This is a genomic window from Mucilaginibacter sp. PPCGB 2223, assembly GCF_001705515.1.
Lineage (GTDB): Bacteria > Bacteroidota > Bacteroidia > Sphingobacteriales > Sphingobacteriaceae > Mucilaginibacter.
The window spans coordinates 575,513-659,971 of the sequence record NZ_MDJS01000004.1; the positions used below are offsets into that span (position 1 = coordinate 575,513).

The following is an 84,459-nucleotide window of genomic DNA, read 5'->3' on the forward strand; positions in this document are numbered from 1 at the left end:
CGAGTTTGAGTTCGATAAACAGGTATACAACTACCTGCTCCACCCGCAGTGGGACTCGTTCGGCTCCAACACGCTATACCTCAAAGTTTTATTTGCCGATTACGACCGGGGCTACACCATCATCGAATTGATTGGCGAATGGAACGACGCCATCGATAACGACATCATGGTACTGAAACGGGAACTCATTGAACTGATGATGGATGAAGGCATCAATAAATTCATCCTCATCGGCGAAAACGTGCTCAACTTCCACTCGAGCGATGACTGTTACTACGAAGAATGGTTCCAGGAGGTGGAGGATGGCTGGATAGCGGGCATCAATTTCCGCGATCATGTGATCAACGAGTTTAAGCGAAACAACATCGATTATTATATTAATTTCGGCGGTGTTTTAGACGATCTGGGCTGGCGAACGCTGAAACCTTTGCAGGTATTCAAAAAAGTTGAAGAGTTGTTGGTTAAACGCTTGAATTAATCAATCGCTTATAAGTATATTGCACTAAAAAAATACAAATTACGTTTATACCTTAAATTAATTAACAATGGAAACTAAAGGTTTTGATTATAAAACAAACGATATCGAATACAAATACGATAACGTTATACAAATAGACGACAGCACCAACGTACGTAAGTTTATGGCTAACGTATTTTTGTGGATGTTTGTTGCATTGGGCTTGTCCGCAGTTAGCGCTTACGAATTTGCCACAAACCCGCAATTGCTGACATTGCTTTACGATCCTGCCACCGGCAGCACAACCGGCCTTGCCATTGCGGTAATGCTGGCACCCTTCGCGTTTCTTTTGGCCATCTCATTTGGCTTACAAAAAATGTCGTACCCTGTGTTATTGATATTATTCATCGCTTTTGCCACTGTAATGGGTATTAGCCTCAGCTGGATATTGCTCGCTTACACCGCCGGTTCGGTATTGGGCGTATTCATCACCACATCGGTAGTTTTTGGTACGATGGCCATTGCAGGGTATACCACCCAACGCGATCTGACCTCTTTCGGCTCGTTACTGATCGCAGGCTTATGGGGTATCATCATCGCATCATTGGTCAACTGGTTCTTACACAGCCAGCAATTGGATTATATTATCAGCTACGTAGGCGTTGCCGTATTTGTGGGTTTAACCGCTTACGATGTGCAAAAGCTTAAACAACTGGCTGCCTCAGAAGATGTTGACGGAACCCTGAAAAATAAGTTAGGCTTAATGGGCGCATTAAACCTCTACCTCGATTTCGTGAACCTGTTCCTGATGCTGCTGCGCTTATTCGGCCGCAGAAGATAATTTCTTAATAGCATTATTTTAATGCCGGTAAAAAGGATGTACAAACTCATTTGCAGCTTTTTACCGGCATTTTTATTAGCCATCTGCGTCAACGCCGCTGCACCGGCTATTGATCTTAACCGCACTTCGGCAAAAGCCAAACAAGCCCTTACTTTTTGTAAACAAAAAGGCTATAACACCCGCTACTGTATCCTTATCGATATGAGCCTGCCATCGGGCGTAAAGCGTTTCATACTATGGGATTTTAGCAAAAAAAACATCATCACCTCGGGCCTCATCAGCCATGGTTGCGGCAGTATGCCATGGTCGGGCAAATGGAGTAAGGATAAAGCCCCGGTTCAGTAACCGCGACGGTAGCCATTGCACCGCCCTGGGCAAATACCGTATCGATCAGCGCGCCTACAGCGCATGGGGCATCCATGTTAAATATCACCTTACGGGATTGGAAGCTACCAACAACAATGCGTTTAAACGTGAGATCGTTTTCCACTCCTGGGAAAGCGTGCCCGAAACCGAAGTATACCCCGATGGCGTCCCCGAAGGCTGGGGCTGCCCCGCTATATCAAATGACACAATGAAAGTTGTAGATACACTGCTGCGCAACCAGAAAAGGCACACACTGCTATGGGTGTATCAGTGAATAATAATTTTACGCCATCTTCAAAATCACTCACAACTCACCATTCACCACTGATCCCCTTGCACTTTACAACTTTATTACGCACCTTTGTGCTGCTTATAGAGAAAGGCGGAGGGATTAGACCCTGCGATGCCTTAGCAACCTGTACTTACAAGGTGCTACATTCTACTCAGAACCACTCTTTTCAGGGTCTGGGACAGATAAGCGAAGGTCAACTTAACACCCGACTTTTCGACATAAGCAGATTTAGGATTACACTGATTTTTGTGATATGATTGCACCGATGAGGTGACCATTTCGTAGGTAATCTGTGGAATCACTAATATAATCGGTGAAATCAACAACAATGAACATCAGACAGGAACTAAAAAAACGTATTCTCATTATCGACGGCGCAATGGGCACCATGATACAGCGGTATCAGCTCACCGAGGCCGACTTTCGTGGCGAGCGTTTTAAAGATCACCCTTCGGATTTGCAGGGCAATAACGACCTGCTCAACATCACCCGCCCCGATGTGATCAAAGCTATACACGCCGAATATTTAGAGGCCGGCGCCGACATTATCGAAACCAATACCTTCAGCACGCAGGTGATCTCGCTTGCCGATTATAAAATGGAGCCTTTAGCCTACGAGTTAAGCTACGAAGGTGCACGCCTGGCTAAAGAGGTTGCCGCAGAATACACGCAAAAGAATCCTGGTAAACCACGCTTTGTGGCCGGAGCAATCGGGCCAACAAACCGTACCGCATCGCTTTCGCCCGATGTGAACGACCCGGGCTACCGCGCCGTTACTTTTGACGACCTGGTAAACGCTTATTACGATCAGGTTCGCGGCCTGGTTGATGGCGGCAGCGATGTGTTGCTGATCGAAACTATTTTTGATACACTAAACGCCAAAGCGGCCATCTTCGCTATCAAAAAATACGAAGAGGAATGTAAAGCTGCGGGTAAAGATTATGCAGCCTTCCGCCCTACAGGCGGCATCATGATATCCGGAACCATAACCGATGCTTCCGGTCGTACCTTATCAGGCCAAACTGTTGAGGCATTCTGGAACTCGGTTCGCCACGCTAACTTACTTTCGGTAGGTTTAAACTGCGCATTAGGTGCAAAAGAAATGCGCCCGCACATCGAAGAGCTTTCGAACATCGCTGATGTATTTATATCGGCCTATCCCAACGCGGGCTTACCAAACGAGTTTGGCGCGTACGACGAAACACCGCACGAAACCGCCCATCTGGTCGAAGACTTTATGGAAAGCGGCCTGGTGAACATTGCTGGTGGCTGCTGCGGCACCACGCCCGACCATATCCGCTGCATCGCCGAAAAGGCCGCCAAGTTCCCGCCAAGGGTAAAACCCGAAATTACGCCATACATGCGCCTAAGCGGTTTGGAAGCGGTAAACATTACACCCGAAACCAATTTTGTAAACGTAGGCGAGCGTACCAATATCACCGGTTCGCCAAAATTCAGCAAGCTCATCCTGGCCGAAGATTTTGAAGGCGCACTGGTTGTAGCACGCCAGCAGGTTGATGGCGGCGCGCAGGTGATAGACGTCAATATGGACGAGGGCATGATCGACTCAGAGGCTTCGATGGTAAAGTTTTTAAACCTCATCGCCTCCGAACCCGATATCGCCAAGCTGCCCATCATGGTCGATTCATCCAAATGGACCGTGATCGAAGCCGGTTTGAAATGCCTGCAGGGCAAAGGCATCGTTAACTCGATCTCGCTTAAAGAGGGAGAAGACAAGTTCCGCGAATACGCCAAAAAGATCATGCAATATGGCGCGGCCACCGTGGTGATGGCTTTTGATGAACAAGGCCAGGCCGATAGCTACGAACGCCGTATCGAGATCTGCAAACGCAGTTACGATATCCTGGTAAACGAGATCGGCTTCCCGCCGCAGGACATCATCTTCGACCCGAACATCTTAACCGTTGCCACCGGATTAGAGGAACACAATAATTACGCTGTCGATTTCATCAACGCTACCCGCTGGATAAAACAAAACCTGCCCCTGGCTAAAGTAAGCGGCGGTGTAAGTAATATCTCCTTCTCCTTCCGCGGTAATAACGTAGTGCGCGAAGCCATGCACTCGGCATTTTTATACCATGCCATCAAGGCCGGTATGGATATGGGTATTGTTAACGCGGGTATGCTCGAGGTTTACGAAGAAATTCCGAAAGAGCTGTTAGAGCGCGTGGAAGATGTATTATTAAACCGCCGCCCTGATGCTACCGAACGTTTGGTCGACTTTGCCGAAACCGTAAAAGCTAAAGGCAAAGAAGTGGTAAAAGACGAAGAATGGCGTAAAGAGCCGGTTGAGCAACGTTTATCACACGCCCTGGTAAAAGGCATTATCGAATACCTCGACGACGACGTGGAAGAGGCGCGCTTAAAATATGCCAAGCCTTTAGAAGTTATCGAAGGCCCGCTGATGGATGGCATGAACATCGTAGGCGACCTGTTTGGCGCCGGTAAAATGTTTTTGCCCCAGGTGGTTAAATCGGCACGTGTAATGAAAAAGGCCGTGGCCTATCTGTTACCTTTCATCGAACTCGAAAAGCAAAAAGCGATCGAATCGGGCGAAGGTAGTAACGAACGTGCAAACGCCGGTAAAGTATTAATGGCTACCGTAAAAGGCGATGTGCACGATATCGGCAAAAACATCGTAGGTGTAGTACTGGCCTGCAACAACTTCGAGGTTATCGATCTGGGTGTGATGGTACCCGCGCAAAAGATCATCGACGAAGCTATCGCTCAAAAAGCCGACATTATCGGCTTAAGCGGCCTCATCACCCCATCGCTGGATGAGATGGTGCATTTCGCTAAAGAAATGGAGCGCAACAACTTCGATATCCCGCTCATCGTAGGTGGTGCAACCACATCGCGTATCCATGCCGCGGTAAAGATCGCGCCTAACTACTCCGGCCCCGCCATACACGTACTGGATGCCAGCCGCAGCGTTACCGTGTGCAGCAGCCTGATGAGCAAGGATAACCGCGATGCCTATATCAACGGTATCCGCGAAGAGTATGATAAAGCACGCGAAGCGCATTTAAATAAAAAGTCAGATAAGCGCTTTGTAACCATAGAAGAAGCCCGTAAGCAACGGATAGAGCTGAATTTGAACGGCGCTATGCCGCCAAAGCCAACCTTTACGGGGACAAAGGTTTTCGAAGCCTTCCCGCTTGAAGAACTGGTACCTTATATCGATTGGACGCCTTTCTTCCATACCTGGGAGCTGCGCGGCAGTTTCCCTAAGATATTCGATGATAAATACGTAGGTGTTGAAGCTAAAAAATTGTACGACGACGCGCAGGTATTGCTCAACAGGATCGTATCCGAAAAACTGCTGCAGGCAAACGGCGTTATCGGTTTTTGGCCGGCAAACAGCGTTGGCGATGATATCGAGCTGTATGCCGACGAAAGCCGTACTAAGGTTTTAGATACCATCTACACCCTTCGCCAGCAGGCCGAAAAAGTGAAAGACGAACCTTACTACGCCTTGGCCGATTTTATTGCACCAAAAGCAAGCGGCGTACCTGATTATTGGGGCGGTTTTGCCGTAACAGCAGGCATTGGCTGCGATGAACTGGTTGCAGGTTTTGAAGCCGACCACGACGATTACAACAGCATTATGGCCAAAGCCATTGCCGATCGTTTTGCCGAGGCTTTCGCCGAAAAAATGCACGAACTGGTACGTAAACAATACTGGGGCTACGCCAAAGAAGAACACCTCGAAAGCGAAGACCTCATTAAAGAAAAATACCAGGGCATACGCCCGGCACCAGGCTACCCCGCCTGCCCCGATCATACCGAAAAGACAACGCTGTTTAAACTGCTCAAAGCCGAAGAAAACGCCCAAATGCACCTCACCGAAAGCCTGGCCATGATGCCCGCCGCATCGGTAAGCGGCTTTTACTTCGCCCACCCGCAGTCGCGCTACTTTGGCTTAGGCAAGATCAGCAAAGATCAGGTTGAGGATTACGCTAAAAGGAAAGGCATGCCACTCGAAGAAGTTGAAAGGTGGTTGAGCCCGAATTTGGCTTATTAGTATCAAGTAGTTAGTATCAAGTATCAAGACAGAAAAACCATGCACAATTTTAAAGAGCTTAAAGTTTGGAAAGCTGGTATCCAGTTATCAAAGTCGATATTTACACTAACTAAAACATTCCCAACCAATGAAAGATTTGGGCTAATCTCTCAGATGAACCGGGCAGTTGTTTCTATTCCTTCAAATATTGCTGAAGGTTGTGGACGAAAATCCGACAAGGAGCTATATCAGTTTCTGAATATTGCTTTAGGGTCTGCATTTGAATTGGAAACACAGCTAATAATTGCCAGAGAATTTGAATATATAAATGACGAAACTCTAAACACGATCTGTAATTTAGTTGGCGAAATACAAAAGATGATCTACGGGTTGCAAAAAAGTCTTGCTACTTGATACTAACTACTTGATACTAATTAATGAAAATTACCGAACACATCAACAACGCAAAGGGCAAAACATTATTCTCGTTCGAACTACTGCCGCCTATCAAAGGCTCGAGCATACAAGGTATTTTTAATGCGATAGACCCGCTGATGGAGCTTAATCCTCCATTTATCGATGTCACCTCGCTGCGCGAAGACCATATCTATAAAGAACATCCAAACGGATTGTTAGAGAAAGTGATCACCCGCAAACGCCCGGGTACCGTTGCTGTTTGCGCAGCGATTATGAATAAATATAAAGTAGATGCCGTGCCTCACCTCATCTGCGGCGGTTTCACCAAAGAAGAAACCGAGTACGCCTTGATCGACCTCCAGTTTTTAGGTATCGATAACGTGCTGGTGCTGCGCGGCGATGCCCGCAAGGCCGATTCGGGTTTTGTACCTACTCCCGGCGGCCACGCTTACGCTACCGACCTGCTGGGCCAGGTTGTCAATATGAACAATGGTATTTACCTGCACGGCGATGTGGAGTCGCCCTATAAAACTGATTTCTGTATCGGTGTTGCCGGTTACCCCGAAAAGCATTTTGAGGCCCCGAACCTTAAGACCGATTTTAAATACCTCAAGCAAAAGGTAGATATGGGCGCCAACTTCATCGTTACCCAGATGTTTTTTGATAACCAGAAGTACTTCGACTTTGTGAACAACTGCCGGGCCAATGGCATCAACGTGCCCATCATACCCGGTTTAAAACCTATCACCGTATCGAAGCAATTGATCAGCCTATCGAAAATATTCCATATCGATATCCCCGAGGCCTTAACCGAAGCCATTACCGAAGCCAAAACCAAGGAAGACGTGCGCGAGGTTGGCATACAGTGGATGATACAGCAATGTAAAGAGCTCGTTAAGTTCGGCGTGCCGGTATTGCACTTTTATACCATGGGTAACCCGGAGCCAACTAAACACATAGCACAGGCGGTATTTTAGTTTTATTGGAAATTTTCTAAATTTGAGACAACGCGTACCGGTTATCCCCTTAACCGGCCGATTTGTTTTTTCTCAAGCCTAAACTATCGTTATGAAATTTATCGTTACTTTCCGAAACTCTATTTACACTGTTGGCGCTTACAGGGTAGCCCCGTCAAAACCTATTGAAGCAGTGGTAATAAGCGACTATACCATTACCGGTAATTTTTTAACCTGTACTACTACCGATTATAACCGCAAGATGATCATCCCGCTGGATAATATCCTGGGTTTGTGCGAATCGTTTGAGTGATCACAGGTACAGCTCCAGCTGCTTCTTAAGGTCTCCGGCCGATGTAAAATGTATGGATGCTATCTCCAGTTCGCGGGCAGCTAAAATGTTGCGGTAGTTATCATCGATAAACAAAGCTTCGGCCGGCTCAACCCCGTACCTGTCGAGCAATAGTTTGTAAAATTCGGGGGCCGGTTTACGGATACCTTCCAGGCCGGATATCACCAGCCCGTCGAACCATTGTAAAAGTTCATATTTGTTGAGCGCGATGGGCCATGTCTCCGCCGACCAGTTGCTCAAAGCATACAATTTATATCTGCCGCTTTCTTTGAGCTCCTTAAACAGCTCGATCATGCCGGGCACAGTACCGTTCAGCATTTCATCCCAACGCCCGTAAAATGCACGGATGGCAGCCTCATGTTCGGGATGTTGTGAAACCAGCCATTCTGTGCCTTCTTTAATCGGCCTGCCCGAATCCTGCTCCTCGTTCCAGGCAGAAGTACAGATATTAGCTAAAAAATCGTCGATCTCGGCTTCGGTAGTAAACAGTTTGCGGTATAAATGCTTCGGGTGCCAGTCGATCAATACTGCGCCCAGGTCGAATATGATGGTGGTGATCATGAAAGATAAAAATAGCAGTATTCTAATAAAATCAGCAATTTTATCACTCCAACAAAATTCTGTACATTCGTTAAAAACCAAAATTATATGTTAAAAAACTTACATCGCAACCTATTATTCGCCGGTCTGGCTATGGTAGCAGTATCGTGTTCGCAGCCTAAAGCCACCAGTGTAGACGAGCAGGATGGCTTAGCGTCTTTCAACAAGGACAGCCTCACCAAACATATTATTACCTTATCATCAAACGAGTTTAAGGGCCGCAGGCCATTCACCATCGGCGAAACCAAAACCATAGCTTACCTGCAAAACACCTTTAAAGCTTACGGTTTAGAGCCGGGCAACGGCAGCAGTTACCTGCAGGAAGTACCGATGGTCGAGATCAGCCCCAAAACCGTATCGCCACTTTGGGTAAAATCGCCAAAAGGCACATTCGACTTACAAAACATCAACGATTTTGTACTGTGGACAGAGCGTACCGATACCGTAAATACTTTGAAAGAAGACGACCTGGTATTTGCGGGCTACGGCGTAGTAGCGCCCGAATATAACTGGAACGATTATGCCGGCCTCAACGTTAAAGGCAAAGTAGTGATGGTGATGGTGAACGACCCGGGCTGGGACCAGGGCGACACCACCCTGTTTAAAGGCAAGACTATGACCTATTACGGCCGCTGGACCTACAAATACGAGGAAGCCGCACGCCAGGGTGCCAAAGGTTGTATCATCATCCACAATACCGCGGCGGCGTCCTACCCTTTCAACGTGGTACAAAACTCCAATAGCGGCGTTAAGCTGCACCTCGATAAACGCGGCAGCAATGCCTACCAGTTGGCTGTACAGGGATGGGTAACGCACGAAAGCGCCGTTAAAATGTTGGCTGCTGCAGGTAAGGACACCAGCGTGCTGATGGATGCCAATAAACGCGGTTTTAAAGGTTTTGATATGAACACCAAGCTTTCGGTTATGGTAAATACCAAGGTGGTGTTCAACAAATCGCACAATGTGATAGCCAAGATAACCGGCAGCAAACGCCCTGACGAATACATCATCTACTCTGCCCACTGGGATCACTTTGGCGTAGGTAAACCCGACGAAAAAGGGGATAACATTTACCACGGCGCACTGGATAACGGCAGCGGAACGGCCTCGCTCCTGGAAATGGCACGTGCCTTTAAAAGCATGAAAACCCAACCCGAACGTACAGTTATATTTTTAGCTGTGACGGCTGAAGAGCAGGGCTTGTTAGGTTCGGAATACTACGGTCAGCACCCGATCTACCCCTTGGATAAAACCGTAGCCAATATCAATATCGATGGTATCAACAACTTCGCCAAAACCAACGACCTGGAAATATCAGGCGCCGGTCAATCGGAGCTGGAAGATTATGTAAAAGACGAGCTAAAGAAAAAAGGCCGTTACCTCGCGCCCGAATCACATCCCGAAGCGGGGCATTTCTTCCGCTCCGATCACTTTAACTTTGCCAAAGCAGGTGTGCCGTCGTTAACCACTGCGGCCGGTATCGATGTGGTTGGCAAGGGCAAAGCTTATGGACAAAAAATACACGACGATTATACCGCCAACCGCTACCACCGCCCGGCCGATATGTACGATTCGACCTGGAACTTAGACGGTGGCCTTGATGATATCGAACTGTTATTCCAGGTAGGCAAACGCCTGGCCTTCGAAACTACTTTCCCCAAATGGAAAGATGGTTCGGAGTTTAAAAAGCTGAGGCAGTAATTTGATTTCGGATTTCGGATGTTCAATTTCGAATTTTACATCCGAAATTCTTTTCACGCGTCATTGCGAGATACGAAGCAATCTCTATGCTATACAGTTCCGATTGAAGTATCGATCATCCTATGTAGAGATTGCTCCGCTACCACTCGCAAAGGCGCCTTATTAATTAGGCGTTCTCCAAAAGGTATTTCTTAAACCCTGCAAAATCAGTACCCAAAGCAACCGATAAGCTCGGCTTGCCTTGCAATTCTTTCACCTGCTCAGGCACCACGATCTTAGCAGCAATTTCTTCCGAAAAGACCTCCGGGAACTTGCACGGATGCGCGGTTGATAAAAACACGCCTGCGGCTTGGTTATCCGGATTAGCTTTTTGATAGTCCTTTAAAGCCTGCCAGGCTATCGCTGTATGCGGGCAAACCACGTAATTGTATTGTTTGTAAACCGCTTCAATAGCTACTTTCGTTTGCTCGTCGGTATAGCTGCAGCCGCTTATCAGTTGCTTCAGTTTTTCTGGGTCCTGGAAGATATGCGCAATGCGGATCCAGTTGCTCGGGTTCCCCACATCCATCGCGTTACTTAAAGTAGCCACCGATGGTTTGGGTTTGTAAAAACCGGTGCTTAAAAACTGAGGTACGGTATCGTTAGCGTTGGTAGCCGCTATGAATTGCTTTACCGGCAAGCCCATTTTCCAGGCCAGTAAACCTGCGCCAAGGTTACCAAAGTTACCGCTCGGCACACTGAATACCACCTCGCTTTTTCCTTCGCGCAGCAATTGCGCATAAGCATTAACATAATAAAATGCCTGCGGTATCAACCTGGCAATATTAATGGAGTTTGCCGATGTCAGCCTGAATTTCTCATTCAGCTCCGTATTCACAAAAGCCTGTTTAACCAAAGCCTGGCAATCGTCAAAAGTACCGTCTATCTCTATCGCACGAATGTTTTGCCCGTTGGTGGTCAGTTGCTGCTCCTGTATCGGGCTAACCTTACCTTTAGGATATAATATCGTTACACGGGTATTAGATACCCCTAAAAAACCCAGGGCAACGGCACCGCCGGTATCGCCGCTGGTAGCCACCAAAATATCGAGCATTTTTTCACCGTCGCGCAAAAAGTAGCTCATTACCCGGCTCATAAACCTTGCGCCAAAATCCTTAAACGCCAGCGATGGCCCGTGGAAAAGCTCCAAAACATAAACATCTTCTTCCAGCTTTACGATGGGCGCTTCAAAATTTATCGCATCTTCTACAATGGCTTTCAAATCCTTTTCGGGGATAGCATCGCTCAGCATGGTTTTAGCCACTTCAAAAGCGATCTCAGGCAGCGAATATTTAGCCAGATTGCGTAAAAAATCGGGGTTTAGTTGGGGGATGCTCACCGGCATATATAAACCTTTATCCTGTGGTAAGCTGTTAAAAACGGCTTCCTTAAAAGGCACATGCACTGCCGGGCTGTTGGTACTGTAAAATTTCATGGTGTGTTTAACCTAATATTTGGGGGCCTTGCTCATTAACCGCTGATACGTAGGTATAGCTGTTGATGTTTAAGGTTTTTAAATGTTGCTGTATTTTTTGTGTGATAACGTTAGCCGTTTGCTCATCGCGGGTAAAAGCGAAAACCGACGGCCCAGAGCCTGAGATACCAAAGCTGATCGCGCCGCCTTCCATCGCCATTTCGCGCATCTTATAAAAATCGGGGATCAGGATAGAGCGTGTCGGCTCAACCAACACATCGTGCATGCTGCGGCCAATCAGGTCAAGGTCGTTCATAAATAAACCGCTTACCAAACCGGCCACGTTGCCCCATTGCACTACGGCATCTTTCAGTTGTACGCTTTTGCGGATCATCTGCCTTGCATCGCGGGTTGGCACATCCACATCGGGGAAAACGATGGCGCAGTACAAACCTTGCGGCACAGGCAGTTTAATAATATCCAAAGGCTCATAGCTGCGGATCAGCACAAAACCGCCCAGCATGGCCGGTGCAACATTATCCGCATGGCCGTAGCCACAGGCCAGCTCTTCGCCTTTCATGGCAAAAGGCACCATTTCCATCGGCGTGAGCAGATCGCCCATCAGCTTGTTGATGGCATACAAACCCGCCACCGTACTGGCCGAGCTCGAACCCAGCCCGCTGCCGATAGGCATTTTTTTGTACAACTCTATCTCCACGCCCACATCGGTACGGTCGACATATTTTAAATAATGCTGTACGCTGGCGCTCACGGTATTTTTTTCGGCAGCCTTGGGCAGCTTACCGTTATCACCTTCAATTTTGGTGATGGCAACGCCGGGTTTACCCACCAGCCGCATCACCACTTCATCGCCGGGCGCGTTAACCGCAAACCCCAAAACATCAAACCCGCATACTACATTGGCCACCGTTGCCGGCGCAAATACTTTTATGCCCCCTAACCCCCTGAAGGGGGAATTTAAAGCCGTCATATTTCTTTATTCTATAATTGTCATTTCGAGCGATAACGCGAAATCTTCTGATCCATGCTTGCCTGCAAGCAGAAGCCCTCTCTTTCGGAATGACATGGTGGTTATTCTTGTTATTTCTATTGAACTATCCGTTCCCCCTCAGGGGGGTTAGGGGGCTAATGTGCTCCCACATTCACAATATCAGCAAACACACCTGCTGCGGTAACCTCGGCGCCTGCACCAGGGCCTTTTACCACCAACGGGCGTTCCTTATACCGCTCGGTAGTGAATGATATGATATTATCACTTCCCGAAAGGGTATAAAAAGGATGATTCTCGTCCACAGCCTGCAGGGTAATGCTCACCTTGCCATCTTCCAGCTTACCTATGTAGCGTAATACTTTTCCGGCAGCTTCTGCCTTAGCCTTCATATCCGCAAAGAATTTGCCTTCATTATTCAGCTCTTTATAAAAATCGGCTACGCTACCTGCATCCAGGCAAGCCTTTGGCAGCATGCTTTCAATATTTACATCGCCAGGCTCCAATACATAACCAGCATCGCGGGCCAGTATCAGCATTTTGCGCATAAAATCGGTGCCGCGCAAATCGTCGCGCGGGTCGGGTTCGGTATAACCTTTATCCTGCGCGGTTTTCACCACATCGTGAAAACTCACATCGCCTTTATAGTTATTAAAGATGAACGATATCGTCCCCGAAAGGATAGCCTCGATACGGATCACCCTGTCGCCGCTCATCATCAGGTCTTTCAGCGTGCGCACTATCGGCAAGCCCGCGCCCACATTGGTTTCGTAGTAAAAATCAACGCCATGCTTGCGGGCGGTATCCTTAAATGTTTTGTATTGCGCGTAAGTACCCGAGTTACCAATTTTGTTACAGGTTACTATCGAGATGTTTGATTTAAACACCTTTTCATAGTACCCAATCGGTACCGGGCTGGCGGTATTATCGGCAAACACGCAGTTCGGCAAATTCATGGCCTGCATTTTAGCGATAAATTCGTCCAGGTTGGCTGCCAGTTCCGATGCTTCCAAACTTTCTTTCCAGTTATCCAGCGACAGGCCATCTTCGCTAAACACCATTTTACGGGTATTGCTGATCCCTACGATCTTCACCTGTATGCCGTTATGCTTCTCTAAAAAGTCCGCGTGTTCATTCAACTGCCGGAACAGGGTAGTGCCGATATTACCGGTACCCAAACAAAATACGTGCAGGGTTTTATTCAGCGATACAAAGAACGAATCGTGCACTGCATTCAAAGCTTTCGCCAGGTCGGCACGACCGATAATTACCGAAATATTATATTCTGACGAGCCTTGAGCAATAGCTCTTACATTGATACCGTTACGACCAAGCGCATGGAACAGCTTACCCGAAATACCCGGGGTCTGCTTCATATTCTCACCCACAATAGCCAGTACCGACAGGTTTTGCTCTATCTGCGGTTTATCCAGTTTTTTAGCGTGCAGTTCCAGTTCAAACTCCTGTTCGATCAGGTGCAATGCCTTTACCGCATCCGCGGGAGGAATGGCAAAGGTAATACTATGCTCTGATGATGACTGGGTGATCAGTATCACGCTGATCTGCTCCCGCGCCAGCATACTGAACAAACGGCCGCTAAAGCCCGCCTTACCCACCATACCGCTGCCTTCCAGGTTAATAATGCTCACCTCGTTGATCGACGAAATGCCTTTGATCGGCAGGTTCGATGCGCCAACATCATGCTTAATATACGTCCCGCCGAAAGCGGTATCAAAAGTATTCAGGATAACGATAGGAATCTTTTTGAGGAAAGCCGGGATCATCGTTGGCGGATAGATCACCTTAGCGCCGAAGAACGAGAGCTCCATCGCCTCGGTGTACGACAGTTCCGGCAGCGAAAACGCCTTTTTCACCAGGCGCGGGTCGGCGGTCATCATCCCGTTCACATCGGTCCATATCTGTATTTCTTCGGCATTCAGCGCCGAACCTAAAATAGCTGCAGTATAATCGCTGCCCCCGCGGCCCAAAGTAGTAATGCGCCCTGCATCGTTGCTCGATATAAATCCGGTTACAAAAAGCAGCCGGCCGGTATTTTCATAATAATAATTGCGCACCAGCATTTCGGTGAGCTCCATGTTCACCTTAGCATGACCGAAGCTGCTGTCGGTTTTGATCAGGTCGGCAGCATTCACAAACTGCGCCTGCGGAAAGTGCTGCGCGGCAATCTTGCTCACCATAAAGGTGGAGCAGCGCTCGCCATAGCTCAGCACCAGGTCTTTTGTCTGTGCTGTCAGTTCGCGTAAGCTTAAAATGCCATTCAGCAAATCTTCAAGCTCGTTAAAATAAATTTTGAGCTTGGTGAATACCGGGTTCTGCTGCTGCACATCCAGCAAAGCTTTCACTACGTCGAAGTGCTTTTTTTCCAGCTCGGCCAGTTGCTGGCTAAAGCTGTTGCCAATCGCGGCCTGCTCAGCCATCGCGATCAATAAATTAGTTACCCCGCTCATGGCCGATAATACAACTACCGGGTTCTCTCCATTTTGGGTCTCCTTTTTCAGGATGTCGAGCACGGTGCTGATGCTTTTTACCGAGCCGACTGACGTACCACCGAATTTTAAAACTTTCATTTTTTAGTATTGAGTAAAGCGTATTGCGTATTGAGATACAAGCCCCACTACGCCCTTACGCTACGGTTATTAAAGCCAAAAGGCCTTTCTCGTTTCGAGGAAGGCCTTTCGTTGGTTTTATATTTTCATTTCTATATACCAAGATCACCCTCCGTGCGCAGTGTCGCCGGTAGTTGTGGTTGTTGTGGTTACAGAAGTGAGTGTTAACATGTTCGTTTTTTATCCGCGGTAAAGTAAGTGCTTATATTTCAAATCTGCAAGGGCAATTTTAAATTTCTTAGATAAAGTCGATGGGATGGGTGGGAATTCAGGCCGGAGGCCTTTTTATATTACTCACTCGGCCGGAGCCGAGCGAGTGCTCGTGATTGCAGTCGCTCGCGTCCGCGCGGGTGACGATTATACCAAGGCCTCCGGCCTGTACTGCAATCAACCTTAAAGGGATGCTATTGGGTTACGATGGATTCCTTAGCTTTTTCCGCAGCATCACCATATCCGTCAACTGTACACTATCTTCAAATATCTGCTGCGTATAATAGTTGATGAAGAAATCCTTCTTCACCTCATACAACTCAAAACCTGCTTTTTGGTAAATGGATATCTGCTTCCAGGCAATGGTTGGCGTACCGATAATCAGTTCGTTAAACCCTTTTTCCCGGGCCTTGTCTTCCGCATCTTTCAGCATCAGTTTGCCGATGCCCTGGTTCTGATAAGCTTCATCCACTGCGATGGCCTTGATTTCTGCGGTATGTTCGTCAATCGTGTAAACAGCACAAACACCAACTATCTTGTCGCCCGCTTCAATTACGTAAATATCCGATTGATGGATATACCTTTCAATGGCCTGCATTTCTTCGTCGGCAAGCAGCAACAGCCCGTAAGGCATCTGCTCATTTTTCCGAAGCATGCGTGGGGTAATTGATATCATAAACCCTTCGTCGTTAAAAACAAAGAAGCCTTACAGGTACAGAAATATGAAGAGTTGAATTTTCCTGAACCGGTATGCCCGCCAAATGCTCGCACAAATGGCGGAGATAACCCGGGTCGGTCGCGGTGGTGGTATCTTAGTCAATGCCGGTTAACAACCCGCATCGGGATGAATAAAAAAGGAAGCAGAGATTAATTTAGTAACGCCCCGAAAGGACGGAGCATATATGACTTTACGACAAATGCAAGCGCCTGTACAAAAGTTTTATACTTGGCGATTGTTTTGCAATAAGATCAGTTAACCTCAAAATATTTTGGCTATAGGGATAGATACCAAATTATTTTGAGGAAAAGATACATCATTATTTTGAAAAACTCAAACGCTTACAAAAATTTTACTTAAAGTTGTTACACAAGTAACAAAACAGGGCATTATCCACTTTAATCGATAGCTATGATTGTAAGCACCGGCCCGATAATTTGAGTACCGAACTCTAAAATCAAGGCAAATTTAATCCATCCCAATAGGTGCTCCCGGCGGCATCTCCAATGCCGGAGCAGGCTGAAATTTGCCAGGGTCTTTTTCAAATTCTTCTATCTGCTGCAAGCCGTAATACAAGGCTGCTTTTTGCCTCGGTTCGGCCGAAGCCTGTTTGGCAGCCATCCATTCTTTCAGTTCGTGAACTTTCAGCAATGCTTCACCCTTTACATTGGCGGCCGCATTATTATCCGCCGCAAGGCCCAGCAGGTGTTTTAGCGTTAAATCGTCGACCAATATTTGCAATTCGCCTTTGTAACCAGGCACTGCAGGCGCTTTCCAGGTACTCTCCAGTATTTTATCTATCATGGCCATTAAACCTGGTCGTTTGGGGTCGCGGGCATTGTACTCAATTAAACGCGCGGCACGTTCGGCATCAAACAGGGTGGCCAGGGTATAATCGGCAGCGGTCTCTGCAGCGGCTATAGGGTCGAATGCCGAGCCGGTATGCCCGCCAAATGTTTCCACCGATGAAGGGTAGCCGGTAGGGCGCGGCGGTATCTTTTCTATCAATGCTTCGGGCAGAGCCAGGGCATCGGGTGTTATGGTATTCATTACGGCATCAAAAGCACGCCATTGCTCGGCAGGGTCAACTATTTGTGTCGTAACCTGCCCGTCGTTTTTAATGGCATGGGTATAGTATAAGCCGCCAATCGATTTGGCGGCGGCCAGCACCTGGTAACGGTGCAACAGGTACATAGGTACCAGCACTTCTTCGAGAGTTGCCATCGGCGAACCCTTTGGTATGGCTTTTTCCGAGAAATTATCCAGTATATGTTTGCGCACGGTCATCAGCTTATTCAGCTGATCGATTGGGTTGGCACCATCATCCCACTGGCTCGACATCGGGTGCACATCCAACGATGCATCCGGAGCATAAACAAAACCCTCACCTAAAGTTTTCCTGGTTATTTTATCCAGTTCGGCATCCTCGTTAGCGCCCTGGCCGAAATCTGAATACCCCCACATAATGGCCCGTTTATCCCAGCCGCCTATACCTTTGGCATACACGTCTGATAGGTCTACCGTACCGTCGGCCTTCAGGCTAAACCTTGGGAAGGGGTAATCCATTACCGACGAACGGTTATTGGGGCTTGCCGCAAAATTGTGCGTTAAGCCCAGCGTATGCCCAATCTCGTGCGCCGATAACTGACGGATACGCGCCAGCGCCATTTCTTCCATATCCTTTGGCACAGGCTTACCATCAATATACGGTTGTAACAATCCTTCGGCGATAAGGTAATCCTCGCGGTGACGGTCGGAACCAAGGGTTACCATACCTTTGATGATCTCACCCGTACGCGGGTCGATGTATGATGCCCCGTACGAAAATGCACGCGCTGGCTTGGCCGAGCGGTTTACCCAGTTAACTATATTATAGCGGATATCCATCGGGTCGGCACCTTCGGGCAGTACTTTTACAATGAATGCATTTTTATAACCGGCGGCTTCAAACGCCTGGTTCCACCACGAACCACCTTCAACCAAAGCTTTTTGTATTAATGGCGGCGCGCCACGGTCAATATAATATACGATGGGTTCGACCGGCTCGCTCACAGCTGCCAAAGGATCCTTTTTAGCCAGGCGGTGGCGCTCAATAAAACGTTTTTCGAGCGGCTCGCTCATCGGCGCCGAAAAATCGAGATAACTAAACCCAAAATAACCGGCCCGAGGGTCGAATTTGCGGGGTTTATAATTACCGTCGGGCAATTCGACAAAACTTTGGTGCATGTTGACGGTAACCGAACTTGCATCGGGTGCTATATTACCGCGGCCATTCCCAGCAAAGGTAAGCACAGCCTCAAATTCGGTATTTTTAGGGAAATTTTTGGTATTATCCAGGTATACCGCCGAGCGGCTTTCGTCTACACGGTAGCCGCCTCCCGCGTTAACCGCTCCCCTGCCGCGCGACGCCGCCGCGCTGCCCGCGTTAGCCGAACCGCTACCGATGCGGTCGCCTATTTTCTGCGCGTCGCGAATAATGAAAGGCGTCAGGTCTACCAGTACCTTATCACCTTCTACAGCAACAGGCGCAAAACCAAAGATGATGGATTTTGCAAAAGCGTTCTCTACATCCTGCTGCTCATCGGCGCTGCCTTTAACCGAGCGGTATTTTAAATTGGGCTCTAACAGAAATATTTTAGGCCCTACTTTGATGAATTTAGCCAACTCGGCCGACGCCTGCCCACGCTCGGCGCCCCCGTTACCAATACCATCAACCAGGGCACTGAAGTACAGAAACTCCTTGTTAAACTGGTTTTCATCAACCTCAAGGTAGATTTTCCCTGTCTTATAATCGTAAAAAAAGGTGAAAAAGCCTTCGTACTTTTTGAGATTTTGCGTGAAGGATTCGATGCTGGCTGCCGGGCGGGTTTCGCCTGCGGGGCGGCTGCCATCAGCCCGCTGGGCAAAGCATTGGCCGCAAAACAGCATGACTGCAACTATTGGTATAAATAGTTTCATGTTATGATAATGTTATGATGTCAGTTAGTAAAAGCCTAAATATAATCAATAACGGGTATAAATTTCAATTCTATTGAAATTGTTGCACTGAACCTGGACCTGTGGATCGGGTACTATGTAATTTATGGGGACTGACAATGAGCCAGGCGATCGAACCAAAACCCGAGGCTCAAACCGCAGCATGGCCCATGAGCAGACGAGCACCTCCCGAAAGGCGGGCCCGGGATTAACTATGCCAATTAAAAAATCACGAGGCTTCGCTGATCAAAGCCATCAGCATCTCAAAAGTTTCATGGCATGGCAGATAACGTTGGGTTGCATCGGTACTGGTATTTAAGTAGATGCGGCTTTTGCCGGAGCCGCTGATGGTTAAAAAATCTTTGAGATTTTTTATATGGGTGATATTGTGAATGTTTACGAGGGTAGTTACATCCTGCCCGTTATCGGGTACGGTTACGGTTATCCAGCCTTTCATCTATAAATCAAATTGAATTTGACAGACAAATTTATTGTTTCGAAGTTATTATCAAAGCAACTCTCGAAATTGTTATATTTCATAATCATATCTTTGCCGCACATGCAGGGAACAGTTACAAAATCAACCGGAAGCTGGTACGAGGTGCTTACACCCGATGGCCGCAGGCTTGACTGCCGCATAAAAGGCAAGTTCAGGATCAAAGGCATTACCACTACTAACCCCATTGCCGTTGGCGATCAGGTTGATTTTGAAATGGAGCCCGAGCAGGAAACCGGGGTAATTACTACCCTGCACGAGCGCAGAAACTATATCATCCGCAAATCCATCAACCTGTCGCGTCAGGCGCAGATCATCGCCGCCAACCTCGATCAGGCTTTCCTGGTGGTCACACTCGCCTCGCCGCGGACATCGTTGGGCTTTATCGATCGTTTCCTGGTAACGGCCGAAGCTTATCATATCCCGGCAAAGCTGGTGTTTAATAAGCTCGACCTGTTTAGCGATGAGGGCCTGGAAGTTTTGGCAGCTTACCGCGAAGTTTATGAAAAACTCGGTTATCACTGTTACCAGGTTTCGGCATTGACCGGTACACATATCGATGAACTCATAGTCGATTTGAAGGACAAAGTAAGTTTGTTTTCAGGACATTCGGGCGTAGGTAAATCGACATTGATCAACCAGATATTACCTGATCTTAACCTGCGTACCAACCAGGTATCCGACTGGCACGACAAGGGCATGCATACGACAACCTTTGCCGAAATGTTCGAGCTGCCACAGGGCGGGGCAATCATCGATACGCCGGGTATACGCGAGTTAGGTATTGTAGATATTGAAAAAGCTGAGCTTGGCGGGCTTTTCCCTGAGATAAGGCAATACATGGAGCATTGCCGCTTTAAGAATTGCCGCCATATTAACGAACCCGGTTGCGCCGTTATAGCCGCGGTTGAGAGCGGTGATATTGAGCCATCGCGATACGACAGTTATGTGAGCATTTACCACGGTTACGATACCCGCGCTTAGTTATTTCGCCACAATGAAATCTTTCAGGTAACTGCACTCGCTCACCGCTTTTTTGTAGAAAGCGGTCTTCCGATAATTGGTCTTCAGATCGGTAAAGAGATCATTACCCCGCAGCTGCAGCTGAAAGGCTTTCGTCAGTTCATCAAAATCCGGCACGCCGTATAGTGGCTCAACGGCCTGCTTTTGCCGGCATTTGGCTGCCATAAAGGTGCATTTGGCTTTAAATTCGGTGGTTTTTGAAAACCGGCGGGCTATCATAAAATACTCCTCGGCATTGAGCGCCTTCACGTAGTCGGCATCGTAATAATTTTTTGCCGGCCGGCAAAAATCGTATGCCGACCATCTGTACGAGATCAAATACCACGCATTGCCATAGTGCGAGGTGTTGTACAGCCCGGTGGCCATTTTATAATAATAGGAAGCCGCGTTAGCAGGGTCTGTTTTTAGCTTCTGCTGCAAATCGGCCATGGCTTGCGCAAACTGTAGTTTGTTATAGCCTTTGGCCTTACCGTAAATGTATACTTTAGGGTAATCGTTAACCAGCTCGATAAACGGATCGGCCTTGGTATCGGCATTTACACTATCGATCATTTTGGGGTCGGCACGCTTAAACGCGCTGACGGCCCGGGCGTACTGGTGCTCACGCAGGTAAGTTGTGCCTAATAGTTCGTAAAAAGAATCAGGCTTGCGTAATACCCTGCCCATTAAAAAGGTGACATATGGGTTAGGCGGCGAAACTGTTTTCCAGCGGATAAGGGTACGAAGATTATCAGAGTGCAGATCCGTTTGCCAAAAACCGGCCGAAGGCGTATTGGCCAGCGCAAGGGCAGCCATGGTAGTGTCCTGCTGTTTCAGGTAAACCGGTGCCAGCACGGCTTGGTAAAAATCGCGTTCGGCATTGGCAAAAGGCGATGGCCTAAACCCATCCCAGGTTGTTTTTATACTATCCGATTTTATCTCGGCCCGGGCTTTTTTATCCAGCCACTGTAACGATGGCAGTAAAATGGCTTCATTAACCCGGTTATATTTTTGGATGCTTCGTGCCATTAGCAGCAGTTGCACAATATGCTTCTGGTCTTCGAACCGTGGTTTCAGGTTTTGCCCGTATAGAGTTTTCAGCAATGCCGAGCCCTCATCGATATTGCCTTCCATCCAGGCCATATACGCTGCTACCAAAGTGCCCATAGCCGGGTCGGGGTATTTTTTTTCGGCGGCCACTTGCCTGGCAAAAGCCTTAACCTGCTCAACATATTGCGGCGCGCGGTTGGGTTTAACACCGCGCATGGTCGCATCAAAATCGTATACGGGGATGTCGTCTTTATAGAGTTTTCCGGTAAGGTACTTTTCTTCCAGCTTATTTACTTCGCGCGTAAGCAGCACAGCAACCATAGGCGATGCCGGTGCAAGTTCGTATACTTTTTTCAGGGGCTCAATATCCGGCCCGGATTGCATAAAGCCATCTATTGCAAAAATATTGGCACGCTCGGCAGCGTTAGTGGCAAGCTGCACCAATACCGTGGCCTTAACGCCTGTTGCCCGGTAGTTGCGATAGGCCTGCAAGCGCCGCTCGGGATATTGGGCAAATACTTTCGAAAACAAGTAAGCGGCCTGGATGGTATCTTTCAACCAGCGTAACTCGCCGGCCTTTAAAGCCATTGCCCAGCCTTTTACGTGACTTGCCGAACTGATCGGCGCCAGGTATTTATCATAAACCACACTGGCTTGCTGGTAGCTCGCACCATAGTGCAGCAGGCGCTGCGCCTGGTAATAGTAACGCAGCTGGATAAACTTATCTTTCTCCTGCGTTGCCAGCGTAAATGCCTGCGCACCCTGGGTACGTAAACCAACGGTATCCATTGGCGTAGGTTCCCACGCGCGTGCCTCTACATTGGCTATCTTTTCAACGCTTTTAGCAAAGCGGTAATACTTCAACGCGCTTTTATTTGCAAAAACAGCTTTCAAAAAAGTGTTGGGTGCTAAACTATCGGGTAAGTTGCCTTTTTGGTTAAGATAGCCGTTGTATAAAACCGAATCGGTTTTGGTATCCAGCTTATACATAGCTTTTTCGGCATCGGCAGCCCGAACGTTTTTACCCAGGTAAGCGGCCCATTCGTCGGCGTTGATTTCCCGCTCGCTGGCTGGTTCCTGGTCTTCGTAGGTAAACAGTTCGCTGGTGTACCTGAAAGCGCTGTACTCACGGTCATTCTGAATGTTATTATTAAAGAACGAGACGTAATAATCGTATGGGTCGACCTCCGGCCCGCAGGCAAAAATAATCACAATGAAAGCAAAAAAGCAGCCAGTAAAACTAACGCAATAAATAACCGGTTTTTTCCAATTCATCATATGTATAGTTCTTCAATACAGGTTCGTCCAAATGAAACCAGATCAGGTTCAGGGTATCCTGCCTGATGTAATGCGAAAGATAGCCGGCGGCCGAACACAGATCAGCTGCCGGGGCGCTTTCCCATCGCACCACATCATTTTTCTTTAAACCGTATTCGGGCAGGTCTGTTTTGGCCGCATACAGGTTATTACCTTGCGACTGAAATTTATCCTGTGCGTTTAAATTACCAAAATTTATTCGTTTGGCAATGCCTATATACACCTTATCGCGAAAAGCTACCGCCCAGCTAAACAAAGGCAAACCGACGTCCATCTTCACCGGGTAACTGCTTAAATTATCGCCAAGGTACTTCTTCAATTCGCTTAGTTCGATGATCGAGTTCTGATCGCCGTACTTACGCAGGTTACCCATATTATAACACATCAGCATAACCCGGTTAACAGGCGGCACGCCGCTGTTGTGCAGGTTTTTCACCTGGTGCAGCCGTAACGTTGCCGACAAGGTTTTATGCTGTAGTAAAGGCTTTAATTGGGTAAGCAGGTAAAAATAATTATCGCGGGTTTCGGCAGTCCAGTCGCAGTCCATCTGTAGTTCGGGATAGCTGCTTTTACCGGCCTGGCTCACCTTGCCATCAACAAAGTGCACTATTTTGCGGGCCAGATCCGTCAGCTGTATTTGGCTCATCCCTCGCAAAGCATTATTGACGATAAATACCACGGGCACGATGGCGATGGTATCGGGCAGCTTATTTTCAAAACTAACAGGCGATACGGGTACCCGGTTTAGGCCAGCGTCATCCATATCAACGTCCATTATCCGTACATAGAGCCTACGGCTTTGCAATTTTTGCAGGAAGGCGTTCTCTGTTGCATTTTGGCGGTAAACAGTTTTCCAATAATAAAAGGCATTGTTTACCTTTCTGCCGGGTTTGCAGCTAACCATTAATAGTATCGGTAATAACAAAAAAATGGCCCGGCGCATCAACCAAAGTTATTTATTTAAAGCTTTAAGCCAAATAAAATGAGAGCTGTTATACAAAGGGTAACACATGCAAGCTGTGTGGTCGACGGTAAGGTTACAGGCGAAATTCAAACCGGGTTGCTGGTAGTTTTAGGTGTTGAAGATGCAGATACCACCGAAGACCTCGACTGGCTGGCCGGTAAACTGGTTAACCTGCGCATTTTTGGCGATGAGAATGGTTTGATGAATAAGGCCCTGACCGATGTTGGCGGCAATATCCTGCTCATATCGCAATTCACGCTGTTTGCGCAAACAAAAAAGGGAAACCGCCCCTCGTTCATCCGTGCTGCACGTCCCGATAAAGCCATCCCGATGTATGAGCAGATGATAGCCACCCTGTCAAAATTACTGGGCAAAAAAATAGCGACTGGAATATTCGCCGCCGACATGAAAGTAAGCCTGCTGAACGATGGCCCGGTAACAATTATTATGGATACTAAGGATAAAGACAACCACTAATTAAACTCGTGCTTATGACTATCAAAGAAGCTCAATCTCTTGTCGACAACTGGATCAACACTACCGGCATCCGCTACTTTAACGAATTGACCAATACCGCCATTTTGATGGAAGAGGTTGGCGAAGTGGCCCGCATTATGGCGCGGCGATACGGCGAGCAATCGTTCAAAAAATCGGATGAAGCGGTCGACCTGGGCGATGAAATGGCCGATGTGCTTTTTGTACTCATCTGCCTGGCCAACCAAACCGGTATCGACCTCACCGAGGCCCTCGAAAAAAATATGATCAAAAAAAATATCCGCGATGCCGAACGGCATAAGAACAACGAGAAGCTAAAGTAAGCACTTATTTAATTTCGTGCTATTCAATTTATGGAATCAGGCCGGTTATCGTATCCTATTACAAAAACCTGATCGTCATGAAAAAAATAGCAGCACTTTGTATTGTTATCACTTATTTTACTTCCTGCAGCGATGGTGCGCATCATAAAGGCCAGGCGGTTTCCGCAGCGTACGACCGGGTTGCACCGGCACCGATGGTTAAAGCGGATAAAGAAGAGCCGCCAGCTAAAAAAACCACTTCAGATGCGGTAGCTTTTGCAGATGTTAAAATGGCGCCGCCCCAGGTACAGCAGGTTTCGACAGATACGTCGAAAAAAATAACCAAGGAAGGCGAGATACGCTTTGAGACAGCCGACGTGGCCCTTACACGCAAACGTATCATTCAAAACGTTCAGAAACTTGGCGGCTACGTATCCGAAGATAACCAATCCAAGAATGAAGGCTCGAACAGCAAGGAGTATAATTTAAAAGTACGCGTACCTGCAAAAAACTTCGATAAACTTTTAGACACAGTAGCTGATGCCGCTGATCAGATCGACAGCAAGAACATCAACATTAAAGATGTGACAACTGAATATATCGACACCAAAACCCGGCTCGACAATAAAAAGAAGTTAGAAGACCGTTACCTGCAATTGCTCAACAAAGCCAATAAAATGAGCGATATGCTGCAGATAGAAGGGAAGCTTGAAGAAATCAGGAGCGATATCGAATCGACCCAGGGCCAGCTGAATTACATGGCAAAGCAGGTTGCCTACAGCTCGCTGGATATCACTTTCTATTCTTTATCAGTAGCGCCAAAAAACGAAACAAGTATAGGTTTCAGGTTTAAACAGGCGCTCTCGGATGGCTGGGATTGTTTACAAACCTTGTTTTTTGGCTCAATAGCCGTTTGGCCGGTACTGATCATTTTATTTTTAGTTTTTATATGGCTGAGGAAGCGCATAAAAAACCGGAGAGTCGCTCCGGAATCGGCATAACAAAACAGGTTTTGTTAGCTTAACCGCACCAGCCGCTCACCCTCCAGGACCGGGATAGTATTTGCCGTGTCGACATTGAGGCAGAAAGCGATATCGGCTTCGATACCCAATTGCTTCAAACGTTCGCTGTGGGATGTTTTTTTGAGATAAGCGTTCAGATCATCTTTAGCCATAGCATACAGATCGAGCGATGCGATGGCCGCATCATCGGCTCTGTAACCGCCGTTGGCTGTTAGCTGATGGGTCACTGCGCCGGCAAACAAGGTATCTTCGAGGTTGAAGTTATTTTTCCAGCCGGCGCATACCAATAAAACGTCTTCGGTTTGTGCTGTTAACCAATTGCAAAGGGCTGTCAGGTTTAAAAACGAACCGATAACAATTTGCTTGGCTTTGATAGAGCGGTGCAGGGCGTGTGTTCCGTTGGTTGTGGTCAGCACGATAGTTTTACCACCCACTTTTTCGCGTGTGTACGAGAACGGCGAGTTACCAAAATCAAAACCTTCAACCACCTCGCCGTTACGCTCGGCAGCAAGCAGATGATCAAAACCGTTATCGCGGTATGCAATACACTCATGAACTTCGGCAACCGGGATAATCGCTTCAGCGCCGTTTTCGATACCATAGCAAATGGATGTGGTTGCACGAAAAATATCGATGATGACGGCTATCTTGCCTTCCAGGTTAAACAAAGGCAATAATGCCGGGCTAAGGCAAACTTCTAAATTCTTTTTTCCTGTCATGCTGAACTTGTTTCAGCACCCCACATGATTAGTAGCACGCAGGATGTGAATATCCGGACTAAAACCGGCAATGATTTTTATCCTTTATAAAACGGCGGTTTAACCACTACCGCCTTAACCTGGTTATCGCGTATCTTAACAAATATCTCCGTACCTTCCTTAGCAAAGGCGGTATCTACATAACCCATTCCTATGCCCTTTTGCAGCGATGGCGATTGCGTACCCGATGTAACCCGGCCGATAAGGTTGCCGCCGGCATCGGTAATTTCATAGTCATGCCTTGGTATGCCGCGGTCTATCATTTCAAAACCAACCAGTTTACGTTTTATTCCGGCAGCTTTTTGCTGCTGCAAAGCTTCCGAATTGGTAAACTCCTTATTAAACTTGGTCACCCAGCCCAGGCCGGCTTCAAGCGGTGAGGTGGTATCGTCGATATCATTTCCGTACAGGCAAAAACCCATCTCCAAACGCAGGGTATCGCGTGCGCCTAAGCCGATTGGTTTAATACCAAACGGCTCACCGGCTTTAAATACCGCGTTCCATACGTGTTCGGCGTCTTTGTTATCAACATATATCTCAAAGCCGCCGGCACCGGTATAGCCCGTAGCCGATACGATCACGTTATCTACGCCGGCAAATTTACCTTTGTTAAACGTGTAATATTCCATCGATCCCAGATCGATATCCGTCAGGCTTTGCAAAGCTTCGGCAGCTTTTGGACCCTGCACCGCTAACAAGCTTGTACGGTCTGATATATCTTTCATATCCACACCATTGGTGTTGTATTTACTGATCCAGTTCCAATCTTTTTCAATGTTCGATGCGTTGACTACCAGCATATAGGTTTTTTCGTCGATGCGGTAAACCAGCAGGTCGTCAACAATACCGCCGTCTTCATTGGGCAGGCAGGAGTACTGTACTTTGCCATCGTACAATTTGGATGCATCGTTACTGGTAACACGCTGTATCAGGTCGAGCGCGTTATTACCCTTCAAAATAAACTCGCCCATGTGACTCACATCAAAAACGCCCACCGCTTTGCGCACGGTTTCGTGTTCTGCATTGATGCCTGCATATTGGACAGGCATATTATATCCGGCAAACGGAACCATTTTAGCACCTGATGCAATGTGCACATTAGTTAAAGCAGTACTCTTCATAACAAGATCAGTTGGATTTTTAAATACGGCAGCAAAAGTAACAATTTGCATCGAAACATCAGCCCTGCTGTATCTCGTTATAGAAAGCTATCAGCTGCGATATCACCTTGTTGGTATCGTGCTCCTGTTCAACAAGCAGGCGGGCGTTAATGCCTATTTGCTTACAGAAGTTTTCGTCGCTTATAGCGCGTTTTATCGCGTCGTGAAACTGCTCGCGGTCATCGGCTATTAAAATATCATGGCCGTTATGGTAGTTGATGCCTTCGGCGCCGAAACTGGTAGTGATGATACATTTTTGCATCGCCATGCCTTCAACAATCTTTACCCGCATACCGCCGCCCGATAATAGCGGCACGATCATGATAGCTTTGCTGTTTACAAATTCCAGAGCATCATCAACCTCGCCCGATATAAATATTTTGCCTAAAACCTCGTAATCGTCAAAAGACTCCGGAATATTATGTCCGGCAACATAAAAACGAACTTTGAGGTCGCCATCAGTAAGATCTGATGAAAAATTTTCCAAAAACCATTCCATACCCTCGCGGTTAGGCATCCAATCCAACGCGCCCAGGAAAAACAAGCTCGGGTATTCTGTCTTTTCGTAATCGGGTCTGTACCGGGTAAGATCGATACCGACAGGGATAACCTTTACCGGTATTTTAGTCCCATGATCCAGCATGGTTTGCTTATCCTGGTTGGTTAGTGTAGCAATGGCATCAAACTTATCCAGGTAACTTAGCTCGTACTTTTTAATACGTTTTGCCAGCAGGCTCAGGTACGATTTTTTGATCGGGTCGCTTTTCTGTTCCGAAAGCCGCTTCCATATCAGGTATTCGATATTGTGCGCGCGGTAGATCAGTTTAGCGGTTGTGTTTTTGCGTACTGCCGGCAGGTAGGCCGACATAAACAAGCCTTCGAACTGCACGATATCGTATTTCTCACGCTTCAACTCCTCAACAAGCAACCGCTCAAAACCGGCATTGTAAAACCTGTCGACATTATAAGTACGCCGGCCAAACAGGTTGAGAATAAAATCCTTGAACGACAGGCCCAGGTCCACATCGTACGATTGATAGTTGATCCGTTTGATCAGCGCGTCGTCGGTCTGTATATCGGTAAGTTGCCGGCGGTTATTCACCGTAAATACCGATACCTCGTGTCCTTCATTTACCAAACCCAGGATGGTATTACGCACCACAATCGGGTATCCGCCGTTTTGCGGGAAGGGTACGCGGTTACTCAGGATCAATATCTTCACAGAGGGAAAGGGTTACTATCTCACCAAAAATAGCAAGCCCGGCGGCTTAATCAAAAAAACTAATGTTAAAAAATAGTCAGTTGCGGGTCGGTAACCCGGAAAGTGCGGCGGTGATAACGCGTATAACCGTGCTCAATTACGGCATTGCGGTGTTTAATGGTGGGATAGCCTTTATTGCTGTGCCAATCGTACTCGGGGTGTTCGGCTGCTATCTGCAGCATAAAATCGTCTCGATAGGTTTTAGCCAGAATAGACGCCGCTGCAATGCTGAAATATTTGGCATCGCCTTCAACAATACAATGATGAGGTACTTTGTTGTATTTATTAAAGCGGTTACCATCAATGATCAAAAAACCAGGTTCGGTTTTTAATTTCGCTATGGCGCGGTGCATCGCCAAAAACGAAGCATTTAAAATATTAATCCGGTCGATCTCTTCGTTGTCTACCCAGGCAACGGCAAAATCGAGGGCGTTATCTTCAATTTCTTTCCGCAGGTCGTACCGCACCTTTTCGGTAATCTGCTTCGAGTCGTTCAATATCCCGTGCTCAAAATCGTGCGGTAGTATCACCGCAGCAGCAAACACCGGCCCGGCCAGGCAACCGCGTCCGGCTTCATCGCAACCGGCTTCTAAAAAATCGTATTGAAATCGGGCTAAAAGCATTTTTACTAAAAGATACGCAGCGTAAGCAAAGTTACATCATCAATGGGTTTGCTTTTTACTAACGTTGCCAGTTCGTTTAATATTTTCTGGTTAAACTTATCGGGGCTCAAATCGCCGTTCTGGCTTACAAAATCCATCATAATATCCTCGTTCCAAACCATGGCGTCGGCGGGCTCGTAATCAAGCAGGCCATCGGTATAGTTAAAAATAAGCGATCCCGGCTCAATATCCACCTCGCCCTGGTTTATAAAGGGCAGTTCCTCAAACACACCGAGCATGGTGGTGCCCAGCTTTAGCGGAACGGCTTCGCCATTGGCATAAATTACTGAGGGGTTGTGGCCGGCATTGATGTAATCCATGCGGCGGGTCTCCTCGTTATATTTGGCTAAGAACAGGGTGATGAATTTCTCGCCTTTAGTATTCTTGATGACTATATTATTCAGCCGCTCGACGATATTGGTCAGGTCGTCTTCCACCGTGGCCCAGGCGCGCAGGCTGGCCTGGAAGTTAGCCATCAGCAGGGCAGCCGAAATACCCTTACCCGATACATCGGCAATACACCATAAAAACTCCTTATCGTTAAGCCGGATAAAATCGAAGTAATCGCCGCCGATATTTTGATGGGGTAAATAACGCGCGCCAATCTCCACCCCTGTTTCTTTATGGAGCCTTAGCGGGATGAGCATGTTCTGCACTTCAACAGCCAGCTCCATTTCGCGCTGAAAGCGCTCGGCTGCGATACGCTCTCTGAACAATTTCTTGTTTTCGAGCGCCACCACGATCACGTTCATCAGCGTTTGGATGAAGTTAAGATCATTGGCCAGCATCTCTTCGGACGTATTAAAATCGCCAACCAGCGCAAAGGCCAGCAGTTTGCTTTTGTGATAAATGGGGATGAAATAATCGTAGGCGGCTAACAGTTGATCGGGATGATCCAGCAAAGGCGCCGGCGATTTGAACTTGTTCATTTTGAGGCAAGCCTTGTACAGCGCCGCGTTAGTTTCGAAATTGCCGCCGTAGCGCGATACACAAACATAGCTGCCAAACTTCTCGATCATAAACCGGAGTTTGCCCACGCTGAGGTAGCTTTTCAGGATAACCTCGAGCATTTCGATCAATACCTGCGTCGAGGTATTTTTATTAATGGCTTTAGTAACCTCCAATAACGAGTTTAATTCCGATTGCCGCTTCAGCAGCAACCGTATTAACTCATCTTCGCCATTATTGGTATTAAAGCTATCCATTCAGCCTATAAATATATATTTAAAAAAACTATATCCTCGTGTTTTGCGATTTGATGTCAAACGCATCCCGCAGGCCAATGGTTACAAGATTAAATGCATAAACCATCAGCATAATGGCCAAACCGGGCAACATGGCCAGATAAGCGGCATCCATAATAATATAACCGTAATGCTCCTTGATCATCCCTCCCCAGGTTGGCATTGGCGGCTGCGCGCCAAATCCTAAAAAGCTCAAACCTGCCTCAAGCAAAATTGCAGAGGCAAAATTTGACGATGCCAGCACCAAAATCGGCCCGGCAATATTAGGCAATATATGCCGGCTAATGATACGGTAATTGCTAAAGCCCAATGCCTTCGCTGCTTCAACAAATTCGAACTGTTTCAGGCCCATTACCTGCCCCCGAACCAAGCGTGCCACATCAACCCACATCGAAACTCCTATTGCGATAAATATCTGCCACAAGCCTTTACCCAAAGCAAACGATATGGCGATAACTAACAATAATGTAGGTAAGGCCCATAAAACATTCATGAGCCAGCTTAATGAGCTGTCGATCCACCCACCATAATACCCGGCGGCTGCGCCAATAACAATCCCTACCAGCAAACTGATGATAACCGATACCAGGCCCACAGCCAAAGAAATGCGCGCGCCCAGGATAATGCGGCTCAGCAAATCGCGGCCGTAGATATCGGTGCCGAGCCAGTATTTTTTTTTGATGATTTGATGATCTGCTATCTGAACCTGGAGATTTTTACGCTGCTCGCTGCTTCTAACAGCGCCCTTTGTACCTGTTACTACTTCGCAGATATGATAAGCTGTCTTTTCGGGTTTATCCTCATCGCCTATGTATTGGTCTACCTGTATCGAATCGCCGGCAAAACGATACCCGGTAATAGGCACGTTCGTATAGTTATCCGGTTGTCCGTACAACATTTTTTTAACCCAGTTTGAGTGTTCAACCGGCTGACTTTTGTGCACCTGCAGCATGATAAAAACCGAACCCGGTTTTTTGATACTCAACTGAATAGTCATGTTATTGGCCTGGGGGGTACTATCGGGCATAATGAGGTACCCTGATACTGCTATCGCAACGGTTAACACAATACAAACCAGCCCGGCAAGGGCTAATTTATTGCCTTTAAAACTTTTCCATAAGCGTTGCGAAGATGTAGTATCGGCCAAAACGTAATTCTGTTTTGGCTAAATATCGCTTTTTTAGGGCAAAAAAACGAGAGCATATTACAACTAACTACATATCAATTGATTATCCAATCAAAGGGCAAATAATTTCATCATCCCCAAATAATTGTACGCCGAGTTTGTAACTAAACTGTTCGTTTCGCATCTTTAAATAAAATCACCACTTTTTTATGAAATTAAATTATTCGTTATCGATTGCTGCATTAATGGCCATAGCAGTTAGCACTGGTTTTGCACAAACCAAACCAAAGGCTCCGGCTAAAACCAAAGTCGTAACCGCAGCTGCCTCCAAAAAGGAAGACCTGCTGCCGATAGATCCGGCGGTTATTATTGGTAAACTGCCTAACGGCTTAACCTACTATATCCGCAAAAACAGCCAACCTAAAAACCGTGCCGAGCTGTACCTGGTTAACAAAGCAGGCTCGGTTTTAGAGAGCGATGCGCAGCAGGGCCTTGCCCACTTTACCGAGCATATGGCCTTTAAGGGCACACGCGATTTCCCTAAAAAAGAGCTGATCAATTACCTCGAAAAATCGGGTGTAAAATTTGGCGCCGATTTGAATGCGTATACTTCATTTGATGAAACCGTGTATCAGCTTCCTTTACCGACCGACAGTGCCAAAATATTCGAAACAGGCCTCAATATCCTGGCAAACTGGGCAGGTTACGTAAGTTTTGATACCGACCAGATCGATACCGAGCGCGGCGTTGTTTTGGAAGAATCGCGTTTACGCGGAAAGAACGCGCAGGAACGCCTTTCGCACATGATCTATCCAATCATTTTTAATAACTCGCGCTATGCCGAGCGCATCCCTATCGGTAAAGAAGATATCCTGAAAACATTTAAGCCAGAAGTGATCAAAAGCTTTTACCACGATTGGTACCGCCCCGACCTGCAGGCGGTGATCGCCGTTGGCGATTTTGATCCGAAACATGTGGAAGAACTGATCAGGAAAGATTTCTCGGCATTGAAAAACCCGGCTAACGAGCGCCCGCGAACTAAATATAACGTGGCTTTGAGCCCGGGCACCAAAGTAAAGATCGTGACTGACAAGGAACTGCCTTATACCATCGCTGAGGTGATCGTAAAACATCCGGGAGCACCTATCAGAACCAAGGAAGATTATATCCGGGCCCTACAGATAGCTTTGTTTAACAGCATGATGGGAAACCGCTTAAGCGAGTTAACGCAAAAGGCCGATCCGCCGTTCCTGTTCGCACAGGCCAATTATGGCAGTTTTTTAGGCGGACTGAATGCCTTTACGACCATTGCCGTGGCCAAACCGGGCGAGTTGCAAAAAGCTATTACCGCCGCTGTTGAGGAAACAGAACGCGCCCGCAAGTTTGGTTTTACCGAATCTGAACTGGATCGCGCCAAGCAAAATGCGCTTACGGGGATAGAGAATGCCTACAAAGAAAAAGACAAGACCCGTTCGATCAACTTTGTGAACGAGTACCAGCAAAACTTTTTAAAAGGCGAAGGTATACCTGGCATCGAATACGAATACAATTTTTATAAAGAGAACCTGGGCAAAATAAAACTGAGCGATGTGAATGCCCTGACCGGCAAGTTCATCAGTAACCAAAGCCGAGATATCATTGTTGAAGCTCCCGAAAAAGAAAAAGACAAACTGCCTGCCGAAGCAACTTTGCAAGGCTGGGTTGACGGAGCCGGTAAAAACGTAACCGCTTATGTAGACAACGTGAGCAAAAAACCTTTGCTCGAAAAAATACCCGCCGGTACTAAAGTGGTCTCCGAACATAAAGACCCGGCCATTGGCACTACCGCATTGGTTTTGGGTAATGGTGTTAAAGTGATCTTGAAACCTACCGATTTTAAAAATGATCAGATATTGATCAACGGCTACAGCTTTGGCGGTACATCGTTAGCGCCCGACGCCGATTTCCCTTCGGATAACATGGCCGACGATATTGTTGGCAGCAGCGGCATTGCCGATATGACCGAGATACAACTGGGCAAAATGCTGGCCGGTAAAAACCTGAGCATCTCGCCTTATATCAGCGAAACTTCGCAGGGTATCAATGGCAGCTCATCGCCTAAGGACCTGGAAACGGCCCTGCAGCTGATCTACCTGTACTATACCCAGCCACGTAAGGATGCCGATATCTGGCAATCGAACCTGACACAGATCAAAGCATCGCTGGCTAACAAAGGTTTAGACCCTGCAAGCGTTTTCCAGGATACGGTAAATGCCGTAATGAGCAACTACAACTTCCGCCGCATGTCTGTAACGCTCGACCAGGTAAACCACGCCAGCCTGGATAAAGCTTTTGATTTTTATAAGGATCGTTTTGCCGACGCCAGCACGACCACCTTTATCCTGACCGGCAGCTTTGATGTAGAAAAGATAAAACCGTTGCTGGAGCAATACCTTGGCGGTCTGCCTTCCGCCAAACGCAGCGAAACCTACAAAAACCTGCATATTGCCCCGCCGGCCGGCCAGATAACCAAAACGGTTTACAAAGGCATTGGCGATAAAGCCACCGTACAGTTAGCCTATACCGGCGAATACACTTACAACGAAGCCAACAACATACAGGTTGATGCTTTGGGTGCGATATTACAGTTCAGGATGCTGGATCGTTTACGTCAGAAAGAGAGCGGTGTTTACTCGCCGGGCGTAAGTGCAAATTATAGCAAATTACCAAACGGGCGTTATAGCGTTACTATTTTCTTCGGTTGTGCGCCGGCCAATGTTGATAAACTGATCGCTGCCGCTATTGATGAGATCGACAAAATCAAACAAAACGGCCCTGAAGCAACAGATATCCAGAAATTTGTTGCCGAGCAGAAACGCAGCATCGAGGTAAATATGCGCGAGAACCGTTACTGGCAAACATACCTCACCCGCACTGCACAATACGAAACCGACCCGGATGCAGTATTGAACCTGACCAAAAACCTCGACCAGGTAACTGCACAGAGTGTAAAGGACGCTGCCAACAAATACCTGAGCAGCAACCTGATCAAACTGATACTGGTACCTGAGAAAAAATAGCCAGATCTTAATTCAACAAAAAGGATGGCGTGAGGCCATCCTTTTTTGTTTACCATATCTTTCGGGCCGCCAATTTTTAGCCCCATTCCAAAAGAGAAGCGTCCTGTTTTTTATCCGGGTTGCCATTGCCGGTAGTAATGAGTGGCAAAAGACTTTCCTGCAGATAATAAGTCCAGCCGCCAAAGCAGGCCTTATAACACTCAAATTGCGGCACCAGGCCCTGATGTACAAAAGTTAACTCTGTTTTGCCATCTTTTTCGGCAATATCGAAGATGATGGTGGTGCCGGTCCACTCGGTTTTGTTTTCGACGAAAGTCAGTTCGCTGTCTGTCGTCAACCATACCACTCTTTTGTTGGGGACGACTTCGATCAGCTTGTGTTTGGAGTAGTGCAGGTCGCCGTGGCGGTAACTAAACTCGTCGTTAAGGTTATGGGTGCCGCCTTCGACGGTTTCGGACCACCACCCGGCAACATTGGTTACCGCATCAAAAACCTCTTTTGGCGATTGATCCACCAAAAAGGTCATCGTGAAATTTTGCTCATTCATTGTTTTATGCTTTTTAAATTTTTAATTATTTAAGCCGGTTCGCCCACGCCTTCGTTCAGTAATTTTTGCAGGCTTTCGGTGAGATGCTCCGTCCAGCCGGCCTCGCATTGCTTGTAGCACTCTACACCGGGCCGCAAACCCTCGTGGGTAAAATTGATGGTGGTTTTGCCGTCGACGGATAAAATATCGTAGATCACTTTAGTGCCGGTCCACTCAGTGATGTTTTTTTGCCAGGGCAGGTGGCTATCGGTAACGTCCCAAACAACGCGTGTGCCGGGCACCATTTCGCTCACCCTGAAGGTGACATAGGTAGTGCCAAACCGCACGGTAAAAACATCATTAAGGTTTTGTGCGCTGCCTTCGAAAGTTTTTGCCCACCATTGGTCTACCTGGCCGATGGCACTTACAGCTTCTTCAGCTGTAACATCCGCAGTTATACTGCAGGTAAAATCATGTGTTTTCATTCTTTTTTTGCTTTTTCGTTTAATAAATTACCCAGTTTTTGTAGTTTATTGGCCCAGAATGCATCATAGTATTCGAGCCATTTTTGCAGATCCTTAAAGCCGTCCTGCTGCAGTGAGCAATAGCGCTCGCGGCCGACATCCTCGATCGAGATAAAACCCGAGGTTTGCAGCACCTTGATGTGTTTGGATACTGCGGGCCTGCTCATGTCGAAGTTTTCGGCAAGAGCGTTAATCGTCAGGCTGTCTTTTGATAACAGGTATAAGATCTGCCGCCGACTCGGATCGGCAATTACCTGGAATGCGTCAAGCCGTTGCTGCTCCATCGTTTTCGGGGTTTAATAGTTTAAGTATTTTTTTGATGTTGCCCAACCAGCCTTTGTCCATCGCGTCGAAGATCGGCAGCATTTCGGAGCCTTCGAAGCCGCGGTGAATGAGCAAAAGGTCGGTGCCGTTATTTGTCTCGGTCAATGTCCAATGCACTTCCGAGCGGTTTAAAAATCCGGTTCCGGGGCCAAAATCCCAGGAGTAGGAAAGCTTTTTAAAAGGAACGACTTCCAATACCTCACAATGGAATATCCCGTCGAAGTCGAAATCGGGCATGGGCTTGGCCGTGAAGTTAAATTTGTGGCCCAAAACCGGTTTAAAATCGGTAGGCATGAGCCAGAGCTTCATCAGCTCAGGATCGGTGAGGTACTCCCAAACATCGGTTGCCGGGTTGGGGTAAAAAATCTGGTGTTGGATGATCTTTGCCATGATATAGTTTTTTGAAATGTTAAGCGTTTGCTGTTAAACTGGTTTCGGGATTTAAGGCTTCTGAGAGTTTCGTCATATGATGTGCCCAGCCTGGGTTCATGAGGTTGAAAATCGGCAGCATCTGCTCGCCTTCGAAACCGCGGTGTACCAGCAGTAATTCGGTGCCATTGTCTTTTTCGGTTAATGTCCAGTTTACTACCGATGTGTTTAATTTCCCGGAGAGGCTTTTAAAGTTCCAGGAATAGGACAGCGTTTTGTACGGTGTTACTTCTAAAACCTTGCAGTAAAAAGTGCCGTCGAAATCGCAGCCATCCATGCAGCCGGGTTTAAATTGAAATTCGTGGCCGACAACGGGTTTAAAATCGGTCGGCATGAGCCATTGCGCTATCAGCTCGGATACGGTGAGGTACTCCCAAACATCGGTTACCGGGTTGGGGTAAAAAATCTGGTGTTGAATGATCTTTGCCATAATGAGTAACTTGTAAGTTACGCAAATGTATATGTAACTTGTGAGTTACGCAAATTTATTTTCAATTATTTTTTAAAGGGCATCAAAGGCCAAAAAACCAATACAAAAGGTGTAATTGTGAATAATTTGGGAGTGTATAGTAGCAGATCAATAGAAAATTATATCTTATTTTTGCTTATACCTATAGTGTGCAGGTTTCCTTCAACCTTTACTGCACACCAGATCGGTGCTGGCATAACAATAACCCGCCTGCGCACGTTGGTATACACAAGCCCCGAACTTAAAAAGCGATAAAAAACTTTCGCCAGGATCAAGCTATACACGATGGAACCGGAATTTTTGACTTTCAGGAAATTTAACGACATGGCTTTTGCCGGCGGCCTCACCGATCTGCTCGACGACAACCGTATACCTTACGAGGTGGAGACGAGTCCGCTGATCGTTAATCCTCTGCAGTCATCCGGCGCCGAGCTGAGCCTGGAATATGTGATTAAACTTCGGCCACAGGATTTTAACACAGTGAATATCCTTTTGGAGGTATATGAAGAAAAGACTGTGGAGGATGTTAACCCGAATTATCCCTTATACAGTTTCAGTGATGATGAACTACACAATGTGCTGAAAAACAGCACCGAATGGACCGCCTTCGACCAGGTGCTGGCCCGTAAAATATTGGATGAACGGGGCGCACCTGCAACAGATGAGCAGGTTGAAGAATACTGGGAAGAGGAGATTGAGGCGCTGACCCGCCCCGAGGAATCGGAAGCGACGTGGATCATCATCGGTTACCTGACGGCTTTTTTGGGTGGCTTTTTGGGAATATTCATCGGTGCGATGATGTGGAAGTTTAAAAAAACTTTACCGAATGGTGAGCGGGTTTACGCGTACACTCGTACCAGCCGAATAAACGGCTTGGTTATTTTGATTATCGGGGTCATTGTATTTGCCATCGCTGTTGCTTCGCAGGTGTTTGATTATAGTTTGTTTTGAACATTAGCATAGGTTTAGTTTTTTTGCTTCTTTGAATTGCAACCGATGTCCGCTCATTTGCCGACGGGTTTGAACCGAAGTTTTTAGTGCAAAACCGTATTTGCGTTAGTGATAGCAGCGCCCGCCTGCCGGCAGGCAGGGATACCGGCCATGTGGTGGACTTTGGGCGGCCCTGTGGCTAATGCCTGTGCAGTATGAGCGCACAGCCTGGGCGGCAGGCAACGCCCTTATTAAAAGTATCAGGTCTTTAGCTGCAGTGGTAGTCTGAAGTTTCTTTTATAATTTTATAACTCGTTCTGCCATAACGAGAATCTTAAGTAACTGAAGTTTTCCTGCTACTGCTCGTGCTACTGCCACTCATATCATCTTCATGCTACTTACTTTAGTTTGAATTGCCCATCTCCGCTTTATCTGTTATATTTAACCAAACTTACCCTTATCATGAAGAAACCCCTGCTCACCATCCTGTGCGGTTTAAGCGTTACCGTATCAGCTGCACAAAATATTACCAAAGCCGAAGTTGCCAAACGTGTTGACGCCATCGAAAAAAAGATCATTGCCTGGCGCGAGGATTTTCATGAGCACCCCGAACTGGGAAACCATGAGTTCCGCACGGCAGATATTGTGGCTAAGCATCTTAAGTCGTTAGGGATAGAAGTAAAGACCGGTGTAGCTACAACTGGCGTGGTGGGTTTATTAGTAGGCGGTAAACCCGGCCCGGTAGTGGCGCTGCGCGCCGATATGGACGCGCTGCCGGTTACCGAGCGTACCCATGTGCCTTTTGCCTCGAAAGCCACGACGGCCTATATGGGTAATACCGTCGGTGTAATGCATGCCTGCGGGCACGATTCGCACACGGCAATTTTGATGGGCGTTGCCGAGGTGCTGGCTTCGATGAAAAGCGAGCTGCGCGGTACGGTAAAATTCATCTTTCAGCCGGCCGAAGAGGGCGTGCCGCCGGGTGAGGTTGGCGGCGCACAACAAATGGTAAAAGAAGGCGTGATGGAAAACCCGAAGGTGGATGTGGTGTTCGGGCTGCATATCCAGTCGTACCAACCGGCGGGCACCATTACCTACCGCCCCGGCGGCGATATGGCCGCGGTGAACGATATGCAGATCATCGTTAAGGGCCGCTCATCGCACGGCGCGTACCCATGGTCCAGTGTCGACCCGATCGTAACCTCGGCCGAGATCATCAACAACCTCCAAACCGTAGTGAGCCGCAACCTGCACATTACCGCCAACCCGGCTGTAGTAACCATCGGTGCCATTAACGGCGGTAACCGGTCGAACATCATCCCCGAACAGGTAAGCATGCTGGGCACCATCCGCACGTTTAGCGATGAGGATGAGAAAATGATCATCGAACGCGTGAAGCAGATCGCTACCAAAACCGCCGAGGCCAACAATGCCACCGCCGAACTCAAAATACCTTACAGCAACCATTACCCGGTTACTTATAACGACCCTGCCCTGGTAGCCAAAATGCTGCCGACTTTGCAAGCAACTGCCGGTGCTGATAATGTGAAGCTGCGCCAGGGTGAAACCGGCGCCGAAGATTTTAGCTTTTACGAGCAAAAAGCGCCGGGTATATTTTTCCATTTGGGCGGCCTGCCCAAAGGCGCCGACCCGGTTACCGCCCCTGCACACCATACGCCCGACTTTTTTATCGACGAAAGCGGGTTTACTTTGGGGGTGAAGGCTTTGTGTAATTTGACTTTGGATTATATGGCAATGGCGGGGAAGAGGAATTGATGTGCAAATGCGAGGATGTGCAGATGATGTTGAGGCGGCTAAGTATAAATATCATGAAATACTTAATATTGGGTTTGATGTGTTTTTTAGCATCATGTGCTGGAAATAACAAAGCTTTATCTATTGCCGCTGATACAGTAGAATACATTGGCGATGTAAAAATTAATGGCGCTATTAACTTTAGTACCACCTACAAGTATGTTTTAACTATTTTGGGGAGTGAAGACAGTACGAGCAAAAAGAATCACGCAGCCTATTATTATGTTGTTGAGGATGATGATATCAAATATCTTTATTTTAAAGGGTGGGTTTTTGAACGATACGGAGATAACGTCACATTAAGGTCGATAGATTTTAAACGGTCGCCAAATGCTTATTTATTAATTGATAACCGTAAAATAAACAACCAAACAACTCTTAAGGATGTAAAAAAGTGGTATCCAAAATCTGTTGAAAAAGGGCTTCCAGGAACAGATTTAGATAAGTATAGAGGTGTCGTAGTAGAAAGTTGCAAACAGCGCTGTGCCGAACAATGGTTGCTTTATTTTGATGAAAATAAGAATCATCTGATAAAAATGGAATATATAGATAATCAGGAGTAGTGTTATCCTTTTGCGCTCGTTTATAACGAGTGCTTAACGTATTTTGTCGATTGCATGCCATTGACGTGTTGTAAACACTCACTGGTCTAAGTTTAGCAAAGCGTAACTTAAACCTAAAATACTGCAAGCACCTCAGTTGATGAGGATTTGAAATCCGGACCAACGACATAGCGATAACAAAAGTTAATAGAGGCCGAACTTAAACTTCACACATCAAAAAACTACTTTACTGTTCCAAACACAGTTAGCAAGAGGTGCTGCCTCAAATGTAAAAGTGATCATATCAGGTTTCGCAGCCGCCGGAATTATACAATAAAGGCTATGCTATGCATCGGTATGATTTTGCTTTGCTATTATGGCTTCCGCGATTTATGAAAGAGGACGGGGATCCGGTAGTGTTTATTGGTTTTATTACCATTTGGTATGGCGGGCTTAATCTCCGCGATATTGCTGGTAAATAACGGTATAAGGGCGGTATTGATCAAAATGCCGTACTATAAATGCATGTATTGCAAAAGCGCTTTTATTGTTCTATTAAACACCATAAAATGATGAGATTGCAAGCTTATGGTTGTATTTGATACGGGTTATTGCTAAATTTGAGTATGAGTACGGCAGAAATAAAAAGCGAAATAAATCAGGTACTTGACCATGTATCTGAAGACGTTTTATTGGAGATTTTGAATTATGCAAAAGAAAGGGAAGCGCAATCCCATCCGGCAAATGAAGTTAACCTAACCAAAAACTTGCATAAGATCATCAACGAGAACCGTGGCCTGCTTGAAAGATTGGCTAAATGATTAAGATATCTGAAGTTCAGGAAATTCATAATGAGCTTATTAAACAGTTTGGAGGTGGCACAGGTGTTAGGGATATTGCCCTTTTAGAAGCCGCGATAGCTCGCCCTCATGCAACCTTTGATGGCGTTGATCTTCAACATTTATTGAAAAAGGCGCAGCAATACTTGAAAGCATCCTGATCAATCATCCTTTCATAGATGGTAACAAGCGTACCGGATATGTTTTGATGGAAGCATTGATAGATGCAGGCGGCCAAACGATCGATGCTACTGAGGAGGAAAAATATGAAATGGTTATCTCTGCAAGTACAGGTACCATACGCTTTGACGAGATCAAACAGTGGCTTATTGAACATGTAAAATAATCCCCCCTTTGCCTAACCTTCTCTTCATCTGCAGTAAAAACCAATGGCGCAGCCCAACGGCCGAGTTATTGTTTAAAAATCGTCCCGTACATAACGCAAGGTCAGCAGGCACCAGCGATAAAGCGCGAATCAAAGTATCGCAAAAGCTTATCGAGTGGGCCGATGTGATCTTCGTGATGGAACGCAAACACCGCGACCTGATCAAACAGCGTTTTACTTCTACCGGGAAAGAGTTAATCGTCTTAAATATTGAGGATAACTACCCGTTTAATGACCCCGAACTGGTAGAGATTTTGCAGGGATTGTTGGTTGATTATTTGGAAGTGTAGCCCGTATTTTCCTCCTAGCCTCATTACGAAGAACCTGATTACGGCACCTGCTTATTTCCCTTGGTTTCGCTCCATCTCTTCCATCTTCTTTCTTAACGAGAGCGGCCTCATATCTGTCCATACTTCTTTAATATACTCCAGGCATTCTTCCTTGGTTCCGGTTTTTCCGGCATCACTCCAGCCCAAAGCATTTTCCCTGTCAACCGGCCAGATGCTGTATTGCTCTTCGTGGTTTACCACCACTTTGTAAATCCTGTTATCTTCCATTGTTTATAGTTGTTAATTTTCTTCTTCGGCAGAGTGTTCGAGCATTTCGCCGGTTTGCTCAAAATTGCTGCGCACAAAATGGCACCAGTCGCACTCCTTTTTACCGCAGCCGGTACTAAACTCGTGGTTTAATATTTTTTGGTAAACGGTTTTGATCTGGGCAGTTACATCGGCCACGTCCTGCGGGGTGATCACTACCTTCTCTTTATAGTACTCGCCCTCGCTTACCGGCTCTACAAACTCAAATTCGGTGCTCACCACATCCCAGTCGTGCTTGCGGTCGTGATCTATCAGTATCTTATAAAAAACCGCCTGCCGCCAATAGTCGCCGCCATTAGGGTCGGCTTCGTTTGGCCGGTTAAATTTATCCTTAGCATTTTTGTATTTACCGGTTTTATAATCCACCACGTTTACCTGCTTGCCGGTAAACTCAATTTTATCGAGATTGCCTTTTATCGGCACGCCATCAAGCTCAACGTTGCGGATGGATCGTTCGGTAATGGCTATCTTATTCCAGCGGGGCACGTTTAGCTCATAGTACGGCGGTAAAATCTTCTCGCCAAAATCAATCCGCAGCTTAAAATCCTCTTTGGTGAACGAATCGCGGTTGCGGTACATAAACCAGCGGAACTCACGCATAAAATCCTCTGTCGGCGGGAAGTTGCCCACGTTATCCTTAATATCGCGAAAAGCCTTGTTCAATGCCCAGTGCACTGCCTGCCCAAAGGTGGCAGCCGGACTTTTACCCGATGGCACCTTGATCAGATTCTGGAAATAAAACTTCAAAGGGCAATCCAGGTAATTGCTCAGGTGTGTTACCGAAAGGGTATAATTTTCGAGCAGCAGGTCAATATAGTTCTTATCCAGCAATTCCACCTTAGGCTTATCGGCCTCGCTGAACTGGGTGGCATAAAAATCGAGCATAGCATCTTCGCTTACCTGCGGATGATGGATCGCCAGGTGCGTTTGCGCCAGTATCTCACCAATAAACTGCGATGCTTCCTGCTCCTTACCGTTTTTATCCTTGCCAGGATAGGAGATCATCAGGCATTGCCTGGCCCGGGTAAGCGCCACATAAAACAACCTGCGCGATTCTTCCTTCTGTGCGATATCATCTGCCGATGCCTGGGTCAATGTATCCGGGTAAGCAAAGCCGTTGTTGCGGCCTTTGCCGTCCCATATCCTTTTGCTGCAGCCTATCAAAAACACGTACTCAAACTCAAGGCCTTTTGAGCCGTGGGCCGTCATAAAGTTAACGCCGTTACCAGTATGGATGACCTGGTTCAGCTCAAGGCTGATGTTGTTGCGCTTCATCAGGTTAATGGTGGCGATGAACTCGCCCGGAGCAATATCGGGCTTCCTGCGGCTTTCGTCCTTGATCAGGTCGAACAAACTGGTGAGCACCTGCATGTGCCAGCCTTTATCGGGCTGCTGCATAATATATTTCAGGATGCCCATCTTGGCGATCACCTGCTGAAAAAGCTGCTGCAGAGTAAGGCTCGCTGCAGCTTTCAGCAAATATTCAATATCGCTGATCAAAAATTTCATCTCCCGGTTCTGCACGGCGTCAAATAAGCCGGGCCGTACCGGTGTGCGCATTTCGGCAATGTGCCTGCGCAGCGATGTTTTAGGCTGATTATTATTAAAAGTACCGAAGTTATCTTTGGATACCTTGATGCTGGCCTTGGCTACCTCGATGGGCGGGATGTTAAAGAAATCGTAATGCATGATCTCGAACAGCAGTTCATCGCCGCTGTAGGGCGAGTCGAGCTCCATAGCCAGGTAATCCAGTATATTGATGATCTTTTCGGCAAAGGGCAATTCAAACACGTTGATCTTGCGGCGGGTGTTTACCGCTATCTTTTTCTGATCCAAAAAATGGATCAGCTCTTCTACCTGGCTGTGGTTACGGTAGATCACGGCTATCTCGCCCGGTTCAATGCCACCGGCCACCAGCTTTTCTATCTGCTGTGCTACGTCGACGATCTCCTGGTCGGCATTTTCGTACTCGCGCACCTGCGGTTCAACCTCCAGGTCGGCAAAGCGCGGGTGAGCAGCGGCCAGGTTTTTATCGAGATCCAGTTGCCGGGTCAAACGTTCCTGATTATTATCGATCAGCACCCGCGAAATATTGAGGATATGCTGGTTTGAGCGGTAGTTATGCTTCAACACAACGGTGTACAGCGTGTTCACATAATCGCCTGCAAAATCGAGGATGTTCTTCATATTGGCACCCTGGAACTTGAAGATCGACTGGTCATCATCGCCCACCACAAAAACGTTGGGTGTTTCCCAATAATTGAGGATAAACTTCAATAACTCATTCTGCGAGCCGCTCGTATCCTGGAACTCATCCACCAGGATATACTGGTAACGCTCCTGGTATTTACGCAATATTTCCGCATTCTCGCGGAAGGCGCGCAGCACCCAGATGATCATGTCGTCGTAATCGTACATGCCGCGCGCCCTCATCTTGTCTGTGTAGATGTCATACAGCTTTACGGCCGCCAGCAGGCTGTCCATCTTTACCTTTTGGGCGTCGATGTCTTTTTGCTTCAGGTCGCCGATAGCTATACCGGCTTTCGGATTGGCGCGCTTATAAATGTATTCATCGCGCAGGGGCAGGTCGGTAAGGTACGCCTCTACCGCCCGCTCAATCATGCCGATATCCCAGCTCTCTCGCTTCATGGTGCTGAACAAACTTTTCAGCCGCGGTACATCGTAATACACATCGCCGGTAAAGCGCTTCAGCAAATGGTCGTTAGGCAGTTCATCCACCAGTTCGCGAAAAAGCAGTGCCGCATCCAGATCGTTCAGCGGCTCCAGATTCATTTTGCCAAAGTACTCCAGGTTTTCCTGGATCACCTCGTTACAAAAAGCGTGGAAAGTATAAATGTTAACCCGATAAGCATCCGGGCCGATAAAATCGAACAAGCGCTTGCGCATAGCTACCGCGCCTGCATCGGTATAGGTTAAACACAAAATCTCATTGGGCAAAGCGTCGGTTTCGGTGAGTATCTTACCGATCCGTGCAGCCAGTATCTGCGTTTTACCCGTACCCGGCCCGGCAATCACCAGCACCGGGCCATCCATTTTATTGACGGCCGCCAATTGCTGTGGGTTTAGGGTTAATAAGGCTTCCTGAAATTTTTGGTTGTATTTATGGTAGGCAGATTGCATACGTAAAATTACGAAAATTATTAGTCGGAAACATTGGGGCATGTGCGATTCCTTCCCCTGGGAGGGTGTAAGGAGGGGTTATCTGCGACTGGCTTGGCTAATAAACCCCTCCCTGCCACATCACTGCCCAACGCGCCCCTCCCCAAGGAGGGAATTTTAACAACTCAATGCTTCTCTTCCAGCATAATGTCGAGCAGTTCGTTCAGTTCGTCCACCTTTTCCTGGTTGCCGCTGCGTTCGTAACTGCTGATGAGGTTACGCAGCACGCGGCGGATGATATCGGCATTGCTGCAGGGTTCGTAAAACTGCGGGTCGAATTTAAGGTTGAGCTGTTTTAAAAACTGGTCTACATCCCGCCGGCCGAAGATGAAACCTTTATTAAAGGTATTGATGTAAAACAGCACGCCGTTCTCAATCTCGTCGAGCTTCGTCTCGTCGACGTAGGCCAGTATAAAATGCTGCGGCAGGTTTACGCCATAGATCGGGATATCCAGCTTTTGGGCAATCACACTGTAAATAATGGCCAGCGATATCTGGTTGCCTTTATGCGTTTCGATCACCTGGCTCAGGTAGCTGTTCTGCGGGTCCTGGTGGTTGGTGGTATTGCCGCTAAAGCCGTAGATATTGTAAAATACGTGGTTAATGAGCTTCACCTGCTCGCCCGGGCTCGCATCATACATCATCTGTATCCAGATGTCGCGTTTAATGGCTTCGATGTAGTTGATCACCTTTTGCTCATCCAGATCGGGGTACTGGTATTTGTTCACGATGAGCGCTCCCTGTAACAGGTCGAACGAGCCGCCATGGTACCACAGTTTCAGCTCATCTTTAACGCCACGAAACTGTATCTCGTGCACCAGGTTGGCAATGCGCTCCTGCAATATCGGGTCGAATGCCTCGCCAAAGGCGGCTTCGAGGAACTCAACCGCGTCGCTCCCATAGCTCAGCAGCTTATCGTGCACGTGGGTGAATATCTCCTGGTCGGGGTCGTCCAGAAGCCGGATGAGGGATGTTATTTCGGTAATGTCAGTCATGAGGTGTAGTACTAAAGTACAAAATGCCGTTAAAATCTACAAGCAGTGTATACCATTTTACGGCAACAAAATTACTAACAATTTTAGTTTTTAATAACAAATACGCACATTTGCATATACGCATATTTGCACATCCAATAAAAGTGGCTAAAACAAAAACTTCCTACTTCTGCCAGAGCTGTGGTTACGAATCGCCTAAATGGCTGGGCAAATGCCCGAGCTGCAACCAATGGAATACCTTTGTCGAAGAGATCATCGAAAAAAGTAATGGTTCCATTCCTGATTGGAAGGCTACCGGTTCAACCTCTACCCAACGGTCCAACAAACCCGTATTGGTTTCGGAAGTGGTTTTTGAGGAAGACACCCGTTTGCTTACACCCGATAAAGAATTCAACCGGGTATTGGGCGGAGGCATTGTACCGGGGTCGCTGGTGCTCATCGGCGGCGAGCCGGGCATCGGCAAATCAACCCTGATGCTGCAACTGGCCATGAATATGCAAGGGATGAAAGTGCTGTACATCTCGGGCGAGGAAAGCGAACGGCAGATCAAAATGCGCGCCGAGCGCCTGGCGCCGAACGCGGGCAAAGCGGGAGGAGGCTGTTTTATTTTAACAGAAACCTCAACCCAAAATATATTTAAACAGATTGAGCAGCTACAGCCCGACCTGGTGGTTGTCGATTCGATCCAGACTTTATATTCGGCACACATCGAATCTACCCCGGGCAGTGTATCGCAGGTGCGCGAATGTACCGCCGAGCTGCTGCGTTTCGCCAAGGAAACGGCCACGCCTGTTTTCCTGATCGGCCACATTACTAAAGACGGTATGATAGCCGGGCCAAAAATACTGGAGCACATGGTGGATACTGTATTACAGTTCGAGGGCGACAGGCACCACGTTTACCGGATATTGCGTTCCATTAAAAACAGGTTCGGCTCATCGTCCGAGCTGGGTATTTACGAAATGTTAGGCGAAGGCTTGCGCGAGGTATCCAACCCATCGGAAATCCTTTTATCACAGCGCGACGAGCCTTTGAGCGGCGTCACCATATCCGCCACACTCGAAGGATTACGGCCTATGCTCATCGAGACCCAGGCCCTGGTGAGCACCTCGCCTTATGGCACGCCACAGCGTTCGGCAACCGGGTTTGATACCAAACGCATGAATATGCTGCTGGCTGTTTTAGAAAAACGCTGTGGCTTCCGCTTAGGTACCCAGGATGTATTTTTGAATATCACAGGCGGCATCCGGGTTGAAGACCCGGCGATCGACCTGGGCCTGGCTGCCGCTATTGTTTCTTCGCACCAGGACATTCCCGTTCCGTTTAAGACCTGTTTTGCTGCCGAGCTTGGCCTGAGCGGCGAGATACGCGCCGTTAACCGTGTTGAGCAGCGTATTGCCGAAGCACAGAAATTAGGTTTTGAGCAGATATTTATCTCCAAATACAATATGCCTTCGGCAGCAAAAGGCAACAAATCGCTCGATCTGTCGCGCTACAATATCGATATTAAACCCGTTGGCCGGATAGAGGAAGCTTTTAATTTATTATTTGGATAAAGCCCCCTAACCCCTAAAAGGGGAAACTGACGTGCAAATTGAAAAATGGCAGGTGTGTAAGTGTCTTTAGTTAGTCCGGATTTGTAATCCGGACTAATATAATATTGGAATTTGTAATCCCACTGGCGTAAAGTCAATCAAAGGCTTCCCCTTTAGGTGACGGGAGGGGCTCTCTACTGCAGCACCAGCTTCCTAACCTGGTTATTACCCGAATCGAGCACATACAAAGCGCCCTGGTAAAGCACCAGCGATTGCGGGGCATTAAATTGCGCGGCGGCGCCTGTTCCATTAGCAAAACCCGCAGTACTGCTGCCCGCCAATGTATACAATACTTTAGCCGAAGTTAGTTCCATAACACGGCCCGCTGTGTCTACAAAATACAAATTTCCGTTGGCATCTATAGTGATACCGCAGGGGCTGTTCAGTGTTTTGCTTTGCGTATAGGTGCCGGCAATGGTTGTTACCAGGCCTGACGATATGACTATTTTACGAATAGCGTGATTGCCCTGGTCGCTTACATACAGGTTGGCGCCGGCAGCGTCGATGGCGATGCCGCTCGGGCTTCTGAATGCCGCCGCTGTACTGGTAGAATCTATATAACCGCCGGAAGTATAACCGGCAATTGTAGTTACCACGCCTGCCGAAGTAATTTTACGAATGAGGTTATTGCCCATATCGGCCACGTACAGGTTACCGCTGCCGTCAATGGCTAAACCACGCGGGCTTTTAAACGCCGAACCTGTACCGGTACCATCGGCATAGCCAGGTGTGCCGCTGCCCGCCAAAGTGGTTACTACACCCGCTGCGGTGATCTTCCTGATCATATTATTGCCATAATCGGCCACGTACACATTGCCGTTAGCATCGGCGACGGCCCCTTGCGGCGAGTAGAATTGCGCACCTAAGCCAATTCCGTCAACATAACCTAAGGTACCGCTGCCGGCCAGGGTTGTTACCACCGCTCCGGTAGTTGCCTTCCTTACCGAGTTATTAAATGAATCGGCAATATACAGGTTGCCCGTTGCATCCACAGCCATACCCTTGGGTGTATTAAATTGCGCTGCGGTGCCCGTCCCGTTGGTATTACCCGCGGTTGTACTACCGGCAAATGTACTTACCACGGCTGTAGGCATGGTAGTTGTTGAAGTAGTGGTGAATTTGACCACGCTGCCATAACCGGTACCGGCGGTACTGGTTGCAAAAGCCCTGACATAGTAGGTGGTATTGGCCGTTAAGCCGGTTAAATTTAACGTAAAAGACTTTTCTACAACCGCATCGATGGTCTTGCTGTCGGAAGTTGTTGGTGTCGAGTTGGTCGGGCTCCAGCAGATGCCGCGAACGGTAACGGTATCATCTCCGTTATAAATAATATTACCACCGCTTTGTGCGCCTGCAGAAGTAACATTAGCGATAACATTAGTTGTTTGCACACCAGGCACAATACTGCTCGTAGTGGTATCGCTTTTGCTACAGCCTGTACCCAACAATGCGATAAACGCTAATATAGACGACAGAGCAAATAATGCAGGTAAGTTTCTTTTCATGGCGATAAAGGTGTTGGCCAAAGATGAATTTTAGATGAATTTCGGTTCCGAAAATAGCCAATGCATATCAAAAATAAAGTTTTTTAACAATAATTAACAGTAGTGAACCAAGTGTATGCTGCAATTGTTACATATATAAAAAACCCGTCAGATGAAAACATTCACCTCCATCCTGTTCCTCATGGCTATTGGCCATGCTGTTATAGCTCAAAAACATACGCCGCTGCCGCATGGTATGCTGTACGGGCAAAAAGTTAATACTTTGGATATGATGCCTGCCTATAAGCTCGAAGCCTTTATGGGTAAAAAAGTGCGGGTATCAACCACTATAAGCGGTAAGGTTTTGCGGGTAACCCAATCCAATGGCGGATGGTTTGAGATGGATGGAGGCAGCGGGCGTATCATCAAAGTGCATTTTCGCGATTATGGTATCAACCTGCCAACTGACTTGAGGGGGCGCCAGGTAATAATTGAAGGTGTGGCCCAAAAACAATTTATTGCCGACGATATGCAGCACTTTGCCGGCGACACCGTTGCAGGGAAAAAAGAGCATCAAATAAAGACCAACCCTAAACGGGTGTTAAGTTTTGAAGCGAAGGGGTTGATGGTTTTGTGATTTGAGTAAGGAACAAGGAGCAAAGATCAAAGACATCATTATACATCATAAAATAACAAGGAGCAAGAAAATCCTTATTTCTTGCTCCTTGCTCGAAAAATCCTTATTTTGAAAGGTACATCGATTTCTCTTTGTACAGGTGCCTGAAGTACGGGTCTTCCAGATCAGGTATAAAGCGGATCGCTTCGCCGGTCGATTTCATTTCGGGGCCAAGCTCCTTGGTCACTTCGGGGAATTTATCGTACGAGAATACCGGTTCTTTAATGGCATAACCTTTTAATTTGCGCTCTATTTTAAAATCTTTGATCTTGTTTGCTTCGAGCATCACCTTTGCAGCAATGTTAATATAGGGCACATCATAAGCTTTCGCGATAAATGGCACCGTACGCGATGCGCGCGGGTTGGCCTCGATTACATATACCTTCTCATCTTTAATAGCGAACTGGATATTCAATAAGCCGCGTACGTTAAGCGCTTTGGCTATTTTAACGGTATGGTCTTCCATCTGCTTGATCAAGTTGGCCGACAAGTTGAACGGCGGCAGCACAGCCGACGAATCGCCCGAGTGGATACCCGCAGGCTCGATATGCTCCATCAAACCGATGATATGTACCTCGTCGCCATCGCAGATCGAGTCCGACTCGGCTTCTTCCGCCCTGTCCAAAAAGTGGTCGATCAGCACGCGGTTGCCGGGCAGGTTTTTCAACAGGTTTACTACCGCTTTCTCCAGGTCCTCATCGTTGATCACGATACTCATGCCCTGGCCGCCTAACACATAGCTCGGGCGAACCAGCACGGGGTAACCAACCTGGTTAGCTACCTCGATGGCTTCTTCGGCACTCTCGGCAACACCGTATTTAGGATATGGGATACCCAGTTCTTTCAACAGATCGGAAAAACGGCCGCGGTCTTCGGCGATATCCATATTATTGAACGAGGTACCGATGATTTTGATCCCGTGCTCGTGAAGTTTTTCGGCCATTTTTAAGGCGGTTTGGCCGCCCAATTGTACGATCACACCCTCGGGTTTTTCGAGGTCGATAATCTCGCGCACATGTTCCCAGAACACCGGCTCAAAGTATAGCTTATCGGCCATGTTAAAGTCGGTGGATACGGTTTCGGGGTTACAGTTCACCATGATCGATTCGAAACCGCATTCTTTCGCGGCAAGCAAACCGTGTACGCAGCTGTAATCAAACTCGATACCCTGGCCGATACGGTTAGGGCCCGAGCCCAATACGATGATCTTTTTCCTGTCGGATGGGATCGATTCGTTCTCGCCGTCGTAAGTCGAGTAATAATATGGCGTTTTAGCCGGAAACTCGGCTGCGCAGGTATCCACCATTTTGTAAACGCGGCGTATGCCCAGTTCTTTACGGCGCTGGTATACATCCTCTTCGGTAGTGCTGTTACCTAAAATGTAAGCAATCTGCACATCGCTAAAGCCTTTTTGTTTCAGGGTGATCAAAAATTCTTCGGGGATATTGTTCACCGAATAGCGGCGCAGCTCGGCTTCGAGGTTGATCAGCTCCTGTATCTGGTTTAAAAACCAGCGGTCTATCTTTGTCGTTTTACGTATCGATTCGATGGGTACGCCTAAACTCATCGCATCGTAAATATGGAACAGCCTGTCCCAGCTTGGTTTTTCGAGGCTGTGCATAATCTCGTCGAGGTTGCGGCTCTGGCGACCGTCGGCACCTAAACCTGCGCGGCCGATCTCCAAACTCTGACAAGCTTTTTGCAACGCCTCAATAAAGCTGCGGCCAATGCCCATCACCTCACCTACCGATTTCATCTGCAGGCCAAGTTCGCGGTTGGCGCCTTTAAACTTATCAAAGTTCCAGCGCGGTATTTTTACGATCACGTAATCCAGCGTCGGCTCAAAGTAGGCCGAAGTGGTTTTGGTGATCTGATTTTCTATTTCATCCAGGTTATAGCCGATAGCTAATTTTGCAGCAATTTTTGCGATCGGGTAACCGGTAGCTTTTGATGCCAGGGCCGAAGAACGCGATACACGCGGGTTGATCTCGATAGCGATGATCGTTTCATCGGCCGGGTTAACCGAGAACTGTACGTTACAGCCGCCGGCAAAGTTACCGATGGCGCGCATCATGCGGATGGCCTGGTTACGCATTTCCTGGTAGCAGCGGTCGCTCAGGGTCATGGCCGGGGCCACGGTGATCGAGTCGCCGGTGTGGATACCCATCGGGTCGAAGTTCTCGATCGAGCAGATGATGATCACGTTATCGTTATTATCGCGCAGCAGTTCAAGCTCGTATTCTTTCCAGCCTAAAACGGCCTGCTCAACCAACACCTCATGTGTAGGCGAAGCTTGCAAGCCGCGGTTCAAAGCGGCGTCAAAGTCTTCTTTTTTATGTACAAAGCCTGCGCCTTTACCGCCTAAGGTATAGCTCGGGCGGATAACCAGCGGGAAGCCTATTTTCTGCGCAGCTTCTTTACCTTCTAAAAACGAGTTGGCAATTTTCGAGGTTGCAACACCCACGCCGATATCCACCATCAGCTGGCGGAAGGCCTCGCGGTTTTCGGTCTTTTCGATCGCGGCGATATCAACACCTACGATCTTCACATTGTATTTTTTCCAGATTCCCCGTTCGTCGGCCTCGATACACAGGTTCAGCGCTGTTTGGCCGCCCATGGTTGGCAGTACGGCATCAATCTTTTGCTCCTGCAATATTTTTTCGATGCTTTCGCAGGTTAAGGGCAGCAGGTACACGTGGTCGGCAATGACGTTATCCGTCATGATAGTTGCCGGGTTGCTGTTGATAATGGATACGGATATGCCTTCGTCTTTAAGCGACAGGGCTGCTTGCGAGCCGGCATAATCAAATTCGCAGGCCTGGCCGATAATAATAGGGCCAGAACCGATGATCAGAATGGACTTAATGGAGTTATCTTTGGGCATAGGGCTTTTTTTGAAAAAGTCTAAAGTTGTGACCGTAAACCGGCTTATTACTATGCGCTTAATTGGGAGATCCCGTTTGTTGCGTTTCGGGATGCAAAGATAGGTTTTTGTAACGGGTTGGCCTAAGGTTTTTTTGAAATTTAATATAAGCTATAGGATGCCTGTAAATTCTGTTATTACAGGTCTTTTTATAACAGAATTTACAGTTTTCGATCGCCTTAAGCAAATAAAATTCAGCAGCGATAATGGAACATTGCCGCCACCGGCCGGTTTAGTGTCCTCGCTGAACGGTAACTCTAATGTAAGCACCCACACTTACATCACCTACAATTGCAAAATTCGCAACGCTTTTTACAGGCACATGGGTATTTATGGGTATTCTTCAATTAACTTTCTTAATCCGGTTACCATTCTCGCAATGGTGATCAAATAAGTCCGTCGCCTCAATATATGCATTTTTGGCCAAAAAAACAAGCATTATTGATCGGCTTCTTTATAAAAGTACGAACGTAAAAAGCCTTTCCTAATAAAATATATACGCTGCGCCACTTGCCCGGCCTGCAGTAACAAGGTTTTCTTTTTAAACTCCTCTTCAAGCAAATACGTTCCCATCTTCTGCTGTAAAGGCACAGATAAAATGGTAATATTATTTAGCGTTTGGAGTAGCTGGCGGTTTCCATCATCACTAATCACTCAGTGCAAAATTAAGCGGCACGGTATATTCTACAACAACGGCTCGGCCATAAAATATTCCGGGCTTCCATTTAGGCGATTTTTTTAAAACGCGCAATGCCTCCTGTGCCAGTTCGTCGCTGCCACCGTTATTCAAAACTTTAAACGAAGTTAACCTACCGTCCTTTTCAACCAGAAACCTGATGAAAACTTTGCCTTGTACATTATTTCTGCGCGCATTTACCGGATAACGAATATTCTCTACCAAAAAATTATCAAAAGCATCTTCGCCGCCATTAAAAGCCGGTTCTATGCGGCGTTGGGTATAATTTACTACGGCCCCGGTACTATCGGCCGCTTGCCCCGATAGCAACTTCCCGTTATCATACTTTTCGATAAAAGTTATTTTGTTGGGTTCGGTACCTTTCCAGTCACCGTCGCGCAAACCGCCCTTTAAGTTGCCTTCCTCTTCAATTTTTTTAAAATCGTCGCGATAGCCTATATAGTAGCCATTGCCATCGACAAGCATATGCTTCCCGGTCGAGTCGTTATTGGCCATGATCTTGTAATCCGTTCTGAAATGCGGATCGGTTGCTTTAGGCGCCGGGTACCAGGTAGCCCGGTACAGTTTGCCGTTAGGGTAATACTCAAAGTCATTACCATCCGTTTTACCACCCTTATAAACTGCAACCTCTTTTCTGTTTCCCGTCGGGTAAAATTCTACGCCCTGCCCTTTGTAAACCGGCGGATCTATTTTCGATGTCTTACTTATAAACTTTAGTTTACCGCTGGTATAATATTCTTTTATGTTGTATAGTGTAGTCCCCGAGTCGGGCTCGCTTACAATGCGGATATAATCGGCGCTGTCTTTACTGTTAACATGGCGGCCGTCATTTTTCATAAAATACACATTTTGCCGTTGGGCAAAAGCAACCGCGCCTGCCAAAAGGCAAACACTAATATGATCGCCTTGCGGATATATTTTATCATACTCATCGTTGCAATTTTACTTCCTCCCCCAACGAAAAATTGACAGGTAACGTAAATCGAATTTTTGAAATTTGTCCATAACGAGTGCCGGGCTTCCAGTTGGGGCTTAGCCGTATAACCCGAATCACTTCATCGCCGGTGCCGCTACCCGGCTCTCTTAATATTTTGATTTGGTCTAAAGAACCATCCTTTTCTATTACAAAGCTGACATATACCTTACCCTGTATATTGTACTTTCTCGCAAGCGACGGGTAGTTGATATTTTTTGATAAAAAATGTGCAAGCTCCTTTTCGCCGCCGGGAAATTCGGGGTTAACCTGTCTTTGAGTGTAGTGCTCAACCTTGCCATAGGTATTTGTGCTTATACCTTCAATTAATTTATCCGACTCGTATTGCTCAGTAAAAGTAACTGTATCGGTGATATCGTAACCCTTCCAGGTGCCTGTCTTCTTACCTTTACTTAGGTCGCCTTCGTCTAAAATGATTTTAAAGTCGTCATCATAGTTTACAAGGTGCCCGTTACCGTTTTCCAGTAGAACTTTGCCGGTAGTATCATAGCAAGCTTTTACTATAGTGCCAGCCGACATTAAATCGCTTGTATTGACAGTGGTGCTCCCAAATGTTGAAACATTACCAAACACTGAAACATTATAAAGCTTGCCATTAGGATAATAATTATAAACATCCCCCTGTGGCCTGCCTCTGTTATATGTTGCAATTGTTTTTCTTTTTCCGCTCGGAAAAAAGCTTACACATTGGCCCTGTAGCATCGAACCATTGGTGGTTGATGTTTTGCCTACAAGCTTAAGCTTGCCGTCCCTGTAATACTCTTTAATATTGTAAAAACCCGTGTCCGAATCGGCATCGCTTACCATCCTTACATACGCTGCACTATCCGGGATATCAGTTATTTTACCGTTTTTGGTAATATAATAAGTAAGATGCTGTTGGGCAAAAGCATATGCGCCTGCCAAAAGGCAACCACTCAGCGCAATAAGTATTTTTTTACCTGGGCTTAGGGTTATCATTACCCTAAAATAATAAAACAAATTGTGATAAGCAACCTGCAAAATAAACTCACAGCTTATTGGTTACCAGGGCAATTTACAGCAAACCTATTTTATGATCATATTATCTATCAAACGCGTTTTACCGGCCCAGGCAGCTACAAGCGCCACTACCTTTGGTGTATCCGCTGTAGCGGGATAAAGCGTATCGCCATCGGCAATTTCAAAGTATTCCATCCGCAGGGCGGGCTGCTGGCTCATAAACCCGGCAGCCAGTTCTTTTAGTTCGGGTAAGGTATGCGTGGCAAAGTTTTCCTTCACCAGTTGTAATAATTGTGATAAAGCCAGCGCGTCCTGTTTTTCCTGCGCGCTCAGGTGCACATTGCGGCTGCTCATCGCTAAGCCGCCCGGTTCGCGCACGATGGGGCACATCACCATTTTTACAGGCAACTTCAACAGTTCAACCATCCTGCTGATGACTAAAACCTGCTGGTAATCCTTTTGGCCAAAAAAGGCCATATCGGGCTTAATAATGTCAAAAAGCTTAAAAACAACCTGAGTAACTCCCTGGTAATGGCCGGGGCGGAACTTACCTTCGAGCATATTCTCCAACGGGCCTATGTCAAGGTGCCAGGCAGGTTCATCAGCAGCATATACTTCACTTACCGGCGGGTTAAACAATACATCGCAACCCGCACTTTTCAGTTTTTCGATATCGCTTTCGATGGGACGAGGGTATTTTTCAAGGTCCTTGGGGTCGTTAAACTGGGTCGGGTTGACAAATATGCTGCACACAACTTCGCCGGTAGCGGCTTTTGCCTGTGCCAGCAGCGAAATGTGACCATTATGCAAGGCGCCCATGGTGGGTACAAGGCCAATGGTTTTACCTGCCGAGCGCTTTTGGAGCAAATATTCAGCAATTTCGCCCTTGGTAGTAAAGATTTTCAATTGGGTTGAGTTTGATATGGGGGCAAAGATTAGGAATAGAATAAATATTACCAAACAACTTGCATAATTCATTGATATATCATAAGATAATGCTTATATTTGCAAACTCAAATTTTTTGACTTCTTTACATAAAATTAATATTGATTAGTGATGGGTAAATCTAAGCTTTTGTTCATAACTCATGAAATGTCTCCCTTCTTAGAACTCACAAAAATTGCCGAAATAACCAGACAACTTCCACAAGCTATGCAGGATAAAGGATTCGAGATCCGTATCCTCATGCCGCGGTTTGGCAATATCAACGAGCGCCGGAACAGGCTTCATGAAGTGATCCGCTTATCCGGAATGAACATTATTATCAACGATAATGACAACCCGTTGATCATTAAAGTTGCTTCGATACCTGCTGCACGTATGCAGGTGTATTTTTTGGATAATGAAGAGTATTTTCAACGTAAGCACGTGTTTGGGGATAAGGATGGGAAGTTTTACGCCGATAATGATGAAAGAATGATCTTCTTTTGCAAAGGTGCACTCGAAACCGTAAAAAAATTAGGCTGGGCCCCCGATATCGTTCATTGCCATGGCTGGATGAGCTCGCTGGTACCTGCTTATTTAAAAACTACTTACAAAGACGATCCTACGTTTAAGCACTCAAAAATTGTTTATTCGATCTACGAAAACGATTTTGCCGAAACCCTGGATCCTGAATTCGCCCGCAAGGCGGTGATGTCTGACATGACCGAGGCCCACACCGAGGTATACAAACCAGGCACCAACTCTTCATTATATGCGGGTGCTATCCACTACTCTGACGGTATCGTTCTGGGTAGCGCAAATATCGCCCCTGATGTGTTAAATAATGTTAAAAACAGCCATAAATCGATTTTAGAAAACGAATTCACTTCGGATTTCGAAAATTATTACAATTTTTACGACGAAATTACCAGTGACGAATTGGTGCACGTTGCATAAGACATAGAGAAATCGATATATGAAATTTTTCAGACTGGACTTATTGACCCTGTTAATAAGTCTTTTTATTTTAGGAAGCTGCAAAAACCCTGATGCCATAGGATTGGGCATAGACCCAACGCAAGCTTCGCAAGCTACCTTGATAGATACTGCTACCATTACTGCTACTACCCTGCTGGATGACAGCGTATTAACCAACAGCGTAGGCAATGCTCCGCTGGCTTACTTTAAAGACCCGATATTCGGTACCACAGAAGCCAATATCGCCGCATCGCTAAACCTACCAGGTTCGTCATCATTTACCCTGCCTGCAGGTACTATAACTATCGACTCTTCGCGCCTTGTACTAAACTATGCAGATGGTTTTTATGGCGACTCGCTAACCACTAAATATAAGGTCAACGTCTATCAGCTCACCGAGCCATTGGTCAGCAGCAAATCCTACTATAACAATAAGGTTTGGGCGCACAGTAATACTTTGCTGGGCACACAGTCATTTTTCGTAAGGCAAAAAGACAGTATAAAAATAACCGACATTGTTACCGGCGCTAAAGACACCTTAAAAAAGGTCGCTCCGCAGATAAGGATACCTATTTTAAACAGTTTTGTGTTTAATAACTTTTTTGGCGCAACGACCAGCCAGTTAAATAACAATTCGGTATTTCTTAATGCGGTTAAAGGCTTGTATATAACCCTCGACAAGGCCGGCACCACCGGCGGGCCGGGAGGTAATATTTATTTCAAACTTGGCTCCGGCGCATCATCATTAGTAGTTTATTATCGCGTAAATCATGGCAGTACCATCGATACTTCTATAGCAACCCTGCCATTAGGTAATCCACACGCTTTGGAAATAAAGCACGACTACAGCAACGCGCCAGCTATATCAGCCCAGCTTAGCAACCCCGCATCCAGTGCCACAGTTTATTTACAGGGCCTTTCGGGCTTGCGCTCAAAGATCAGTTTTCCTTATCTGAGAAAAATACTGCCGGCTAATATCACAAGCAACGACATTGCCATTAACCGTGCCGAACTGGTCATTACTCCCGTTGCGGGTACGACAATACCTTACGTACCTACGCCACGCCTTACCTTATACAGGTTTGACATTGCCCATCAGCGCGTAACCGTTCCGGATGCAACATCGGGCGACCCGCACTATCTTTCGGTTGGATCTTTTGGTGGTTTTTATGACGATTACCACAAAACCTATAATTTCATCATCACCGGTTACGTTGAAGACCTGATACGTGGAAAAGTTAGCGATTATGGCACCTATCTTGCACCGGCCGATACTACCGGCTATCATGTAGGCTCGGCTTCTATTAATATTGGGAATACTCCGATAGTCGGATCGAGGGTAGTTATCGGTGGTAATAAAACATCGCCTTACCGGATGAAGCTTAATATTATTTACAGTAAGGTTACAAAATAAAATTTGCTGCTTAAACGTTATTAATTAAACGGATTTAAGATATTAGCACCACATTTGATCAAACAAATTGGTGCTTTTTTTATTTTTCAATAAACTATTTATATGTGCGGAATTGTAGGATACATTGGTTACCGGGATGCTTACCCCATCGTTATTAAAGGTCTTCACCGTTTGGAGTATCGTGGTTACGATAGCGCCGGCGTTGCTCTTTTAGATGACGAGCTAAAAGTTTACAAAAAAGCAGGGAAGGTTAGCGATCTTGAAAGCTTTGTAAAAGATATTGAGCTGAAAGGCAAAATAGGCATGGGCCATACACGCTGGGCCACACATGGTGCGCCGAGCGACCGCAACTCGCACCCGCATTCGTCAGGCGACCGTAAGCTGACCATCATCCACAACGGTATTATTGAAAATTACGCCGTTATTAAGGAAGCCCTACTGGCAGCCGGGCATGTTTTTAAAAGCGATACCGATACCGAGGTGCTGATACACCTGATCGAGAATATCCAGGCCGAGACCGGTTTGGACTTACGCGAGTCGGTACGTGTTGCGCTGAACAAAGTTGTCGGCGCTTACGCGATCGTAATTATGAGCGCCGACGAGCCCGACCTGATCATAGCCGCACGCAAAGGCAGCCCGCTGGTAATTGGCGTAGGCAAAGGCGAATATTTCGTAGCATCGGATGCTACACCTATTGTTGAGTATACCAAAAACGTGGTTTACCTGAATGATAACGAGATAGCCTACATCAGCCGCGAAGACCTGCTAATCAAAAACATCGACAATACCGTACAGGTACCTTATATACACGAACTCGATTTAAAACTCGAACTGCTCGAAAAAGGCGGTTATGAGCACTTTATGCTCAAGGAAATATACGAACAGCCGCGCTCTATCCGCGATTGCATGCGTGGCCGTATCTATCCTAAAACCGGCAAGGTGCAACTGGGTGGTATAAAAGAATATACTGAGAAACTGAAGAATATCGACCGCATCGTTATCGTGGCCTGCGGCACCTCGTGGCACGCTGGCCTGGTTGGCGAATACCTGATCGAAGAATTTGCCCGCGTGCCGGTTGAAGTTGAATATGCTTCAGAGTTCAGGTACCGCAACCCGATCATTACCGAAAAAGATCTGGTGATCGCCATCTCCCAATCGGGCGAAACTGCCGACACCATGGCCGCTATCGAGCTGGCTAAAGAACGCGGCGCAACCATCTTTGGTATCTGTAACGTGGTTGGCGCTTCTATCCCGCGTACAACACATGCCGGTGTTTATACGCACGCCGGTCCCGAAATTGGTGTGGCATCAACCAAGGCTTTTACGGCACAGGTAAGTGTGCTGACGCTGATCGCATTCTATATCGCGCAGCAGCGTGGTACCATCACACAAAGCAAACTGATTGAGTATTTAACCGAACTGGACGAAATACCGGAGCTGGTTGAGCAGGCTTTAAAAAGCAACGATCATATCCGCGATATTGCCGCCAAGTTTAAGGATTCGCCAAACTGCCTGTTCCTTGGCCGTGGCAGCTCGTTCCCGGTGGCCTTAGAGGGTGCTTTGAAGTTAAAGGAAATATCGTACATCCACGCCGAAGGTTATCCTGCGGCCGAAATGAAGCATGGCCCTATAGCCTTGATCGACGAAGAAATGCCGGTAGTATTTATCGCTACCAAAAACTCATCGTACGAAAAAGTGGTAAGCAACATACAGGAAGTAAAAGCCCGCAAGGGCCAGGTAATTGCAATCGTGACCGAAGGTGATATCGATGTGAAAGAAATGGCCGATTATGTGATAGAAATACCGCAAACCGATGAGGCTTTTGTACCGTTGGTAGCTACTATCCCGCTGCAGTTGTTATCGTACCACATCGCGGTAATGCGGGGCTGCAATGTCGATCAGCCGCGTAACCTGGCTAAATCGGTGACCGTAGAATAATTAACAATGCGGCAAAAACTAAATATCGCGACCTGGAACAGGCGCGAGCATTTTAACTTTTTTAAAACTTTCGATCAGCCTTACTATGGTGTCACGGTACAGTTGGATTGTACCCGCGCTTATGAGCGGTGTAAGCTGTTAGGGGTTTCGTTCTATAGTTATTACCTGCATAAAACGCTTGTTGCTGTTCACGCCATCGAAAATTTCAGGTACCGGATTGAGGGGGATGAGGTTTACGTTTGCGAACAGGTAGACGCATCATCCACCATTTTAAGAGACGATCATACCTTCGGGTTTTCGCACATCAAATTCAAGTCCGATATACACGACTTTCACCGGGAGGTAGACGCCGAAATTGTCAGAATAAAAAATACCAGCGGGTTGTTCACCACAGGCCCGCTACCCGATGTGATCTATTTTTCGGCACTACCATGGGTAAACTTCAGCAGCATATCCGAAGCTTTTAACAAAAACCCGGGCGATAGCTGCCCTAAAATTGCTGTGGGTAAGCTTACAGAAACCGATGGCCGTAAGATGCTTCCTTTTGGCATCCATGTGCACCATGCTTTGGTTGATGGGTATCACGTAGGTTTGTTCGTCGATAAACTGCAAACCTTGTTAAACGAATAATTTGTTACGAATCCTGTTAAGCGGATTTTAACAGTATTTAACAAAAAGGGCCGTTACGTATCTTTGCCGGATACCGTCTTACCGGTATGAAAACCAAATCCTATTACCTATTATTGGGAGTTCTACCAGTTGTATTATTCTCATGTTCCCGCGGTGTTTATAATAACCACGACTATCTCTCGGCTCACGACCTGAGTGGAAAGAAATTAGCGGTATTACCTGTTGAAGTATATTATACCGGTATCCCGGCAGCTAAAGGCGATACCTATACCGAAGAAGAGGCAACCAGCCTTGAAGCTCAGTCGGCATTGGAACAGGCGTATTTAATGTACACTGCCAGGCACAGCGCGAAAAAATACCAGCACCATGTCGAAATGATCAATGGCAACCAGGTTAACGATCGTATTAAAAGTGCTGTTCCCGATTTGCGTTCGGCATGGAAAATGGCCCCCGACAGTTTGGGCCGGCTTGCCGGTGCCGACCTGGTGCTGAAAGTTCGTTTGGTGCGCACGCGCTTCATGTCGGAAGGCCTGGCCAAAGGTATCAATACAGGCACTACTATACTCGATGCCGTGATCAACACCAGCAGCAATGGCGGCTTATCGTTTACCCCTGGTGTTAAAGCGTACAGCGTTACCTACGAAGTAAGCTTGATTGATGCAAAAACCGGCACACTGATATCAAGCACAGCTAACGAAAAAGAGAAAGACCGCAATGGCGACAGCATCAAAAAAATAAACGAACTGATGGCCGAAAAAGCAGCCGTATACGCTGCATTAAACTAATTATCCAAAAAATGAGATATGAGATAAGTTCCTCCAGGTAGCGATTTTTCATATCTCATAATTCAACTTGAGAAAACACGAAATTAAATATAGATAAAATCAATATTTTTTATATTTGAGTTAGATTTTAACTATATCATATGACTTTAGTACAATTAGAGTACATTGTTGCCCTCGATAACTACCGCAGCTTTGTAACTGCTGCCGAAAAATGCTTCGTAACCCAGCCTACGTTAAGTATGCAGATACAAAAACTGGAGGATAACCTGGGTGTTAAAATATTCGACCGTGCCAAGCAGCCGGTTGTACCAACCGAGATCGGCGCCGAAATTATTGAACAGGCGCGTGTACTGCTGGCCGAAAGTCAGAAGATCAGGGAGATCATTAGCGACAGACAGAAAGAACTGAGCGGAGAACTGAAGGTGGCCATCATCCCAACCATATCGCCTTATCTGCTGCCACGCATTATCAACCGTTTCATCGAAAGATATCCGCAGGTAAAACTCATTGTATGGGAGCAAACTACCGAGGAGATCATCCAGAACATTAAACTCGGCAAGATAGATTGCGGCATCCTGTCGACACCGCTTCACGAATCGAATTTGCTGGAGATACCGGTTTTTTACGAAACTTTTGTAGCATACGCATCTAAAAGCAGCAGGCTGTTTAAAAAGAAAGCGATCAGTCCGGAGGATATCGACCTGGAAGAAATTTGGGTGCTGAACGAAGGGCACTGCATGCGCGAGCAGGTACTCAACATTTGCCACCCAAGGCGACAGACCAAAGGTTTTCAGCATTTTGAATACAATACCGGCAGCGTTGAAACACTGAAACGCATGGTAGATCAAAATAACGGCGCCACCATTTTGCCTCAACTGGCCATAGCCGACCTGAGTGATAAACAACTCGACAAGGTGCGCTATTTTAAAAGCCCCGAACCGGTACGCGAGGTAAGCATCGTGATACAAAAAAACTTTCTGAAGCGCCGGATGATAGAAGCTTTGAAAGCCGAAATACTCGATTTTGTGCCCAAGCGCATGAAAACCAAAAAGAAGAAAGAGGTTATGGAGATACAGTAGCGCGGTCAGAATTCAAATCACAATATTTTTTTGGTTATTTGTGTAAAATAACCGTTCAATGTTGCCAACAGGTATCAGCACATCATCCAACAAGCCTATCTGGTATTTCCTGCTGTTTTGGACGATACTCAACGCCCTGCAATCATACACTTTAGAGCTGCATGGCGACGAAGCCTACTACTGGGTTTACTCACGCTTTTTGGATTGGGGCTATTTCGATCACCCGCCCATGGTAGCCATTTTTATCCGTATTGGCGATAGCATCATGCATAATGAGCTGGGTTTGCGGCTGCTTACGGTCATCACCAATTCGGCTTCGTTATACCTGCTGTGGCTCATCCTCAAGAAGTACGCGGTCGGGGCCAAATGGTTTATCGCCGTAGCATCCGGGTTGTTCATCTTCCACATGTATGGCTTCACCACCACGCCCGACTCGCCCCTGTTTTTCTTTACGGTATTGTTCTACTACTTCTACCAGCGCTATATCGATGAAGATAAATGGAGCCTGGCGCTCCTTCTTGGTATTATAGCGGCCTGCCTGCTCTACAGCAAATATCACGGCATATTGGTTATCGGGCTAACGCTTTGCGCGAATATCAAGCTATTGCGCCGCAAAAGTTTTTGGCTGATAGCCTTTTTAGCCGCCATACTCTTTATGCCCCATGTACTTTGGCAGTTCAATCACGATTTCCCATCACTCAAATACCACCTGGTCGATCGCTCCGAAAAATACGACTGGTCGTTCACCGCTGTCTACCCGCTTGGGCAATTAGCTATGGCCGGGCCGCTTATCGGCTGGTTTTTGTTTTACGCTGCCGCTAAAGTCAGGACTAAAGGTGATATCTTTATCCGTACACTCGTAGTCAACTGCGTCGGCACTTTCCTGTTCTTTTGGATCAACACCTTCAAAGGCAACGTGCAAATGCACTGGACGCTGGTTGCCTACGTCCCCCTTATCATGCTGGTACTGATCAGCTTCAAACAATCAGCCTATCCGCCAAAATGGTTCTTTCGGCTTACACTCGTCAATACGGCCCTGATCCTCTTTGTACGCTTTGCGCTGATGGTGCAGTTGCCTTTTGTGATGAAAGTCGGCCAGTTTGAAAGCTATTACGGTTTCCGCGAATGGACAAAGCAGGTACACAGCATCGTCGGCGATAATTACGTCATCATCCGCGATGGTTTCCAGGATCCGTCCAAATACAACTACTACAGCAACTCGCTCAAAGCTTTCTCTTACGATACCCGCTACTACCGCAAAACCCAATACGATATGTGGCCCATTGAAGACAGCATGCAGCACAAAAAGGCGCTTTATATGTCTGAATATAACGAGCCGGGGTGCACAACAGACTCGCTCGTTGCACTTTATGGCCGCAAATGGTATACGGGCTGGGTGAATAACGTGCAGACTTTTCAGAAAGCTGAGATCAGCATTTTTTCCGGCGCCACTACTGCAAAACCGGGTCAAACCGTTACGATGGATTTACTTCTGGCTACAGGACGTTTAGACCCCTTCATGACTATTATTCCGAAGTTACACTTGCCTCCCGGAAAAGCCTTTTTAGAAGCCTGCTTTTTGCAAAACGGCGACCTCAAACTGGCATCGCAGCCACTCGATGGCAGCACGCCATACGAAAACAAATACAAATTCAAAGTCCCTGATAAACCTGGAAAATACGAATTGCTTTTCTCTATCCGTACAGTACCCTTTCCGGGATCAAAGAACAGTGAAATGGTTGAGTTTACGGTAAAGTAATGAAACCGATCCCGCGTAAGGGATAGCAGTGGATACCGGCCTTGCGCGTAATGCCTACAGGCGTATGAACGCCCGCCTGCCGGACGAGCAGGGATACGCCCAAAATCAGAATATCGAAATGCACATTCTCACATCTCAATACTCATATCTCAAATCCGGCCTTTACATTCTGTGTATATCTCCCGAACCCGATTTCGAGGTCGATACCTGGTGCGCGCCGCCGGTATAGGTGATGTCGCCGGAGCCCGAAACCGAAGCATCTATTTTGGTACTCGCATTCACGGTCGCATCGCCCGAGCCTACAACTCTAACCGTGGTGGTATTGGTTACCAGGTCGCGGCCCGAAAAATCGCCCGAACCTGATACGCGCACATTGCTGTTATCGGCACGGCCATACAGCTTCACATCGCCTGAGCCGGATATTTCGATTTCGGCAGTTTTGGCGTTCAGCCTGCCGTTAACATCGCCAGAGCCTGATACTTTGATGTGCATGGCGTTGGTATTGATGCCACTTTTAAAAAACACATCGCCCGAACCGCTGATGCTGATACTGTTGATGTCCTTCACTACTACGTACACCACGCGCTTTTTGCCGCCCCAGTCCCAATGCATGCCACCATGCTCCTTGCCCGAGATATACAAAACGCCGCCGCGTACTTCGGTAACAATACGTTCCTGCTCGTCGGCGGCAGCATCAACTTTTACCGATTCTGCCGCTCCCTGTGTAATGTAAACATCGTACGATGCCGACAGGTTGATAGCATTAAAACCGCTCAGGTGGCGGTCGTCAACATCGGCAGCTTTGGTAGTGAGCGTAACAAATACCATAACCGCTACGGTGATGGCTAATATCCTGTTCAGTACTTTCATGATCTCTATTTTTTTAGGTAAGACGATGGTTGAAACTCATTGGTTACAGCCCCCTCTAAACGGCGAAGCCCTCATGAACACCAAAACGCAAAAACTCGTTCATAATCTCCCCCAGGAGGGGGAGACTTTTAAAAAAAGCCCTCCCTACCGGGGAGGGTTGGGAGGGGCTATCAGTCCACCAGCACTCCGATATAATAATTAAATGTATCTACCTCAAAATTGTCCCTGGTAATACCCGGCACATCAAACGGCTGGAAACGGGTTGTCGGCGTGATCATTTTATATTCGCCGCCTTTAGCGCGTATCTTAACCGGCATGGTAAAGCCCGGGGCTTCGGCCACGTAACGGGCCATTAATCTGCCGTTATCAAACCTTAGCTCGAGCGTGGCTAAACCTGTATGACGCAGGTACTGATCGAATACCCCGCTAAAGTTAAAGCCCGATTCCTTGTTGATGTAGTTTACGATATCATCATAAGTGACCGTTTGGTGGTAATACGTTTTATTTAACCCGCGCAGTATCTGGCGCCATTTTTCGTCGTCGTTGATAGCGGTGCGGATCATATTAAGCAATACTGAACCTTTATTGTACATATCGCCCGAACCTTCCTTGTTCACCCCGTAAGGGCCAACAACGGTTTGTACGTTGCCGATGCCCCGGCGCAGACCATGGTCGTATTCCTGCCCTGCCTGTTTGCCATAATACATATCGATAAACAACGACTCCGAGTAGTCGGTAAAGCCCTCGTGTATCCACATATCGGCAATGTCCTTGCTGGTAATGTTGTTACCAAACCACTCGTGCCCGCTCTCGTGCACTACAATGTAATCCCACTTCAGCCCCCAGCCGGTACCGCTCAAGTCGCGGCCCAGGTAGCCGTTGCCGTATTTATTGCCATAGGCCACAGCGCTTTGGTGTTCCATGCCCAGGTGTGGGGTTTCGACCAGTTTGTAGCCATCTTCGTACCAGGGGTACGGGCCGAACCAGTATTCAAAAGCTTTGAGCATGCGTTTTACGTTGGCATCAAATTGTTTTTTAGCTTTTTCTTTATTGTAGGATAATACCCAGTAATCCAGTGTCAGCTTACCCTTTTCGCCCTCGTAGCTATCGCTGATGTGGGTATAATCGCCGATGTTGGCTGCGATGTCGTAGTTATTGATCGGGTTGCTCACAAACCAATCGAACTTAGTATAACCATTTTTGAGGTCGGTTACTTTACGCAGGCGGCCGTTCGATACATCGGTGAGGCCTGTAGGTACGCTGATGCTGATGAGCGCGCTGTCGACCTCATCGGCCTGCTGATCCTTATTGGGCCACCAAACGCTGGCGCCCATGCCCTGGCAGGCTGTAGCCACCCAGGGCTTGCCGAGCGAATCGGTGGTGAACACAAAACCGCCATCCCATGGCGCGCGTTTGGCGATAGTCGGGTTACCCGAGTAGTACACGGTAAACTCATCCTTACTTCCTTTGCGTATAGTTTTCGGGAAGGTAACGAACACGGCATTAAACTCGCGGGTGTAAGGCACTTCCTTACCCTTATAAACGATCTTCTCTATCTTCAGGTTGGCAAACAGGTCGATCTGTAATTTAACGAAATCGTTCACAGCCGTAAACCTGATCAGGTTGCTGCCGCTGATAAATTTCTGGGCGATATCCACTTTCACATCCAGGTGATAATAATTCAGGTCGTAGCAGGTACGCAACGGCGTTGTTAAACTGCCCCGCAACGTATCGGCACGGGTATAAGCTGTTTTGGGCTGCATGAGCTGTGCGCTGGCAGTGAAAACGCTTAAGCACAAACCGAAGGCGCAGGCAATCAGGTGTTGTATTTTCATTTTGGTCAATTAATTTATCAAATTCGCAACGCTTTTAGCGAAGACATGGGTATTTATGGGTATTTTTTAGATTATTTTTTGTTCTCAATTATCAATTTGGCAATGATTTTCTCATGTCTTTTTCCGGATAGCGGTGGGTTTGAAACCCATCGCTATATATATCAAATTTGCAACGCTCTTCGCGAAGACATGGGTATTCATGGGTGTTTTTTTATTTGATTTAAACCTCCGGTTATCATTATCGCAATGATAGTTAACATACTCCTTTGCCTCTAATTTACTCATTTTTCCGCACAAATCCCACAAAACAATCGGTGCAATCCTAATCTTCCAATACCGTCACCTTCACGCTCGACGGTGCTTCCTTATCGTGGAATATCCGCATCGTTGCTGCTTTAAAATCGCTGTCCTTAGCCTTGTAAATGTCAATAAACTGTTGCGGGTTTCTGTCCGATAACGGGAACCACGAATTTTGCACCTGTATCATGATCCGGTGACCTTTTTTAAAGGTATGGCCAACATCGGGCATGGTGTATTTTACCTCGGTAACCTTGCCGGGCACAAACGCTTCCGGCTTTTCGTACGAGTTGCGATACCTTCCGCGGAAGATATCGCCGCGCACCAGCATTTCGTAGCCACCCATGGTTACGCCTTTCGGATTGGGCACCGGGTTAGGGAAATCATCCGGGAAAACGTCTATTAACTTCACCACTACATCGGCGTCCGTGCCGGTCGTCGAAGTAAAGATGTCCGCCAAAACCGGACCTGTCAGCGTGATATCCTGGGTAAGGGCATCAGTTTGATAAGTCTTTACATCCGGCCGGCGCTCTGCAAAACGCTGATCGTCTATCATATACTCGCGGGTGCGGCGCTCCTGCACACCGTCCTGGTAAGGCACGGGGCTTGCAGGGTCGCTAACGTACTGGTCGAAGCTGTCGTCGTAAGCGGGCTTGTCAAAACTCAATTTACCATTAGCCTGCAGGTATAGGCTTTTTTCTGTGGTATTCGCAGGCGGCCAGGTTTTAAACTTGTGCCACTCGTTGCTGCCGGTTATAAAGATGGTCGCCTCGGGCAGGTCCATGGTGCCTTTATCTTTCAGATAGTAGGCAAAGAACGGCAGCTCCACATTTTCGCGAAACCAGGCGCTGGTTTTCTGGCCGAAATTCTGATCGCCGAAGGTATCGCCATCGCTGCGCTCCCAGCCACCGTGAAACCAGGGGCCGAGCACCAGCATATTTTTGGTGGTTTGCGGGTTTTGTTTTTCGATGGCCTTATAAACATTTTGCGCGCCAAAAGCATCTTCGGCATCAAAAAAACCACCAACGGTTAATACAGCAGGTTTAATATTCACCAGGTGCGGGCGGATGTTCATCCCCTGCCAGAACGAATCGTAGTTCGGGTGGTTCATCATATTATCCCAAAACTTCACCGAATCGCCTAAGTATTTCTTTTTAAAATTAGGCAAGGCGCCCATTTGCAGGTAAAACTTATAGTTATCGTGCTGGGTGTATTTAATGCCGTTTTTAAATTGCTCTGGTGTGATGGGTTTCGGGCGGGGCACACCAAAATTGGTCAGGAAAGCAAAAGCGTCCATCTCAAAAAAAGCGCCGTTATGATGAAAATCGTCGCCGATGAACCAATCGGTAACCGGTGCCTGCGGCGATACCGCTTTCAGCGCCGGGTGTGCATTCGGCAGCGACGCTGTTGAGTAAAAACCCGGATACGAAATACCCTCAATACCCACGCGGCCGTTATTATTCGGCACATTCTTTACCAGCCAGTCGATGGTATCGTAAGTATCGGTACTTTCGTCGATATCGGTTTTGCTTTTATAGCTGTTCTGCTGCGGGCGAACATCCACAAAATCGCCTTCGCTCATCCAGCGGCCGCGTACATCGGCGTACACAAAAATAAAACCTTCGCGTGCCAGCAGCATGTTTTGCCCCAAAGTGCGTTTCATGGCATCACCATAAGGTGCGGCGTTATATGGCGTACGCGTCATCAAAAAAGGGTATTTTTTGCTCTGATCTTTAGGCATATAAATGGAGCACCACAGCTTCTTCCCATCACGCATGGGCACCTGTTTCTCCATTTTGGTGTAATTGTCTTTAATGTAATTGGCATCATCAATTTCCTGCTGGGTAGGTGCGGCACCCGGGCGCTGGGCATAGCTGCCGGCGCAAAGCAAGGCAATGCAAAAGGCGAGTAGCGATTTTTTCATGTTGATGTACAGGTCAGTTTTTATAAGGCTAATTTAGGTAAACCTTATTGATTTTAACATCACAATATTGATACAGATATAATATATGTGGTAAATCTTCCACGCAGTGGTGCTAAGTCGCAAGGAAATCGCAATACGCACATCGCAATACCCAATACTCATCTTTTTTTGACCTTCTTTTGATTTCGTTCACACCTGATAATGTTTAACTTTGGCGCGTAAAAATCACTATACTATGCAATATGATGTTATCGTTATCGGTTCGGGCCCTGGCGGCTATGTAGCCGCTATCCGTTGCGCCCAACTGGGTTTAAAAACCGCCTGTATCGAAAAATACGCTACCTACGGCGGTACCTGTTTAAATGTTGGCTGTATCCCTTCAAAAGCGCTGTTAGATTCGAGCGAGCATTACCACAATGCCGCCCACACTTTCGAAACCCACGGCATTAAGCTAAAGGATCTGAAAGTCGATATGGCACAAATGATGAAGCGCAAAACCGAAGTAGTGCAAAAAAACACACAAGGCATATCGTTCCTCTTCAAAAAAAATAAAATAGATGGTTACCAGGGCATGGGATCATTTAAAGATAAAAACACCATCATCATCACTAAGGCAGATGGCTCAACCCAGGAAATAACCGGCAAAAACATCATCATCGCTACCGGTTCAAAACCATCAAGCCTGCCGTTTATCCAAATCGATAAAAAACGCATCATCACCAGCACCGAAGCCTTAACCTTAACCGAAGTACCTAAACATCTGGTACTCATCGGCGGTGGTGTTATCGGCCTCGAGTTAGGTTCGGTTTACGCCCGCTTAGGCGCCAAGGTATCCGTTATCGAGTTTATGGACGGCATCATCCCAACCATGGATAAAGGTTTGGGTAAAGAGCTGCAAAAAGTATTGACCAAATTAGGTATGGAGTTTTACCTGGGCCATAAAGTTACCGGCGCAAGCGTAAAAGGTAAAGAAGTTACCGTAAGCTTCGATAATCCTAAAGGCGAAAAAATGGAACTCAAAGGCGATTACTGCCTTGTTGCTGTTGGCCGTGTAGCTTATACCGATGGTTTAGGTTTGGATAAGATCGGCATCACCGTTGAAGAACGTGGCCGTAAAATAACTGTCGACGAGCACATGGAAACATCTGTTAAAGGCGTTTATGCCATTGGCGATGTGATCCGCGGCGCTATGCTGGCCCACAAAGCCGAAGACGAAGGCACCATGGTTGCCGAACTCATCGCCGGCCAAAAACCGCATATCAACTACAACCTTATCCCGGGCGTAGTATATACCTGGCCCGAGGTTGCAGCCGTAGGCCAAACCGAAGAGCAACTGAAAGCAGCGGGCGTAAAATATAAAACCGGTTCGTTCCCGTTCCGTGCCAGCGGCCGTGCAGTTGCCAGCGGCGATATGGATGGCTTTGTTAAAGTACTGGCCGATGCTGCTACCGACGAGATCCTGGGCGTACATATCATCGGCCCGCGTGCCGCCGATATGATAGCCGAAGCCGTTTGCGCGATGGAGTTCCGCGCCAGCGCCGAAGACGTCACCCGCATGAGCCACGCGCATCCAACCTATACCGAAGCCATGCGCGAAGCTTGTTTGGCAGCTACGGAGAACAGGCCGATACATATTTAATTCGGGCTTCCGAATTTCGGATTTAAAACCCATTCTTTAATTATTTAGAGAGTGGGTTTTTCTTTTTATTTTAGATATACTCGTAGTTATGACGAAAAGACTGTTGCTTTTCATGATCAATGTGTTGCTCATTGCACTTTCGTGCGAAGCACAATCACGTAAAAAGCCTACGGCCCTCTTGCCCGCAACCGATCTTTACGACCTCAACGGAAAACACGTTAACCTGGCCCAATTGGGTAAAAACAAAGTGGTGTTTATCGATTGCTGGTTTATACCATGCCCGCCTTGTTTCCGGGAAATGGGGATGCTGCATAAGTTATACGCCAAATACAAAAACAATAAGGATATAATTTCCCTCACTATTTGCCGCACAGATAGCGGCATAGTAAAAAGGTTTATAGCTCAGGATAAATCCGTCGCTAACTGGGTAAAGTGGTATCAAAACCTCAGTAAGCTGCAAAACTTTAAACTGCCGGTTTACTTTATCCCTGGTTGCAACATGAAGATATCCACCGGCACCAAACTGACCAACTACGAACCCGATGATAAAACAAAATGCCCCGACGTTCTATTTACTTTTAAAGGTTACCCAACAACCATGATATTTAACAAGGCAGGCAAAATAGTTTTCAAAAAAACCGGCTTTTTACCCGAAGAGGAAACTTTGCTCAATGCCAGGATCGAAGATTCGTTAAATTTGTGTTTAGCATCAAAATAGTGCGTATCTCCATCAACATTGGTATCCTGTTCCTTACCATCGCTGCCATGGAAGCCTTCTCCTGGGCCATTCATAAATACCTTTTCCACGGCCCGTTATGGTTCATCCATAAAACACATCACCAGCCAAAACATAGCTGGTTTGAGCTAAACGACATTTTTAGTCTGCTTTTCGCGATGATCGCCTTATGGCTAATGTGGCTGGGGCATTTCAATTTAGATTACCGCTTTTGGGCAGGCACCGGTATCAGCCTCTACGGTATCATCTATTTTATCTTTCACGATTGGTTTATCCATAGCCGTTTAAAGTCTTTTAAAAGTAACAACCGTTATCTCTGTGGCATCCGGCGTGCTCATAAAATCCATCATAAATCGATGGAGAAAGAAAATGCTGAAGAATTTGGATTGTTACTGGCCAGTAAAAAGTGGTTCAGGCGGCAATCTGCGTGAGGGATTTGAAAGGGTTTAGCCTGAAGTACCATACACGCCAAAAAACAGTCGCGGAAACAAATCCTTAGCCCCATTCATTTGCAGGTTGCGGCTACTGCCCCACTATCCAGCTTATTTTCTTAGGTCCTTTAGCTATCAGATATGCCAGGCCTATCGAAAGCCCGTATGCTACAACAAACTGCACCAGCGACATCGACAGCATTTGCCACATCGGGCGGTAATCTTCGTTATGGTAACCCAACGGCCTGAAGATTTCGGGCACTACGTGGTTCAACAGGATATGATGTAAAAAATAAATGCCAAAGGTTAACATTCGTGGTTTGAACAACTCTGCGTGGAATATTTTGTAGTATTTAAAAAACAGTACAAAACAAGCCAGGGTATATAAAATATTGGTAAACCGCAGCGTGTTCATCGACTCGGGGTTATGATGCTGTATCATGGCCATACTTTCCCAGCACGATAAAGCATACGTAACCAGAAACGCCAAAGCAAAATACCAGGTTGATGTTTTGTTGACCCAATTGGTAAACGCCGCAAAGTTTTTATTGATCTTATAACCCAGCCACAGGTAAAACACAAAGCCGAATATAGCTACCGTATGGCCCGGCGGCACCCAGACATAGTACAGGTTAACCGAGTAAAATAACGAGAACGCGCACAAAATGGCGCCGAATATCAGGCTATCGATATACCTGCGGAACATGAGCAAAATAGCAATACAGATCAGGAAATTGACGATGAACCACAAGCTTGTTAAAAAAAGTGTATCGTACAACTGGTGCAGGAATGTACCCCAGGGATCCTGCAGAATATCCTTCATGCCAAACTTGGCATAAACAATATACAGGTTAAGATAATTAAGGCCTATAGCCACCACAAACCAGAATACCCAGGGCTTAAAAGTATTATCCCAGCGGCGCTTCAGGTATTCGCCGGATGAGTATGTTTCGAACTTATCGCCGATCAGAAAACCCGATACGAGGAAAAATATAATGGTGCCGTATTTAAAAAGCTGGATGGTGGTAACCTGTACCAGTTGATCGGAGACGCTGGTAAAGTTCTTTCCCAGTAAAAGCGAGGAGTGCTCCATCACTATCGATACCATCGATATAAACCTCAGGGCGTCAATAAAATCGTATTTGATAGTAGCTTTATTCGTATTCTGCATTAAAAGGATATTGTACTGATTGGATGCTGCAATTAAACCAAGGTTTAACCATGCAAACGTATATTGGTTTGATGATAATCTGATGAAATTCGGAAAACCAGAAACGCCGCATCCATTAAAGGAGAATTAACAAGGGGGTTGTTTTGATACAAAATGTGCCTGTTCGTATCTGCCGCAAAGAAATAACTAATAATCTGGCTGGCAAAAAATATAAAAACATGCCTGCGTAAAATAATTGTTATGCGCTTTTGCTAACAAACGCGTTACTTAAATACAATTAAATACTATGCGTAAAGACAGGGATTTCTAAATTTGAAAAATGATCTCGATAATCATCTCTTCTGCAAAAACAAAACTGTTAAGCCTGGTTAGCGAAAATATTAAGAACACTATTGGCGTCGAACACGAGATCATTGCTTTTGATAACAGTGCAGGCGCCAAAGGCATAGCCGAAATTTATAACCTCGGTATCAGGCAGGCGCAATATGATCTGTTGTGCTTTATGCACGAGGATATTGAATTGTTAACCCCTGACTGGGGCGTGATTGTAAACAATATATTTGCACAGAACCCGGAGGTTGGTTTAATAGGCGTTGCCGGGAGCAGCTACAAACCGCTTACCCCATCGGGGTGGAATGGAATAGGTAACGAAGAGTATTATACTAACCTGAAGCAATCGTACAAGTTTTCGGATAAACCACCCGAACTTAAATACCACAATCTCACAGATCAAAAATTGGTACAGGTTGCGTGTATAGATGGGGTTTGGATGTGCACTACGCGCGAGATAGCCTTGAGGCATCTTTTTGACGAGAGTTTTACCGGCTTTCATGTTTATGATATCGACCTGTCGTTAAACATTGGCCTGAGCTACCGGGTTGCTGTCACTTTCGAGGTTTTACTTGATCATTTTTCGGAAGGCAGTTACAATGCCGACTGGCTTAACGACACCATTAAGCTGCATAAAAAGTGGGAGCCGGTATTACCCGTAAGTATCACCAACAAAAGCGTAACAGAAATGATCAGTATTGAACGCCGCACGTTTAAATACTTTATTTCCCAACTCATTCGCTTTAAATTCCCGTTAAGTATCGCGCTCGACATGCTGAACCTTAACAACAGGTACCGTAAGCTAAGTACAGGTCTTTATCTTAAATTAAGATACTATATCCTTACTGGTAAGGTTAAATAGTGTAACCCTGTTCCTTAAATATTGGCCGCCAAAAATCGAGGTTCTTTTCCCAGGCGTGGCAACCGAATGGTAACTTGCCGCCGGTTATTTTTAACGATTTTCCGGGCGCATGCTCAAACGCAAAGTGCGATGCTTTTTTATAGCCTGGAATGTTCAGCAATTTTTTTTTACGGTTCACTTCGATGCTCCAAAAAGCGTCTTCATTGAGGTAATGATCGGTACTGTTTAAATAGCGTTGCATCTGTGGTTTTAGCCGGATACTCAGTTCATAAAATTTTTTAACCCGCCTTAGCGAAAAGCCTCCGTTACCCACCCGGTTAACGAACTGCATATCGCTCGGGCGACCGTTGCGCTGCACATCAAAGCGCGCGTGGTATAACATCTGTATGCGCGATTTAACGGCTTTCATCAGGTCGGGGTAGCCATGTATGCGCAGCCAGGGCGCGCCCACGTAATCAATATCCTGGCTGCACCAGTAAGGCAGTTCATCGCTAAAAGCAAAGGCATCCAGCTGATAAATTAAAATGTACTCGTACTTTAAAAAAGCAGCATAAAACTCACTGCTCAGCATCAAACGGTTATAACCTTGTATCGATCCAAAATAATCATCGGCAAAAGTAACCGCAGAACTGAAATCGTATTTCGAATACAGGTCGGCTGCATCAAGCGAGCGCGGGGTCACCAGTATCCTGTCGTATCCGGCAAAAACTTTCTGGCATTGCTGTAGGGCAATAGCCTCCAGCGGTGTTATACCGCTGCGATAGGTTGGTACCACAATGGCTACCTGGTTTTGCTGGGCATGCATGGCTTATACTTCGGCAAAGGTTTGCATATCGATCAGCTTTTTGTATAAGCCGTTATTGCTCATCAGCTGCGTGTGGCTGCCTTGCTCAACTATTTCACCGTTCTCTAAAACAACGATGATATCAGCACTTTGGATGGTGCTTAAGCGGTGTGCGATGATGAGTGAGGTGCGGTTCTTCATCAGGTTGTTCAGGGCATCCTGCACCAGTTTTTCCGATTCGGTATCCAGGGCCGAGGTAGCCTCATCCAGGAGCATGATTGGCGGGTTGTTCAGCACTGCACGGGCTATGCATATCCGTTGCTTTTGCCCGCCCGAGAGTTTAGAGCCACGATCGCCGATATTGGTCTGGTAGCCGTTTTCGGTAGTGAGGATAAACTCGTGCGCGTTGGCTATTTTGGCGGCCGCCTCAACTTCTTCTAAAGTAGCATCGGGTTTACCAAAGGCGATATTGTTAAAAATGGTATCGTTAAACAGGATCGACTCCTGGTTTACAAAACCCATCAACGAGCGTACCGATTCGGCTGTCAGATCATTAATATTTTTACCGTCTATCAGTACTTTGCCGGTTTTGGGTTCGATAAAGCGGGGGATCAGGTCCATCAGGGTTGATTTGCCGCCGCCCGACGGACCAACCAGCGCTACCGCTTTACCTTTCGGAATGGTAAGGTTGATATTGTTGAGCACATTTTTTTCGTTGTAGGCAAAGGTTACATTTTCGAATTTGATGCTATCGTTAAAACCATCAATAGCAACAGCGTTTGGCGCATCGGTTAATAAAGGCTTTTCATCTATCAGCGCCAGTACACGCTCACCGGCGGCGATACCTGAGTGGATATTGCTGAAGGAATCGGAGATAGCCTTTGCCGGGCGCATCACTTGTGAAAACAGAATGATATAATCGATGAACTCTTCTGCCTTTAAATCGGAATGACCCGATATTACCAGCGAACCGCCATAGAGCACCAGTGTCGAGATCATCGTCACACCTAAAAACTCCGAAGTCGGCGAGGCAAGCTGCTGCCTTTTGGCCATCGATTTGGTGATAGACGAATAGCGTTTGTTCTCGTTGTTAAATTTATCCTTGATAAAACCTACGGCATTAAAAGCCTTAACAATTTTTATCCCCGAAAGGGCTTCATCCAGGTAGCTGATCATGTTGCCGTACGATTTTTGCGACTCTATGGCCTGTTGCTTTAACCTTTTAACAATGCGGGATATGATGAACGCTGATATAGGGATAACCAGCATCGAAAACAAGGTGAGCTTAAAGGATATACTGAACAGAGTGAATAAAAACGCGATGAGCTGCAGCGGTTCTTTAAAAATAACCTGTAATGTACCGGTAACCGAAAACTGTACCACCTGCACATCTGATGCTACTTTTGATATGATATCTCCTTTGCGCTCGTTGCTGAAATAACCCAGGTGCAGGTTCATTACATTGTTAAATACCGCCTTACGGAAATTAAGCAAGGTATGGATGCGCAGGTTTTCCATCACCCTTTGCGAAAGATAGCGGAACAGGTTACCCAACAGTACCGACAGCACGATAATCAGGCATACATACTGCAGGGTTTTGGCAGGGCCATAATGCAGATCGGCCCAGTTGGTATAGTAATTAAAGTTTTTCAGGATATCGGTCCAATGCTCCGGTTTCGGCAGGTTAGGGTTAGGCTTTTCAACATTAAATATCACCTTAAGCAGCGGCGCCAGCAACACCAAATTAAGTGTGCTGAAAATTACAGTAAGCACCGTGAATATAATATAAGGTATTGCAAACTTTTCGATGGGCTTGGCAAAAGAGAGCAGGCGGAAGTACGTTTTCATTTAAAATTATAAGCTGGCAAAATTAATCAATAGTTATGGATATCAGTAACCTATAGCTTAAACCTTACATTACGCCAATTTTCATAGCTGTGCGCCACCATTAAAAAACTGTCCGCCTGTAACGCTAACTGTTCGTTTCCGGACGGTTTTAAAATTGCGGATATTTTTTATTTAATTGAAAATCAACAATTTACAATAAGGGTATCAATATTGGCATAGTGTGCCCAAACAGTACAACACCATGACAACGATTGATAACCGTTTAAACGAGATGTGGGCAGGATGCCTTAAAAACGACCGTAAGCAGCAGGAGCTTTTATACCGCACCATGGCGCCTAAGATGCTGGCCATATGCATGCGTTACGCTAACGATAAAGACGAAGCACAGGATATTTTGCAGGAGGGCTTTATAAAAATGTTCAATAACGCGCACAGGTACCGCGGCGAGGGCAGCCTGGAGGGCTGGATACGACATATTATGGTAAACACGGCCATATCGCGCTACCGCAAATTAAAGCCAATGGTTTTGGTGGACGAACTGCCCGAGCAAAACGATTATTACGCCAACGGTTATAACGCGCATGGCCTCGAGGCTAAAGATTTACTTAAGATCATACAAAAGCTGCCGCAAACCTATCGTTCGGTATTTAATATGTATGCCATCGAAGGTTACTCGCACCAGGAAATAGGAAACCAATTAGGTATGAGCGAACTGCTGTCGCGCACTAATTTGCACAGGGCGCGTGCTATATTAAAGGATAAAGTGGCCCGTTTAACCAGCGACAGACATTGCTTAGCCTGCTAAGCACCCTGGTACAGGGCCATATACTGCTGCGCCGTTCGCTCCCAGGTAAACAGGGCGGCGCGCTGCCTGGCAGTTTCGGCTAAGTTGTTTTGATGGAAATGCGCCAGGCCTTCGGCTAATACCTTCTGCATGGCGGCAGGTTCGAAGCTATCAAAATAATAAGCCACGTTTCCGCCAATTTCGGGGAGTGATGTAAGGTTCGATAAAAAAACAGGCTTGCCAAAATACATGGCCTCAATTACCGGCAGGCCAAAGCCCTCGGCCAGCGAAGGGAAAACGAGCGCCTCGCAGTTTTGATAATACCAGGCTTTATCGGCATCGCTTACCGGGCCGATTATCTTAACACGGTCGGCACAGTTAAACTTTGCCGCTTCCTCCATAATTTTATGCTGATAATTGGTTACCGTACCGGCGATGACCAGTTGCAGGTCGTTGCGTTCGAGCAAGGCAGGCAATACATGGAAGTTCTTTTTAGGCGATACATTGCCTATCGTAAACAAAAACTTCCGCTGTGGGATATTTTGCGGCTGATGCCCGGGAGCGGGTTCCAGTTTATCGGCGCCGTTATAGATCACGCTTAGCTTTTCCTTCGCCTGTGGAAAGTGCTTAACAATGTCGTCAGCAACAAACTGCGATATGGCTACAACCTTATCCGAGTTATCGATATGCCCGTTCATCTTTTTGAAGTAAAGAGGCAGCAGGCGCGCATCATTCTTTAATTCGATGATGGGGTTCAGATCGTGAATGGTCAGTATTTTCCTCGCATTTACCAGTTCGGGTTTCAGGCGGCAAAACTGATCGGTAAAATGCACCACATCGTATTTATTGCGCCCAGGGAAGAACAACTTGTGCATCTTGGCCAAAAAAACCAGCCGTACCTTGCCGGCAAATATGCTGCGGTTTTTAAATTTCAGGTAAAAACTAAACTTAAACCTATCCTTATTCTCCTGCAAAAGCGCGTTACCCAAGCCCAGGCCAAAATAGTATAAACCGGTATTCGCGTTCTTCATCGAATCGAAAGTGACCAGTACCGATGGTTTTTGCTGTTTACTCACAACCATACTTTAATTTTATTGTAAACATCGGCCGCGCTTATCACGTCAAGGTCGCCTGCCGGCGCTTGTATAAATTCGGCCCGTTTGCCAACCGGCCCCCAGCGCCGCGCATGTATCGAGCCGATAGACGGGAACAGCCCCAGGGTATGAATACCGGTTTCGGCGGCAATGTGCAGCGGGCCGGTACCGGCAGCAATCAGCCCATCGGCTTTGGCTATAAATTTTACCAGTTGTTCCAATGGCATTGCGCCTGTCACATCCACAACCGTACCGGGTAAACCGGCTATCCAGTCTTTCAGTATCGCTTTTTCTTTTTCGCTTCCGCTGATGAATACCTTGAACCGCTCAGCTGGCAACAAGCCGATCAGTTCGCTAAATCGCTGCAAGCTCCACTCCCTGCCGCTGCCGTGCGATTTGGGATGAAGAATCAAATTGAATTTTCCCCGATCAAACAGATCTGCAAATTCTTTTCGCAATTTGTCTTTCGTTTTAAAATCATAATAGTCCGGCAACTGCACAACATCAGGAACAGTGTTAATACCCAACCCTTGTAACAAAACAATATTTAACTGCGCTTCGTGCAGAAGAGAGTTTTTGCGGCTCAGCTTAACCAGCTTATTGCAGGTAAGCCAATGGAACACCCGGTTAGTTGTACCGATGCGTAATTTGATATTCGCTTTTTTTGCCAGTTCGGCTATCTCCTTACGAGGATAAACATGGATGATCACATCGACATGCCTGGCCTTTAAAGCTGCAGCCTGCCCTGGTTCCGGCAGGGTTTGCAGCTCATCATAATTAATAAAGGTATCTATTGCGGCGCAGGCATCAATTACCGGCTGGGTATAAGTGCGGCCCAGAAATGAAATTTTAACATCTGGGCAGATGCTTTTAAGATACCCGCATAAAGGCAGCGTGAGTACCACATCGCCAATAGCATCGGTTCGGCTGATTAAGATATGCTGGTTTTTGATGTTGCTCAATTTACTTAACTATCTTATAATTTTTGTATTCGCCGATGCGCCAGCCGGTGAGCATTTCTACAGCTTGTAATAGGCGCCGCCTCGTATCCATCTTCATTTTAATTTTAGCGGGGTCGAGTTTCCAGTTCAAAGCGGCTATCCGTTTTTGCATTACTGCCGGGTGTGTCCCCGTAAAAGGGATCAGCTTGTCGGCATTGCTGTAATCAAACTCATAAGTTTCGGGTATATTGGCTGCCACCCACGCATCATCATGGTAAAAACGGCTAAAGTTGCGCAGCTTGTTTTCGATAACTTTTGGCTGCTTTACCCAGCCATAATGGTAAATATAAGCATCGATGAGTTTAACGTTGATCTTGCGCTCATCCCACCTGAAACCCTGCGCATCGCGGTAAGCGTGGATGTGTTTGTTGTTCCGCACAATCCGTATCTCGCGGCGGTACCAGCGGCGCGAATGGCTGTAATAATCGTACGAGCCGTAAAAATGCTGGTACTTAAACAACAAACCTTCAATCCTGGCATCGGCTAAGTTATCTTCCATTTCCTTTTTAATGGTTGCGTGATACTTTTCGTGCACGCACTCATCGCCCTGGATATAAAAGGCCCAGTCGGCATCGGGCGAAATATTATTGAAAGCGATATCGGTTTGCTCGGCAAAAACAGCCCCGCCTTCGCGCTTGCTGTCGTCCCAAACGGTGTTGACCACCCTGATCTTGGGCGAGCCTATACTTTCGATCAGTTGTGCGGTCTCATCTTCGCTGTTGCCTAAAGCTATTACAAATTCATCGCATAAAGGCAATATCGAAGTAATGGCTTCAACAACCGGATAATCGTTTTTTACTGCGTTCCTGATAAAGGTAAAACCGGCAACTTTCATTCTTTTTTTGGATACTATATTATATAGGTGTAAAGGTATGCATTGGCGGCTTAACAATTAAATTGCATAAAAAACCAAACCATAATGAATAAGCACTTAAATTAGCCACCGGTTTATTCATCTGAGATGTCGTTACTTCCGCTAAACACCCATATCGATTTTAAATTACTTGCCAGGCGATTGACCATGGTTGAGAACGACCTTGCGGGCGCCGACGCTTATTTAAAAAGCCTGGCTATAAATAACCGGGTACCGGTAATTGGCATAACCGGCCCGCCGGGGGCAGGTAAAAGTACTTTGGTTGGGGCCCTGGTTACCGAGTTACTTAAACAGGGCAAAAAAATAGCCGTGCTGGCTGTCGATCCTACTTCGCCTTTTAACATGGGTTCGCTGCTTGGCGACCGTATACGGATGGCGGCGCATTTTAATCACCCGGATGTATTTATCCGCTCGATAGCTACGCGCGGGTCGGTAGGTGGCTTAAGTGTAAAGACAATCGAAATGACGGATGTGTTGCGCGCGGCGGGTTTTGATTATGTATTTATCGAAACGGTAGGTGTGGGGCAATCAGAGATCGACATTGCAGGCTTAGCCGATATTACTGTGGTTGTTTTGGTACCCGAAAGCGGCGATGAGATACAGCATATTAAATCGGGCCTGATGGAAATTGCCGACATGTTTATTGTAAACAAGGCCGACCGCGAAGGTGCGGATGCTTTTGTAAGCAACATTAAAAAAATGGTGATGCAAAAGCATGCAGATATTAAGGTATTTAAAACCGATGCTGTACATCAAACCGGCGTTAGCGCAGTAGCTGCCCATCTGCAACAGGCTGATTTAGGCGCAAACACTAAAAGAATATTCTTACTGACCGAAAAAGTATACAGACTTGTACAGCAAAAAAGAATGCAGGGCATCGAAAAAATAAAGCTCCGGCAATTGGTTGCTGAAGCTTCACAAAAAAAAGATTTCAATATCTACCGGTTTGCCGATGCTGTGGATACTATGAATTCATAATTTCTTCGATTTCACCGGCCTCTACCGGTATCGCAGCCATCAAATCCACATTACCGCCTTGGGTTATTAATATATTATTTTCGAGGCGTATGCCTAAGCCTTCTTTCGGGATATATATACCCGGTTCGCAGGTTAATATATTACCAACCCGGAACTTCTGATAGCGGCTGGCGATATCGTGCACATCCAAACCCAGGTGGTGCGAGGTACCGTGCATAAAGTATTTTTTATAGGCCGGCATTGCCGGGTTCTGTTTTTCTACATCGTGCTTATCCAGCAACCCCAGCTTGATCAGCTCGCCCGTCATAATCTTTCCTACCTCATCGTGATATTCATTCCAAACGGTGCCATCCACTATCATCCTGGTGGCTTCCTTCATTACGTGCAGCACAGCATTATATACATCGCGCTGGCGCCGGGTGAAGCGCCCGTTTACCGGGATCGAACGGCTCATATCGGCATTATAATTAGCGTATTCGGCGCCAAAATCAAATAAAATCACATCGCCATCCCTGCAAACCTGGTTATTATCGTTGTAGTGCAGTACATTGGCATTGGGCCCCGATGCGATGATAGGGTTATATGCATGGCCCGTTGCTCGCTGGCGGATAAATTCGTGAATGATCTCGGCTTCGATCTCGTATTCAGTAACACCGGGTTTAACAAACCTGAGCACCCGCCTGAAAGCATCGTTAGTTATAGCACAGGCCTTTTGGGTAAGCTCAATTTCGATGTCTGACTTGATAACGCGCAGGTCGCGCATGATCGGAGCCGACCTTAAATAGTTATGCAACGGGTACTTTGATCTGAGGGTTTCGATAAACCGCATATCGCGATAAGGTACCGCATGGAGATAGCGATCGTTCTCGTTGGTATTTAAATATATATTATCAGCATAGTTTATAATACTATGCAAAATACTATCAAAATCCTGGAGCCAATAAACCGAGGTTATGCCGGATGTTTCTCTTGCTTCGTCTTTAGTGTACTTATGCCCCTCCCAAACCGCGATGTGCTCATCAGTTTGTCGCAAAAAAAGTACTTCTTTGTACAATGGATTAGGACAATCCGGGTATAAAAACAGGATACTTTGTTCCTGATCGATGCCTGAAAGATAAAAAAAATCGGCGTTTTGCTTAAAAACAAAGGTTTGATCGCCGCTTCTGGGGAATTCGTCGGCTGAATTAAAAATTGCGATGGAGTTCGATTTTAGTCGCGAAACGAAATTTTTTCTATTATTAATAAATAAATCCGGACTAATACGTAAGTATTTCATTATTATTGGGGTATTTAGTTTTTCCTAAAACCTTTTTTATATTTTTTTGTCAAAGAATATAAATAAAATTGGAACAATGTTTGGTAATGATTTCAAACATAATAACTAAATTTGAAAAAAAAATCACAATTAAAATTGTTTAATCTTAAAACTATGAATTATTCTACATTGAAGAAAACAGCCGCTTTGTCAATTGTTTCTTTGATGGCCGCAGCAGCAGTAAATGCTCAGTCATCGGATTCGACCAAGTCGGCCTCAACTTCTGCCAAGATATTTGGTGGGAGCGGACAGTACAACACCTGGACCTTAGGTTTAAACGTTGGTGCAACAAGCAACGAAGCTGTTATCGGTGGCGTTAATGGTTTCTCCGGCCTTAAAATTAATTTGGGTGGATTA

Annotated in this window: 75 protein-coding genes, 1 pseudogene and 1 riboswitch (1 of these 77 running past the window's edge); of the genes and pseudogenes, 37 read left to right on the plus strand and 39 right to left on the minus strand. The window is 46.7% G+C overall.

The annotated features are described in order from the left end of the window. The 8 genes from BEL04_RS20915 to BEL04_RS20950 all read left to right on the plus strand — a co-directional run. Positions 1-478, plus strand: partial view of a hypothetical protein gene (locus BEL04_RS20915; protein ID WP_066007144.1) — the 3' portion only. It extends 89 nt beyond the left edge of the window; the window shows 478 of its 567 coding nt (coding positions 90-567); its start codon lies off the left edge, out of view; the stop codon is at positions 476-478. Between the two features lie 67 nt (positions 479-545). Further along, positions 546-1,298 carry a Bax inhibitor-1/YccA family protein gene (locus tag BEL04_RS20920; protein WP_066007146.1) on the plus strand — a complete coding sequence of 251 codons (753 nt, stop codon included), beginning with the start codon at positions 546-548 and terminating at the stop codon, positions 1,296-1,298. Positions 1,299-1,334: 36 nt separating this feature from the next. Continuing rightward, complete coding sequence (locus tag BEL04_RS24640; RefSeq protein WP_254659609.1) at positions 1,335-1,643, plus strand: murein L,D-transpeptidase catalytic domain-containing protein; 309 nt, start codon at positions 1,335-1,337, stop codon at positions 1,641-1,643. Continuing rightward, a complete protein-coding gene (locus tag BEL04_RS24645; protein ID WP_254659610.1) occupies positions 1,582-1,938 on the plus strand; it encodes a murein L,D-transpeptidase catalytic domain-containing protein in 357 nt (118 codons plus the stop codon). The genes BEL04_RS24640 and BEL04_RS24645 overlap by 62 nt, the downstream gene beginning before the upstream one ends. Positions 1,939-2,031: 93 nt before the next feature. Next, positions 2,032-2,145, plus strand: a riboswitch (SAM riboswitch). 139 nt (positions 2,146-2,284) lie between these two features. Continuing rightward, on the plus strand, positions 2,285-6,001 hold the full coding sequence (gene metH, locus BEL04_RS20935) for a methionine synthase (protein ID WP_066007151.1): 3,717 nt from the start codon (positions 2,285-2,287) through the stop codon (positions 5,999-6,001). A 39-nt stretch (positions 6,002-6,040) separates the two neighbouring features. Further along, on the plus strand, positions 6,041-6,394 hold the full coding sequence (locus BEL04_RS20940) for a four helix bundle protein (protein WP_066007152.1): 354 nt from the start codon (positions 6,041-6,043) through the stop codon (positions 6,392-6,394). A 23-nt stretch (positions 6,395-6,417) separates the two neighbouring features. Next, positions 6,418-7,374: a methylenetetrahydrofolate reductase [NAD(P)H] gene (gene metF / locus BEL04_RS20945; protein ID WP_066007154.1), complete on the plus strand. Its 957-nt coding sequence runs from the start codon at positions 6,418-6,420 to the stop codon at positions 7,372-7,374. A 91-nt stretch (positions 7,375-7,465) separates the two neighbouring features. Then, entirely contained in the window at positions 7,466-7,666 is a 201-nt protein-coding gene (locus BEL04_RS20950; protein ID WP_066007155.1) for a hypothetical protein, read from the plus strand. On the opposite strand, the gene BEL04_RS20955 is transcribed toward BEL04_RS20950, so the two are convergent. Then, positions 7,667-8,266, minus strand: a complete 600-nt coding sequence (locus BEL04_RS20955; RefSeq protein WP_066007156.1) for an HAD family phosphatase — start codon at positions 8,264-8,266, stop codon at positions 7,667-7,669. 87 nt (positions 8,267-8,353) lie between these two features. Here BEL04_RS20955 and BEL04_RS20960 point away from each other — a divergent pair, with 87 nt between their 5' ends. Then, on the plus strand, positions 8,354-10,006 hold the full coding sequence (locus BEL04_RS20960; RefSeq protein ID WP_066007158.1) for a M28 family metallopeptidase: 1,653 nt from the start codon (positions 8,354-8,356) through the stop codon (positions 10,004-10,006). Between the two features lie 166 nt (positions 10,007-10,172). Here the strand turns inward: BEL04_RS20960 and thrC are convergent, their stop codons facing one another. From thrC to BEL04_RS20990, 6 genes are all read right to left on the minus strand, one after another. After that, entirely contained in the window at positions 10,173-11,480 is a 1,308-nt protein-coding gene (gene thrC, locus BEL04_RS20965) for a threonine synthase (protein WP_066007160.1), read from the minus strand. A 7-nt stretch (positions 11,481-11,487) separates the two neighbouring features. After that, complete coding sequence (locus BEL04_RS20970; protein WP_066007162.1) at positions 11,488-12,450, minus strand: homoserine kinase; 963 nt, start codon at positions 12,448-12,450, stop codon at positions 11,488-11,490. A gap of 155 nt (positions 12,451-12,605) precedes the next feature. Beyond that, entirely contained in the window at positions 12,606-15,056 is a 2,451-nt protein-coding gene (thrA, locus tag BEL04_RS20975; protein ID WP_066007164.1) for a bifunctional aspartate kinase/homoserine dehydrogenase I, read from the minus strand. Between the two features lie 451 nt (positions 15,057-15,507). Beyond that, complete coding sequence (locus BEL04_RS20980; protein WP_066007166.1) at positions 15,508-15,981, minus strand: GNAT family N-acetyltransferase; 474 nt, start codon at positions 15,979-15,981, stop codon at positions 15,508-15,510. 510 nt (positions 15,982-16,491) lie between these two features. Beyond that, positions 16,492-18,981: a zinc-dependent metalloprotease gene (locus tag BEL04_RS20985; protein WP_066007168.1), complete on the minus strand. Its 2,490-nt coding sequence runs from the start codon at positions 18,979-18,981 to the stop codon at positions 16,492-16,494. 247 nt (positions 18,982-19,228) lie between these two features. Then, positions 19,229-19,456: a hypothetical protein gene (locus BEL04_RS20990; RefSeq protein WP_066007170.1), complete on the minus strand. Its 228-nt coding sequence runs from the start codon at positions 19,454-19,456 to the stop codon at positions 19,229-19,231. A 102-nt stretch (positions 19,457-19,558) separates the two neighbouring features. Here BEL04_RS20990 and rsgA point away from each other — a divergent pair, with 102 nt between their 5' ends. Further along, complete coding sequence (rsgA, locus tag BEL04_RS20995) at positions 19,559-20,479, plus strand: ribosome small subunit-dependent GTPase A (RefSeq protein WP_066007172.1); 921 nt, start codon at positions 19,559-19,561, stop codon at positions 20,477-20,479. Here rsgA and BEL04_RS21000 read toward each other — a convergent pair whose 3' ends face one another. Together BEL04_RS21000 and BEL04_RS21005 are read right to left on the minus strand one after the other, a co-directional pair. Further along, positions 20,480-22,825 (minus strand): hypothetical protein, encoded by a 2,346-nt coding sequence (locus tag BEL04_RS21000; RefSeq protein WP_139113129.1) that lies wholly within the window; start codon positions 22,823-22,825, stop codon positions 20,480-20,482. It lies immediately after the preceding gene. After that, positions 22,788-23,768, minus strand: coding sequence for a hypothetical protein (locus tag BEL04_RS21005; RefSeq protein WP_254659611.1), 981 nt, complete (start codon positions 23,766-23,768; stop codon positions 22,788-22,790). Before BEL04_RS21005 ends, BEL04_RS21000 begins: the two co-directional genes overlap by 38 nt. 78 nt (positions 23,769-23,846) lie before the next feature. On the opposite strand from BEL04_RS21005, the gene dtd reads away from it, so the two are divergent. From dtd to BEL04_RS21020, 3 genes are all read left to right on the plus strand, one after another. Beyond that, complete coding sequence (dtd, locus tag BEL04_RS21010; RefSeq protein ID WP_066007178.1) at positions 23,847-24,305, plus strand: D-aminoacyl-tRNA deacylase; 459 nt, start codon at positions 23,847-23,849, stop codon at positions 24,303-24,305. 14 nt (positions 24,306-24,319) lie between these two features. Further along, the gene (locus tag BEL04_RS21015; protein WP_066007180.1) at positions 24,320-24,646 is read left to right on the plus strand and encodes a nucleotide pyrophosphohydrolase; all 327 of its coding nucleotides are present in this window, start codon (positions 24,320-24,322) and stop codon (positions 24,644-24,646) included. A gap of 77 nt (positions 24,647-24,723) precedes the next feature. Continuing rightward, positions 24,724-25,626 carry a DUF4349 domain-containing protein gene (locus BEL04_RS21020; protein ID WP_066007182.1) on the plus strand — a complete coding sequence of 301 codons (903 nt, stop codon included), beginning with the start codon at positions 24,724-24,726 and terminating at the stop codon, positions 25,624-25,626. Between the two features lie 14 nt (positions 25,627-25,640). Here BEL04_RS21020 and BEL04_RS21025 read toward each other — a convergent pair whose 3' ends face one another. The 6 genes from BEL04_RS21025 to BEL04_RS21050 all read right to left on the minus strand — a co-directional run bounded on the left by BEL04_RS21025 (position 25,641) and on the right by BEL04_RS21050 (position 31,879). After that, on the minus strand, positions 25,641-26,366 hold the full coding sequence (locus tag BEL04_RS21025; RefSeq protein WP_066007184.1) for a 2-phosphosulfolactate phosphatase: 726 nt from the start codon (positions 26,364-26,366) through the stop codon (positions 25,641-25,643). Positions 26,367-26,443: 77 nt separating this feature from the next. Beyond that, the gene (gene gcvT, locus BEL04_RS21030; protein WP_066007344.1) at positions 26,444-27,526 is read right to left on the minus strand and encodes a glycine cleavage system aminomethyltransferase GcvT; all 1,083 of its coding nucleotides are present in this window, start codon (positions 27,524-27,526) and stop codon (positions 26,444-26,446) included. Between the two features lie 58 nt (positions 27,527-27,584). Continuing rightward, positions 27,585-28,787, minus strand: a complete 1,203-nt coding sequence (locus tag BEL04_RS21035) for a glycosyltransferase family 4 protein (RefSeq protein ID WP_066007186.1) — start codon at positions 28,785-28,787, stop codon at positions 27,585-27,587. A 65-nt stretch (positions 28,788-28,852) separates the two neighbouring features. Then, positions 28,853-29,449: a ribonuclease HII gene (locus BEL04_RS21040; protein WP_066007187.1), complete on the minus strand. Its 597-nt coding sequence runs from the start codon at positions 29,447-29,449 to the stop codon at positions 28,853-28,855. Positions 29,450-29,454: 5 nt separating this feature from the next. Then, complete coding sequence (locus tag BEL04_RS21045; RefSeq protein ID WP_066007188.1) at positions 29,455-30,693, minus strand: PP2C family protein-serine/threonine phosphatase; 1,239 nt, start codon at positions 30,691-30,693, stop codon at positions 29,455-29,457. Positions 30,694-30,721: 28 nt separating this feature from the next. Continuing rightward, positions 30,722-31,879, minus strand: a complete 1,158-nt coding sequence (locus tag BEL04_RS21050; protein ID WP_066007190.1) for an ABC transporter permease — start codon at positions 31,877-31,879, stop codon at positions 30,722-30,724. A gap of 188 nt (positions 31,880-32,067) precedes the next feature. On the opposite strand from BEL04_RS21050, the gene BEL04_RS21055 reads away from it, so the two are divergent. After that, a complete protein-coding gene (locus BEL04_RS21055) occupies positions 32,068-34,917 on the plus strand; it encodes a pitrilysin family protein (protein WP_066007192.1) in 2,850 nt (949 codons plus the stop codon). Positions 34,918-34,993: 76 nt separating this feature from the next. Here the strand turns inward: BEL04_RS21055 and BEL04_RS21060 are convergent, their stop codons facing one another. Genes BEL04_RS21060 through BEL04_RS21080 form a run of 5 tightly spaced genes read right to left on the minus strand, consistent with a single transcriptional unit; the run spans position 34,994 to position 37,150 of the window. Beyond that, positions 34,994-35,464 (minus strand): SRPBCC domain-containing protein, encoded by a 471-nt coding sequence (locus BEL04_RS21060; RefSeq protein WP_066007194.1) that lies wholly within the window; start codon positions 35,462-35,464, stop codon positions 34,994-34,996. 29 nt (positions 35,465-35,493) lie between these two features. After that, positions 35,494-35,928, minus strand: coding sequence for an SRPBCC domain-containing protein (locus BEL04_RS21065; RefSeq protein ID WP_066007195.1), 435 nt, complete (start codon positions 35,926-35,928; stop codon positions 35,494-35,496). Continuing rightward, on the minus strand, positions 35,925-36,251 hold the full coding sequence (locus BEL04_RS21070) for a helix-turn-helix transcriptional regulator (protein ID WP_066007196.1): 327 nt from the start codon (positions 36,249-36,251) through the stop codon (positions 35,925-35,927). Before BEL04_RS21070 ends, BEL04_RS21065 begins: the two co-directional genes overlap by 4 nt. Then, positions 36,232-36,681, minus strand: coding sequence for an SRPBCC domain-containing protein (locus BEL04_RS21075; protein ID WP_066007197.1), 450 nt, complete (start codon positions 36,679-36,681; stop codon positions 36,232-36,234). The genes BEL04_RS21070 and BEL04_RS21075 overlap by 20 nt, the downstream gene beginning before the upstream one ends. Before the next feature lie 19 nt (positions 36,682-36,700). After that, on the minus strand, positions 36,701-37,150 hold the full coding sequence (locus tag BEL04_RS21080) for an SRPBCC domain-containing protein (RefSeq protein ID WP_066007198.1): 450 nt from the start codon (positions 37,148-37,150) through the stop codon (positions 36,701-36,703). A 324-nt stretch (positions 37,151-37,474) separates the two neighbouring features. Here BEL04_RS21080 and BEL04_RS21090 point away from each other — a divergent pair, with 324 nt between their 5' ends. The 7 genes from BEL04_RS21090 to BEL04_RS21115 all read left to right on the plus strand — a co-directional run bounded on the left by BEL04_RS21090 (position 37,475) and on the right by BEL04_RS21115 (position 41,990). Next, positions 37,475-38,140 (plus strand): hypothetical protein, encoded by a 666-nt coding sequence (locus BEL04_RS21090; protein ID WP_139113130.1) that lies wholly within the window; start codon positions 37,475-37,477, stop codon positions 38,138-38,140. Between the two features lie 441 nt (positions 38,141-38,581). After that, complete coding sequence (locus BEL04_RS21095; protein ID WP_066007203.1) at positions 38,582-39,895, plus strand: amidohydrolase; 1,314 nt, start codon at positions 38,582-38,584, stop codon at positions 39,893-39,895. A 53-nt stretch (positions 39,896-39,948) separates the two neighbouring features. After that, positions 39,949-40,497 (plus strand): hypothetical protein, encoded by a 549-nt coding sequence (locus tag BEL04_RS21100; RefSeq protein WP_139113131.1) that lies wholly within the window; start codon positions 39,949-39,951, stop codon positions 40,495-40,497. Positions 40,498-41,102: 605 nt separating this feature from the next. Next, a complete protein-coding gene (locus BEL04_RS21105; protein WP_066007205.1) occupies positions 41,103-41,297 on the plus strand; it encodes a hypothetical protein in 195 nt (64 codons plus the stop codon). Next, positions 41,294-41,476, plus strand: a complete 183-nt coding sequence (locus BEL04_RS24525) for a hypothetical protein (RefSeq protein ID WP_083228021.1) — start codon at positions 41,294-41,296, stop codon at positions 41,474-41,476. Before BEL04_RS21105 ends, BEL04_RS24525 begins: the two co-directional genes overlap by 4 nt. Continuing rightward, positions 41,476-41,661: a type II toxin-antitoxin system death-on-curing family toxin gene (locus BEL04_RS24530; protein WP_371327594.1), complete on the plus strand. Its 186-nt coding sequence runs from the start codon at positions 41,476-41,478 to the stop codon at positions 41,659-41,661. Before BEL04_RS24525 ends, BEL04_RS24530 begins: the two co-directional genes overlap by 1 nt. 8 nt (positions 41,662-41,669) lie before the next feature. Continuing rightward, a complete protein-coding gene (locus BEL04_RS21115; protein WP_066007206.1) occupies positions 41,670-41,990 on the plus strand; it encodes a low molecular weight protein tyrosine phosphatase family protein in 321 nt (106 codons plus the stop codon). 51 nt (positions 41,991-42,041) lie between these two features. On the opposite strand, the gene BEL04_RS21120 is transcribed toward BEL04_RS21115, so the two are convergent. The 3 genes from BEL04_RS21120 to BEL04_RS21130 all read right to left on the minus strand — a co-directional run bounded on the left by BEL04_RS21120 (position 42,042) and on the right by BEL04_RS21130 (position 46,471). Then, positions 42,042-42,257, minus strand: a complete 216-nt coding sequence (locus tag BEL04_RS21120; RefSeq protein WP_066007208.1) for an MbtH family protein — start codon at positions 42,255-42,257, stop codon at positions 42,042-42,044. A 12-nt stretch (positions 42,258-42,269) separates the two neighbouring features. Beyond that, positions 42,270-45,437, minus strand: a complete 3,168-nt coding sequence (locus BEL04_RS21125; protein WP_066007210.1) for an ATP-dependent DNA helicase — start codon at positions 45,435-45,437, stop codon at positions 42,270-42,272. Positions 45,438-45,601: 164 nt separating this feature from the next. After that, on the minus strand, positions 45,602-46,471 hold the full coding sequence (locus BEL04_RS21130) for a transglutaminase-like domain-containing protein (protein WP_066007212.1): 870 nt from the start codon (positions 46,469-46,471) through the stop codon (positions 45,602-45,604). A gap of 143 nt (positions 46,472-46,614) precedes the next feature. Between BEL04_RS21130 and radA the strand changes: the two genes are divergently transcribed. Beyond that, positions 46,615-48,027 carry a DNA repair protein RadA gene (gene radA / locus BEL04_RS21135; protein ID WP_066007214.1) on the plus strand — a complete coding sequence of 471 codons (1,413 nt, stop codon included), beginning with the start codon at positions 46,615-46,617 and terminating at the stop codon, positions 48,025-48,027. A 173-nt stretch (positions 48,028-48,200) separates the two neighbouring features. Here radA and BEL04_RS21140 read toward each other — a convergent pair whose 3' ends face one another. Beyond that, positions 48,201-49,571, minus strand: coding sequence for an NHL repeat-containing protein (locus tag BEL04_RS21140; protein WP_139113132.1), 1,371 nt, complete (start codon positions 49,569-49,571; stop codon positions 48,201-48,203). A gap of 151 nt (positions 49,572-49,722) precedes the next feature. Between BEL04_RS21140 and BEL04_RS21145 the strand changes: the two genes are divergently transcribed. Continuing rightward, positions 49,723-50,187: a DUF4920 domain-containing protein gene (locus tag BEL04_RS21145; protein ID WP_066007216.1), complete on the plus strand. Its 465-nt coding sequence runs from the start codon at positions 49,723-49,725 to the stop codon at positions 50,185-50,187. Positions 50,188-50,290: 103 nt separating this feature from the next. Here the strand turns inward: BEL04_RS21145 and carB are convergent, their stop codons facing one another. The 5 genes from carB to panC form a co-directional block, all read right to left on the minus strand. Further along, positions 50,291-53,110 carry a carbamoyl-phosphate synthase large subunit gene (gene carB / locus BEL04_RS21150; RefSeq protein ID WP_066007218.1) on the minus strand — a complete coding sequence of 940 codons (2,820 nt, stop codon included), beginning with the start codon at positions 53,108-53,110 and terminating at the stop codon, positions 50,291-50,293. 477 nt (positions 53,111-53,587) lie between these two features. After that, positions 53,588-53,722, minus strand: a complete 135-nt coding sequence (locus BEL04_RS24535) for a cyclic nucleotide-binding domain-containing protein (RefSeq protein ID WP_217493660.1) — start codon at positions 53,720-53,722, stop codon at positions 53,588-53,590. A gap of 73 nt (positions 53,723-53,795) precedes the next feature. Continuing rightward, the gene (locus BEL04_RS21165) at positions 53,796-54,683 is read right to left on the minus strand and encodes an energy transducer TonB (RefSeq protein ID WP_066007224.1); all 888 of its coding nucleotides are present in this window, start codon (positions 54,681-54,683) and stop codon (positions 53,796-53,798) included. 91 nt (positions 54,684-54,774) lie between these two features. Next, on the minus strand, positions 54,775-55,800 hold the full coding sequence (locus BEL04_RS21170; RefSeq protein ID WP_066007226.1) for an energy transducer TonB: 1,026 nt from the start codon (positions 55,798-55,800) through the stop codon (positions 54,775-54,777). Between the two features lie 87 nt (positions 55,801-55,887). Then, positions 55,888-56,727 (minus strand): pantoate--beta-alanine ligase, encoded by an 840-nt coding sequence (gene panC, locus BEL04_RS21175; protein WP_066007228.1) that lies wholly within the window; start codon positions 56,725-56,727, stop codon positions 55,888-55,890. A 151-nt stretch (positions 56,728-56,878) separates the two neighbouring features. Here panC and BEL04_RS21180 point away from each other — a divergent pair, with 151 nt between their 5' ends. The 7 genes from BEL04_RS21180 to BEL04_RS21210 all read left to right on the plus strand — a co-directional run bounded on the left by BEL04_RS21180 (position 56,879) and on the right by BEL04_RS21210 (position 65,329). Next, entirely contained in the window at positions 56,879-57,703 is an 825-nt protein-coding gene (locus BEL04_RS21180) for a glycogen/starch synthase (RefSeq protein ID WP_066007230.1), read from the plus strand. 19 nt (positions 57,704-57,722) lie between these two features. After that, the gene (locus tag BEL04_RS21185; protein ID WP_066007231.1) at positions 57,723-59,138 is read left to right on the plus strand and encodes a DUF4270 domain-containing protein; all 1,416 of its coding nucleotides are present in this window, start codon (positions 57,723-57,725) and stop codon (positions 59,136-59,138) included. Positions 59,139-59,240: 102 nt separating this feature from the next. Further along, complete coding sequence (glmS, locus tag BEL04_RS21190; RefSeq protein ID WP_066007232.1) at positions 59,241-61,076, plus strand: glutamine--fructose-6-phosphate transaminase (isomerizing); 1,836 nt, start codon at positions 59,241-59,243, stop codon at positions 61,074-61,076. A gap of 6 nt (positions 61,077-61,082) precedes the next feature. Next, the gene (locus BEL04_RS21195; protein WP_066007233.1) at positions 61,083-61,706 is read left to right on the plus strand and encodes a chloramphenicol acetyltransferase; all 624 of its coding nucleotides are present in this window, start codon (positions 61,083-61,085) and stop codon (positions 61,704-61,706) included. 86 nt (positions 61,707-61,792) lie between these two features. Further along, complete coding sequence (locus BEL04_RS21200; RefSeq protein WP_066007234.1) at positions 61,793-62,491, plus strand: hypothetical protein; 699 nt, start codon at positions 61,793-61,795, stop codon at positions 62,489-62,491. Between the two features lie 140 nt (positions 62,492-62,631). Next, complete coding sequence (locus tag BEL04_RS21205; protein ID WP_066007236.1) at positions 62,632-63,570, plus strand: hydrogen peroxide-inducible genes activator; 939 nt, start codon at positions 62,632-62,634, stop codon at positions 63,568-63,570. A gap of 58 nt (positions 63,571-63,628) precedes the next feature. Further along, positions 63,629-65,329 carry a glycosyltransferase family 39 protein gene (locus BEL04_RS21210; protein WP_066007238.1) on the plus strand — a complete coding sequence of 567 codons (1,701 nt, stop codon included), beginning with the start codon at positions 63,629-63,631 and terminating at the stop codon, positions 65,327-65,329. A gap of 162 nt (positions 65,330-65,491) precedes the next feature. Here the strand turns inward: BEL04_RS21210 and BEL04_RS21215 are convergent, their stop codons facing one another. The 3 genes from BEL04_RS21215 to BEL04_RS21225 form a co-directional block, all read right to left on the minus strand. Beyond that, a complete protein-coding gene (locus BEL04_RS21215) occupies positions 65,492-66,199 on the minus strand; it encodes a head GIN domain-containing protein (RefSeq protein ID WP_066007240.1) in 708 nt (235 codons plus the stop codon). A 170-nt stretch (positions 66,200-66,369) separates the two neighbouring features. Continuing rightward, positions 66,370-68,034 carry a M1 family metallopeptidase gene (locus BEL04_RS21220; RefSeq protein ID WP_066007242.1) on the minus strand — a complete coding sequence of 555 codons (1,665 nt, stop codon included), beginning with the start codon at positions 68,032-68,034 and terminating at the stop codon, positions 66,370-66,372. A gap of 322 nt (positions 68,035-68,356) precedes the next feature. After that, a complete protein-coding gene (locus BEL04_RS21225; RefSeq protein WP_083228023.1) occupies positions 68,357-70,255 on the minus strand; it encodes a CocE/NonD family hydrolase in 1,899 nt (632 codons plus the stop codon). Positions 70,256-70,490: 235 nt separating this feature from the next. Here BEL04_RS21225 and lpdA point away from each other — a divergent pair, with 235 nt between their 5' ends. The 3 genes from lpdA (at position 70,491) to BEL04_RS21240 (ending at position 73,061) form a co-directional block, all read left to right on the plus strand. Continuing rightward, complete coding sequence (gene lpdA, locus BEL04_RS21230; protein ID WP_066007244.1) at positions 70,491-71,894, plus strand: dihydrolipoyl dehydrogenase; 1,404 nt, start codon at positions 70,491-70,493, stop codon at positions 71,892-71,894. An 88-nt stretch (positions 71,895-71,982) separates the two neighbouring features. Further along, positions 71,983-72,612, plus strand: a complete 630-nt coding sequence (locus BEL04_RS21235; protein WP_066007246.1) for a TlpA disulfide reductase family protein — start codon at positions 71,983-71,985, stop codon at positions 72,610-72,612. Further along, entirely contained in the window at positions 72,612-73,061 is a 450-nt protein-coding gene (locus tag BEL04_RS21240; RefSeq protein WP_083228028.1) for a sterol desaturase family protein, read from the plus strand. The genes BEL04_RS21235 and BEL04_RS21240 overlap by 1 nt, the downstream gene beginning before the upstream one ends. Before the next feature lie 91 nt (positions 73,062-73,152). On the opposite strand, the gene BEL04_RS21245 is transcribed toward BEL04_RS21240, so the two are convergent. Continuing rightward, on the minus strand, positions 73,153-74,232 hold the full coding sequence (locus BEL04_RS21245; RefSeq protein WP_066007247.1) for an acyltransferase: 1,080 nt from the start codon (positions 74,230-74,232) through the stop codon (positions 73,153-73,155). Between the two features lie 319 nt (positions 74,233-74,551). Here BEL04_RS21245 and BEL04_RS21250 point away from each other — a divergent pair, with 319 nt between their 5' ends. Next, positions 74,552-75,424 (plus strand): glycosyltransferase, encoded by an 873-nt coding sequence (locus tag BEL04_RS21250; protein WP_066007248.1) that lies wholly within the window; start codon positions 74,552-74,554, stop codon positions 75,422-75,424. Here the strand turns inward: BEL04_RS21250 and BEL04_RS21255 are convergent. Beyond that, positions 75,417-76,229, minus strand: coding sequence for a DUF5672 family protein (locus BEL04_RS21255; RefSeq protein WP_066007249.1), 813 nt, complete (start codon positions 76,227-76,229; stop codon positions 75,417-75,419). The two genes, BEL04_RS21250 and BEL04_RS21255, sit on opposite strands and share 8 nt — an antisense overlap. 3 nt (positions 76,230-76,232) lie before the next feature. Further along, the gene (locus tag BEL04_RS21260) at positions 76,233-78,056 is read right to left on the minus strand and encodes an ABC transporter ATP-binding protein (protein WP_066007250.1); all 1,824 of its coding nucleotides are present in this window, start codon (positions 78,054-78,056) and stop codon (positions 76,233-76,235) included. A 241-nt stretch (positions 78,057-78,297) separates the two neighbouring features. Between BEL04_RS21260 and BEL04_RS21265 the strand changes: the two genes are divergently transcribed. Then, complete coding sequence (locus BEL04_RS21265; protein WP_066007354.1) at positions 78,298-78,861, plus strand: RNA polymerase sigma factor; 564 nt, start codon at positions 78,298-78,300, stop codon at positions 78,859-78,861. On the opposite strand, the gene BEL04_RS21270 is transcribed toward BEL04_RS21265, so the two are convergent. The 3 genes from BEL04_RS21270 to BEL04_RS21280 are packed head-to-tail and all read right to left on the minus strand — an operon-like array spanning position 78,858 to position 81,770. Further along, positions 78,858-79,922: a glycosyltransferase family 1 protein gene (locus BEL04_RS21270; RefSeq protein ID WP_083228024.1), complete on the minus strand. Its 1,065-nt coding sequence runs from the start codon at positions 79,920-79,922 to the stop codon at positions 78,858-78,860. The two genes, BEL04_RS21265 and BEL04_RS21270, sit on opposite strands and share 4 nt — an antisense overlap. Next, the gene (locus BEL04_RS21275; protein ID WP_066007251.1) at positions 79,913-80,896 is read right to left on the minus strand and encodes a glycosyltransferase family 9 protein; all 984 of its coding nucleotides are present in this window, start codon (positions 80,894-80,896) and stop codon (positions 79,913-79,915) included. The genes BEL04_RS21270 and BEL04_RS21275 overlap by 10 nt, the downstream gene beginning before the upstream one ends. Before the next feature lies 1 nt (position 80,897). After that, the gene (locus BEL04_RS21280) at positions 80,898-81,770 is read right to left on the minus strand and encodes a glycosyl transferase (RefSeq protein ID WP_066007252.1); all 873 of its coding nucleotides are present in this window, start codon (positions 81,768-81,770) and stop codon (positions 80,898-80,900) included. 126 nt (positions 81,771-81,896) lie between these two features. Here BEL04_RS21280 and meaB point away from each other — a divergent pair, with 126 nt between their 5' ends. Beyond that, on the plus strand, positions 81,897-82,787 hold the full coding sequence (meaB, locus tag BEL04_RS21285; protein ID WP_066007255.1) for a methylmalonyl Co-A mutase-associated GTPase MeaB: 891 nt from the start codon (positions 81,897-81,899) through the stop codon (positions 82,785-82,787). Here the strand turns inward: meaB and BEL04_RS21290 are convergent. Further along, entirely contained in the window at positions 82,774-84,063 is a 1,290-nt protein-coding gene (locus BEL04_RS21290) for an aminopeptidase P N-terminal domain-containing protein (RefSeq protein WP_066007257.1), read from the minus strand. The two genes, meaB and BEL04_RS21290, sit on opposite strands and share 14 nt — an antisense overlap. A gap of 111 nt (positions 84,064-84,174) precedes the next feature. Here BEL04_RS21290 and BEL04_RS21295 point away from each other — a divergent pair. Continuing rightward, positions 84,175-84,459, plus strand: a pseudogene (locus tag BEL04_RS21295) (hypothetical protein); the annotation flags it as partial.

Bases quoted from the DNA above. Each gene is read 5' to 3' on its own strand.
- BEL04_RS20920 (WP_066007146.1), top strand. From the start codon at position 546: ATGGAAACTAAAGGTTTTGATTATAAAACAAACGATATCGAATACAAA.
- BEL04_RS24640 (WP_254659609.1), top strand. From the start codon at position 1,335: ATGTACAAACTCATTTGCAGCTTTTTACCGGCATTTTTATTAGCCATC.
- BEL04_RS24645 (WP_254659610.1), top strand. From the start codon at position 1,582: ATGGTTGCGGCAGTATGCCATGGTCGGGCAAATGGAGTAAGGATAAAG.
- metH (WP_066007151.1), top strand. From the start codon at position 2,285: ATGAACATCAGACAGGAACTAAAAAAACGTATTCTCATTATCGACGGC.
- BEL04_RS20940 (WP_066007152.1), top strand. From the start codon at position 6,041: ATGCACAATTTTAAAGAGCTTAAAGTTTGGAAAGCTGGTATCCAGTTA.
- metF (WP_066007154.1), top strand. From the start codon at position 6,418: ATGAAAATTACCGAACACATCAACAACGCAAAGGGCAAAACATTATTC.
- BEL04_RS20950 (WP_066007155.1), top strand. From the start codon at position 7,466: ATGAAATTTATCGTTACTTTCCGAAACTCTATTTACACTGTTGGCGCT.
- BEL04_RS20955 (WP_066007156.1), bottom strand. From the start codon at position 8,266: ATGATCACCACCATCATATTCGACCTGGGCGCAGTATTGATCGACTGG.
- BEL04_RS20960 (WP_066007158.1), top strand. From the start codon at position 8,354: ATGTTAAAAAACTTACATCGCAACCTATTATTCGCCGGTCTGGCTATG.
- thrC (WP_066007160.1), bottom strand. From the start codon at position 11,480: ATGAAATTTTACAGTACCAACAGCCCGGCAGTGCATGTGCCTTTTAAG.
- BEL04_RS20970 (WP_066007162.1), bottom strand. From the start codon at position 12,450: ATGACGGCTTTAAATTCCCCCTTCAGGGGGTTAGGGGGCATAAAAGTA.
- thrA (WP_066007164.1), bottom strand. From the start codon at position 15,056: ATGAAAGTTTTAAAATTCGGTGGTACGTCAGTCGGCTCGGTAAAAAGC.
- BEL04_RS20980 (WP_066007166.1), bottom strand. From the start codon at position 15,981: ATGATATCAATTACCCCACGCATGCTTCGGAAAAATGAGCAGATGCCT.
- BEL04_RS20985 (WP_066007168.1), bottom strand. From the start codon at position 18,981: ATGAAACTATTTATACCAATAGTTGCAGTCATGCTGTTTTGCGGCCAA.
- BEL04_RS20990 (WP_066007170.1), bottom strand. From the start codon at position 19,456: ATGAAAGGCTGGATAACCGTAACCGTACCCGATAACGGGCAGGATGTA.
- rsgA (WP_066007172.1), top strand. From the start codon at position 19,559: ATGCAGGGAACAGTTACAAAATCAACCGGAAGCTGGTACGAGGTGCTT.
- BEL04_RS21000 (WP_139113129.1), bottom strand. From the start codon at position 22,825: ATGATGAATTGGAAAAAACCGGTTATTTATTGCGTTAGTTTTACTGGC.
- BEL04_RS21005 (WP_254659611.1), bottom strand. From the start codon at position 23,768: ATGGTTAGCTGCAAACCCGGCAGAAAGGTAAACAATGCCTTTTATTAT.
- dtd (WP_066007178.1), top strand. From the start codon at position 23,847: ATGAGAGCTGTTATACAAAGGGTAACACATGCAAGCTGTGTGGTCGAC.
- BEL04_RS21015 (WP_066007180.1), top strand. From the start codon at position 24,320: ATGACTATCAAAGAAGCTCAATCTCTTGTCGACAACTGGATCAACACT.
- BEL04_RS21020 (WP_066007182.1), top strand. From the start codon at position 24,724: ATGAAAAAAATAGCAGCACTTTGTATTGTTATCACTTATTTTACTTCC.
- BEL04_RS21025 (WP_066007184.1), bottom strand. From the start codon at position 26,366: ATGACAGGAAAAAAGAATTTAGAAGTTTGCCTTAGCCCGGCATTATTG.
- gcvT (WP_066007344.1), bottom strand. From the start codon at position 27,526: ATGAAGAGTACTGCTTTAACTAATGTGCACATTGCATCAGGTGCTAAA.
- BEL04_RS21040 (WP_066007187.1), bottom strand. From the start codon at position 29,449: ATGCTTTTAGCCCGATTTCAATACGATTTTTTAGAAGCCGGTTGCGAT.
- BEL04_RS21045 (WP_066007188.1), bottom strand. From the start codon at position 30,693: ATGGATAGCTTTAATACCAATAATGGCGAAGATGAGTTAATACGGTTG.
- BEL04_RS21055 (WP_066007192.1), top strand. From the start codon at position 32,068: ATGAAATTAAATTATTCGTTATCGATTGCTGCATTAATGGCCATAGCA.
- BEL04_RS21060 (WP_066007194.1), bottom strand. From the start codon at position 35,464: ATGAATGAGCAAAATTTCACGATGACCTTTTTGGTGGATCAATCGCCA.
- BEL04_RS21065 (WP_066007195.1), bottom strand. From the start codon at position 35,928: ATGAAAACACATGATTTTACCTGCAGTATAACTGCGGATGTTACAGCT.
- BEL04_RS21070 (WP_066007196.1), bottom strand. From the start codon at position 36,251: ATGGAGCAGCAACGGCTTGACGCATTCCAGGTAATTGCCGATCCGAGT.
- BEL04_RS21075 (WP_066007197.1), bottom strand. From the start codon at position 36,681: ATGGCAAAGATCATCCAACACCAGATTTTTTACCCCAACCCGGCAACC.
- BEL04_RS21080 (WP_066007198.1), bottom strand. From the start codon at position 37,150: ATGGCAAAGATCATTCAACACCAGATTTTTTACCCCAACCCGGTAACC.
- BEL04_RS21090 (WP_139113130.1), top strand. From the start codon at position 37,475: ATGGAACCGGAATTTTTGACTTTCAGGAAATTTAACGACATGGCTTTT.
- BEL04_RS21095 (WP_066007203.1), top strand. From the start codon at position 38,582: ATGAAGAAACCCCTGCTCACCATCCTGTGCGGTTTAAGCGTTACCGTA.
- BEL04_RS21100 (WP_139113131.1), top strand. From the start codon at position 39,949: ATGAAATACTTAATATTGGGTTTGATGTGTTTTTTAGCATCATGTGCT.
- BEL04_RS21105 (WP_066007205.1), top strand. From the start codon at position 41,103: ATGAGTACGGCAGAAATAAAAAGCGAAATAAATCAGGTACTTGACCAT.
- BEL04_RS24525 (WP_083228021.1), top strand. From the start codon at position 41,294: ATGATTAAGATATCTGAAGTTCAGGAAATTCATAATGAGCTTATTAAA.
- BEL04_RS21120 (WP_066007208.1), bottom strand. From the start codon at position 42,257: ATGGAAGATAACAGGATTTACAAAGTGGTGGTAAACCACGAAGAGCAA.
- BEL04_RS21125 (WP_066007210.1), bottom strand. From the start codon at position 45,437: ATGCAATCTGCCTACCATAAATACAACCAAAAATTTCAGGAAGCCTTA.
- BEL04_RS21130 (WP_066007212.1), bottom strand. From the start codon at position 46,471: ATGACTGACATTACCGAAATAACATCCCTCATCCGGCTTCTGGACGAC.
- BEL04_RS21140 (WP_139113132.1), bottom strand. From the start codon at position 49,571: ATGAAAAGAAACTTACCTGCATTATTTGCTCTGTCGTCTATATTAGCG.
- BEL04_RS21145 (WP_066007216.1), top strand. From the start codon at position 49,723: ATGAAAACATTCACCTCCATCCTGTTCCTCATGGCTATTGGCCATGCT.
- carB (WP_066007218.1), bottom strand. From the start codon at position 53,110: ATGCCCAAAGATAACTCCATTAAGTCCATTCTGATCATCGGTTCTGGC.
- BEL04_RS24535 (WP_217493660.1), bottom strand. From the start codon at position 53,722: ATGGGAACGTATTTGCTTGAAGAGGAGTTTAAAAAGAAAACCTTGTTA.
- BEL04_RS21165 (WP_066007224.1), bottom strand. From the start codon at position 54,683: ATGAAAAATGACGGCCGCCATGTTAACAGTAAAGACAGCGCCGATTAT.
- BEL04_RS21170 (WP_066007226.1), bottom strand. From the start codon at position 55,800: ATGATAACCCTAAGCCCAGGTAAAAAAATACTTATTGCGCTGAGTGGT.
- BEL04_RS21180 (WP_066007230.1), top strand. From the start codon at position 56,879: ATGGGTAAATCTAAGCTTTTGTTCATAACTCATGAAATGTCTCCCTTC.
- BEL04_RS21185 (WP_066007231.1), top strand. From the start codon at position 57,723: ATGAAATTTTTCAGACTGGACTTATTGACCCTGTTAATAAGTCTTTTT.
- glmS (WP_066007232.1), top strand. From the start codon at position 59,241: ATGTGCGGAATTGTAGGATACATTGGTTACCGGGATGCTTACCCCATC.
- BEL04_RS21195 (WP_066007233.1), top strand. From the start codon at position 61,083: ATGCGGCAAAAACTAAATATCGCGACCTGGAACAGGCGCGAGCATTTT.
- BEL04_RS21200 (WP_066007234.1), top strand. From the start codon at position 61,793: ATGAAAACCAAATCCTATTACCTATTATTGGGAGTTCTACCAGTTGTA.
- BEL04_RS21205 (WP_066007236.1), top strand. From the start codon at position 62,632: ATGACTTTAGTACAATTAGAGTACATTGTTGCCCTCGATAACTACCGC.
- BEL04_RS21210 (WP_066007238.1), top strand. From the start codon at position 63,629: ATGTTGCCAACAGGTATCAGCACATCATCCAACAAGCCTATCTGGTAT.
- BEL04_RS21215 (WP_066007240.1), bottom strand. From the start codon at position 66,199: ATGAAAGTACTGAACAGGATATTAGCCATCACCGTAGCGGTTATGGTA.
- BEL04_RS21220 (WP_066007242.1), bottom strand. From the start codon at position 68,034: ATGAAAATACAACACCTGATTGCCTGCGCCTTCGGTTTGTGCTTAAGC.
- BEL04_RS21225 (WP_083228023.1), bottom strand. From the start codon at position 70,255: ATGAAAAAATCGCTACTCGCCTTTTGCATTGCCTTGCTTTGCGCCGGC.
- lpdA (WP_066007244.1), top strand. From the start codon at position 70,491: ATGCAATATGATGTTATCGTTATCGGTTCGGGCCCTGGCGGCTATGTA.
- BEL04_RS21235 (WP_066007246.1), top strand. From the start codon at position 71,983: ATGACGAAAAGACTGTTGCTTTTCATGATCAATGTGTTGCTCATTGCA.
- BEL04_RS21245 (WP_066007247.1), bottom strand. From the start codon at position 74,232: ATGCAGAATACGAATAAAGCTACTATCAAATACGATTTTATTGACGCC.
- BEL04_RS21250 (WP_066007248.1), top strand. From the start codon at position 74,552: ATGATCTCGATAATCATCTCTTCTGCAAAAACAAAACTGTTAAGCCTG.
- BEL04_RS21255 (WP_066007249.1), bottom strand. From the start codon at position 76,229: ATGCATGCCCAGCAAAACCAGGTAGCCATTGTGGTACCAACCTATCGC.
- BEL04_RS21260 (WP_066007250.1), bottom strand. From the start codon at position 78,056: ATGAAAACGTACTTCCGCCTGCTCTCTTTTGCCAAGCCCATCGAAAAG.
- BEL04_RS21265 (WP_066007354.1), top strand. From the start codon at position 78,298: ATGACAACGATTGATAACCGTTTAAACGAGATGTGGGCAGGATGCCTT.
- BEL04_RS21270 (WP_083228024.1), bottom strand. From the start codon at position 79,922: ATGGTTGTGAGTAAACAGCAAAAACCATCGGTACTGGTCACTTTCGAT.
- BEL04_RS21280 (WP_066007252.1), bottom strand. From the start codon at position 81,770: ATGAAAGTTGCCGGTTTTACCTTTATCAGGAACGCAGTAAAAAACGAT.
- meaB (WP_066007255.1), top strand. From the start codon at position 81,897: ATGTCGTTACTTCCGCTAAACACCCATATCGATTTTAAATTACTTGCC.
- BEL04_RS21290 (WP_066007257.1), bottom strand. From the start codon at position 84,063: ATGAAATACTTACGTATTAGTCCGGATTTATTTATTAATAATAGAAAA.